The organism is Mesorhizobium sp. W067 (genome assembly GCF_054719525.1).
Genome location: NZ_JBTTII010000001.1, coordinates 1,860,697 through 1,970,127 on the forward strand (window position 1 = coordinate 1,860,697; position 109,431 = coordinate 1,970,127).

A 109,431-nucleotide genomic window follows, 5' to 3' on the forward strand; every position below is an offset into this window, starting at 1 on the left:
CGGGAAAATGATCGCGCGCCGCACCGGCGACCGCCAGCACATTGTCCAGCGACATCGAAACATCGGCGACGACGATCTGCAGGGCCGCCTGGCCGAGCGTCTTGCGCGGCGCCTTGCCACCCACCGTTCTGTCGCTGTTGAGGTCGGAATCGGACAGCGCCTCGGTCGCCTCGAACTCGTCGGCATGCGACGTCCGCAGCTCGCGCCACATCTTCCAGCACACCCACAACAAAAGGATGCCGCCGGCCAGCAGCAGGCCGACAATGGCAAGAAGCTTGACGGTGACGGCGGCAAACAGGATGCGCAGCACAGTCGCCGCCAACACGCCGATCAGGATGGCTTTCTTGCGCTGCTCGACCGGCAGGCCGGCGGCGGCAAGGCCGATGACGATGGCATTGTCGCCGGCAAGCACCAGATCGATGGCGATGACCTGGAGGAGGGCCGTCATGCTTGCAGCGCTGAAAATGTCCATCGACCGGAGCCCCTTGCTGTATCGGCGTGTTCGTCGTCGGATATGCCGACGCCCTAACGTGTATGGTTCCCGCGCGTCAAGAGACTGCCGGCGCAATTCCAGGAAAAGTGCGTAGCGGTTTTCCGTCCGGAATCATGCAAAAACAAAGAGTTAGAGTGGGTCAGCTGCTCTGTAAAAAGCTGAACCGCTCTAACGGCCGACGCTGAAAGCCACGGGAATAGGGAAGGTCGTTCTGCCAGAGAGAATTCTGGTCGCAGCGAATTCAGTCGTAGAGATTGTACTTCGCCCAGTCGGCTTCCGGAATCTCGTCGCCGATGCGGTAACGGAACTGCAGGACCTCCATATGGTCAGGCGCCGTCTCGCATTTGAACTTCAGCCGGTACCACTGCCCCTTGCTGCGGAAGGCAGCGCCCGGGCTGCGGATGGCATCGGCCTTCATTTCCGGCGTCGCGAAGGCGTAGGCGACGACGCGGTCTGCCTTGTACTTGTGGTCGTCATGGCTGATGCGGTCGAGCACTTCGGCGTCGCATCTCTGCTCCAGCCGGGTCTCCGGGTCGAGTTTCAGCAGGCCGGCGCGCAGGGCGGCGTCCATCGCGTGGGCGGGCCAGGCCAGCGTCACCGAGGCCAGCGCCGCAAGGAATAGTTTTTTCATGGGCGGGAGAACGACCATAACTCGCGTGAAAAATCAACCGGAGTGCCATTTTGGGGCAGCCGGATATGCGCGGAAATCGCCGTTGGCCGGGCAGGGTGTTTTGACGCAGCCGCTTTGATACGTCGCCGGCGCCATTCTTATTTGTCCGGGCTGCCATGCACCGATTGCCTGTTTCGCCGTCTTTGCGCTTCTCGCGATCGCGGCACCCACCGCCACGGCCGCAAGGCGATATAGACAGCGAGGAAGGCTCTTTGTGCAAGGCCGGCCTCGCTGTGCCAGACCTCCCTTATCCCCGCCGCCCGCAAGGCCCTTCGTTGGGTGCTGTTGCGGTCCCAGCGCCGGCTGATGCTGCCCGCCCGGTAGTATTTGTGGCAGAGCACTTGCGGCACGCGGACAAAGCCGCCGAGCAGCGACAGATGCAGAAGCCAGGTCCAGTCGGCGCTGAATTCGCCTTGGCTGTTGGGCTTGATCCCGCCGCTACGGTGGAACGCCCAGGCCCTGAATATCCCACGATTGGGAACCCACCATCCATGCGGCTGGCGCGCCATCGCCCGGCCACGCGCAAAACCGTCCTGCAAGCCCTCCAGCAGGTCGAACTTCCACGTGGCACTTTCGCCGCTGACTTCGATCACTTCGACGTCGCTGAACGACAGTACGGCCGCGGGATTGGCATCGAGCGCCCGCACCAGCGCCTCGATATAGGTTGGATCGATGACGTCGTCATGGAAGGCAAAGAACATCAATTCGCCGCTGGCATTGGCCATCAGATCGTTGGAGTTCTTCAGCCATCCCAGGTTTTTGTCCCGGCGGAGGATACGGACATCGTCGCGGCCGCCGGCGAAGGCTGAAACGATCTCGAATGTCGCGTCGGTCGAATTGTCCTCCCCGACCAGGATCTCGATATTGTCCCAGGTCTGCGCGGCGAGGCTGTCCAGCGTACGCGAAATGAATGCCGCCGAATTGTAGCATGGCACCAGCGCCGTGACCTTCGGCCGCCAGCCGGATCGAAGCTGGACTTGTTTCTGCGCTACCTGCTTCGCGCCGCCCTGTTCTGTCTCACCCATTCACTCGATCCCGCAGATTTGCCGCGCCAGCCTGTCGGCAAGCCACGGCGCCGTCGAATATTTACCTGTGTCGACCGAGATGTAGTTGCCCAGGCGGTTGACCCCGAATTGGTCGCGGCGATGGATTGTGGCTTTCGGGTCGCTGAGCGAACCACGCCCTTGCGCAAACACGAAGCCGCCGCGTACCTCAAGCTCCTCGGCATCGTCGAACATGCTGGAAACACTGGGCACCAACCGGGCGAGCGTGGCGCGAACGTCGCCGATGAACCGCTGTCGTGCGTCGGCATCGAGCGCTTGCGGCGTTTCGATCGACAATTCGCCACTCTCCGCAAGCAACCCGCTCGGGTACCAGGAGAGATAGAAGTTGCGCCCGTCATAGTTTTTTATGTCGCCGAACGGGCCAAGGGCGACGACCGCGCATGGCACATTGACAGGCTGCCTGGTGCGGCCGAACAGGCAAAGCCTGTAGCGGTGCGACCATCCGGGAACCGGCTCGATGCCGGCCGTGCGGTCGACAGCCAGCCGCCCCTCCCAAAGGCAATTGACGACGATGTCGAACGCCTCACTTTTCTTGCCTGCGACCGCCACGCGCCATTTCCCGTCAATTCCGTCCACCGGCTGTGCCGACAGGACTTTGGACGCCATCCGCAAGCTGCTATTGGGTTCACCCCGAAGCGCCGCGCAAAGCCGGTCGGCAACCCATCGCGTGTTGACGGATCGCTCCGGCACCTGGAAGCCGCCGACGATCTGGTCCGAGTTGGTGACATCGGCCAATTCAGTTCTGGAAAGCCGTTTCGACCGCGCCGCCGATACGTCGGCAAGGTAGCTCGTGGCGTCAGCGTGGCTGCGCACCAATACATCCACACGTTCAAAGATCGCCCCCAGCGCCTCGGCAGCGACGATCGAGTTGCGATGGATCAGATAAAGGTCTTCCGAAAGGGTCGTGTGCGCTTCCAGATTGCTTCCGATCAGCTCGGAAACAAGCCTGCCGAAACACAGTCCTCCCGAAAGCAGATGCCGGGCGGTCAGCAGCGAGGGATCGTTCCCGTAGAGATAGCCGAGATGAATCTTGCCCTCGTTCCAACGGCTGGCGCAGGCCATCGGCTCGCTCTCCTTGTCGAAGAGGGACACCGCGTAGCCTCTGCGGGCCATCATGAGAGCGAGGCTGGCGCCCATGATGCCGGCGCCGAGAATAGCCATTCTGCCGCGAGGCGCTGTCATGTCCTGGCGCGCATCGCGGCCTCTCCTTTCCCGATGAGTGTCATCAGGGGTTCGATACGTAGTTTTCAGGGTCGTATTCGGTATCGCAGAAAACCAGCAAAGACGGGTTCTCGCCTTCATAGGTCTGCAGCGCCCACACCGGGGCATCGACCAGCACCGCGCGGTTCGATGCGGTGAGCGTCAGCCGTTCGATCTGTTCCTGATAGCGAAATTCGATGCCGATCTCGCCCGACAGCTGCATCATCAATTGCCGGCCCGAGCCGTGTGCATGTCCGCCCCGCGACGTGCCGCGCGGCGCGGTGACGACGAACGCCCGCACGGCTTGGAAATTGTAACCGCTGAACTCGATAGCGGTCAGCATTCCCCTGGGATCGCAATGTAACGAAGTGGGGATCTCGGTGACCTTGCCGCCAAAGAACGTTCGATGCTGCATAACGTAAGCCCGCCAGAAGCCGGTCGAAATTTACCTCAGACTAGCGCTTACATCAAAAGACAGAGAATACAACCACTTAGGCGGTGTTTTGGGACACAGCAGCGGATCGATGTCGAGCTCGGCCTCAGGCCGATACGGTGCCGACTACCGAAGGTCGCCGCGCCGTCACGACTTCTGAGTCGCGGCCGAAACCAAGGCTTAAGACCTTGGTCCGAGCGGTCTAGGACCTTTGAGTTCGGAAGGCCGGCCGGTCCCAACGAGGGTGATCTACTTCAGCAATTTCAAAGAGTTATGCTGGTTGGCGTTTCGCCGGCCGGCCGCTTCGTTCTCGCAATGAAAGCACAGCTATATCCAAGTTTACCCTTTGTGTTAGCGATTCCTCATGTTGCCCGCTATAGCGGTTAGTGGCGGTGGCAATCTCGGAGGTAGTTATGACATCCCGAAAGACCCTTTTTGCTGCATTTGCGGTGTTCTCGCTTCTGGTGTCGCCGGCCCTGGCTGCTGCTGGTGGCAACGGCCATGGTAACGGCCATGGCAATGGTAACGGTAACGGCAATGGCAATGGCAATGGCAATGGCAATAGCGGAGGAAACGGTAATGCTGGCGGCAATGGCGGAGGCGGCGGTTCGCTCGGCAAGTCGGCATCCGCCAAGGGCCAGGTCGCCAAGGCCGCTACCGGTTCAGTGTCCAAGGAAAAGAATATCCATGCCAAGCTGGGCCGATTGAACTCACTGCAGCGCAACGCCAACGCCTTTATGCACTCCAAGAGCAAGAACTTCGCTGGCGTGCAGGCTTTTGTGACACAGTCGGCAATAGCCAAGAACGCTCAATCGGCGCTCGATGCCGCTAATCAGGCGGTTGCCGACGCCAAAGCGGCGCTCGACGCGCTGAATGCGAAAGCGGCTGACCCGAATACCCCGCCCGAAGATGTCCCGACGCAGGCCGACCTCGATGCAGCACAGGCAGCGCTCGATGACGCCACCCAGGATGCGGCCGCTGCTCAGACCGCCGCCACAGCTGCCGCTGCCAACGTCCCATCGATCGATGCAGCCCTTGCCCAAATGGCCAACAAGCCCGTTGACCCTGAGGTGACAGATTGGGCCAATAGCGTACTTGCCGACAAGATCGACCAAGTAGCCGCCAAGCTGGCGCCGGCCGCGCCTTAAGGCCCCATGCGGCGGCAGCGATCCAATCGACGATAAGCCGTCGGGTCCGCCCGGCGGCTGCACCTTTCTCGCCTATCTGCAGCGTTGGTCCCAATGCAGGTCCGAGATTCTGGTCATGGCTATTTTGCGAAATCTCCAGCCGGGCCGCCGTCCTCAAGGCTGAATTCATGCGTGCTTCGCGCATCTTCATCGACCACACGAAACCAATGCTCCTGAAGCGCTCTAGGCGACACCCTTTGGCCCGTGACCTTCTCTACCGCAGATAACGGATCATCGGCGCTCGTGGCCTGAGTTGAGACACACTCCTCTCCATGCCACTCTTCCACCTGGTACTCTGGCATGCCGGCCTACCTACCGCTCCCCAGAGCCTTCGCTTCCCGCTCCAGCGTCTCGCGTCGGTTGCCGTGCTTCGCGATCAATTCCTTGACCTGCTGCGGGGTGATGCCGGCCTTGGTGGCGAAATACTCGACTTCATAATCCTCATCGGCAGAGACGCGGTCCCGATCGCGGAAGTCCGTCTTCGTTTTGTCGTCAGCCATTTGCTTTGCTCCTGGTTGAATGATCAACCGCAACGTGCAGCCGCAGCCTTTTGTTGCAGCGGAGCCCGGATTTCCGAAACGGTCACATGGGAAAACGGCCCTCAGTCGCAGGAGGTGCTGGTGTTGCTGTAACTTTGAACGGAACGGTTCTTCTCCTTGACGGTTGTGACGTGAAGGAGATGCCTCATGTTTGAAAGTGTGATGTGGTTGATCGTCGTTGCTGGTGGGCCACTGTTGCTGGCCCTATTGATGGCATACGTTCTTATGACCCGACGCCACCGTGGTCCTGCAGAACGCATGGAAAGCGACCGCGCGACCAAACGGCTCTATCGCCAGGACGAACGTTGATCCTGAGGCTGGCGCAACGTTTGCGCTCACGCTGGCCCGCTGCCTCGCGGTGGCAGGCTTCTTCGTTTTAGGAAGTTAGGAATAACTTAGGAAAGATTTGGCCCTCTTTGAAAATACAGAGGCAATTCAGCACGGTAGCCAAATATCTGGCGGAGGGAGTGGGATTCGAACCCACGGTGGGCTTGCACCCACGCCGGTTTTCAAGACCGGTGCCTTAAACCGCTCGGCCATCCCTCCAACGTGACTTTTCAATCATCTAGGAACATCAACCGACCCAGTGAACGACAGTTGGTATCGAATGATACCTATCCTTCCGGACCAGCTTGCGGTTCATCTAGAGCGTTGCCCATCGCCAAGTCAACCATCGGCGCTGCCATGGATAATAGGGGTGGCGTTCGTTACCCGAACGGAGCTGCGAACCCGTTTTCGAAGGAGCCGGGATCTAATTGCGATCCTTGCTGCCGACCTGCACAAGTTGCAGAAGACCCAGCACGACAAGTGCGAGCAAGGTAGCCAAAGCCGCGATCTGCCAGAACCCGAGCCCAACCGCCAGGCCTATGGCGCCTGCCAGCCACATGCCCGCCCCAGTGGTAAGCCCTTGAACCTCGCCCTTGGAGAAGAAGATCAAGCCCGCGGCCAGAAATGCCACGCCGGCAGTCGTGGCTTCGATCAAGCGGATAGGATCAATGGCGATTTCCTGACCATCGAAGACGTGAAGATGAGTAATCTCGATCGTGAGGATGGCAATTAGAGCCGTCGCAACACAGACCAGGATGTGTGTCCTCAATCCGGCCGGTCGGTTACGCCATTCGCGTTCGATCCCAACGATGGAGCCAAGGACGGCCGCGAGCAAAAGCCTGGCTGAAATTACGGAAAAGGGCAGCCACGTCTGTTGCCCGAAACGTTCAATGAATTCATCCATGAGGCGCAGAACGTATCTCGGGTCGGTCGGTTCCAGGCAGCCGCGCTTCATGCCACAGGTTCACTTCCAGACTCCAAAGGACAGAGGTCTCGGATGCCTCCTCACAGGCGCCCGGCCAGCCCGGGACCTGGCCGCCACATTCCTGCCCGGTTCCGGACACAATCGATTAATACGCTGATAAACAATTCCTGCGCACAAGGGATGGGGATTGGCGCGTCGCAGGCATTGCTCATCTGGCTCCGCCGAAATTCTAGAAGCGGCGCCTGTGTCGAGACGGTAGGGGACATCGGAAAACATGCAGACCACGACGCATCGGCGTCTTCGTCGCGCTCCTGCTTTGGTGTTGTGCGCTCTTTCGGCTGCGTTGCTGGCCGCGTGCGCGTCGCCGCAGTCCGAGCCGAAAGCCATGGTCTACAAGAAGCCTCGCTCGAAGGAATATTTTGCCGAGACCGAGTACGGCGTGAAGGCCAGCCCGCGCGTTCAGTACATGCGGCGCGGCGGCGGCCGCGACCAGTTGGGCAAGCCCTATCAGGTGCGCGGCAAGTGGTATTACCCCAAGGAAGACAAGCGCTACGCCAAGGTCGGTCTCGCCTCCTGGTATGGCGATGCCTTCCACGGTCGCCTCACAGCCAATGGCGAAGTCTACGACATGACCCATCTGACGGCGGCGCATCCGACCATGCCGCTGCCAAGCTACGCCCGTGTCACCAACACCGAGACCGGAAGCTCGGTCATCGTGCGCGTCAACGACCGCGGCCCCTATCACGAGGGACGCATCATCGATGTCTCGGAACGCGCCGCGCAAATGCTCGACTATGCCAAGGTCGGCACGGCCAGGGTCAAGGTGGAATATATTGGCCGCGCACCGCTCGACGGCGACGACGACCAATATCTGGTCGCCTCCTACCGCCCGGGCAACCGCCCGGACCCGTCCGATGGCTTGCCGACCGGCGTCATGGTGGCGATGAACGGACCTTCGCCGAGCCTATCTGTTGGCGCACCCCCTGCCGTAGTGCCGTTTCCTGGTCAGTTGACGAATTCCGACACACAGCCAGTGATGTCGATGCAGGCACCGGCCTCAAGCGATGTGACGCTGCCTGAATTCGGGCCGATCGTGCCTCAGCGCCCGGAATCGCCCTTTGCCGTGGCTTCGCTCTCCTATGCGGATGAGCGCGTACAGCGCGCCGACGTCTTTGCAGCGCTTGACGACCAGGGCATGTCGCCAGCCGACATCCTGCAATCGTGGAAGAAATCCAACCCGCAGGCATCGCCTGCCGTTTCCGACTATGTCGCCGCCGGATCCTTCGACGATGCCGCCGAGGCAAAGCGGGTGGCTGCGGCTCTCGAACCGTTCGGCAGGACCGAAATCCAGAGCACCGAACTCGACGGCAATGACTGGTACGCGGTCAATCTCTATCCGGATGGCCATGGCAATGTCGACGACCTCTTGCGCGCGGCATGGTCGCATGGCGCGCCGGACGCGCTGGCTGTGCGCAACTGACCAACAAAGGCACGCCGGTTTTGTCATTGCGCGGTTGATCCGCCGGGAAGAAGCCTGATAGCGTTGCGGCAAGTTTCTGCCGGCTAACAGTCGAGCCTCTTCATGCGATTTCGCCTTTTCCACCCTTTTGCCGGGCTTTTTGGCCTTGGCTTCTTGCTTGCCGCGCTGGTTCCGGCCAACGCGCAGCTTTTCGAGACCAAGGCGACGCAGGCTTTCATGATCGATGCCGAAACCGGCACGGTGCTGTTTTCCAAGGATGCCGACCAACCGATCCCGCCGGCCTCGATGGCCAAGCTGATGACGGTGGAGAGGGTCTTCAACGCCATCAAGTCGAAGCGCATGAGCCTCGACGACACCTTCGTGGTTTCGGAAAATGCCTGGCGCAAGGGCGGTGCGCCTTCGGGAACGTCGACCATGTTTGCCAAGCTCAAATCGGCGATCCGGGTCGAGGATCTGATCCAGGGGGTCACCATACAGGCCGCCAATGACGGCTGCATGGTGCTGGCCGAAGGCATGGCCGGTTCGGAAGAGAATTTCGCGGCGCAGATGAACGATCGCGCGCGCCAGATCGGGCTGCCGAAATCGACATTTGTCAATTCCACCGGCCTGCCGGCCGACGGCCAGCAGACGACAGTGCGCGAACTGGCGCAGCTTGGCCTGCATATATGGCGCGAATATCCGGATCTCTATCTCTATTACGGCCGGGCCGATTTCACCTGGAACAAGATCTCGCAAAAGAATCGCAACCCGTTGCTGGCCATGGGCATCGGCGCCGATGGGCTGGCGGTCGGGTCGAGCGAGGCGGGCGGTTTCGGCATTGTCGGCTCGGTCAGCCATGACGGAACCAGGGTGTTCGCGGCGATGAGCGGATTGGCCAATGATCGCGAGCGCGCCGAGGAAGCGCGCAAGCTGCTCGAATGGGGCGTCCGCTCCTTCGAGAAGACCGAGATTTTCGCTGGCAACGAAGTGGTCGGCGAGGCCCAGGTGTTCGGCGGCGCCAAATCCAGCGTAGCGCTGAAGGCAAAGGCGCCGATCGACGTCCTGCTGCCGATCGCCAACCGCGACAAGCTGACCGCCAGGATCGTCTATCAGGGGCCGGTATCGGCGCCGGTGGAGGAGGGGCAACCCGTCGGCGCGCTGCGCGTCTGGATCGGCGACACGCTGAGCCAGGAAACGCCGCTTTTCGCCGCCGAATCGGTCGGCGTCGGCACGTTGCCGCAACGCGCGTTTGATGCCGCCAAGGAACTGGCCGTAGGCTGGCTGCGTTGAGTTCCTGCGGCGTGGACCTTTTCTCAGGCGCGGACTAAGACACCAGCGCAAAGCAGGACAAAGGCCTTTCGATTGGCAAGCGGATTTTTCATCACCTTCGAAGGCGGCGAGGGCGCCGGCAAGTCGACGCAGATCGAACGGCTGGCCCAGAAAATGCGCGCCAAGAAATACGATGTCCTCCTCACCCGCGAACCCGGGGGGTCACCCGGGGCCGAGGCGGTCAGGCATGTGCTCCTGTCCGGCGCCGCCGAGCCGTTCGGGCCGAAGATGGAGGCGCTGCTGTTTGCCGCCGCGCGCTCCGACCATGTCGAGCAGGTCATCCGGCCGGCGGTGGAGCGCGGCTCCATCGTGCTTTGCGACCGTTTCCTGGATTCGTCGCGCGTCTATCAGGGCGTCACCGGCGGCCTCGATCCGGCTTTCATGGAAGCTCTGGAGGAGGTCGCCATCAACGGCATGATGCCGGACATGACGCTGATCCTTGACATTGACCCCGCCGAGGGCTTGCGGCGCGCCGCCGCGCGGCGTGGCGCCGAGGACGGTCCGGACCGCTTCGAAAAGGAGACGCTGGACATCCACCAGCGCCGCCGTGACGCCTTCCTGGCGATCGCAGCCGCCGAGCCGGACCGCTGCATCGTGATCGACGCGTCGGCGCCTCCCGCTGCGGTGGAGGATGTCATCACCGCGGTGGTGTTCGCCGCACTTGAGGCGAGGGCGCCCGCGCGCAACCGACAGGCGGCGCCCGCATGATCTTCGAACGCATCGCTCCCGAGCAGCACGACACGCTGGACGGTGTACCGGAGCCGTCCGAGACGCTGCGCCTGGTCGGCCATGAGCAGGCGGCCGCGATGCTCGCTGCCGCCTATCGCTCGGGAAAACTGCCGCATGCGTTGATCTTTGCCGGGCCGGTCGGCATCGGCAAGGCGACGCTTGCCTTTCACCTGGCGCACCATCTGTTGAAGCATCCGGCCTTCGACCAGGCGCCGGACACGTTTGCCGTTCCCGATCCGGCCTCACCGCTGTTTCGCCAGATCGCCACCGGGGCGCATCCCGGCGTGCTGCATCTGACCCGGCCGCTGAACGACAAGACCAAGAGCTTCAAGACGGTCGTCACCGTCGACGAGATCCGCAAGGTCAACCGCTTCCTGTCGCTGACCTCGCATGACGGCAGCTACCGGGTGGTGATCGTCGATCCGGCCGACGACATGAACACCAACGCCGCCAACGCCTTGCTCAAGAACCTCGAGGAGCCGCCGAGCCGCACGCTGTTCATCCTCATCGTCCATGCGCCGGGCAGCCTTTTGCCGACCATCCGCTCGCGCTGCCAGATGGTGCGGCTAACGCCGCTCGATGCCGGCAGCCTGATGAGCGTTCTGGAAACCGTCGAGCCGCCGCCACCTTCCGATCCTGCCGCGCGCGCGGCACTGGCGGAACGGGCAGGGGGCAGCGCCCGCAATGCGATCCTTCTGACCCAATATGGCGGGCTGGAGATTGCCGGCACGCTCGACGCCCTGGTCACGTCGGGCAAGAGCGACATCGCCGGCGCCTATCGCCTTGCCGAGGCCGTCGCCGGCCGCGACCAGGCGATCCAGTTCGACATCTTCAACCGCCGCGCGCTCGATCTGCTCTCCACCGGCGCCAGTGAAGCCGCGCTGGCTGGGCATCTCGCGCGGGCGAAAACGCTGTCCGACACTTGGCACGAGGCGCTGAACGCCATATCTGAGACCGATACCTACAATCTTGACAAGAAGCAGCACGCCTTGACCATGATCGACCGCCTGAATTCCGCAATGCGAATGTGACCGGTTTCGGCATTGGGGCGGGATGGCAATCGCCGTCTCGATGCGATATCCACCGCTCACATTCATTCGGCCATTCATGACGGTTAATTCATGTCACGCGACACATTCTACATCACGACACCGATTTTCTATCCGAACGGCAAGCCGCATATCGGCCACGCCTATACGGTCATCGCGACCGACGCGCTGGCCCGCTTCCAGCGCCTGGACGGCAAGGACGTGTTCTTCCTCACCGGCACTGACGAACACGGCCTCAAGATGCAGCAGACGGCCGAGAAGGAAGGCATAACGCCACTCGCGCTTGCCGACCGCAACTCGGCGATCTTCCGTTCGATGACAGAGGTCCTGGGCGGCTCGAATGATGATTACATCCGCACGACGGAACCACGCCACTACGAGTCGTGCCAAGCGATCTGGAAGGCGATGGCGGCCAATGGCGACATCTATCTCGACCGCTATAGCGGCTGGTATTCGGTCCGCCAGGAAGCCTATTTCGAAGAGAGCGAAACCACGCTCGGCGACGACGGCGTGCGCCGCGAGCCGCTTGGCTCGCCGGTCGAATGGAATGAGGAGGAAAGCTACTTCTTCAGGCTTTCCGCCTATCAGGACAAATTGCTTGCGCTGTACGAAAACCAGCCCGATTTCGTCGGTCCGGCCGAGCGCCGAAATGAGGTGATGAGCTTCGTCAGGTCCGGCCTCAAGGACATCTCGGTCTCGCGCACGACCTTCAATTGGGGCGTGCCGGTGCCCGGCGACGACAAGCATGTGATGTATGTCTGGGTCGATGCCTTGACCAACTACATCACCGCTGCCGGCTATCCCGACACCAAGGCCGAGCAATGGCGCTACTGGCCGGCCACGCACATTATCGGCAAGGACATCGTCCGCTTCCATGCCGTCTACTGGCCGGCTTTCCTGATGTCGGCCGGCATCGAACTGCCGAAGCGCGTCTTCGCGCATGGCTTCCTGTTCAACCGCGGCGAGAAAATGTCGAAGTCGGTCGGCAATGTCGTAGACCCCTTCACCATGGTCGAGCATTTCGGCCTCGACCAGGTGCGCTATTTCTTCTTGCGTGAGGTGCCATTCGGCCAGGACGGCAGCTACAGCCATGACGCGATCGTCAACCGCACAAATGCCGATCTCGCCAACGGTCTCGGCAATCTGGCGCAGCGCTCGCTGTCGATGATCGCCAAGAACTGCGGCGGCGTGGTGCCGCATCGCGGCGAGCTGACCGAAGCCGACAGCGCGATCCTCGACCAGGCGGTGGAAGCGCTGGGTACCGCGCGCCAGGCGATGGCGGAACAGGGCATCCATCTCGCGTTGGCGGCGATCTTCGGCGTTGTGGCGGAAGCGGATCGCTACTTCGCCTCGCAGGCGCCCTGGGCGCTGAAGAAGACCGATCCGGCGCGTATGGAAACTGTGCTGTGGACGACCGCCGAACTGGTGCGGCGCGTGGCATTGCTGTGCCAGCCCTACATTCCGGGGTCGGCCGGCAAGCTGCTGGACCTGCTGGCGGTGCCGGCGGACAAGCGTGACTTCGCGCATGTCCATGCCGACTATGCGCTGGTGCCCGGCACGGCGCTGCCCGCGCCGGAGGGCGTGTTTCCGCGTTATGTCGAAAACCCTGAGGCGAGCGCCTGATGCTCGTCGACAGCCATTGCCATCTCGACTTTCCGGATTTCACCGAGGAGCGGGCGGCCATCGTCGCCCGCGCAAAGGCTGCCGGTATAGGTCACATGGTGACCATCTCGACACGCGTGAAGCGGTTTGCGCAAGTGCTTGAGATTGCCGAGAGTTTCGACGAAATCTATTGCTCGGTCGGCACCCATCCTCACAATGCCGGCGAAGAGCTGGATGTGACGGCTGAGGACCTTGTGCGCCTGTCCGCGCACCCGAAGGTGGTGGCGATCGGCGAGGCCGGGCTCGACTATTTTTACGACAAGGCGCCACGCGATGCGCAGGCGCAGGGTTTTCGCACTCATATAGCAGCTGCGCGCGAGACCGGGCTGCCGCTGGTGATCCATTCGCGCGATGCCGATGACGACATGGCTGCCATCCTCGAAGACGAAACAGGGAAGGGCGCCTTCCCCTTCATCCTGCATTGTTTTTCGTCGGGGCGACGGCTGGCAGAGGTCGGCGTGGCGCTTGGTGGCTATGTGTCCTTCTCGGGCATACTGACCTTCAAGAACTCCGCCGATTTACGCGCCATCGCAGCCGATGTGCCGCATGACCGGCTGCTGGTCGAGACCGACGCACCGTATCTGGCGCCGGTGCCGTTCCGCGGCAAACGCAACGAGCCGGCCTACGTCGCGCATACAGCCAAGGTGCTGGCGGAGACGGTCGGCGTTGGCGAAGCCGAGATCGCGACGCTGACGACGGCGAACTTCTTCCGGCTGTTCGGCAAGATGCCGCGGCCCGCCGGGCTCTGACGCATGAGCGACCGGCTGCGCCTCACCATCCTCGGCTGCGGCTCGTCACCTGGCACGCCGCGCATCACCGGCGATTGGGGCAATTGCGACCCGGCCAATCCGAAAAACCGGCGTACACGCTCAGCCGCGCTCGTCGAGCGGATAGCAGCCAACGGCGCCAGAACCACGGTCGTCATCGACACCGGGCCTGATTTCCGTGAGCAGATGCTGATGGCGGCCGTCCGGCGCATCGACGCCGTCGTCTATACGCATCCGCACGCCGACCACATCCACGGCATCGACGATCTGCGCGGCTACGTGCTGGAGCAGCGCCATTTGATCGATGTCCATGCCGACCAGCCGACCATGCTCAGGCTGCGCGAAGCGTTCGGCTATTGCTTCGAGACGCCGCTTGGCAGTTCCTATCCGCCGATCGTCAGGCCGCACATCATCGATCACGCAAGGGCGGTGACGATCGAAGGCGAGGGCGGTGCCCTCACCCTCGAGCCGCTGCCGCAGATCCATGGCGACATCATTTCGCTCGGCTTCCGCATCGGCGGGCTGGCCTACTGCCCCGATATAAGCGACTTCCCGGATACCACCGCCGAGCGGCTGCGCGGCCTGGAAATGCTGGTCATCGATGCCTTGCAGTACCATACCCATCCCAGTCATCTGTCGCTCGGTCAGGCGCTTGGCTGGATTGAAAAACTGGCGCCGAAACAGGCCGTGCTGACGCATATGCATGTGCCGCTCGACTATGCCACGGTGAAGGCCGAGGTGCCGGCCAACGTCACTCCGGCCTATGACGGCATGGTGATCGAAATTCCTTTATGAGAAAGCATGATACGAGCAGATCTTTATAAGGACGTTCGGTTCTTCGGCGCGAAGATCAGCAGCGTTCCAATCCGCTCATAGCCCATGCGGGGATAAAGCAGCGCTCCGGCACGCGTCGCCAACAGCATCGAGCACCGCGACCCATGCGCTTTGTCGTCATGCAGCATTTTGGCCATCAGCGCCTGGCCGATGCCTCGACGCCGCTGCGAAGGCTCGACAAACATTGCCGAGCACCATGTGGCGCCGACGGCGTCTATGCTGCGCACACGCCCGACGATGGCGTCGCCATGGAGCGCCACATACTGGCGAAACGGCGCATCGTCGCCGAGTTGATCGTCTGGAAGTGGCCGCCTGCGTATGACCTTTCCCAGTTGTGCAGCGCGTTCAGCCGTCCTCACGCGTTCGATAGAGACGATTGCTGGCGGGTCTGGAATTTGGCGCAGCGACTGGACGAAAAAGCCTTCCGTCCGCAGCAGCCGGTAGCCGAGCGCCTTGTAGGCAGTTCGCGTCGGTTCGTCCGGGCCGTCATTCGCGATCACGACCGAAACGGCAAAGCTTGGCCGCGCATGCTGCCGCACGATGGCATCGGCTTCCTCGGCGGCGACGTCATGGACGATCCATTCTTCGCCACGGTAGTCGCGTGCATTCTTGCGCTCGGCATCGCGCATCAGCCACAAGGGTCCGACGCGGCTGGCTTCGTATGGAAAGGTGCGGCTCTTGTCGGTACTGAAGCCGTGCACGAACACTTCGATCGCCGCTTCGATGTCACGCTTTCCTGTCGTCATCGACACAGCGTAGCGTTGGCCAACGGCTCATGCCAAGCCCTATGAAAGTCCGCGTCCTTTCCCAGCTGCAGCCTGATGCACAAGTTCCATAATCTATCTTATGCGACTTTCATATGTGGCTGCTGCTTCCATTAGCGGCGTGCCAATATACGCCCTGCTGACTGAGATGCAGGCCGGCGGCTCACTGGGCGGTCACCATCCCATGGTTGCGATACAACGCATGATTTGCCGACAACGTCCCAACGGGTACCCTCAGGGGCATCCAATCTGGCCTGCTGACGCGCGGTTCGTATAGCTTCCCCGAATGGAATCGTTCCCCGAGGTCATCACTCACAACTACGATCCCCGTCGAGGACCGTGCAGAAATATTTGCGAGCTGTCCGAAGAGCAGGCAGAACGGGTTCTTGACGAGATCAGAGCGTCTGGGCTGCGCGCTATCAAAGCAAACTACTTGGAGAGGCGACGATTAACGGAGGAATGGCTCATTCGAGAACGGCGCCGACTGCTTGGGCCCACGAAGCTAGAGCGTCCGGTCTATTTCTTTCTTGGCGACTTTGCCGACGGCAAAGACCCGTCACGGCCAAGCTCACTCGTTATGCGACTGCGAGAGTTCCCACCGGAGACGCTCACTTTCACCTATCCGGACAGCATGGCAAGTCTTCCGATCGCGACGCGTGACGATCTTCGCCCCCAACGAAAGCGATACCACGGGCAAGTGTTTACTCTTGGTGAGATCGAAGCCGTCGTGGCCGAATTTTGGGATGCCCGGTGAGCGCTGGAAGACCGATCCAACGATGAAGTATGACAAGTTCATCGAGGTGCAGGTATGGGATGATCGCCCCATTAACGAGCGGCTGCTTCAGGTCGATTCCCCCCTCTCCCCTTAGCGATTGGGATGGCGCCTTTCGCAAAGGCCTCGACTTCCTGCTCGACGGGCTGGCACCAGGATAACGAACAGGAGCGTCATCCCGAGAAGCTTTCCTGGAGGCCGCTGAAGGCTGCTGCGATTGCAACAAGATGGAAGACGCCAAGGGCCAGCCATCTGGAGCCGCCGGCGCCCGCAACAAATGCCCCATAGGCAGGAAACTGCAGCGCAGCCAATCCGATGGAAAGGCTGGTGATCGTTGTGTTGGTCAAAAGCGTTGCCAGCATGGGGACCGGATAGAGAAGTCGCGCCAGCACATAGTCGCCATGCCCGGCCCCGGCCGAATAGAGCGCCAGGAAAAAGGCGACCGGCGTGACGCCGAGGCCGACAAGGAACCCTGCCCGCGAGGAGAATTTTGGCGACGTCATCTGGCCATGGCCATGGCAGCGGACGGGTCGCGGTCGTCAGGCGCGAGCTTGGACGAAGTGACAAGCAGCTTCTCCTGATCGGCCCGCGACTTCGGCTCGATCGCGATTTGCAGCAGAGGCCAGGGCGCGGCAGACTTCTCCATCATGACGCCATGGTTGCAGATTGATCGGGTGGCCGCAACGGAGGGGTCTACGCCCGGCCGGCCGCCCGGCCCGTCCCTTTCGCTTCCTGGCTGTGGACGCGCGCCAGAAAATCGCGCACCAGCGGAAGCGCCTCATCGAAATGGGTTTCGAGCAGCCAGTGGCCGGCGCCGCCGATGAGATGAAGTTCTGCTTCCGGCAAATCGCGGTGGTAGGCATGCGCCGATTGTGCCGGCATGTAACCATCCTCGGGGCCCCAGACAATGAGCGTCTGCGGTTGGTGCTCGCGCAGATAGCTCTGATAGCGCGGGAACCAGCCGAGGTTCGCCTCCAGCTTCTCCATCAGGCCGACCGCGAGCCGCCGGCGGATCGGCGTGTCCATCAAAGGCCAGTGGAGTTTCCAAAGATCGGGAGGCACGCGCTCGGCTACAGCGTAATCCACCTCTCCGACAAACTCGTGCCGGAACCCCTCCTCGCTCACCGCCTCTTCCAACGGCCGGTGCTTTTCGGGCGTCTTTTCCTTCCAATAGGCTTTTATCCCAGCGTATTTCGGCCCGAGAACATCCTGGTATATATCGCCGTTCTGGATAATGAGTGCGGCGATGCGCTCGGGATGTGCGATGGCGTGGCGCAGTCCGATCTGAGAGCCATAATCGTGCAGCCAGAGCGCATAGCGCGACGTGCCGAGCGCATCGGCGAAAGCTGTCAGAAACCCGGCATAGGCATCGAAATCATAGCCAAAGTCCGACATTTCGGGCGTGCCGCTGTAGCCAAAGCCGGGAAAGTCCGGCGCGAATGTATGCCAGCGATCGGCAAGTGCCGGCATCAACCTTCGGAATTGATAGGACGAGCACGGATAGCCGTGCGGCAGCAGGAGGACGGGAGCATCAGGCGGGCCGTCTTCGCGATAGAAGATGCTGTTTCCGTCAACGTCGATCCGGCGATGTTGCAATTCTACCTCCTTGCTCAAAGCTTGCCCGCCACTTTGTTTACGGCGCTCCGGCAAGAAGGTTCCCTTGAAGTCAGGGCGTGACGGCTTCCGGCTCTCCATTGCCCGACAGGATCTGCAGCGTTCCGCGCGTGGCGTTGCGGAACGCATCGTCGAAACTGACGCCACGTACCTGCCAGCGATACTCCTTATCCTTGAAGCTGAGCCGCCAGTCGCCGACCCAGCCCAGCGCTTCCTGGCGCCATACCAAAGTGCCGGCAAGCAGGGCGTCCCCATCCAGCGTGTTGGCCACGTCGGCGAGCGCGACGTCGGACGGCCGAGGCAACTCCAGCGGCAAACCGGTCCGGTGCGCCGCGTCCGCCAGCGCAACGCGCATATCCGCCGCAAGCTCGCCGCCGCCATCGCGCACCAGCGTGAAGCCGTCGCCTTTCATCGGCCTTACATCCAGCAGTGCGACGATTTTTGGCCGCGGCACCGCCCACGGTTTGCGCCCGAGCGACGCCAGCAAGGCATCGATCTTGTCCGGGTCGAAATCGGCGGTGATGTAATGCGGCCGGTCGTGGGTGCCCTGCTCGTCATGCGGCGGGCGGTTGTTGAGCAGGTCGCGGTAGCCGACACCAGTGACATAGTCGGCCGCGTGCCGGCTCATGTCCGCAACACGCGGGTCGCCGATCAGCCGCGGGTCGCCGGAAACCTTGACCAGCACCTCTTCAAGGCACGGCGCCAGGCCCCACGCCCGGTTCTCCTCGCCAGTGCCGCTGGTCACCGATTGCGCGCGGTAGAGGCTGGCGGCGCGGTCGATGTCGGCGGCAGCGACCGGAAAGACAATCAGCACAGCCAGCGCCGCTGCCACAAAGCCCAATTTCAAGCATCCAGGCACCCGCCGACCCTCCCGAAACGGTCCGGAACATCCGTTGGAGCCATACTCCTGATCATCAGGGAATTTCAAGGTGCCGCCCATCAAGGCGTATCGCCGACGATGCGCCGGTGTACGCCGTCCAGGCTCTCGGTGAGCGCCTCGAAGACGTTTCGCGCCGTGAGTTCGCGAAGAACCTGTTCGTTGATGCCGCCGCGCGTCGCATAGTCCTGCGCCAGATGCATGAAGTCGGCATCCGGCGACATATCAGGAGCGCTTCCCAAGGCTTTGAAAAGCGAGGCGATGTAGTCGCGCCCCTTTCCTTCCTCGACGCCATTCTTCTTGAGCCAGCTGTTGATCGTATCGAGATATCTGAAGTAGCTTGCATAGGTCGCGGTGACCACGCTCAGCGCATTGAATTCGGCTGGGTTCTCGACCTCGATCACTTTCCCCAGACTGCCGAACAAGGCAGCGACAGTGGCATCCGGCGGGCAGATGATCGTTGCCCCCAGCCGGTGGGCAATCATCGGCATGGGCAGCGCTTTCGTCACCTGGTGCGCGGGTGCGGTCAAGCCGGCAATCTCCTCGCGCGGCAGCGTGGCGATCAAGCTGATGAGGTGATGCTCGCGCCGAAACCGCAAACCCGGCAGGACGTCATGCGCAATTTGCGGCCGGACAGCCAGCATGACTAGGTCGCATTGATCGAGAACCGCCTGATTGTCATCAGCGATACACACATCCGGATAACGGGCTGCCAGCTCTGCGGCGATCTCTTCATTGCGCGGCGACAGCAGCACGGAGACGGAGTTATCCGCGACGGATTTGAGCCCGCTGACAATGGCCGCTGTAAGGGCACCCGTGCCGATGAAGCCAAGTTTCATCGCGCCTGTCTCTGGTTCATCGGTCACAGCGGCGCATGCTCGAGCCGTACCTGATAGCTCAGCACGCGCTTTTCACCGGGCGCGATCAGCATCACGCCCGGCTTGTCCGCGAACTCGCCATCGAAATCCACGGGGCTGGCAAGCCCGTGCCAGGGTTCGATACACAGGAACGGAGCGCCGCCCGGCTTCGACCAGATGCCCAATTCCTTAAAACCCTGCCACGACATCTCGATCGCCGCACCGTTCGCGGCGGCATAGCGCACGCTGGTGCTGGCCGGCCGGTCGAGGATCACGGCGTCTGCCTCGAACAGCTGTTCGGAAAGCGCCAGCGTTTTGCCTTCGATGGGCGTCGGCTGTGGTGCAGCCACCACCAGGCCATCCTTCAGCCGGCGGATCGGCGCCGGCTCGTTCTGGGCAAAGGTCAGGTGGTAGTCTGTCTTGGCGAGCCCCGGCTGCAATGGCCAATTGAAAGCCGGATGTGCACCGATGGAGGCTGGCAGCGTCTCGTCGCCGGTGTTGGCAATCTCGAAGCTCACACCAAGTTCGCGACGCTCGAGCGTGTAGGTGATGGCAAGGCGAAAGGCGAACGGATAGCGCGTGCGTGTATCGGCATCGTCGGTCAACACCAGCGAGCAGGATCGGGGACTCGTCTCAGCAGCCCACACAAACGGCTTGTCGCGGGCAAATCCGTGCTGCGTCAGGGGATAGACCTGGCCCCCATGGCGGAGCTGGTCGCCCTTCAGCCGGCCGACGATCGGAAACAGCACTGGCGAATGCCGCCGCCATTCCGGCCCGGCCTGCCACAAAAACTCCAGACCCTCGGCATTGCGCAAGGAGACGAGCTCGGCCCCCTGCCCGACAATGGTCGCCGAAATGCCGTCGCCGTGAAGCGTCACTTGTTCCATGCGTTCTCGCGGAAAGCTGCGTGCGAGCGGCAGGTTAGCAAAAGCCCGCATGGACTCAAGGGCGCAGCGACATCGCGCTGATAGAGGAGCGATGTCTCGACGGCAAAAACGACAGTGGCCGGAGATTCTCCTCCGGCCACTGCGAGATCGAGATTGTTGCCCTGCTACGGTTCGACTATTCGCGTTCGCCGGTGAAGTTCAGCAGCAGCTGGAAGATGTTGACGAAGTTCAGGTAGAGCGACAGCGCGCCGAAGACGGCGAGCTTCTGCTGCGATTCCGCGTCGAAATTCTCAGCATACTGTTCCTTGATCGTCTGCGTGTCCCAGGCGGTCAGGCCAACGAACACCGCGATGCCGATCACCGAAATGGCGAACTGCAGCGCGGTCGAGCCGAGGAAGATGTTGACGACGCTGGCGATCACCACGCCGATCAGACCCATGATCAGGAACGACGAGAACTGGGTCAGGTCGCGCTTGGTCGTGTAGCCGTAGAGGCTGGTGGCGCCGAACATGGTGGCGGTGATGAAGAAGGTGCGCGCGATGCTGGTGCCGGTGAAGACCAGGAACACCGAAGCCAGCGACAGGCCCATCACCGCGCAGAAGGCCCAGAACATCAACTGGGCGCTCGCCGCCGACATCGTCTGCATCTTGAACGAAAACAACAGCACGAAGGCGAGCGGCGCCAGCATCACCACCCATTTCAGCGGGCTGGAAAAGATCGGCACGTAGAGGGCCGGCGTCGAGGACACCACCATGGCAACGATGCCGGTGACGACGAGGCCGATGCCCATGTAGTTATAGACGCGCAGCATGTGGCTGCGCAGGCCCTCGTCATAGACGGCGCCGGCGCGCGCGCCAGTGCCCATGCGGTATCCGAGGTCAGGGGTATTCATTGCGGGTTCTCCTTATGTGGTCTCAGTAAAGCGTCTTGATCAGTAAAGTGTCCTGATCAGTAAAGTGTCTTGGCAAGCGTCTCGGCGGTGCGGTCGAGGTCGTGGACATCGCTGCGCGCGACGACCGCGTACGCGACCTCGCCGATCTGGAAATAGGCAGAGGAGATGTCGCCGGAGGGCGCGATGGCAGGCTTGACCACGTCGAAGGTTCCGGGCCGGATCGCAAACAGCGAGACCAGCCCCATATCCTTCGTCTCCAGCGCCACCTCGACGCTCGGCCCGAAGCGCGACGGATAGATCTGGACGTCGCGGACCTTCCAGTCCTTGGGCAGCGATGGCATGACGATTGCGGTGGCGGCGCGGATTTCGTCGCCATTGTAGTTGGGCGCCTCCAGCTGCGAGGGCATCGCCTCGCGCATGAGCGTCGTCTTGTGCGCCCGGATCGCTTCTTCGACATAGGCGGGCGGCGGCGGCGAAGCCACGACCTTGGTCACCAGCAGCGGCCCGAAGAGGCCGTTCGCCAGCCAGCCGGCAGCGACAAAGATGGCGACCGCGGCCGCCCGCTGCAGCACGGCGAAGACGCGGCGACTGGCCAGCCCCCTGCCCAGCCGGCGCGCGACTTCAGTCGTCGCCGGCCGCGCCATGCCTGTGGAAGCAGCCAGCGCCAGGCGCAGTTCGTCGCGCGTCCTCAAGTCGGACATCACCCGCGCCGCAGCCTCCGGACGAGCCGACAGGAACGCCTCGACCTCGATGCGGCGCGCGACATCCAGCTGGTCGTCGACATAGGCGTCGAGATCGGTATCGGTCACCGGGTCCCGCAACAGGTCGGTCATGACGGGTCTCCCACGATCCTCAGATGGCTTTTGGCCGGCGAAGGTGCAGCGTTTTCCATCTCGCGCAGTGCTGCGCGCGCCCTGCCGATACGCGACATCAGCGTGCCCAGCGGCACCCCGCTGGCGTCGGCGGCCTGCTGGTAGGAAAGGCCCTCGATGGCGACCAGATGCAGCGCCGAACGCTGCTCCTCCGGCAGACTGAAAAAGGCCTCGCGCACCTGCGCCAGTCGCACGGAATGTTCCTGCGGCGCCGGCGTGCTGGCATCGGTGAGATAGCCGGCCTGCTCGACACGCGCTGATTCCGACCGGCGCGAGCGCATCTTGTCGATGAAAGCGTTGTGGACGATCGACAGCAACCATGCCCGCAGATTGCCGCCCGAGCGGAATGTGTCGCGCCGCTCGTAGGCGCGCACCAGCGCATCGTGCACCAGATCCTCGGCGTCAGTGCCGTCGCGCGTCAGCGAGCGTGCGTAGCGCCTGAGCGAACCCAGCTGTCCGACAATATCGAAGCGTGGCATCGACCGTTTCATGCCCCGTTTACGAAACAGGCGGGGATCTTAATCCATCGCCACCAAAACTTTTTTGCGTCGCCACAATAGGCATCATGCAATCAGAAGTCCGCTGCGCACTTACCCATCTCCCGTGCGGCAGATGTTTGCTTTATGGATGAAGTCTAGCCTTATCCGTCTGTCCCAGGAGCAAAAGATGGCCAATGGTAGTCGTGTAACGGGTTTTGCAGCGTTGCCGATCGTCGGCAGGGTGTTCATCATCTTTGGCATTGTCGGACTGATCGCTTCCGGCGTGCTGGCCATCGTCGAGATGTACGGCCCTCGTACCGCTTCGGCGACAGGCAGGATTGTCGCCGCCGAATACAATCCCCGCATCGAGTTCTCGACCGCCGACGGCACCGTCATCCGCTTCAACAATGCCGTCCACAGCTCGTTCTGGGGTGATGGCGACAGCGTCCCTGTCGCTTACGACCCAACCAATCCGCAAAATGCCTCCGTCGACAGCTTCGCCGGACGCTGGTTCCTTGCCGGGCTGGCCGGCATGCTCGGCGGTTTCTCCCTGCTGACCGGCATCGGTCTCGCCGTGATTGGACGGGTGCTTATCCGGCGGATTGGAATGAACCCGTCGCCATAGCCGCCGACCCCTGCCGTACAGACAAAGCTTGGCGTAACGGTCCAGTACGCTAGCGGACTGGCGCAGATGGAAGCACTGGCGAAACGCGGCCGCTTTGCGTATTACTCCGCCGCCATTGGAGCCGTATTGATGTTCGAGACCCTGCAACCTGCCCCGGCCGACAAGATCATCGCCTTGATCGGCCTCTATCGCGCCGATCCGCGCCCCGGCAAGATCGATCTCGGCGTCGGCGTCTACAAGGACCGCGACGGCAGGACGCCGGTCATGCGCGCCCTGCGCGAGGCCGAGAAGCGGTTGCTGCAGGACCAGGACACCAAGACCTATCTCGGCCTTGCCGGCGACACCGGCTTCAACACGGCGATGGTCAAGCTGGCCTTCGGCCCCGCTGCCGACATGACGCGCATCCGCGCCGCGCAAGCGCCTGGCGGTTCCGGCGCGCTGCGGCTGGTGGCGGAGCTGTTGAAGCGGACCCGCCCCGACGCAACCGTCTGGCTGTCGGACCCGACATGGCCGAACCACCCGCCGGTGATGCGCGGGGCCGGCCTCAAGGTGCGCGATTATCCCTATTTCGATGCCGTTTCCGGCGCGGTGCGCTTCCACGAGATGCTGGCAACGCTTGGCGCAGCCGAGCCCGGCGATATCGTGCTGCTGCATGGCTGCTGCCATAACCCGACCGGCGCCAATCTCGATATCGCGCAATGGGCCAGCGTCACCGATCTTGTCGTCGAGCGCGGGCTGTTGCCCTTTGTCGACATTGCCTATCAGGGCTTTGGCGAAGGCCTGGACGCCGATGCGGCCGGCTTGCGCCTTCTCGCGGGCAAGGTGCCTGAAATGGTCGTTGCCTCGAGCTGCTCGAAGAACTTTGCCGTCTACCGCGACCGCGTCGGCGCGGCGATGATCCTGGCGAAGGATAGCGCGCAAGCCGATGTCGCGATGAGCCAGATGCTGGCGGCGGCGCGCGCCATGTATTCGATGCCGCCGGACCACGGCGCCGCCGCCGTGCGCATGGTGCTGGAAGATGATGGCCTTCGCGCCGACTGGGAGGCGGAGCTGGAGGAGATGCGGCTGCGCATGCTGAGGCTGCGGGTCCAGTTCGCCGACGCGCTGCGCCGGCAGTCCAACTCCGACCGCTTCGACTTCATCGCCAGCCATCGCGGCATGTTTTCCAGGCTTGGCCTGACCGAGGCGCAAGTCGAGCGGCTGCGTGCCGAGTATGGCGTCTACATGGTCGGCGACAGCCGCATCAACGTCGCCGGCCTGCCCGAGGACGGCATGGATGACCTCGCCAAGGCGGTTGTGTCGGTACTCGGCTGAAGCTCGCTGTGGACAATCTCCCCTCTCCGGCTGACGCCGTTGGCCGCACGACAGGCAGCGGGATAGCATTCGCCGCATGAAACCTTCGCGCGACATTTCCCGGCTGATCGAGATCATGGCGGCGCTCAGGGCGCCGAAGACCGGTTGTCCCTGGGACATCGAGCAGGATTTCTCGACCATCGCGCCCTATACGATCGAGGAAGCCTATGAGGTGGCCGACGCCATTGCGCGCGGCGATCTCGACGATCTGCGCGACGAACTCGGCGATCTCCTGCTGCAGGTCGTCTACCACGCGCAGATGGCTGAGGAAGCCGGCGATTTTGCCTTCGGTGATGTGGTCGAGGCCATCACCACCAAGATGATCCGGCGCCATCCGCATGTCTTCGGCGACGAGAAGGCGCGCAGCGCCGGCATGGCAAAGGGCATGTGGGAAAAGATCAAGGCTGAGGAAAAAGCCGAAAAGCGAAGTGCGCGCCTCGCCCGCGGCCTCGACCCCGAAGACCATGGCAAGGGTTTCCTGGACAGCGTGCCCGTCGCCCTGCCCGCTTTGACTCGTGCGCTGAAGCTGCAGGAAAAGGCAGCGCGTGTCGGTTTCGACTGGAGCGAGGCAGCACCCATCCTCGACAAGATCGAGGAAGAGATCGGCGAGCTGCGCGAGGCGCTGGCTAAGGGCGAAACGGCTGAGATCAAGGACGAATTCGGCGACATGCTGTTTGCCGTCGTCAATCTGGGGCGTCACCTCAAGCTCGATTCGGAAGCGGCGCTTAGCGGCACCAACGAAAAGTTCCGCTCGCGCTTCCACTATGTCGAGCGCGCGATCGATGCATCGGGAAGCACGCTCGAAAAAGCCACGCTGGACGAGATGGAAGTGCTCTGGCAGGAGGCCAAGGGCGTGAAATAATCAGGCTTACTGCCTGTTTTTGCGGTGCAATCGGCTTTCGATCTCTTGCCGGGCGGTGTGCGTGGCCTTGAGTGCGATGGTCGCGCTGCCATCCTCATTGTCTACCCGCGAAACGACGTCGCCATTGCGGTATAGCCAGTCGACAAGGCCGAACTGCGGCGGTTCGATCGTCACCGTCAATTCCTCGAGTTCGCCCGACATCCTGGTCTCGATCAGCGCCTTCAGCGCATCGATGCCTTCGCCGGTGACCGCCGAGATGGCGATCGGCGGCGCCTTGTTGGCGTCAGTGCCGTCGGCGAGCAGGCGCTCCCGGTTGCCGTCGTCGAGAAGGTCGACCTTGTTCCACACTTCGACGACGCGCTTGGCATCGCCGGCATCGACGCCGAGATCGGCGAGAATGCGCTCGACGTCCTCGGCTTGCGCTGCGGTATCCGGATCCGAAATATCGCGCAGGTGGATGACCAGATCGGCCTCGACGACCTCTTCCAGCGTGGCGCGGAAGGCGGCGACCAGATGCGTCGGCAGGTCCGAAATGAAGCCGACTGTGTCCGACAGGATGATCGGCGTGCCGTGCGGCAAGCGCACGCGGCGCAGCGTCGGGTCGAGCGTTGCAAACAGCATGTCTTCGGCCAGCACGTGGGCCCCGGTCAGCCGGTTGAACAGCGTCGACTTTCCGGCATTGGTGTAGCCGACAATCGCCACCACCGGGAACGGCACCTTCTTGCGCTTGGCGCGGTGCAGGTCGCGGGTGCGGCGCACCGTTTCCAGCTCATGCTTGAGCTTGATGATTTTTTCCTGCAGCTGCCGCCGGTCCGACTCGATCTGGGTTTCGCCGGGGCCGCCGAGGAAGCCGGCTCCGCCGCGCTGGCGTTCAAGGTGGGTCCAGCTCCGCACCAGGCGGCCCTTCTGGTAGTTGAGATGGGCAAGTTCGACCTGCAGCGTGCCCTCCTTGGTCCGCGCGCGCTCGCCAAAAATCTCCAGGATCAATCCGGTGCGGTCGAGCACCTTGGCATTCATTTCTTTTTCGAGATTGCGCTGCTGCACCGGCGTCAGCGGATGGTCGACGATGACCACTTCCGCGTGACCCTCTTTGACGATCTCGGCGAATTCCGCGACCTTGCCGCTGCCGAGCAAGGTTGCCGGGCGTGGATCGTTGACGGTGACCACCGCCGTGTGGATCAGATCCAGGTTGATGGCGCGGGCAAGGCCGACCGCTTCGTCGTGGCGCGCATCCGCCGAACGCGTCAGCCGTGGACGGTTCGTTTCGTCATCGTTGCGCTGATGCCGGGTAAGCACCGGCACAATGACAACCGCCCGGGTCGGACCTGTGGCTTCCGTCCCGGAATTATGTGCTGGTTTCCCGCGGACGCCGCGGTCCGCGTCTTTTTCACGTGCCAATCAGGCGCCCTGGCTTTCCTCGCCATCGAACATCTGAACCGGCTGGCTCGGCATGATCGTGGAAATGGCATGCTTGTAGACGAGCTGGGAGTGGCCGTCACGGCGCAGCAGAACACAAAAATTGTCGAAGGAAGTGACCACGCCGGTCAGCTTGACGCCGTTGATGAGAAAGATGGTGAGTGGATTTTTGCTCTTGCGAACAGAATTCAGGAACAGGTCCTGAAGGTTTTGCGATCGTTCCGCCATTGTTCTTGTCTTTCGCCGATCCCCTTCGGTTTGCAGGCTAATGCGCCAAATTAGCGGGCACATGTCAAGCTTGCAAACACCCCCTTGCCGTCAGTAACGACAAGCAGAACGAGATATATTGATGTGCAGTCCGTCTGTGCGGTTATCAGGCTGGACTTTTTTCCGCAACGTCAAAAAAGGCTTGCCGCAATGAAAGTGTTATCGAACCGGGGTGCCCATTGGCGACCACGGCACCGTCGATTGCCACGACCGGCATGGCGATTGTCGTTGCCGAACTGATGAAAGCTTCTCGCGCAGCCTTGGCTTCAGTGACTGAAAAACCGCGCTCCTCGATCGTCAACCCGAGCTTTGCCGCCACTTCGAACATGGTCGTGCGGGTGATGCCGCGCAGGATGCCATGCTCCGCCGGCCGGGTGACCAGAACGCCGTCCCTTGTAACGATCCAGGCGTTGGACGAGCCGCCCTCCTTGACGTTGCCATCGGTGTCGACGAACCAGGCCTCCTGGGCGCCGGCCTCCTTGGCCTTCTGCTTGGCCAGTACGTTGGGCAGCAGGCCGGTGCTCTTGATGTCGACCCGGTCCCAACGGTTTTCCGGCACGGTGATGACCTTGATGCCCGCCTCGGCTCGCTTGGCGGCCGCCGCCGGGTCGGCCTTTCTGGCCGTAATCACCAGCGATGACGGTGTATCGGCGGGGAAAACGAAGTCGCGGCTGGCAACACCGCGCGTAACCTGGACATAGACCAGGCCGTTGACGACGTGGTTGCGCCGGACGATTTCGCGCAGAAGAAGCGGCAGCACACCCTTGGTGACCGGCCAGTCGATCGACAATTCGCTAAGGGAGCGGCTCAGCCGGGCAAGATGGCGCGGCATGTCGACGATAAAGCCCTGCGCCACCTCGCAGACCTCGTAGACGCCGTCGGCGAATTGATAGCCGCGATCCTCGATATGCACGGCAGCGTCGGCGTGGGCGACATAGCGCCCGTTCACATAGGCAATGCGCGGCATGGGTGATCCCTCAGAAAAGTCCCGGTTTTTCTATGCGATTCCGCCGCTGCCGTAACCGGCAATTGAATGGGCCACAGCCCGCTGGACCAACAACAACGGGGGTCAGACCCCCAGCGACTTCAGTTTCCGGTGCAGCGCCGAGCGCTCCATGCCAATGAATTCGGCCGTCTTCGAGATGTTGCCGCCGAAACGGTTGATCTGGGCGATCAGATAGTCCTTCTCGAACTGTTCGCGCGCCTCGCGCAGCGGCAGCGCCATGATGTGCTGGTCGGACTGGTTCGGCGTGCGCGGCATGACATCGCCGATCTCCGACGGCAACAGGTCGGCGGTGATCGGCGCATCGATATCGTCGCCACGCGCCAGGATCATCAGCCGTTCGACATTGTTGCGCAGCTGGCGGACATTGCCCGGCCAGTTGTGCGCCTGCAGCACGGCAAGCGCATCGTCGCCGATGCGGCGCGGCTTGATGCCGGCCTGGCGAGCGATCTGCTTCATGAAATTGTCGACGAGATAGGGAATGTCCTCTCGCCGCTCGGCCAGGCCCGGCACCATGACCGGAACCACCGCCAGGCGGTGATAGAGGTCTTCGCGAAAACGGCCGTCGGCGATCATCGCCTCCAGGTTCTGCGAGGTCGAGGAGATGATGCGGACGTCGACCTTGACCCGCTTGGTGCCGCCGACCCGCTCGAACTGCTGTTCGACCAGCACGCGCAAAATCTTGTTCTGCGTCTCGCGCGGCATGTCGGCCACTTCGTCGATGTAGAGAATGCCGCGGTGCGCCTCTTCAAGCGCGCCGACCTTGCGCTCGGTGCCGTTCGATTCGGTACCGAACAGCTCGATCTCCATGCGCTCGGGCGTGATGTTGGCCGCGCTCAGCGTCACGAACGGCGCGCCCTTGCGCGTCGACAGCGTGTGGATGGCGCGCGCGGCGAGCTCCTTGCCCGAGCCGGACGGACCGATGATCATGACGCGGCTGTTGGTCGGCGCCACGCGCTCGATGGTCTGGCGCAGCTGGCTCATCGCCGACGACATGCCGATCAGGTCGAAGGTTTCGCCGCTGCGCTGCTTGAGGTCGGACACCTCGCGCCGCAATTTCGAGGTTTCGAGCGCCCGCTCGGCGATCAGGATCAGCCTGTCGGCCTTGAACGGCTTCTCGATGAAATCATAGGCGCCGCGGCGGATGGCCGACACCGCTGTCTCGATATTGCCGTGGCCGGAGATCATCACCACCGGCAGGCTCGGATGCATCGTCTTGATCTCGTCGAGCAGCGCCAGCCCGTCCAGGCGCGAGCCCTGCAACCAGATGTCGAGGAAAATCAGCCGCGGCGCCCGGTCGGCGATTGCCGCGAGCGCGCTGTCGGCATCGAATGCCGTGCGGGTTTCATGCCCTTCGTCGCTCAATATGCCCGCGACGAGTTCACGGATGTCTTCCTCGTCATCGACGATGAGAATATCAGACGCCATTACCGACCTTTTCAGTTTCTCGTTCGTGTTCCGTTTCGCCTTGACCGCGTGGCGGCGCGGTTGCGGCAGCTGGCGGCAGGATGATCGAGATCATCGCGCCGCGTCCACCGTGGAAATCCGCGGGCGCATCGTGCAATTCGAGCCGCCCGCCATGGTCCTCCACGATCTTCTTGACGATGGCGAGACCGAGCCCGGTGCCCTTCTCGCGCGTCGTCATGTAGGGCTCGAGCAGCCTTTGGCGGTTCTCGCGCGGCAAGCCTTTGCCATTGTCGATGACGTCGATTCTGATCGCGCCATTCTGCCGGGCAGCTTGAATCCGGATTATGCCGTGCGAACCGTCCTTTTGTTCCAGCCCGTCAATCGCCTCGGCCGCGTTCTTGATGACGTTGCCGAAAGCCTGCGCCATCAATCGGCTATCGAACGTGCCCTTGAGCGGTTCGTTGCCGAACACGCGTTCGAAAGCAATGTCGGCGCGGCTGACTTCGACCAGGAACGACGCCTCGCGCAGCGATTCACGCAGATCGATGGCTTTCATCTCGGGCTTGGGCATGCGGGCGAAAGCCGAGAACTCGTCGACCATGCGGCCGATATCCTCGACCTGCCGGATGATCGTGTCGGTGCACTGGTCGAAAATCTCGCGGTCCTCGGTGATGACCTTGCCGAAGCGTCGCTTGATGCGCTCGGCCGAGAGCTGGATCGGCGTCAGCGGGTTCTTGATTTCATGTGCGATACGCCGCGCCACATCCGCCCAGGCCGACGAGCGCTGTGCCTGGACCAGATCGGTGATGTCGTCGACAGTCACGACGTAGGATTTCTCCTCCTCGCCGTCGTCGCCGGCCTCGATGGTGATCTGCACGTTGAAGGTACGCTCGGCGCCGGTGCGATAGAAGGTGACCTGCTCGCGATAGACCGGCTTGCCGGATTTGCGGCCGATCTCGAAGACACGCCCGACATGCGGTAGCACGGCGGACAGGTTCTGCCCCAGCGCCGCCGTGGCCGATATGGCCAGCATCGTTTCGGCCGATTTGTTGACGATGGAGACGATGCCGTAGGGATCGACGCCGATGACGCCGGCGGTGACGCCGGCCAGCACCGCTTCCGAGAAACGACGCCGTTCGTCGATCAAATCCTTGGCCGACAGGATCTCGTTGCGCTGCGATTTAAGCTCCAGCAGCATCTTGTTGAACGTATCGCCAAGCGAGGCGACATCGCCGTCGGAAGGCCGTACCGGAACGGCGACATCGAGATTGCCGGTCGCAACCTCGTCAGCCGCGCCGATGAGTTGACGGATGGGCCGCACCAGACGGTCGGCCACCGCTATGCCGGTCCAGATGGCCGACAGGATGATGATCAGCGTCAGTGACAGATAGGGCAGCGCGAACGCCACCTGCGACGTCCGCCTGTTGTCTTCCAGGCCGCGATATTCGGCGGTGTTGGACTGGACGATCGCCCTCGCCTTGATCACTTCGGGGTCGACCAGGCGATTGGTGTAGAGGTAGAGGCCTTCGATCTCCCGCAGCTTGATGATGGCGCCCATGATGTTGCGCGTCTTCGGCTCGATCAGCACCGGTTTGCCGTCGGCCGCGGCGCTGACCGCGCCCTCCGGCGGTGGCGGCATAGAGAAATCCGCATCGGTCTTCGCGCTCATGACAAAGGAGCCGTCTTCCCTGACCAGCGCCGCATGCACCAGGCTCCTGCCCACGGCTTCCTTGTTCATCAGGTCGAGAAAGCCGGTTCGATCGAGGCCGTAAAGCGTGCGCGAGGCGTCTAGATCATAGGCCATCGACAGCGTCGTGCCCTGAAGATTACGAGCGTTTTCCTGCACATAGGCGTCGGCGATCGACAGCGACGAGTTGACGATCGCCTTGGTGCGGATTTCGAACCAGCGGTCGAGGCCGATATCGAGCGTGATCGAGGCAATGATGGCCACCATGATGGCGGGGATGGCCGCGACCAGCGCAAACATCGTCACGATGCGCACATGCAGCCGTGACGCCGCCTTGCCGTGCCGGCGCGCCATGGTGATGCGATGCACCTCGCGGCCGACCAGAGCAATCAGCGCCAGCACAAATAAGGCATTGGCCGCAATCAGCGTCAGCGTTGTGTTTGCGTCTGGCGTGATCGGCGTGGCGCCGACAAGAATCGCAAACGAGATTGCCGCCGTAACCAGCGCGCCGGCAATTGCCACAACGCCAGGCAACGCAAGCAGCCGCCGTCCATCCCTCTGGCCGGGTCTGCTGAAAAGCGGTTCGTTTGATGTGAGAGCTTGCGAAGCCATGTCGCCGTCTAAGAGCCAGTGATTGCGTTGGATGTATGCAACGCATTGTGGCGATTATGCAACAAGTGTGGCCGTGACGGAAATCTTTCGGCCGCCGATCCCCTGAAAAGGGGATGACCTCGCGTCACTTCGGGCAGCAGGCGCTCATGATCTCGACGATTTGTACACGTTGACACCCAGCTCGCGAATCTTCTTGCGCAACGTGTTGCGGTTGAGGCCCAGCAGTTCGGCGGCCTTGATCTGGTTGCCGCGGGTTGCCGTCATCGAGGCAAGGACCAGCGGATATTCGACCTCCGACAAGATGCGTTGATAGAGACCTGCCGGCGGCAAATCACCGGCAAAAGAGGCGAAATAGCGCTGCAGGAAGTGCTCCACCGCCTGGCCGATGGACAGATCGTCCGGGATCAAATTGCCGCCGCCGGGAATGACCGGCCTTTCGCCTGTCTTCAGTTCGGCCTCGATGATCTCGGCTGATATTTCGTCCTGCGAATAGAGCGCCGCAAGCCGGCGCACCAGGTTTTCCAGCTCGCGCACGTTTCCCGGCCACGGATAGCGCTTCATCAATTCGATGCCGCCGGTCGAAATGCGCTTGGTCTGCAAGCCTTCGCTGGCGCCGATCTTGAAGAAATGCCGCACCAGATCGGGAATGTCTTCCGACCTCTCACGCAAACCCGGCAGCCGAAGCGGCACGACGTTCAGGCGATAGAACAGATCTTCGCGGAAAAGCCCCTGGTTGATCAGCGTGCGCAGATCCTTGTTGGTGGCGGCGACGATGCGCACATCGGTCTTGATCGGGGTGCGCCCGCCGACCGTTGTGTATTCGCCCTGCTGCAGCACGCGCAGCAGCCGCGTCTGCGCCTCCATCGGCATGTCGCCGATCTCGTCGAGGAACAGCGTGCCGCCCTCGGCCTGCTCGAAGCGGCCGGTCGAGCGGTTCTGTGCGCCGGTGAAGGCACCCTTCTCATGACCGAACAGTTCCGATTCGATGAGGTCGCGCGGGATTGCCGCCATGTTGATGGCGACGAACGGACCGCCTCGGCGGCGGCCATATTCGTGCAGCGCGCGCGCCACCAATTCCTTGCCGGTGCCGGACTCGCCCGAGATCATCACCGTCAGATCGGTCTGCATCATGCGCGCCAGCATGCGGTAGATGTCCTGCATGGCGGCCGAGCGGCCGACCAGCGGCATGGCGTCAGGCTGTTCTTCCGGTCGCGTATCGATCTTCGGTCGGCGCGGCTCTGACAGCGCACGATTGACGATGTTGAGCAGCTCGGTCAGGTCGAACGGCTTCGGCAGATATTCATAAGCACCTGTTTCGGAAGCACGAATCGCCGTCATGAAAGTGTTTTGCGCGCTCATCACGATGACCGGCAGCTCCGGCCGGGCCTTCTTGATGCGGGGCAGCATGTCGAAGGCGTTCTCGTCCGGCATGACAACGTCGGTGATCACCAGATCGCCCTCGCCCGCCGCCACCCAGCGCCACAGCGTCGAGGCGTTGGAGGTCACGCGCACCTCATGGCCGACGCGCGACAGCGCCTGATTGAGCACGGTGCGGATGGCCGCATCGTCGTCGGCGACGAGAATATTGCCGCGAACCGTCATTTGCGGTCTCCTTCGCCTTCATCATCGGCAGTGTCGATGGGTGTTTCTTTCCAGGCCGGCATCAGGATTCGGAAGGTGGTGCCGCGCGGCGTCGAATCGCATTCGATGATGCCGCCATGCTCGCCGACGATTTTCGCCACCAGCGCCAGGCCGAGCCCCGAGCCGTTCGGCTTGGTGGTGATGAACGGATCGAACAGGATCGGCAGAATGTCTTCCGAAACGCCGGACCCATTGTCGCGCACGCAGAATTCAAGCGGTAGCGACACGCGGTCCTGGGTTCCGGGAACGGAAACGCGGATGCCCGGCCTGAACGCGGTCGACAGCACGATCTCGCCCTGCGGGTCGCCGCCGATCGCCTCGGCAGCATTCTTGACCAGGTTGAGAAACACCTGGATCAGTTGGTCGCGGTTGGCGAAAACCGGAGGCAATGATGGATCATAGTCCTCCAATATCCTGATTCGCTTGGCAAAACCGTTCTTCGCGATTGCCTTCACATGGTCCAGAACGACATGGATGTTGACAGGATAGCGGTCAATCGGCCGCTCGTCGGAAAACACTTCCATGCGGTCGACCAGGGAGACGATACGATCGGTCTCGTCGGTGATGAGGCGGGTCAGCGCGCGATCCTCGTCGGACGCCGAGAGTTCGAGCAGCTGTGCGGCGCCACGTATGCCGGACAGCGGGTTCTTGATCTCATGTGCCAGCATGGCGGCAAGGCCGGTGACCGAACGCGCGGCACCCCTGTGTGTCATCTGGCGGTCGATCTTGTCGGCCATCGAGCGTTCCTGGAACATCACCACGATCGAGCCTGGGAATTCCGGCACCGGCGCGACATAGAGATCGACGACCTTCTCGATGCCGAGACGCGGCGACGACACGTCGACACGGTATTCGTTGACCGGCGCACGGCGCTCGCGCACCTGATCGACCAGCTGCAGCAACGGGCTGCCGAACGGGATCAGCTTGGACAGTGTGTTGCGGGCAAGCATGTTGGCACTTGAACGGAAGAAGTCTTCCGCATCGGCATTGGCGTAGGTGATGAACCCGTCCGGATCGACCATGATGACCGGACGGCGGATGGTGTTCAGCACGATACTGGCGGCATCCGCCATGTCGGAGCTCGGTGTGACGGTGGCGTTCATGCGGCGCTCCGCAAGGGCGTGGCTTCGCCGGAAAACACCTCATGCAGCAAGGCAATGACGCGGGCGGGTTCGAAAGAGGTGAGGATGGCTTTCCGCCGCTCATCGGAAACGCCAGCAGAGTGGCGGTCGAGATACCAGCCGAGATGCTTGCGCGCCTGGCGCAAGCCGCTTTCGACGCCGTAAAGCGTCAGCATGTCTTCGTAGTGGGAAACGATGTAGTCCGCCATGGCTTGCGGGCTTTCCGGCACGCCGGAGGGCGCGTCGCCCGCAGCCGTTGCCGCGATGTGGCCCGCCGTCCATGGCGCGCCATAATGCGCGCGGCCGATCATCACCGCGTCGGCGCCCGACTGTTCAATGATTTCGGCGGCCTCCGCGGGCGAGCCCACATCGCCATTGGCGACGACCGGGATCGAGACGACGTCCTTGATGCGGGCGATGGCGCCCCAATCGGCCTTGCCTTGATAAAACTGGCAGCGCGTGCGCCCATGCACGGTCACCATTTTAACACCGGCCTCTTCGGCGCGGCGCGCCAAGACGGGTGCATTGAGCGCATTGTCGTCCCAGCCGAGCCGCATCTTGACCGTGACCGGCACCTGGACCGCGCCGATCACCGCTTCGATCAGCGACAGCGCGTGGTCGAGATCGCGCATCAGCGCCGAGCCGGCATAGCCGCCGGTCACCTTCTTGGCCGGGCAGCCCATATTGATGTCGATGATGTCGGCGCCCTCGCCGGCAGCGATGCGCGCGCCCTCGGCCATGTGCTCGGCCTCGCGGCCGGCAAGCTGGACCATATGGACGGGCAGCCCGGAATGACGGATGCGCAGGTCGCAGCCGGCCCTGCCCTTGGCAAGCTCGCCGCTCGCCACCATTTCCGACACGACCAGGCCCGCGCCATGCGCGTAGGTGCGCTGCCGGAACGGCTCGTCCGTTATTCCCGACATGGGCGCGAGGAAGACGCGGTTGCGGATCGTCACGCCGCCAATGTCGAGCGGCGAAGCCAATTTTGTCACTTCAGGCATGCACAAAAACCAAGCATATCGGATTGCTGCACATTCTCTAGCCATAAGAAAGGCATTGTGCAACGCGCAATGACGTCACATTGCGGCGCATTTGGGAAAATGCTGGCCTTCGCCATAAGCCGCGACTAAGCCTCTCGGCATGACAGACGCAAGCGAAAAACCGGCCGAGGCGACGACCGACAAGGTCGGCGTGGTCATCGTTGCAGCCGGCCGCGGCGCGCGTGCCGGACAGGCCGACGGGCCGAAGCAATATCAGCGCATCGGCGGCCGTGCCGTTATCGCGCGCACGCTGGAGACTTTCCTGGCGCATCCCGAAATTGGTCCCGTCGTCGTCGCGATCCATGCCGATGACCACGCGCTTTTCGACAAGGCAGCCGGCGTGTATGCCGAGCGGGTTACCGCCGTGGTCGGTGGCGAGTCGCGCCAGGCCTCGGTCCGGCTCGGCCTGCTGGCGCTGAGGGAACGTACGCCCGGCCGTGTCCTTGTCCATGACGCGGTGCGGCCGTTTGTCGACACGGCCCTGATCGACCGTATCATCGCCGCCATTGGCGAGCGCCAGGGCGCGCTGCCCGCTTTGCCCGTCGCCGATACGCTGAAGCGCGAGTCGGCCACCGGCATGATCGAGGAGACGGTGCCAAGGGCCGGCCTTCATGCCGCGCAGACGCCGCAAGGCTTTCCGTTCTGGCCGTTGCTCGCCGCGCACGAAAAAGCCCATCATCTCGGCAAGACGGATTTCACCGACGATGCCGCGATCGCCGAATGGGCGCATATTCCGGTGAAAATCGTTCAGGGGTCGCCGGACAACGTCAAACTGACCTGGGCAAGGGATATTGCGATGGCGGATCAGCGGCTTACTGGCGAGCGTTTTCCAGACATTCGCACCGGCAATGGCTATGACGTGCACGCCTTCGAGGCAGGCGACCATGTCACTCTGTGCGGCGTCGCCATTCCGCACGGCAAGAAGCTTTCGGGACATTCGGATGCCGATGTCGGCCTGCACGCGCTGACCGATGCGCTGCTCGCCACTTGCGGCGCCGGCGACATCGGCACGCATTTCCCGCCTTCCGATCCGCAATGGAAGGGCGCGGCGTCGAAGATCTTCGTCGAGCATGCGGCCAGGTTGGTGCGCGAACGCGGCGGCCGCATCGCCAATGCCGACATCACGCTGATCTGCGAGGCTCCGCGCGTCGGCCCGCATCGCGAGGCCATGACCAACGCGTTGTCGGCGATGCTGGGCATTTCCAGCGATCGCATCTCCATCAAGGCGACTACCAACGAAAAACTCGGCTTTGTCGGCCGCGAGGAAGGCATCGCCGCCATCGCCACAGCCAGTGTCGTCTTCCCCGGGGAGGTTCCCGCATGAACAACAGCGATCTTGCCAACGCCCTGCTCCAGGTCTGCCAGCAGCGCGGCATCATGCTGGCGACGGCCGAGAGCTGCACCGGCGGCATGATCATCTCGGCACTGACCGACATTGCCGGCTCGTCCGCTGTCGTCGATCGCGGCCTCATCACCTATTCCGATGAAGCAAAGATGGAGATGCTCGGCGTCTCGCCCGCCACACTCGAGGCGCATGGCGCCGTCTCGCGCGAAACGGTTCTGGAGATGGCGGAGGGCGCTCTGGCGCGCTCGCGCGCCGGGCTGGCGCTTGCCGTCACCGGCATTGCCGGCCCAGGCGGCGGCTCGCCGGAAAAACCGGTCGGCCTCGTCTGGTTCGGAGTTGCCCTAAGAGGTGGGCCGGTGGCTGCCGAGCTCAATATGTTTGCCGACAATGGCCGCGACTTCATCCGCCGTGAGACCGTCAAGCATGCGCTGGAGATCGGCATGCGCGCGCTCGGCGACACTCATGGGATGGGCGTCGTTCCGTAGATGACGTCCGCACGTTTTTCGAAGGCTTCGGAAAACATGCGGAAGGCGCGATCGAACATGGTGCCCATCAACACGCCGAGGATACGGCTCTTGAACTCGTAGTCGATGAAGAAGCGGACGTTGCAGCCGCCGCCGTCGGCCGGCTCGAAGCGCCAGATATTGCTGAGATATTTGAACGGCCCATCGATGTATTTGACGTCGATTGTGTTCTCGTCCGACTTCAGCAGCACCTGCGTCGTAAAGGTCTCGCGGATCGCCTTGTAGCCGATGCTCATATCGGCGAGGAGAATGGTGCGGCGATCACGCTCCTTGCTAGAGCGCACCGTCAGCGCCTCGCACAGCGGCAGAAATTCAGGATAGGTCTCGATATCGGCGACCAGCGCAAACATCTGCTCCGGCGTGTGGGCAACGCGGCGTGTGGCTTCGAATTTCGGCATTGAAGCAGGATTTAACTGGCTTTTTTGAGCTGCGCCTCACGCGCCGCCCGCAGCCTGGCGAAATCGTCACCGGCATGATGCGAGGAGCGCGTCAGCGGGCTCGACGCCACCAGCAGGAAACCCTTGGTCTTGCCGATCGTCGCGAAGGAGTTGAACTCCTCCGGCGTGACGAAGCGGATCACCGGGTGGTGTTTCTTCGACGGCTGCAGATACTGGCCAATGGTCATGAAGTCGACATTGGCCGAGCGCAGGTCGTCCATCAGTTGCAGGATCTCGTTGCGCTCTTCGCCGAGGCCGACCATGATGCCGGACTTCGTGAAGATCGACGGGTCGAGCTCCTTGACCCGCTGCAACAGCCGGATCGAGTGGAAATAGCGAGCACCTGGCCGCACCGTCAGGTAGTTCGACGGCACGGTTTCGAGATTGTGGTTGAAGACATCGGGCTTGGCCGCCACGACGATCTCCAGCGCGCCCTCCTTGCGCAGGAAATCGGGCGTCAGGATTTCGATCGTGGTCAAGGGCGTCGCTGCTCGGATCGCCCGGATAACCTCGGCGAAATGCTGCGCGCCGCCATCGGCGAGATCGTCGCGGTCGACCGAGGTGATGACGACATGGGTCAGCCCCATCTGCTTGACGGCATGCGCGACACGCGCCGGCTCATCGGCATCGAGCGCGGTGGGAATGCCGGTGGCGACATTGCAGAAGGCGCAAGCGCGCGTGCAGATCTCGCCCATGATCATGAAGGTGGCGTGCTTCTTTTCCCAGCACTCGCCGATATTGGGGCAGCCGGCCTCTTCGCACACGGTTACCAGCTCGTGCGACTTCACGATCTCGCGCGTTTCGGCATAGCCCTTCGACATCGGCGCCTTGACGCGGATCCAGTCGGGTTTGCGCAGCACGTCCTGATCAGGCTTGTGCGCCTTCTCGGGGTGCCGCAGGCGCGGCGCGTTGGCGATCGTGTCGAGAACAGTGACCATCTCAAACCTGACTTGTTGGCGTCTGCCCGTCGGCATTCGCCCTTCTGGCGTCATCTAGGACTTTTCGGTGCAAAGAAAAAGGCTGCGGCGGCGCATGCCGCCACAGCCTTTTTCGCATAGCGGGGATCCGGAGCAATTCCAGGAAAAGTGTGACACGGTTTTCCGTCCGGAATTGCGTCAGAAGAACGAGATAAAACGGCGAGCCGTTTTATCGGCGAATGAGCCGCCCGGCAAAGATCAGCAGGCAGGCGCCGATGAAGCCGGTGATCAGGTAGGCGAGCCAGCCGACTCCGAAGGGTTCGATGTTGAGCGCCCTGAGAATTGCGTTCAGCACCACCGCGCCGACAATGCCCATAATGATGTTCATCAAGACGCCGGTATTGCTCTTCATGACCATCTCGGCCAGCCACCCGGCCAAACCGCCGATGATGATGGCCGCAATCCAGCCCACGCCATTCACGTCCATATGCCAACTCCTCCAGTGTCAGGTGAAAATGCATCCGGAAACGAACTGTCTTGCCGTAAGGTTCCTCCGGCGCATGTGTCTGAGTCTCGCGGCACCAATTTATCACGCGTTGAGCGCACGGCCATAGGCATCAAGCACGCTTTCCTTCATCATCTCCGACAGCGTCGGATGCGGGAAGATGGTGTGCATCAGTTCTTCCTCGGTGGTCTCCAGGTTCATCGCCACGACAAAGCCCTGGATCAGCTCCGTCACCTCGGCGCCGACCATATGCGCGCCGAGCAGCTGGCCGGTCTTCTTGTCGAAAATGGTCTTGATGAAGCCCTGGTCCTCGCCAAGCGCGATCGCCTTGCCGTTGGCGCCGAACTGGAAGCGGCCGACACGAATGTCCTTGCCTTCGGCCTTGGCCTTGGCCTCGGTGAGCCCGACCGATGCGACCTGGGGGTTGCAATAGGTGCAGCCCGGGATCTTCAGCTTGTCTGTCGCATGCACGCCGGGGAAATTGGCGATCTTTTCGATACATACCACGCCTTCATGCTCAGCCTTGTGAGCCAGCATAGGCGGCCCGGCGACATCGCCGATGGCGTAGATGCCGGGCACATTGGTCTTGCCGTAACCGTCAATGACGACACAGCCGCGATCCGTCTTCACGCCGAGCGTCTCGAGGCCGAGATTCTCGATATTGCCTTGCACGCCGACGGCCGAGATCATGCGGTCGGCGGTGATCTTCTCGACCTTGCCGTCCTTCATCTCGACATGTGCGGTAACCGAGTTGGCACCCTTCTCGACCTTGGTCACCTTGGCCTCGAGGATGATTTTCATGCCCTGCTTCTCGAACTGCTTCTGCGCGAATTTCGAGACCTCGGCATCCTCGACCGGCATCACCGCCGGCAAAAGCTCGACCACCGTCACCTCGGCGCCCATGGTGCGGTAGAAGGAGGCGAACTCGATTCCGATGGCGCCCGAACCCATGACCAGCAGCGATTTCGGCATCTCCTTCGGCACCATCGCCTCGAAATAGGTCCAGATCAGTTTGCCGTCCGGCTCGATGCCGGGCAGCGCGCGCGGCCGGGCGCCGGTGGCGAGAATGATGTGCTTGGCGGTATAGGTGCCCTCGCCCTTGACGCCCTTTGGCACCGGCGGCTGCGGCTCCATCGGCTTCTTCGCCGTCTTGGAGACGACGATCTCACCGGGCTTGGAGAGCTTGGCCTCGCCCCAGATAACGTCGACCTTGTTCTTCTTCATCAGGAAGGCGACGCCGCCATTGAGCCTCAACGACACTTTGCGCGAGCGGTCGACGACAGCGGCCGTGTCGGCGCTGACCTTGCCGCCTTCGAGCTTCAGGCCGTAGTCCTTCAGATGATCGGAATAGTGCATGATCTCGGCCGAGCGCAGCAGCGCCTTGGTCGGGATGCAGCCCCAGTTGAGGCAGATGCCGCCGAGGTGCTCGCGCTCGACGATGGCAGTCTTGAAGCCGAGCTGGGCGGAGCGCACCGCCGTGACATAGCCGCCGGGGCCCGAGCCGATGATTATGACGTCGTAGGATTCTGCCACGGGGTTTCTCCCTGATTTTTCTCTAGAGTTCCAGCATCACACGCACCAGCGGCACCAGCCCCTGGCCGATATTTCGCGTGTTTTCGGCATCGAGATGGACCCCGTCTATCGGTGTGGTCGAAGCCACCGTGCCGGCATCGAAAAAGCCGCAGCCGGCCTCGTCGGCGAGCGCGGAATATTGCGGCGCCAGCCGCTTCGAGGCCTCGTCGCCGCCGGCAAACATTTCCTTGAATTCGGCATTGTCGGTGCGGCTGACCGCGGGTGGCGCAACGATCAGGATTTGCGGCGCGGCCCAGTCGAACGGATAATCGTGGCCGCGTACGATGTCGATCAGCCGCTGCACGCCTTGCTTGGCCGCGACCGGATTGCCGTGGATCCAGGGCTTCATGTCGTTGGCGCCAAGCATGATGATGATCAGGTCGAGCGGCGCATGGCTGGTCAGGATTGTCGGCAGCACCCTGGCGCCGTTGCGGTCCGCACCGGCCAGGTGATCGTCGAAAGCGGTGGTGCGGCCGTTCAGACCTTCGGCAATGATTTCGATATCATCGTCGCCCAGCGCCGCCTTGAGCACGCTCGGCCAGCGATCTTCCAGCGCATGGCGCCCGAGGCTCGCCGCGTCATAGCCCCAGGTCAGGGAATCGCCGTAGCAGAGGATCGTCTTCATGCACCCGCCTTAAGCCCGCGCCGCACGCGCCATCCAACGAACAGCCACTGCACAATGACCGTGGCGATGCTCGGCAACACCAGGCCGGCGCCAAAATGAAGATCGCCCGACCACTGGGCCTTGCCCGGCGGCTGCGAGAAGGTCCAGGCGATCAGGCCGATTCCGGCCAGCACGAACAACGCAATCCCAACAAGCCCCGTCAGGTTTATCGCCCTTTGCGGGTTTGGCACCAACTGCGCGATGAAAAACGCCACCGTCGCAACGATGGTGACCAGCGCCGAAACCATGAAGACCAGGATGTATTCGGAATTCGCATTGGTGACGATTGCCAGCCACAGCGCCACCAGCCCGCCGGCCAGGCCGGAAAGGATCAGGGCGAAAAGGCTGGTGACGAATTTCCGCACAGCCTTTTTCCTTCCTAGACCAGCATGCCCATCGGATTTTCGATCATGCGCTTGAAGGCGACCAGAAGTTCGGCGCCGAGCGCACCGTCGACGGCGCGGTGATCGGTCGACAGCGTCACCGACATGATATTGGCGATTTTGATCTCGCCGTTCTTGACCACCGGCCGCTGCTCGCCGGCACCCACCGCCAGGATCGTCGCATGCGGCGGGTTGATGACGGCGGCAAAGTCCTTGATGCCGAACATGCCGAGATTGGAAACCGCCGTCGTGCCGCCTTGATATTCCTCAGGCTTCAGCTTGCGGCTGCGGGCACGGCTCGCCAGATCCTTCATCTCGTTGGAGATAGTGGACAGCGTCTTTTCGTCGGCGTGGCGGATGATCGGCGTGATCAGGCCGCCGGGGATTGACACGGCAACGCCGACATCGGCGTGCTTGTGCTTGACCATGGCGCTTTCGGTCCACGATGCATTGGCATCCGGCACCGCCATCAGCGCCATCGCCATCGCCTTGATCACCATGTCGTTGACCGACAGCTTGTAGACGGGCACTTCGCCCTTGTCGGTCTTCTTCATCGGAGCCGCCGCATTGATCTGTGTGCGCAGCGCCAGCAGCGCATCGAGCTCGCAGTCGAGCGTCAGGTAGAAATGCGGGATGGTTGTCTTGGCCTCGACCAGGCGGCGCGCAATGGTCTTGCGCATATTGTCGTGCGGGACGAGCTCATAGGACCCTTCGGCAAACAGCTTCAGCACCTGTTCGTCCGACATCGCCTTGGGTGCCGCAGCCGGAGCCGCAGGTGCCGGAGCGCCGGCAGGTGCGGCTTTCGCGGCCGGTGCAGCCTTGGCGCCACCGCCGGCAATCGCCGCCTCGACATCGGCCTTGACGACACGGCCATGCGGGCCGGTGCCACTCACAGCGGACACATCGACGCCGGCGTCCTTGGCTATGCGCCGCGCCAGCGGCGAGGCGAAAGTGCGCTCGCCTGACGATTGGCTGATCTCCCCCCTTGTGGGGGAGATGGCCGGCAGGCCAGAGGGGGGCGCGACAGACTGAGAGGTCGGCGGGACAGCGCCCCCCTCTGTCGACTTCGTCGACATCTCCCCCACGGGTGGGGAGATTGACGCCTTATCCTGCTTGGCATCGGCCTTCGCGGGCGCGGCATCGCCGCCGCCCTTTGCCGCTGCACCTGCATCCTCGCCTTCGCCGGCGAGAATGGCGATCAGCGCATTGACCTTCACGCCTTCGGTGCCGGCCGGAACGACCAGCTTGGCGACCGTGCCCTCATCGACGGCCTCGACTTCCATCGTCGCCTTGTCGGTCTCGATCTCGGCGATCACGTCGCCCGGCGAAACCTTGTCGCCTTCCTTGACCAGCCACTTGGAAAGATTGCCCTCTTCCATCGTGGGCGACAGCGCCGGCATGGTGATGTTGATTGGCATGATGTCCTCCCGACCGGCTCAGCGATACGTGACGGCTTTGACCGCCTCGATGACCTCGCCGACATTGGGCAAGGCCAGCTTTTCGAGGTTCGCCGCATAGGGCATCGGCACGTCCTTGCCGGCGATGGTGATGACCGGCGCGTCGAGGAAATCGAAGGCGCGCTGCGACACCTGATTGGCGATGTGGTCGCCGACCGAGCTTTGCGGGAAACCTTCTTCCACCACGATCAGGCGGTTGGTCTTCTTTACGGAGGCAATGACGGTGTCGAGGTCGAGCGGGCGGATGGTCCGGAGATCGATGATCTCGGCATCGATGCCCATGCCGCGCAGTTCGGCTTCCGCCTTGATGGCATAGGTCATGCCGATACCGAACGAGACGATGGTGACGTCCTTGCCCTGCTTGTGAATGCGCGCCTTGCCGATCGGCAGCACGAAATCGTCGAGCTTCGGCACGTCGAAGGACTGGCCGTAGAGGATTTCGTTCTCGAGGAAGATGACCGGGTTCGGATCGCGGATCGCCGCCTTGAGCAGGCCCTTGGCATCGGCAGCCGTGTACGGCATCACCACTTTCAGGCCGGGAATATGGCTGTACCAGGCGGCATAGCACTGCGAATGCTGGGCGCCGACGCGGGCGGCAGCCCCGTTCGGGCCACGGAACACGATCGGCGCGCCCATCTGGCCGCCCGACATATAGAGGGTCTTGGCGGCGGAGTTGATGATCTGGTCGATCGCTTGCATGGCGAAATTAAAGGTCATGAATTCGACGATCGGCTTCAGGCCGGCCATCGCCGCACCGACGCCGACGCCGGCAAAGCCATGCTCGGTGATCGGCGTGTCGACCACGCGGCGCGGCCCGAATTCCTGCAGCAGGCCTTGCGTGATCTTGTAGGCGCCCTGGTATTCCGCGACCTCCTCGCCCATGACGAAGACATCGCCGTCGCGGCGCATTTCCTCGGCCATGGCATCGCGCAAGGCCTCGCGCACCGTGGTCGAGACCATCTCGGTGCCGGCGGGAATATCGGGATCGGCCGCAGGTTTGGCCGCCGGAGCGGCGGGAACTGCCTTCGGAGCCTCGCCGGCATCCTGGGGAGCCGCCTTTGAGCCTTCCTCGGCTGCATCGGTCCGCTGACCGCCAGCGGAAACGGCATCCTGGGTTGAGGCAGGCTGGCCGCTCTTTTCGACATCGCCTGCACTTTCGCCGTCCTGCAGCAACACGGCGATCACCGCATTGACCTTGACGCCTTCGGTGCCGGCGGGAACCACGATCTTGCCGATCGTGCCTTCATCGACGGCCTCGACTTCCATCGTCGCCTTGTCGGTTTCGATCTCGGCGATGACATCACCGGCGACGACCTTGTCGCCCTCGTTCTTCAACCACTTGGAAAGATTGCCCTCTTCCATGGTCGGCGAGAGAGCGGGCATGAGAATTTCGATCGGCATGTCCTTGCCCTCCCGTTACAATACGATGTCGGTCCAGAGCTCGGACGGATCCGGCTCTGCGTCGTGCTGGGCAAATTCGGCGGCGTCGGCGACGATGTCGCGGACTTCCTTGTCGATGTTCTTGAGCTCGTCCTCGGTCGCCCACTTCTTGGCCGTCAGCCGCGCCTTGACCTGCTCGATCGGATCATGATCCGAGCGCATCTTCTGCACTTCTTCCTTGGAGCGGTATTTCGCGGGATCCGACATCGAGTGACCGCGATAGCGATAGGTCTGCATCTCGAGGATGATCGGACCGTTGCCGGCACGGCACCATTCGGTCGCCTGATCGCCGGCGGATTTGACCGCACGCACATCCATGCCGTCGACCTGAATGCCGGGAATCTTGAACGAGGCGCCGCGATGCGAAAAATTGGTTTCGGCCGACGAGCGCGACACCGAAGTGCCCATGGCGTAGCGGTTGTTCTCGATGATGTAGATCACCGGCAGCTTCCACAGCGAGGCCATGTTGAAGCTTTCATAGACCTGACCCTGATTGGCAGCGCCATCGCCGAAATAGGTCAGCGACACATTGTTGTTGTCGCGGTAGCGGTTGGCGAAGGCGAGACCGGTGCCGAGCGAGACCTGCGCGCCGACAATGCCGTGGCCGCCGTAAAAATGCTTCTCCTTGGAGAACATGTGCATGGAGCCGCCCTTGCCCCTCGACAGGCCGCCACGGCGTCCGGTCAGCTCTGCCATGACGCCCCGCGGTGACAGTTCCATCGCCAGCATGTGGCCATGGTCGCGATAGGCGGTGATCATCTGGTCGCCGTTGATCAGCGACATCTTCATGCCGGTGACGACCGCTTCCTGGCCGATATAGAGGTGGCAGAAGCCGCCGATAAAGCCCATGCCGTAGAGCTGGCCGGCCTTTTCCTCGAAGCGGCGGATAAGCAGCATGTGCCGGTAGGCGGCAAGCTCCTCGTCCTTGGTGAAGTCGGCCGGCTTGGGGGCGGAAAGCCCGGTTGGTTTGGCGGATGTCGATTTAACGGATTTGGCAGGCGCTTTTTTGGCGGCGGTGGCCATGCATCACTCCCTGTTGGCGTCTCTTTGCGGACACTAAAGCAGACCATGTCTGCTCCGGGGAGGATCAGCTCCTCCCCACCGATTGGAAGGAAGCTAACATGCGAGACCGCGTTTCGCCATGCAGAAAAACGCATGGCTGGCATGCATCTAAACGCCTAGAATCATTGGAAATAAAAGCGATTAACCGAAATTAGGTTATTTCGAATTGGCCGGCAGCATGATGGTGATTTCATCGGGCTGGGACAGATTGAGCGCCCGGCGTGCCTGCTCGTCGAGCATATCCTTTTCAAGCGTGCCCTCATGCATCAGCTGGACGCGCCGCTCCAGATCGATCCGGCGCGCCTTGATGGCATCGTACTTGGCCTGCAATTCGATGGTCTGCGCTTCGAGCTGATATTTGGAATTGATGCCGAACTCGCCATGATAGGCATGGAAGCCGAAATAGGCCAGGAACGCCACGCAAAGCGACGGGATGATCAGCCGGCCGGTGTTTCTCTGCTTGTGCTGGCGTGTCCACATGGTCGCAATCCTTTGACCGCCATTTGTCGCTCGATTGTGCTTAATGGACGGTTACGGACAGGTGCATTAGCCAGCGGCCGCAACGAAAAAGGGCGGGAAAATCCCGCCCTTCCATCGTTTTCGCCAGTTCGGCAGAATTTAGGCTTTGACCACCGACTTGCCAGCGTAGCGCGCCTGCTTGCCGAGCTCTTCCTCGATGCGGATCAGCTGGTTGTACTTGGCCATGCGATCCGAGCGCGACAGCGAACCGGTCTTGATCTGCCCGCAATTGGTGGCGACGGCGAGGTCGGCGATGGTCGAATCCTCGGTTTCGCCCGAACGGTGCGACATGACGGCTGTGTAGCCTGCCTTGTGCGCGGTCTCGACAGCGTCGAGCGTTTCGGTAAGCGAGCCGATCTGGTTGACCTTGACCAGGATCGAATTGGCGACACCCATGCGGATGCCGTCGCGCAGCCGCGCCGTGTTGGTGACGAAGAGGTCGTCGCCAACCAGCTGCGTCTTGTTGCCGATCAAATCGGTCAGGTACTTCCAGCCCTCCCAGTCGTCCTCGGCCAGGCCGTCCTCGATCGAGATGATCGGATAGTCGGCGGCGAGCTTGGCCAGGTACTTGGCCTGCGCCTTCGGATCGCGGGTCTTCTTCTCGCCCTCATAGACGTAATTGCCGTCCTTGAAGAATTCGGTCGCCGCACAGTCGAGACCGAGCGCGATCTCTTCGCCCGGCTTGAAGCCGGCCTTCTCGATTGATTCCATGATGAAATCGAGCGCCACCGGCGCACTCTTCAGATTGGGCGCGAAGCCGCCTTCGTCGCCGACATTGGTGTTGTGGCCGGCATCCTTGAGCTTCTTGCGCAGCGTGTGGAAGATTTCCGAGCCCCAGCGCACGCCTTCGCGCAAAGTCGGCGCGCCGACCGGCAGGATCATGAATTCCTGGAAATCGATCGGATTGTCGGCATGCGCGCCGCCATTGATGATGTTCATCATGGGCACCGGCAGCAAATGCGCCTTGGTGCCGCCGACATAGCGGTAAAGCGGCAGTCCGGCGGCTTCCGCCGCGGCCTTGGCGACCGCCAGCGAGACGCCGAGGATGGCGTTGGCGCCGAGCCGGCTCTTGTTGGGCGTGCCGTCGAGCTCGATCATGGTCTGATCGATGTGGATCTGGTTTTCGGCTTCCATGCCGCCGATCGCCTCGAACAGCTCGCCATTGACGGCCTCGACCGCCTTGAGCACGCCCTTGCCGAGATAGCGGGCGCCACCGTCGCGCAGTTCGACGGCCTCATGCGCGCCGGTCGACGCGCCCGACGGCACCGCGGCGCGGCCCATTGAGCCGTCTTCGAGAACGACGTCGACCTCGACGGTCGGATTTCCACGGCTGTCCAGGATTTCACGCCCGACAATGTCGATGATGGCGGTCATTGCGATGTCCCCGATTGATCGATTGAAAGCGTCGCGCCCCTCTTAGCCAAAGTGCCGCAAAAGGCAATCAGGAATGGCATGAAATAATAGTGACGATCGCCCCATGCGCTCAGGCCGTGGGGCATGGGCGACGCCATCTGAACGCAAACAGCCCGCCCTGACGTCATATGTCTGGCGCCGCATGGGGCGGGTGCCCCTCCCCTTTGATTGCGGCAATCCCTTATCACAAAATACCAGGCGGCACGCAAACTCCAGCAGATGCTTCAAAAGAGGCTACCGCCAACGTGACAAACTTCACAATGCAGAGAATTCGAAGATGTTAGCGTCACATCTACAACGCGAACTATTTGGCGACCACAGTGAAATCAACAAACTTGAACTCTTTGGGGAGGCGGCAATGGCAGCGATTTCAGGCACTGGCTGGGAACTTCTTATTAGCCGCAAAGTCGAGCATATGAGGGGCACCCGACGCAGGACAGTTGGTACCTATAAAGTCTTCCACAACGGCACGGCAGTAACGGGTCTATCGGGGTTCGTGTGTGAATCTCGCGGCCCTGGCGACAATTCCAAAGAAGACAATGGCAGGCGCATCGAGCCCGGCACCTATCCACTGGCGACACAGGCCGGAGGCAAATATGTGACCATAGGCTACACTGGCGCCAAGACGCCACCCAAACCTGGACTCGAACTGCTGAAGACCAACAAGCGCACCGAAATCCTGATCCATCCGGGCGTCAATTTCCTGTCCAGCGTCGGATGCATCAACCCGACGAAGAAGGTGAGCGGTCCTCTTTCCGACATGGATTTCACGGAGAGCCGGACACGCGTAATCGCCCTCATTGACGATCTGAAAACCTTTGCCGGCGGTGGCTTCCCGAAAAGCAACGGCAAGCGAATTCCCAATGCTTCGGTGGTCGTCGAAGGCGAACCGGTGCTGTCGACCGAGAGTGTCGAGATCGTGCTCGAAGCGGTTGCGGGCGATCCGAACAAGGGTTTGCCGGCAGCGGTCTTCCAGAAATTCGCGCCGAGACCGGCAAGCGGTTCCAAGCGAACAATCTATGACGGTTACATCGGCGCCTTTACCTCCGACAAGGGCCTCAAGACACTTGGCGATCATGGCGTGTGCAACAATTATGATCGGCTGATGCATTTCTTCGCTCAAGCGGCGATGGAAACCGGTGGCTTCACCCTCATTCGCGAATCCCTGACCTACACGACCGTGGCGGCAATCCGGAACGCATGGAGGTCGCGAGCCGCGGGCAAGACCGATCAGTGGATCGGGGACAACCTGCTGCGCAAGCCGCAAGCCCTGGGCGACTGGGCCTATGGCGGCCGCATGGGCAATGTGAAAGGAACGTTGGACGGCTTCAATTTCCGCGGCGGCGGCACGTTCCAGACCACCGGGCGCGACGCGTACACGGCCAAGGGCAAGCTCGCCAAGGTTGACCTCGCCAATCATCCTGAACTGATCGAGGATCCGCAGACTTCGCTGCTCGCAGCTTGCGCCGAATGGAAAGGGTCAGGCTGCAATGCCTTTGCCGATGCCGGCCTGATCAAAAAGATCTCGCGCGCGATCAACGTCGGCAACGCCAATTCCGCCACGCAGGCCAATGGCGAAGCGGATCGGATCGCCTGGCACGAAAAGGTTTTCAAGGCGGTGAAGAATGCCGGACTCCTCGGCTGAGCATGCCTCGGATCACGTTCGACAACACCACGTCATCATAATTCAGAGATAACAATCTCTGTGTCGACTAGGATGGTGATGCGCGGGGCGAAACAGGAGGAGTTTCGCCATGTCCGAGTTGAGCGGTATCGTGAGTTTGTTCCTGATCGCGGCGGCGTTCCTGACGTCCTGCGATACGCAGCAGCCGCCAAGGGCGGCGACGCAGCTGTCCACGTTTTATGCGGCAGAATAATTTAGAAACTGTCGGGTTGCACTGAAAAGGCCCCCGTTTCGGAATTCGGGGGCCTTTTCACGTCAGGCGTCAGCGCAGCTGATCAATGCCAATACGGCGTGACCTTGTAGTAATCATAGGAAGCATCACGCGCGGCCTCGCCATCGGCGCCGGCCAGTTCATTGATCGAATAGGCGGGTGCTGCCTTCAGCTGCTCCTTCGAGAACGGCACGACATAGCCGCCCTTGTCCTCGTCATAGTCGAGGCTCGCCCACGGAATGGCGTGATACTTCTCGCCAATGCCGAGAAATCCACCGAACCCGATCACCGCGAACATGATGCCGTTCGACGTCTTGTCGAGCATGATGTCCTCGATGCTGCCGATGCTCGTGCCTTCGGTGTTGTAGACCGACGTGCCGATGACGCGCGAAGCGGCGATGGCTTCGGTGTGGCCTGTCTGGGTGGTCATGGCTGCTGCTCCTCATGTCGTTGATCGATACTTTGACAATGAGGGGCGCGGGCGAAAGTTCCCGTTTTTTCGAGCGGCGGGCGGTTACTCCGCGAGGATGAACGTCACCTTCATGTTGACGCGATAGGCCGCGATCCTGCCGTCCTCGACGACGATCTTCTGGTCCTGGATCCAGGCGCCTTCGACGTTCTTCAGGGTCTTTGAGGCGCGCTCAATCCCCTTCTCGATGGCGTCCTGAAAGCTCTTTTTCGACGACGACGTGATTTCGGTGACGCGGGCGACGGACATGGCTTCCTCCTGCCAAGACGCTCATTTGCAGCAGCGAGCCTACAGCCGGCTTATGCCTTCCACAAGCAGGGCAGCGCGCGCGCCATAGCCGAAACCATCAGCCTCGGTTCAGGTCAGCAGCATTCTTGGCGATGCGGTCGAATGCCATCAGTCTTTCGAGCAGCGCCGGCATGTCCTTCAGCGGCAGCATGTTGGGCCCGTCGGAGGAGGTCGAATTGTCGGGATCCTGGTGGGTCTCTATGAACACGCCGGCGACGCCGACGGCAACGGCAGCCCGCGCCAGCGTCTCGACAAAGCGGCGCTCGCCACCGGAGGAACCGCCCTGCCCGCCTGGCTGCTGCACCGAATGGGTGGCGTCGAAAATCACCGGCGCGCCGATCTCGGCCATCACAGGCAAAGCCCGCATGTCCGACACCAGCGTGTTGTAGCCGAAAGACGCGCCGCGCTCGGTGGTCAGCACATTGAGGTTGCCCGAACCGGTGATCTTGGCCACCACGTTCTTCATGTCCCAGGGCGCCAGGAATTGCCCCTTCTTGACGTTGATCACCTTGCCGGTCTTGGCGGCGGCGACCAGCATGTCGGTCTGGCGCGACAGGAACGCCGGAATCTGCAGCACATCGACATGGTGTGCGACGATCGCGCACTGCTCCTCGGTGTGGACATCGGTCAGAATGGGAACCGAAAATTCCTTGCGCAACTCGTCGAACACCGGAAGCGCCGCGTCCATGCCGGCGCCGCGCGTTGCCGACAGCGAGGTGCGGTTGGCCTTGTCGTAGCTGGTCTTGTAGACGAGGCCGATGCCGAGCTTGCCGGTCAGTTCCTTCAGCGCGCCGGCCATGTCGAAAGCGTGCTGGCGCGATTCGAACTGGCACGGGCCGGCGATCAACGCCAGGGGCCCGCTGTTGTCGAAGACGACGTTGCCGATGGTTACCGACGAATTCGGCGCCAGCGAATTGGGCCCTTGCGGCTTGCTCATGGGGTCTCCCGGAAGATGAAAGCCGCGCCCTGTCCGGATGCCGGCTGCACGACGATTTCGTTGCCCGCTATATCGTGCCCGACGGCGTTGTCTGCAAGCAGCCTCGCGACAGCGCCGACACTGCGGACTGAAAAGACAATCGCGGCGAAGCGAACTCTTGTCGGCGCACCGGCCGGAATGTCGAAGCGCGCGGTGAAAGCCGCAGGATCCAGAACGGTCAGACGCGCATTCGGCAGGTCGAAGACCGCGCTGCTCTGCTGCTCCGAGCCAACCACTGTCGAGATCAGGCTGATCTGCGTGGAAGGCGCGTCGCTGACCGAGACGATTTCGGCAATGCCGGTCACGCCGTTGGCATGGGCCTGCAGTGCCGTACGGTCGATTTGAGGGGCGTTGATCCGCTCGCAAGCGAACAGAAAGGCGTCCGTCGTCTCGGCGCCCGCGGCGAAAGCCAGTTTGAACGAGGCCATGTCGCTCTTTCCGGCCGTATCGGTGAAGGCGCGGGAAAAGCTCAGCACGTCTCCCGCCGACATACCGGCCGAGACATAGCGCGCATGATCCGCATCGGCGTCGTCGGTGGCCAGCACTACGGCGGAAAAGCCCTCATCGCCCAGGCTGGCGCGATAGAGGCGGTCGCGCGCGACAAAGACATTGCCGCCGGCGATCGCACTCGCTGCCACCTGTTCATTCCCAACCGCCAGCGGTTCGAGATAGGTGCCGTCGGCAAGGAAGACGCAGCAATTTTCAGTGCCGAAGGGATGAATGCCGGTTGGCGCGACGACGAAGCCAAGCGATGTCAGCCGCGCCCGCGCCACGGCGAGGCTCGCCGTCGGCAGCACCAGATGGTCAAGCGGATGGGTCGTGCTGGTCATGCCGGCGCGGTGTGCATCATTCCCGAAATTGGTTCAAGGCCTCTTGCCGGCCCGATCAGGCCGTCGCCACGATATCGGCCGAATAGCGCAATTCGCGCAAGGGTTTGACCCGGCTGGTCGTCTCGGCATAGAGCGGGTGCGCCTTGTATGCGGCAAGCGCGGCCTCATCCTCGAACTCGGCATAGACGACCACGTCGATCGCATCCGACAGCGGATCGACCTTGGTGTTGAGCGTCACCTCGAAGAGGCTTGAATGCGGGATCTTGCCCAGTGTGAGCAAGCCCGTGCGCACGGCCTCGACATCGTCCTTGCGCCGCGCGCTGAAGAAAACGATATGCCGGATCACGCCTGCCTCCACGTTCGATTTGCGGCATGTTTTGTGTGAGCGGGACCGTCGCGTCAACCGCCACGATGTCGCGCCCGGCAATGCCGGCAGGCGACTTTGCAGAGGCGCAAAAAGCTAGGCTTTGCCGGTGACGTAGCGCACGACGCGCGACATCTCCCTGACCGTCGTGTCGAGATAGCGGCCCTGATTGTAGAGGCCATCCCAGATCAGGAAAAAGGCGATGGCGGTGATGACGATGACGTAACGCATGGCTGAAACTAACGTATGTGGCTGTTCCTAACCATAGCGATTTCACCGGCGGTCGCTCGCCCTCACCGATTCTGGCCCCAGGCACGCCACCTGGGCCAGTGCCGGGCACGGCTTGCCTCTTGAAGTTCCGGTCGATGCGGTGGAAGATTGTGGCGAAAGCAGGCAGCGGCATTCGCGCCTGGCGAATGAAAAGTGGAGGATGTGGGGGCCGGCAGATCTTGCGCCGCCCCGCGGAAGTCCAGGGGGGTGTGAGATGGCTGTCAGGGAATACAAAGGCATCGGCGACGCCATCAGGCTGGACGAACTCAATTTCGCCGAGATGGTCAAGGGCCTGCCGGCCAAGGCGCGCATGGTGCTGTCGGCGGCGATGAAATTGCCGCGCGGTTCGCTGAAGGTGAGGATGCCGGATGGCCGGGCGGTTCTTGTCGGCGGCAACGGACCCGGCCCGGATGCCGAACTGGTGTTGAAGAACTGGCGCCTGCCCGGCCGTGCCTTTTCCGGTGGCACCATCGGCGTTGCCGAATCCTACATGGACGGCGACTGGGAAAGCCCTGATGTAACCAGCTTCCTCGAACTGTTCGTCGTCAACTCGGCTGTTGGCGAGCGCATTGCCGGCGGCGCCAGCTGGCTCATCAACACGGTCCAGCGCATCCGCCACTGGTTCAACGAAAACACCCGCACCGGCTCGAAGCGCAACATCTCGGCGCATTACGATCTCGGCAACGCCTTCTACAAGCAATGGCTCGATCCCAGCATGACCTATTCGTCGGCGCTCTATGCGACCGGCGCCAACGACCTGGAAAGCGCTCAGGCCGCCAAATACCGCGCGCTGGCCAAGGATACCGGCATCGGCAAGAAGGACCATGTGCTCGAGATCGGCTGCGGCTGGGGCGGTTTTGCCGAATTTGCCGCGCGCGAGATCGGCTGCCGCGTCACCGGCCTGACCATCAGCCGCGAACAGCACGATTTTGCCAAGGCGCGCATCCAGAAGGCCGGGCTTGCCGACAAGGTCGACATCAAGCTGCAGGATTACCGAGATGAAACGGGCACTTACGACCGCATCGCCTCGATCGAGATGTTCGAGGCGGTCGGCGAAAAATATTGGCCGGTTTTTTTCGGCAAGATGAAGGCGTGCCTGAGGCCCGGCGGCACCGCCGGCCTGCAGATCATCACCATCAACGAGGCCGCTTACGACACCTATCGGGCGCGGCCGGATTTCATCCAGCGCTATGTCTTCCCGGGCGGCATGCTGCCGACGCCGTCGATCCTGAAGACGCTGGGCAGCGACCATGGCCTTTCCCATCTGCGCGAGCGCGTCTTTCCGGACGACTATGCCCGCACGCTTGCCGAATGGCGCAACCGCTTCTGGGCGTCGTGGGAAAAGATCGTCCCGCTCGGCTTCGACGACCGCTTCAAGAAGCTTTGGGAATTTTATCTCCACTATTGCGAAGCCGGCTTTAGAGCCAGCTACATCGACGTGCGCCAAGTGGTCTACAAAGCCTGATCCGAAGCGTGATTGAGCGGGCGTATGCCCGCTCGTTTTCCCTGTTAGCTGCACGTTGCCTCAAAGCAGGATGCGATACTTCGCAAACCCGGATTCGCCCTCGCCGGCCGGCTCGATCTTGAGCGATTTCACCCCAGATATGAAATCCTTCGCTTTGGGGCCGGTCTCGAACACGACGCTGGTGCCGGGCAGCGGCGTGAACGACCAATTGTCGTCGGCCGAGGGGTTGATCGTGCCTTCGCTGACGACGTAGCGCACGATCACGTCGCGGTTGGTGTCCGGCGCCTCGTAGATGATCTTCGAGGCATTGATGTCGGGGAAATTGCCGCCACCGCCGGCGCGGTAATTGTTGGTGGCGACGACGAATTTCGCTGCCGGATCAATCGGCTTGCCGTCGAAGCTGAGGCCGACGATGCGGTTCGAGCCGGCATTGGCGACGCCACCCTTGGCATCGTATTTCGGCAGCTGCGACAGGTCTATTCCGTAGCTGACGCCATCGATCACATCGAAATTGTAGGACGGGAATTCGGTGTCGATGAGCGCCTGGTCGGCTTTGCCCGGCTCGATCTTCCTGAAAATGCCGGCCGACATTTCCAGCCATTCCTTCACTTGCGCGCCGGTGATTTCGACGGCACGAACCGTGTTCGGATAGAGATAGAGGTCGGCGACGTTCTTGATGGCGATGTCGCCCACCGGCACGTCGGTATAGTAGTCGGCGCCGTTGCGCCCGCCGGCCTTGAAGGGCGCCGCCGCCGACAGCAGCGGCACGTCCTTCCACTGCGTGCTTTTTAATATGTCCTTGAGGTACCAGCTCTACGCCTGGTTGACGATCTGCACCGACGGATCGTCGGCGACCAGCGCGAAATAGGAATAGAGCGGCGCCGAGGTCTTGCCGACCGGTCGGCGGACATAGGCAAGTGTCGCCTCATGGTCCGCCTTCAGCGCATCGACGACGCGCTGGTCGTCCGCCACCGTCGGCTTGTTTGCCTTGTCGACGCGCTCGTAGATCGGCCTTGCCTCAGATGTGGCCGAGGCTACGCGCCATTTCGATCCGTCCCGTTCCAGAAGCAGATCGATCAGTCCCATATGCGAGCCCCAGAAACCGCCCATCACGGCGGGCTTGCCCTGCAGCGTGCCTTTCTCGGTGTCGACGCCATCGAGCGCCTGAAAATCCTTCTTGCCGGGGAAGACCAAATGCTGATGGCCGGTGAACACCGCATCGATGCCTTCGACGCCGGCGACGAAGAAGGAGGCGTTCTCCATGCCGTCGCCCTGCTTGATATCGATGCCGGAATGCGAGAGCGCGATGACGATGTCGGCGCCCTCCTCCTTGATCTGCGGCACCCATGCCCTGGCCGCCTCGACGATGTCGCGCGTCCTGACATTGCCTTCCAGGTTCTTCAGGTCCCAGACCATGATCTGCGGCGGCACGAAGCCGATGATGCCGATCTTGATCGGCTGCTCGACGCCCGACCCGTCCTTGATCTTCTTGTCGAGGATGACATAGGGCTTGAGGTAGAGCTTGTCGTCGTGCGGGTTGGCGGCAAGCTCGGTGCCGCGGATCAGATTGGCGCAGACGAACGGGAAATTGGCCCCGGCCAGCACCTTGTCGAGGAACGACAGGCCGTAATTGAACTCGTGATTGCCGAGCGTCGAGCATTCATAGCCCAGCAGGTTCATGCCCTTCATGATCGGATGCAGATCGCCTTCCTTGAGGCCCTTCTCATAGGCGATGTAATCGCCCATCGGATTGCCCTGCAAAAGATCGCCATTGTCGATCAGCATCGCATTGGTGGCTTCCTTGCGCACCGCCGCGATCAGTGAGGCCGTCCGCGACAGGCCCATCGTGTCGTTGGCTTTGTCTGCGTAGTAGTCGTAAGGCAGCACATTCACATGGATGTCGGTGGTCTCCATGATCCTCAGATGCGCCTGATTGGCCTGCGCGCGGGCGGAAAACGGATGCAGCATGATCAGCGCCCCGCTGGCGGCCGCACCGGCAAGCAAACTACGGCGGGAGACGGGGTAGTTGAGATGCGGCATTGGTTTTCCTTCCCAGCGACGTGACAAGATCCCAGCCCCGGGCGGAAGCTTCGCGCCGAAAACCGGCCATGTCCATCGGGAAGTCAGTCGATCAGCAAAAGGTGACGGCTGGATGAATATCCTTGGCCGCGGTTGAGAACTCAGCCCTTGTTATCATCGCCCTGGGTGATCAGCCGCGCGCTGCGCTGGCCGGTGAAATAGATCCATAGCCAGCTAAGCGACACCGAGAGCCGGTTGCGAAAACCGATCAGGAAGTAGATATGCGCCACGCCCCACAGCCACCAGGCAAGCCATCCCGTGAGCTTGATCCGGCCGAAATCGATCGCGGCTGCCCACTTTCCGATCGTCGCCAGGTCACCGGCATGTTTGTAGCGGAAAGGGCGCGGCGCGCTATCGCCGGCCAGCCGCGCCCTGATCGTCGCGGCAACATGCTTGCCCTCCTGCTTGGCCGAGGGCGCCACGCCTGGCACCGGCTTGCCGTCCGGCCGCAAGACATGCGCTGTGTCGCCGATGACGAAGATCTCCGGACTGTTCGGCACGGTCAGATCGGGCTCGACCATAACCCTGCCCGCCCGGTCCACCGGCGCGCCCAGCCACTCTCCCGCGGGCGAAGCCGCTACGCCGGCGGCCCACAGGATGGTTCGCGCCGGCAGATGCGTATCGCCAAAGACGACGCCTTCGGCATCGAGGCGCGTGACGGCGCGGCCAAGCTCGACCGTGACGCCCCGCCGCTCCAGCGCCTTGCGCGCATAGTCGGACAGCTTTGGCGCGAAATTGGCCAGGATCCTGTCTCCGGCCTCGACCAGCACCACACGCGCCTCACGCGTGTCGATGTTGCGGAATTCGCCGCGCAGCGTTTCGTGCGCGAGTTCGACAATGGTGCCGGCAAGCTCCACGCCGGTCGGGCCGCCGCCGACGATGACCAGTGTCAGCAGTGCCTGGCGCTTGGCCGGATCGGTCTCGCGCTCGGCCTGCTCGAAGGCGAGCAGGATGCGCCGGCGAATGGTGGTTGCGTCTTCAAGCGTCTTCAGCCCAGGCGCGAAAGGCTCCCATTCGTCGTGGCCGAAATAAGCATGACGCGCGCCGGTGGCGAGCACCAGCGTGTCGTAGGGAACAGAACTGCCGTCCTCAAGCAGCACGCGTTTGCCTGGACGGTCGACGCCGGTGACGTTGCCGAGCAGGGTCGTCACGTCCTCGCGCTTGCGCAGCAGATGACGGATCGGCCAGGCAACTTCCGAGGTCGCCAGCGAGGTGGTCGCCACCTGGTAGAGCAGCGGCTGGAAAAGGTGATGGTTGCGCTTGTCGATCATGGTGATGCGCACGGGTGCGCCGGCCAGCGCCCGGGTGAGTTCAAGACCGCCGAACCCTGCGCCGACGACAACGACATGATGGCTGGTTTCACTCATCGCATTCACCCCTGTTTGTCTCTCTTTATCTAGTGATTTTTGTGCACCGCAACAATGTCGCGGCGCGCTAGACTGCCGCGCGTAAGGCTGCCCAGGACTCGTCGCCGGATGTCGCGAATGCCTATGTCGGCAAGCCTGGACGGGTATAGCCTTGCAGGGGCTGGAACCACGGGAGTGAAGCATGGCCAACGGCGATGACAAAGATCGCAAAGGGCGGGCGCAATATTCTTCGCCGCCTTGCTTCATGCACGAACTCGATCCGGAATTTCGCGCGCCATTGACCGACTGGACCGATGTGCGCCGTTGGCGCAAGGCCGAGCGCGAGCGTCTGATCGCGGCACGGTTGGCGGTTTCCGCCGATGCGCGGGTGGCGATGTCGCGGGCTATCGCCGAAGGGCTCGACGCGGCCATCGGCGACATTGCCGGCCGCATGGTCAGCCTCTATTGGCCGTTTCGCGGCGAGCCGGACCTGCGGCCGTGGATGGCGTCGATCAACGAACGCGGCGGCCGCACGGCGCTGCCCATCGTGATCGAGAAAGGCCAGCCGCTGATCTTCCGCGCTTATGTACCCGGCGACCGGCTGGAAAAAGGCATCTGGAACATCCCGATCCCGGCCGAAGGCGAGCCGGTGCTGCCCGACATCGTCATCTCGCCGATCGTCGGCATCGACCCGCGAAACTACCGCCTTGGCTATGGCGGTGGCTTCTTCGACCGCACGCTGGCTGCCATGCCGTTCAAGCCATTGGTCATCGGCGTCGGCTACGAACTGCAGCGCATCGCCACCATTTACCCGCAGCCGCACGATATTCCGATGGATAGGCTGGTGACCGAGGCTGCTCAGGGCTAGGCCAGTTCCGGCTTCATCCCCATCGCCGTGCGATCGACGATCTCGCGCAGGGCAAAGGATGAATTGATCTTGGTCACATGCGGCATCGCCGACAGCCACTCCTTGTGGATGCGCTCATAGTCGACCAGATCCTTGGCGGCGATGCGCAGGATATAGTCGTATTCGCCCGACATCAGGTGGCACGACAGCACATTCGGGCAGCGCTTGATCGCCGCCTCGAAATCCGACAGCGTCTTTTCGAATTGGCCCGACAGCGATATGTGCACGATCGCCGTCATCTGGTGGCCGAGCGCGGCATTCGAAAGCCGGGCGTGATAGCCGCGGATGGTGCCGGATTTCTCCAGATTGTCGAGCCGGCGCGAACAGGCCGACTGCGACAGGCCGACCCTTTCGGCGAGCGCCGCATTGGGTATGCGCCCATCCTTCTGCAGAGCCTCGAGAATGGCGATATCGATCCTGTCGAGCGGCATTTCTCGTGATTCCTGCGAAATTTCCTTGATTTCGCGCAACGATTATCGAAACGCGTGACCCCGCGCAAGCGCATTCGCAAACACCTGCGCAACGATTCGTGGTTCACTCGGTTGATACAGGGAACGAGCCCGAAGGGCCGGATCAGGAGAAGACTATGCGCGTCGGCTGCCCCAAGGAAATCAAGAACCACGAATACCGCGTCGGCCTGACGCCGGGCTCCGTCCGCGAATATGTCGCGCATGGCCATGAAGTGCTGGTCGAAAGCGGCGCCGGCGCCGGCATCGGCGCCGATGACAATGCCTACCGCGCCGCCGGCGCCACCATCGCCAGGACCGCCGCCGACGTGTTCACCAAGTCCGACATGATCGTCAAGGTCAAGGAGCCGCAGCCCAACGAATGGGCGCAGCTGCGCGACGGCCAGATTCTCTACACCTATCTGCACCTGGCCCCGGATCCGGAGCAGACCAAGGGCCTGCTCGCGTCCGGCGTCACCGCAATCGCCTATGAGACCGTAACCGACGACCGCGGCGGCCTGCCGCTCTTGGCGCCGATGTCGGAAGTTGCCGGCCGCCTGTCGATCCAGGCCGGCGCGACCGCGCTGCAGAAGGCCAATGGTGGCCGCGGCGTGCTGCTCGGCGGCGTGCCCGGCGTACTGCCCGGCAAGGTCACGGTGCTCGGCGGCGGCGTCGTCGGCCTGCATGCCGCCCGCATGGCGGTCGGCCTCGGCGCCGACGTCACCATCATCGACCGCTCGATCCCGCGCCTGCGCCAGCTGGACGACCTCTTTACCGGCCGCGTCCACACCCGCTACTCCACAGTCGAGGCGCTTGAGGAAGAATGCTTCTCGGCCGACATCGTCGTCGGCGCCGTGCTCATCCCGGGTGCTGCTGCACCCAAGCTGGTGACTCGCGAAATGCTGTCGGGCATGAAGAAGGGCTCGGTGCTGGTCGACGTCGCCATCGACCAGGGCGGCTGTTTCGAGACCTCGCACGCCACTACCCATGCCGAGCCGACCTATGAGGTCGACGGCGTGATCCACTACTGCGTCGCCAACATGCCGGGAGCCGTGCCGGTGACCTCGGCGCACGCGCTCAACAACGCGACGCTGCATTATGGCCTGCAGCTGGCCGACAAGGGCCTGAAGGCGCTGGTCGACGACCACCATTTGCGCAACGGCCTCAATGTCCACAGGGGCAAGATCACCAATCGCGCCGTCGCCGAAGCACTCGGCTATGAGCTGGTCGAACCGAAAGTGGTTCTGGCTGCCTGACCAGACGCCTTAATCGACTCTAGCAGTTCTGCCTCCCTCACCCGCCGGTTGCGCCGGCGGGTTTTTTATTGGCCGCGTGCTCACAAATTGCGGGCTCTAAGGCAACATCACGGCGAAACGGCCCGGCTTGGCGGTGCTTTTGCCTATCGATGTGGCATTTTTGTCATTCCAATATTAGCGAGCAGCCTGTTAGAACACGGACGGGTTTGTTCTATGCTAAGGGGCTAAAATGTTCATTTCTGCTAAATCCGTTCTTCTCGGCGCCGTTTCGGCAATGGCTTTGATATCGGTAGCGCATGCCGCCGATGTTGTGCAGCCGGTGGAAGAACCTGCCGGCTTCAACTGGAGCGGCGCCTATGTCGGCATCGGCGGCGGCTTCGGCGCCACCGTGCACCGCATCAGCGTCGACCCGGTGATCGACTTCAACGGCATCGGCGGCAACGGCGTGTTTGGCGAAATCACCGCCGGCTACGACTACATGGTCTCTGAACGCTTCCTACTCGGCGGCTTCATCGACGCCAACATCGGGAATATCGGTCCGTCGATCAGCCTTCCGGGCGCTGATATCGACCTGACGAACGCTTATGGCTTCGACGTCGGCTTGCGCGCCGGCTATCTCTTGAACCCCGATACGCTCGGCTATGTGCTCGGCGGCTACACCTGGAATCATTTCAAGCTGGAAGGGTCCGGAGGTTTGGACGGGCTTGAGTTTACCGAGGATCGTGGCGGCTATGTTCTCGGCGTCGGCATGGAAACCGTGCTGCGCGGCAACTGGACGATTAAGACCGAGTACCGCTACGCCAACTATGGCGACGACTCGGTGGCTGACCTCGGCATTATCGGCGGCCCGGGAACCTCTCTGGATGTCGAGCCGTCCAGCCACACCTTCCACATCGCGGCCAACTACCGCTTCGGCGCCCAAAATGGCGGCGGTGCCTCGTTTGCTGCCCCGACCTACAACTGGACCGGCTTCTATGTCGGCGGCGCGCTTGGTGCCGGCACCGTGGTGCATGACCTGACGCTCGCCAGCGCCCTCGAATTGGATGGCATCGGCGGCGAAGGCGTGTTCGGCGAGGCGAGCATCGGTTACGACCATGATTTCGGCGGCTGGGTCGCCGGCGTTCTGGTCGACGCCCGCTATTCCGGCATACGCTCGAAGCTGGACATTCCGGGTGGGTCGATCAAAGGCGATGCCGACTATGGCTTCGATGCCCTGGCCCGCATCGGCGCCAAGGTCAACGAATCGACGCTGGCCTATGTCCTCGGCGGTTACAGCTGGCAGCATTTCGACCTGCATGCCTCCTCGCCCGTTGGCGACATCATCGACTGGGGCTCGAGCGGCTTCTCGGTCGGCGGCGGCCTGGAAACGGCCGTTTCCAGCAACATGACGCTTGGTCTCGAATACCGCTATTCGCAGTATGAGAAAGAGGATTTCGGGTCGGGCGGCTTCCTCACCGACGAGCCTTCCTTCCAGACCGTTCGCCTCGGCGCGAAGTATAAATTCAACTAAAAAGCCGCTCCGGCAACGGTCGAAGCCCGTCGGTCAATTCCGGCGGGCTTTTTCTTTGCGCAAAACCTGACATCGGCATTGAACAGGCCGGCGGACAACAAAAAAGCGGAGCCAAAGCCCCGCTTCCTCGTTGTCGAGATCGCCGCCGGTTCATCCGCGGTCGGCAAATCCATCGACACTCGTCTTTTAATGGACGAATGCGACGGGAGTGCGACAGTTCACCGGCAGTCGGCGCGCCACCAGGCCGGCGACAATCGCGGCGCTTGTGTGAAGTGCTTCACATCAGCCATTCGAAAAACATGTGCAGACAGGGATGCCAACTTGACGGCTCGTGCCGTCACACGGTTCCCAACTGCCCGCCAGACCACCGGCGGGCATCTTTTTGTCAGAAACGCTCGATGCGGCACTGATAACAATTGTTGCGCGCCGAGCGGACGTGGACATAGGCGATGTCGTCGCGCTCAAACAGCGTCTCTGCCCGCGCCGCAATGCCGCCAGCCGGAATGACGCCGCCGCTGCCATAGACGATGCGGTCATCCGCACCATAGCCGCGCACGATATAGTCGCTGCTGTCAAGCATCTCTGGAAGCGCTTCCGTCTCGGCTGCGCGTTCGCATTCCTGCGCATGCAGGAAGATCGGTCCTGTCTCGGCGTAAGGCTGCAACGCCGGAAACGGCCGATAGGCCATGATCAGATAGCCATCGCCTTCGGCGACGTTTCTTAGGCAATGCCGGCACGGCACCCCGTCGCCATCTGAAACCTTCCGCTCCGGCGTTTGCCCGTAGGCGTCCGGCCGGCCGCGCTGCAGCGCTCTCACATCTTCTGTCGGCAAGGCTTTGAACTGGACGGTCATGGCTAAATCTCCGGTGTGGTTGACCGGAAATTATGCCCCCGCCGAGGTACTTCCCACCCGATTCCTGTCAACTGTCAGCAGCCCGGCCAGTCTCAGGCCGGACTGCTCCGGCATTGGGCAGGTCCCGCGCCGGCTCAGCGGATGAAATCGTCGAAGCGGCGCAGCGTCACCCGGCGCCTGCGCCAGTTCTCGTCCTGGGTCCGCACGAGCAGGAACTCCTCGCCATGAACGGTCGGTTCGGCCTTCAGTCAGAGAAAGTCACGGCCGCATGACGCTGGCCGAGCGCTCGGCGAACGACAGCGGGTGCACGGTCTCCTTCTTTTGCGCCACCGGCGCAAAACCGAGCTTCTGGTAGAGCGGCAAGGCAGCCGGATGGTCGAGCGTGCAGGTCTGCACCGTTACCCGTTTCGGCCCATACGACCATGCTGCGGCAATCGCCGCACCGAGGAACCAACGGCCGATGCCTTGCCCGGTCGCATGTTCCATCATGCCGAAATAAGCGAGTTCGACTTCCTCTGGCAAATGCGGCTTGAGGTCGAAGAACCCGGCCGGCGCGCCGTCGAGATAAAGCACCCTGATGTCGCGGTCCTCGCGGTGGATGCCGGCGGCAAGCTCGTCATCGTCCAGCCTCAGCACATTGACCCAGTGCCATTTGCGTCCGACCCGATCCATCAGATAGCGGTAGAAATGCAGCGGAATGTCCTTGGTCCTGAGCAGCGCGATCTGCCTGTTGTAGGGCAACGGCGGCGAATAGGGCGGCGGCACATGCATTTCCAGAAACGTGACCGTAACCTCGATGTCGTCCAGCGCGCCATTTTCCATCGCCATCATTCCTTGCCCGTCACCACGGGCGTGTCTGCCAGCCCGCCCCATTCCGTCCATGAGCCGTCGTAGAGCCGGTTGTCGGTGTGGCCGAGCGTCTCCAGCGCCAGAGTGACGACAGCCGCCGTGATGCCGGAACCGCAAGAGGTGACGACCGGTTTCGACAGATCGATACCGGCATCCTCAACGGCCTTGCGCAACTGGTCCTTCGACAACAGCGCGCCGTCCTGTGACAGCGCCGAATAAGGCAAATTGTGCGCGCCGGGCATGTGGCCGGAGCGAACACCCGCGCGGGGCTCTGGCTCGGCGCCGGTGAAGCGGCCCGCGCCTCGGGCGTCCGCAATCTGGCTCTCGCCAGTCTCGACGATGCGGCGCATGTCGGCAAGGCTGGCGACGCGAGCGGCATCGAAATCGGCATGAAACACATTCGGCGCGATCTTGGTCGGCTCCGCCGTCACCGGCCGGCCCGCCGCCTTCCAGCGGTCGAAGCCGCCGTCGAGCACATAGACCTGGAACACGCCCATGACGCGGAACATCCACCAGGCGCGCGGCGCCGAGAAGAAACCAGGACCGTCATAGACGACAATGGTGTCGTCGGCCGAAATTCCCATGGCGCCTACATATTGCGCGAAATGCTGTGGCGAGGGCAGCGTGTGCGGCAGCTTGGCATCAGGATCGGAGGCCGCATCATGATCGAAGAATCGCGCGCCCGGAATATGCGCAGCCTCATACTCGGCGCGCGCATCGCGCTTCTGCGCCGGCAGATACCAGGATGCATCGACGATCGTCAGGCCGGGCTCGCCAAGACGGCTCTGCAACCAGTCCGCATCGACGGTGAAAGAGCTGTCATCGGCCATTGTTCTTCTCCTGCTCCGCCTTGGCGAAGCATTGCTTCCTGTTGACCATGATCTTCCCCGAAAACCGGCTTCCACTTTTCGGGATCATGGTTCGTTCAAGCCACCGGCATTGGTCCGAAGCGAATGCGAAAACGCCGGTTTTCGCGGCCCTTCTTCTCGATCTTGCCGATATGGATTTCACCGACTTCGCCGGTGCTTTTGACATGGGTGCCGCCGCAGGGCTGGCTGTCGATCGAAGCGTTGTCGCCGATGCAGACCAGGCGGATCTTGCCGGTGCCGGCGGGCGGCCGGACATTCTTGGATTTCACCAGGCCAGGATTGGCTGCCAGTTCCTCGTCGGTGATCAGCCTGATGAAGATCGGATGATCGGCTCGCACCAGTTCCATCAGCCCGGCGGTGACGTCTTCCCTGGTGAAGCCGGCATCGGGAGCGTCGAAGTCGACGCGGCTGTCATCTTCGGAAACCGCAGCACCGGTAATCGGAAACGGACAGACGACGGTGAGCAAATGGCAAGCTGCGTGCATGCGCATCAGGAGATGCCGCCGCTCCCAGTCGATGGCGAGTTTCACCCGCTCACCGACCTCGGGTGCCGGCTGCTCCGGCGCCGGCACATGGATGATCTCGTCCTTGGTCTCGCCGGTGATGGTGGCGGCAATGGCGATGCGGCTGCCGTCGGCGCGCTCTAATGTTCCGGTATCGCCAGGCTGGCCGCCCGATGTGGCATAGAAGATGGTCCGGTCGAGAATGATGCCGCCGCGCTCGTTGATGGCGACAACAGTGGCGTCAGCCGCTCTGAGATAGGCGTCGTCGCGAAACAGCGCTTCTGTTCTGTGCGCCATCAGGCGACCTTCTCATACGGCACCGGAATTGTGCTGCGCTCATCCATCCAGCCCGGCACCGGCAGGTTCTTCTCGCGCAGGAATTCCGGGTTGAACAGCTTCGACTGGTAGCGCGTGCCATAGTCGGCAAGGATGGTCACGATGGTGTGGCCGGGGCCAAGCTCGCGCGCCAGCCGTATCGCGCCGGCAATGTTGATGCCGGTCGAACCGCCGACGCACAGGCCTTCTTCCTGGATCAGGTCGAAGACGATCGGCAGCGCTTCCTCGTCCGGCACCTGGAACGAGAAGTCCGGCGTGAACCCATCGAGATTTGCCGTGATGCGCCCCTGCCCTATCCCTTCGGTGATCGAGCTGCCGTCGGACTTCAATTCGCCACTCGTGTAGAAGGAATAGAGCGCCGCACCTAGCGGATCGGCGAGCGCGATCTTGACGTTGCTGCTCCTGGCCTTCAGCCCGAATGCGACGCCGGCCAGCGTTCCGCCCGAACCCACCGCCGAGACGAAACCGTCGACCTTGCCGCCGGTCTGCGTCCAGATTTCTTCCGCCGTGGTGCGGATATGGCCGTCGCGATTGGCAACGTTGTCGAACTGGTTGGCCCAGATCGCGCCGTTCGGCTCCGACCTCGCCATCTGCTCGGCCAGCCGCCCCGACAGTTTCACGTAGTTGTTGGGGTTCTTGTAAGGCACCGCCGGCACTTCGATCAGCTCGGCGCCAAGCAGCTTGATCGTGTCCTTCTTTTCCTGGCTCTGGGTGTCGGGAATGACGATCACCGTGCGATAGCCCAGCGCCTTGGCAACCAGCGTCAGGCCAATGCCGGTATTGCCTGCCGTGCCTTCGACGATGACCCCGCCCGGCTTCAACAGCCCGCGCTGTTCGGCGTCGCGGATGATGAACAGGCCTGCGCGATCCTTGACCGACTGGCCGGGGTTCATGAACTCGGCCTTGCCCAGGATCTCGCAGCCGGTCTGCTCCGAGGCCTTGTTGAGGCGGATCAGGGGCGTGTTGCCGATCGCTTCGATCACAGAACGGGGCATCCGGGATTCCTTATGTAGCTGCGGCGAGACCCTAGAAACCCGAAGCGTGCGTTTCAAGGTAAGAATTCGCCTGGTCCAGTCGCATTTCGGGCACTGCAATCTCCCGCGGCCGGACAACGCGTGATGACGATCATTTCAACCAGTACGGAAAAGCGCTCTTTTCATTCGATTTTTTCACCGCTAGAGCACTAATGACAGATCGGCAGGGCGCAGAATGACACTTTACCGGGCCAACCCGAAGCACGGCGTCGCCTGGATAACCGGCGGCAGCAGCGGCATCGGCCGTGCGCTGGCAAAGGACCTCGCGGCAAAGGGCTTTGTCGTCGCGGTCACCGCACTCGACGGCGACCCACTCGACGCGCTCATCGTCGAGACGGCGCAGATGCCGGGACGTGTCGTCGCCTACCCTTGCGACGTCACCGACGAGCCGCGCATGGCACGCACGGTGGCGGCGATTGAAAAGGAGCTTGGGCCGATCGTGCTCGCCGTCTTCAACGCCGGCAACTACATCGCCACGCCCGGCGAAGACCTCAGGGTCCGCGACTTTCGCCAGACCTTCGAGGTCAACTATTTCGGTATCATCAATGGCCTCGTCCCGCTCATGGAGCGCATGCGCGTCCGTGCGCGCGGCCATATCGTGCTTGTCGGATCGGTCACAGCCTATTTCGGCTGGCCGACCACGGCGGCCTATGGCGGCTCGAAGGCGGCGATCAACATCTTGGCCGAGTCGCTGAAATACGATTTCGACAAGATGAATGTCCGGATCCAGGTGATGAATCCGGGCTTCATCGACACCCCGCTGACCGAAAAAAACATGCTGCCAATGCCGGGACTGATGCCGGTCAACCGCGCCTCGCGCCGCATGCTGCGCGGCATCGAGCATGGCGGCTTCGAGGTTACCTTCCCTCACCGGCTGAGCTGGGGGCTGAAGCTGCTGGCACTGCTGCCAAGGCCAGTCTGCCGGTGGTTCATCAGCACGGCGACCCGCTGGACAGGGCGGCCGCTGAATTTCGACCGCAAGCCGCCGAACGAATAGCTGTCCACAGCCCGGCTGTTGCCTGACTGCACCGGCCGCCATAGGCTTTAGAATTGTTGTGGTGTCTGAGATGGGGCGACGGATCGTGCTTGCGGTGCTGGGCGTCGTCATCATCCTTGTCCTGGCCCTCCTGCTTGGTCCGCGCGTTCCCGTCGACACAACAATCAGCTTCGACCCCAAGGTGATCGGCGACGATCCGCAAGCGTATATCGCGCGTGAAGAGGCTACCGTTCCCAACGTCCGCGACGCGCTCGAGAAAGAAATCATCTGGGCCGATCCGATGGTTCACGCCAGGACGGCATTGGCGATCGTCTATATCCATGGCTTTTCGGCATCGAAGGGCGAGGTTCGCCCGCTGGCCGACGAGGTCGCCGACCAACTCGACGCCAACCTTTTCTACACCCGCCTCACCGGTCATGGTCAGGACGGCGCTGCTATGGCGCAAGGCAGCGTCAATGCCTGGATCAACGACTATGAGGAGGCGCTCGCCATCGGCCGGGCCATCGGCGACAAGGTGATCGTCATCGGCACCTCGACCGGTGGATCGCTGGCGGCATGGGCGGCGACTGAGCCTGGCGCATCGGACGGCGTCGCTGCAATCGCATTCATCTCGCCGAATTTCGGCGTCAGGGCTGCAGGCGCCGAGCTGCTGACCATGCCCTGGGGCAGGCAGATCGCCGAGTTCGTCGGCGGCAAGGAGCGCAGCTTTACGACCCGCAACGCGCTGCACGAGAAACTCTGGACGCACACCTATCCAATGGCGGCCGTGCTACCGATGGCGGCGCTGACCAACCTTGCCTACGCAGCGCCTGTGGAGAAGGCAACCATACCGGCGCTGTTCATCTTCTCGGATTCCGACAAGGTGGTGCGCCAGGATCGCACCCGCGAAATCGCCGGCCGCTGGGGCGCACCGCATGAACTGGTGCCCGTCGACGACAATGGCGATCCCGACAACCACGTCATTGCCGGCGACGCGCTGTCGCCCTCGACCACGGCATTCCTGGCGCAGCGGATCGTCGTGTGGGTTCAGGCAACTACCGGGCAGCCCTAAACGAAAAAGGACGGCCGAAGCATTGCCCCGGCCGTCCTCATATTCAATCGTCAGCAATCAAGCCAGGCTCGACGAGCCTGACCGGTTCGTCTGATCAGGCAGCCCGCGCCGCGGGCCGCTTGCCGCCGAAGCGGCGCTTGTTGTTGCCCTTGAAGGCCTTGGCGCCTTCCGGCTTGCGCTCGCTTGCACCCGCAAAGGCCGGCTTGTCACCAAAACGCTTCTTGGCGAAGCCGTTGTTCTGGCCACCGGGCCGCCTGCCGTCGCGACGGCCATTGCGGTCGTTGCGATCATTGGCGGGCTCGAAGCGCTCGTTCTTTTCGGCCGGATTGCGCACCGGATCCGGGCTGCCGAGATGGTCGGCAACGATCGGCAGCTTGCTGCGGATGATGCGCTCGACCTGACGCAGCTTGCTGTTTTCGGAAGGATCGCAAAGCGTGATGGCGATGCCGTCCATGCCGTTACGGCCGGTACGGCCGATGCGGTGGACATAGCTTTCGGCCTCATCCGGCAGGTCGAAATTCACCACATGGCTGATGCCGGGAACGTCAATGCCGCGCGCCGCGATGTCGGTCGCCACAAGAATGCGCACCGAGCCCTCGCGGAAATCGTTGAGCGCCTTCTGGCGGGCGTTCTGCGACTTGTTGCCGTGGATGACGGCGGCCTTGAAGCCGTCGCGTTCGAGGTCCTTGGTCACCCGGTCGGCGCCATGTTTGGTGCGCGAAAAGATGATGACGGACTTCATCGCTTCGTCGGCGAGCATCGTCGACAGCACCTGGCGCTTCTGCTTGGTGCGGGCAAAGACAACGCCCTGCACGATTTCGGCAGCAGCGGTGCTCTGCGGCGCGACTTCGACGCGGATCGGGTTCTTCAACAGGCCCTTCGCCAGTTCGGCGATTTCATTGGGCATGGTGGCCGAGAACAGCACCGTCTGACGGTCGGGCGCGGTCGCCTTGGCGATCCGCTTGACGTCGTTGATGAAGCCCATGTCGAGCATGCGGTCGCCCTCGTCGAGCACCAGCCATTTGGTGTCGGAAAGGATGAGGTCGCCCTCGCGCACCAGGTCGGTCAGGCGGCCGGGCGTGGCGATCAGGATGTCGACGCCGGGCGCAACCTTCTTCACCTGGCTGAAGCGCGAGACGCCGCCAAGCACGAGAGCGGTTGAGACATGCGCGCCCTTGGCGAGGATCTTGATGGTGTCCTCGATCTGGACGGCGAGTTCGCGCGTCGGCGCCAGGATCAGCGCACGGGTGGTCTTGGCCCGGCGCTTGGTGCCGAGCGCGATGATCTTCGACAGGATCGGCAGCGCGAAGGCCGCGGTCTTGCCGGAGCCGGTCTGGGCGATGCCGAAGATATCACGGCCTTCCATCTGCGGCGGGATCGCCTGCGTCTGGATCGGCTTCGGCTCGGTGAAGCCGGCGCCATGCGTCGCCTTGAGCAGCGCGCCGGTGATCCCAAGAGCTGCGAAACCGGTAAGGTCCGCAGTGGTGCCGGTCGAGATTGCGTTACCGGCTGAGGTGTTTTCGTTGGTCAAAATAGTCTTCTTTCACGCGGTCTTGGCCGCAAACATCGATGGCGGCAGGGCGCAACCTGCCGTCGAAAAATTTGATATGAAACGACAAGGCGGGCGGACGGTAACGTCCACTCGGCTGCGCTGTCGTGCCCGCAGGCGTCATGCCACGGGGCTCTTTCGCCACTTCGTGATGTATCGGAAAGAGAGGCCGATATACCGGAAAGAGGGAAAACAGACGCAACCAGTCTCATTTGTCGAGAAGGCCGGAATCTCCGGCCCAAGCGCCTATGGGCTGCATATGGCTGAGTTCGCTCCGGAATGCAAGGGGCCACATGTTGCAGCGCAATAATCGAGGCCGAAAGCGGCGCTTGCACACGCCTGCAGGCATCATTACCACAAATGCAGCTGCCATTTCTGGAGACCGAGCGATGAAGGACGTGCTGAAGGAACTCGAGCGCCGCCGCGAGATCGCCCGCATGGGTGGCGGCCAGGCCCGCATCGACGCCCAGCACAAGAAGGGCAAGCTGACGGCGCGCGAACGTATCGAGGTCTTTCTCGACGAAGGCTCGTTCGAGGAGTTCGACATGTATGTCGAGCATCGCTCGACCGACTTCGGCATGGAGAAAACCAAGATCGCCGGCGATGGTGTCGTCACCGGCTGGGGCACCGTCAATGGCCGTCCGGTCTATCTCTTCGCCAAGGACTTTACCGTCTTCGGCGGCTCGCTGTCGGAGGCGCACGCCGAAAAGGTCATCAAGGTGCAGGAGATGGCGCTGCGTAATCGCGCGCCGATCATCGGCATCTACGACGCCGGCGGCGCCCGCATCCAGGAAGGCGTGGCGGCGCTAGGCGGCTATGCCGAGATCTTTCAGCGCAACGTGCTCGCATCCGGCGTCATTCCTCAGATTTCCGTGATCATGGGCCCGTGCGCCGGCGGCGACGTCTATTCGCCTGCGATGACCGACTTCATCTTCATGGTGCGCGACACCTCTTACATGTTCGTCACCGGGCCGGATGTGGTCAAAACGGTCACCAACGAGACGGTGACGGCCGAGAGCCTTGGCGGCGCGTCCGTCCACACGACGAAATCCTCGATCGCCGATGGCGCCTACGACAATGACGTCGAGGCGCTGTTGCAGATGCGCCGGCTGGTAGACCTTTTGCCCGCGTCAAATACGTCGGAGCTTCCTGAGATCGAGTGCTACCAGTCGGTCACCGACCATGATCTGTCGCTCGACCGGCTGATCCCAGACAACGCCAACAAGCCTTACGACATCAAGGAGCTGATCCTCAAAGTTGCCGATGAAGGCGATTTCTTCGAGATCCAGCAGAACTTTGCCAAGAACATCGTCACCGGTTTCGGCCGCGTCGAAGGCCGCACCGTCGGCTTCGTCGCCAACCAGCCGATGGTGCTGGCCGGCGTGCTCGATTCCGACGCAAGCCGCAAAGCGGCGCGCTTCGTGCGCTTCTGCGACTGTTTTTCCATTCCCATCGTCACCTTCGTCGACGTCCCCGGCTTCCTGCCCGGCACCGCGCAGGAATATGGCGGCCTGATCAAGCATGGCGCGAAACTCCTGTTTGCCTACGCCGAGGCGACCGTGCCGAAAATCACGGTCATCACCCGCAAAGCCTATGGCGGCGCCTATGACGTGATGGCCTCAAAACATCTGCGCGGCGATATGAACTATGCCTGGCCGACGGCGCAGATCGCGGTGATGGGGGCGAGAGGCGCGGTCGAGATCATCTACCGCAAGGATATTGGCGACGCCGAAAAGATCGCAGCTCACACAAAGGCTTACGAGGACCGTTTCCTGTCGCCCTTCGTCGCCGCCGAACGCGGCTATGTCGACGAGGTGATCATGCCGCATTCGACCCGCCGCCGCATTGCCCGGGCACTGCGCATGCTGCGCAACAAGGACATGCAGAACCCTTGGAAGAAGCACGACAACATCCCGTTGTAAACATCCAATGTCGCGACTGATCATCAGCGCCGGTCGGCGGTTTGGCAGGTTCACGGTCCTGTTTTTCGTTGTTCCCGCTCTCATCATCTTCTGCGTCTGGATGTCCCTGCTCGACAACCATCCAATCTGGTTTATCGCCAGCGGCTTCGTCGTCATGCCGATCGCCACCACGGCCTTGGCATTTCTGTTCGGCACATTGTTTGCGGGCTTCCGACGCAGCAAGATCAAAGGCGTCAGTGAAGCAGAAGCGCCCGGCCTGTGGGCGCTGTGGCGGAGCGTCGCCGGACCGCGCCGTGCTGCGCGCACGGTTGTCATACTAGAGGGCAACCTGAACGCCAGCGTGCGCGAAGAGCGCACGCTTCTCGGCCTTCTCGGCAATCGGCTGTTTCTAACCATTGGCATCCCTCTCCTCGCAGTGACCGATGAAAGAGCGCTTGCCGCGATCCTTGCCCATGAGGACGCGCATGTGCGCAACAAGGATACCAATGGCAGCCTCAATCTCGCTGAGTTCGAAAACGGTTTCGGATTTGTCTTCGAGTATGCCCCGCCCGGAACCACGATCACAGGCAGCCTGCTCCACGCCGCTATCGGCTGGCTGTCGCAATCGTTCGAGCGGGAAGAAATCCGGCTTTCGCGCGAAGCGGAGATCAAGGCAGATCGACACGCGGCATCCTCCGGCGACGCCGAGCACGCCGCACGCGCGCTGTTGCTTCTTGCCACGGCAGACGTGCATTTCACGGAGACGGTCTATGACCCTTTGCAGCATGAATTGCGAGGTGCTTTGCGTCCGCCGCGACCGCCGCTCGAGCGCATGCTGGAAGCTGCCGGCCAGCTGCGAGAACCCATTTGCCTCGATGTTTGCGCCCGCAAGGCGTGGGCAAGCCCGGATGACGCAAAGTCCACCCATCCATCATGGGCTCAACGGCTGGCGGCGCTTGGATATACGGAGCCGCCCGACCTGGACCCGATCGCCGTGACCGCGCTCTCGACGCTGCTGAACTCGAGCGTAGCACAGCGCCACATTTCGGAATTCGACACCAAATGGACTGCGCGGATGGAAGACTATCTCCAGCGCTGAACTGGTGGTCGCCCAACTCGCAGGCTCACTCCTCTTCCGCCGCCCCGAACCCCGCATTCCTGGGGGCGCTGGTCGCGCTCGCCCAGGGCGTCGCGTGATTGTCGATGCGCATCTGGAAGATGAAATAGGTCGGCGAGCAGTAGCCGATGCCTTTCACCTTGGCAGCACCCGGCGTGTCCGGCGGCAGCGACTGGCACATATAGTCCTCGCGGCAGAAATGATCAGCCGAGCAGGCTGGACGGTTGCCGCGGTTGACCGCGCCGCCGAGGCACTGGTCGAAATTGTTGGTGGCGACGCAGGTGTCGAATTTCTTGCCGCCGACCATGCCGCAAATTTCCGATGGCATCGGCTTGCCCGTCTTGAATGCGGCGAAGCTGCGGTCCTTGTCGTCGCAGGCGCGATAAGCGATGCCTGCCGGTACGCCGATTTTCGGTGGCCGGCAGGTGTAGGCGGTCCGCGAAAAGGTCGGCGCAAAAGCCGCGAACTGGCCGGTGATCTTGTAGCGGTCGTTGAACGGCTGAGACGGGTTGCTGGCGATCGACCCGGTCAGGCAGGGATGGCCCGAAAACATCTTTGGACTGTCCGTGGGCAACAGACATTGCGCCAACGCGGTATGCACGCCTGAAGCCGTCGCGAGCGGCGTGCAGACGGTGCCGCCACCGCATTGCCAGGTCGCGCCGAAGCGTTTTGCATCATCCGGCATCAGGCACGGCATCGCCATCTCGGCCGGGGCGTAGTCGACATCGCCGGCATCGGTCCATGTCGCTGGCGGCGCGAAGGACAGCGGCCGGTAGCGGTTCGGCTCCTTGCCTTCTTCCGTCGCGCGCAGCCAGGCCTCACGTCGCGGAATCTCGGCATGGAGATGCGGCGAGATGCCGACCTCGATCCGGTTGAGAGGCGACGTCGTTTTGTCGTCGAGGCCAATGAAGTGAAAGCCGGCCGTCGAGCCCGCCTGGTGGCAGCCCTGGCAGGCGCCATTGTCCAGCCGCTCGACCAGCGCCTCCGGTGTCCGCACCAGCTTTAGCGCCGCATAGTCCAAGCCGGCGAAATCCGCTGGCTGGAACAGCGGCGTGAACGGATGGTTGGCCCGTCTCGCGCTGCCGAAGGTCGACCACGAGATGATTTTCTTGGCCAGGAATTCGTCGGGGATTTCGTAGACGCCGAGATCGATGGCCGCGACATTGGCGCTGACGTAGTCGGCGAGCCCTTTCTTCAGTGCGGCATCATCCGAGAGCCGCGCAACGTCAGGCGTATTCTCCAGCGGCTTCTCGCTGATGGCAGCGCCATCGATACCGAAGATCCGCATCAGATAGGCCGCCTGCCCGCCGAATTGGGTCTCCTGTCCCGAGGGAAAACGCACCACCTGCGCATTGAGTTCAAGCTGCTTGAACGTCAGTTCCTCCGGTGCCAGCGAACCGCCGGCCAGCCAGCCGGCATCGACGTTTTCGTCGATCTGCGGTGTCCAGCGCCCGGCAACGCCGACGCAGCCGCCATCGGCATCCGGCGCCACGCTGTAGACGGCGTTGAAATTGAATGGCAGCCGCGATGCCAGAACCTTGCCGTTCTTGCGGAAACTGTAGGCCAGGCGATAGATGAAGCGCACCTCGCCACAGCTCTTGTCGCCTTGCAGCGCGGTGAAGTCACGCCGGTCCAGCCGGTTGACGACGCCGACCAGGCGGAAGCGCGCGGCCTCGGTCTTCAGCCAGCGCATATCCATGATGCGGCCGACATTGCCGTCGGTCACCTCGTAGAGCGTGCGCCCGCCGGCCTTTATCTCGGCCCGCAGCGTGGCAATATCGGCCGCCACCATGTCGACAACAGCACGATAGGCCGGCACCTCACTGTAGAGCGTCTTCAGATCGTCCGCGCCGTCGACGGCGAAAATGCCGGCGAAGCCAAACCCCTTGGCATCGAGGGCGGCGAGCACCGCCGGATCGTCGACGATGGTCACCGGCTGCTCAGCGCGCACGCCATGCGAGGCGAACAGCGCGATGATGGCTGCAATGGCGAGCGCGAAACGCTTCATCCGATCGGCACCTTCTGCCGTGCCTCGACAAGTTCACGCAGCACCGGCACCAGGGCCAGCGGGAGATCCTCGGCGATCAGACCGGGTCCAAAGCGGCTGCCGGCCTCGGCGTGTATCCAGACCGCTGCGCAGGCGGCCTCGAATGCCTGCATGCCCTGCGCCAGCAGCGCGGCGACAATGCCCGCCAGCACGTCGCCGGAACCGGCGGTGGCGAGCCATGGTGCACCATTGGCGTTGATCACCGCGCGGCCGTCCGGCGCCGCGATGACGGTGTCGGCGCCCTTGTAGACCATGATGGCGTTGGCTCGTTCAGCGGCTGCGCGCGCCTTGGCGAGTTTCGACTGCTTCTTGTCCTTCGCGATGTCGGGAAAAAGTCTGGCGAATTCGCCTTCATGCGGCGTCAGCACCAATACCGGCGCCCACGGGAGCAGCGCGGCGTCGAACAGGGCCTGAGGCTGATGCGCCAATGACGTGATGGCGTCAGCATCCAAGACAATGGCAGGGCGCTGAATTCCGAATGAACTCGTCGACGTGCGGTTTAGGTCAGCGACCGTCGCGATCAATTGCAACGCGAAATCCCCCACTTTGGGTTTCGGCCCGAGCCCTGGTCCGAACACAAGTACTTCGGGGTGCCTCGCCGACAAAAATTCCTGCACTTCCTCCATCGAACCGGCCTCGCGCAGCATGATCGATGTCAGATGCGCGGCGTTTACCTGCATGGCATTTTCAGGCGAGAGCACGGTCACCGCCCCTGCCCCGGCTCTGGCTGCAGCCATCGCCGACAGCCGCGCCGCACCTGTCGCGCTCGGCCCGCCGGAAAAGACGCTGACGTGGCCGCGCTTATACTTATGTGTATCGACCGCCGTTTTCGGAAAACTGTATAGCCAGAAATCAGGCGTGTTCTCGAACGTCTTGATCTTGAACTCATCGACGATCGCATCCGGAATGCCGATATCGGCGATGATGATCTCGCCGCAGAGGCTGCGCCCCGGCATCAGCAGATGGCCGGGCTTTTTCCGCACGAACGTCACCGTCACGTCGGCCTTGAAATAAGCGTTGCTCAAGCCGGTCTCGCCCGACACACCAGAAGGCAGATCGATTGACACCACAGGCACGCGCTCCGCCGCGGCCAATCCTGAGACGGCAGAGGCATGCAGGGATATCTTCTTCGACAATCCCGCACCATAGAGCGCGTCCACGACGACTTCACCCGGTTCCGGGTAGCAGTGTCCGATGTGCTCGACCGGCAGATTGCAGGCCTCGGAAGCTCGCGCCGCATCACTCCCGGGCTTCTGCTTGCCTTCGGCCCAGAGCGCCACATTCACACCAGCCTCGGCCAGCAACCGCGCTACAACATAGCCGTCGCCACCATTATTGCCGGGGCCGCACAGCACGTGCACGCGGCTTGCTGCGGGATAGCGTGCCAGGACCACAGCAGCGACCGCTTCGCCGGCGCGCTGCATCAGGCCATAGCCGTCGAGCGGACCGGCCGCGATCGCCAGCCGGTCGGCCTCGCCCATCTCGGCCGGCGACAGGACTTCATTGCTCATGGATTGCCGATCCGCATTTCGTTCAAGGCCGACCCCTTTGTCCCTATCGAGCATTGTCCAGTTTCGGATTCGAAGCAAACGGCCAGGTGCTGCGTTGGCGTGCGGCCAATCCTTTCGCAGACTGGTGCCACGGTTCCGCGCGGGCCTGCAAAATGCGCAATCTGCCTAATTATCGTGCAGACGCCCGAAGCGGCAATGTGTAGGCTTCGGGCAGCTTTGCCGCAGCCGAAGCAGAGGATGACGCGAATGTGCATCCCGGCGCGGCGCGGCATTGGAATTGCGCGAAACCGCTTCGCGTGGGCTGAAATTGGCACAGTTCGTGCTTGATGGAGGCGCAAGCGGGGCGCACAACCCGTTTTTTTGGCAGTGGAGGCCACTTTTTACATGAAAAAGATCGAAGCGATCATCAAGCCGTTCAAGCTAGACGAAGTGAAGGAAGCGCTTCAGGAGGCCGGTCTGCAAGGCATTACCGTGACCGAGGCTAAGGGCTTTGGCCGCCAGAAAGGCCATACCGAACTCTATCGCGGCGCCGAATATGTCGTCGACTTCCTGCCCAAGGTGAAGATCGAAGTCGTGCTGGGCGACGACGCCGTCGAAGGCGCCATCGAAGCCATCCGCAAGGCGGCGCAGACCGGCCGCATCGGCGACGGCAAGATCTTCGTCTCCAACATCGAGGAGGTCGTTCGCATCCGCACCGGCGAAACGGGGATGGACGCCGTCTGAGCTTTCTGATTTCAGATTAACGTCTCCTCGAAACGTCATCACACAGGGAAGAAACGACATGACGACAGCCAAAGACATCATGAAGCAGATCAAGGACAACGACGTGAAATTCGTCGACCTGCGCTTCACCGATCCGAAGGGCAAGCTGCAGCACGTGACGATGGATGTCATCGAGGTCGAGGAAGACATGTTCGCCGACGGCGTCATGTTCGACGGCTCCTCGATCGCCGGCTGGAAGGCGATCAACGAGTCCGACATGGTGCTGATGCCCGATGCGGACACCGTCCACATGGATCCGTTCTTCGCCCAGTCGACCATGGTCATCCTGTGCGACATTCTCGATCCAGTCTCCGGCGAATCCTACAACCGCGACCCGCGCGGCACCGCTAAGAAGGCCGAGGCCTACATGAAGGCCGAAGGCATCGGCGACACCATCTATGTCGGCCCCGAAGCCGAGTTCTTCGTCTTCGACGACGTCAAGTACAAGGCCGATCCCTACAACACCGGGTTCAAGCTGGACTCGACCGAACTGCCGTCCAACGACGACACCGACTACGAGACCGGCAATCTCGGCCACCGCCCGCGCGTCAAGGGCGGCTACTTCCCTGTGCCGCCGATCGACAGCGCGCAGGACATGCGCTCCGAAATGCTGACCGTGCTCGCCGAAATGGGCGTGCGCGTCGAAAAGCACCATCACGAGGTTGCCGCTGCCCAGCACGAGCTCGGCATCAAGTTCGACACGCTGGTCCGCAACGCCGACAAGATGCTGATCTACAAATATGTCGTGCACCAGGTCGCCAACGCCTATGGCAAGACGGCCACCTTCATGCCGAAGCCGATTTTCGGCGACAACGGCTCGGGCATGCACGTCCACCAGTCGATCTGGAAGAACGGCAAGCCGACCTTCGCCGGCAATGAATATGCCGGCCTGTCGGAGTCGTGCCTGTTCTACATCGGCGGCATCATCAAGCACGCCAAGGCGATCAACGCCTTCACCAACCCGCTGACCAACTCCTACAAGCGCCTTGTGCCTGGCTATGAAGCCCCGGTGCTGCTCGCCTACTCCGCGCGCAACCGTTCGGCCTCCTGCCGCATTCCGTTCGGCTCGTCCCCGAAAGCCAAGCGCGTCGAGGTCCGCTTCCCCGATCCAGGCGCGAACCCCTACCTCGCTTTCGCCGCCATGCTGATGGCCGGCCTCGACGGCATCAAGAACAAGATCCACCCGGGACAGCCGATGGACAAGGATCTTTACGATCTGCCGCCGAAGGAACTGAAGAAGATTCCGACCGTCTGCGGTTCGCTGCGCGAAGCGCTGCAAAGCTTGGACAAGGACCGCGGCTTCCTGAAAGCCGGCGGCGTCTTCGACGACGACCAGATCGACAGCTACATCGAGCTCAAGATGGCCGAAGTGATGCGCTTCGAAATGACACCGCATCCGGTCGAATACGACATGTACTATTCGGTCTGAGCGATAAGCCTCAGCGACAAGGAAAAACCCCGGCGTCAGTTCAGACGCCGGGGTTTTTGTTTGACCAATAGCAGACCGTAGACGTGGTAGCAGCAGGCTACGGCGCAGGCTTACGAAGCCTGCGCCGCTATAGATGCTTAGGCGGCCGCCGAGACCTGCGCGCTGGTCGAAACCTCCGCGATGGTCTTCAGGATCTGCGAAGCGATCTGGTAGGGGTCGCCTTGCGAATTCGGGCGGCGGTCTTCCAGGTAGCCCTTGTAGTCATTGTTGACGAAGGAATGCGGCACGCGGATCGAGGCGCCTCGGTCGGCGATGCCGTAGCTGAAGCGGTTCCACGGAGCGGTCTCATGCTTGCCGGTCAGGCGCTTGTCATTGTCCGGGCCGTAGACGGCGATGTGGTCCATCAGGTTCTTGTCGAATTGAGCCATCAGCGCTTCGAAATAGGCCTTGCCGCCGACTTCGCGCATATAGGCGGTCGAGAAGTTGGCGTGCATGCCCGAGCCGTTCCAGTCGGTGTCGCCGAGCGGCTTGCAGTGATACTCGATGTCGATCTCGTACTTTTCGGTCAGGCGCTGCAAGAGATAGCGGGCCATCCACATCTGGTCGGCGGCCTTCTTGGAGCCTTTGCCGAAAATCTGGAATTCCCACTGGCCCTTGGCCACTTCGGCGTTGATGCCTTCATGGTTGATGCCTGCTGCGAGGCAAAGGTCGAGATGCTCCTCGACGATCTGGCGCGCGATCGGGCCGACATTCGAATAGCCGACGCCGGTGTAGTACGGGCCCTGCGGCGCCGGATAGCCGCTCTCGGGGAAGCCGAGCGGACGGCCGTCCTTGTAGAAGAAATACTCCTGCTCGAAGCCGAACCAGGCGCCCTCGTCGTCGAGGATGGTGGCGCGCTTGTTGGACACATGCGGCGTCACGCCATCGGGCATCATCACTTCGCACATCACCAGCACGCCATTGCTGCGGGCCGGGTCCGGGAATACGGCCACCGGCTTCAGCACGCAGTCGGAGCTGTGGCCTTCGGCCTGCTGCGTCGAAGAACCGTCGAAGCCCCACAGCGTCAGCTGCTCGAGCGTCGGGAACTCGGCGAACTCCTTGACCTGGGTCTTGCCACGAAGATTGGGGACCGGCGTGTAACCATCGAGCCAGATATACTCGAGCTTGTATTTCGTCATTCTAGAGCCTCTCGTTGCTTGATCACCGAACCTGGATGACGCCGACGCGCCGAGCCATCCAGCAGCCCAGCTGCCAAGTCGATACAACGCAAATCGTGTGCCAGATCAGTTGGTCAGGGCGCGGCAAAAATGCCCTTTCATCCCGCCGGTGAAGGCAACCGCCTAAGCAATGCGCCCGGATCAATCAAAGGCAGAATTTGCTTAAATAACAGGCAAATGCCGATCTTTCTTTAGGCATCTTGCCTAAAAGGATTGCAGGACCTACCTTGATGGAAAGATGAATCGAAGAGCCTCTCCAGAAGAAAGGAGACCGACCATGGAAATCACCTCAGCCCGTCCGTCGGCCAAAATCCTGATGTTCCCGGCGGCATCGCGTGCATCTGCCTCAAATTTAGGCGTAAAGGCCAAGTTTGCGGCAGAGCTTGCTTCGCTGCGCGATCACCCGCTTGCCCATGGAGAGGCATGGTATCATGAGGCCGCCATTGCGGACGCCGAACAGCCTCGCAAGAGCTAGGCGTCTTTCGCGCTGATAGATCGAACAGGCCACAAATGAAAAACCCGGCGCGATCGCTCGCGCCGGGTTTTTTGTTTGATACAGAGCCGTCGGCTACTGCTTGGTATGCAGGTCGGTGCCGAGCGTATCCCTGACGAAGATCATGCCGATGATCAGCGTCACCGCCGCGATCACCACCGGATACCAAAGGCCGTAATAGATATCGCCCTTGTAGGCGCTGAACGCGAAAACGATCGCGGGCAGCAGGCCGCCGAACCAGCCATTGCCGATGTGATAGGGCAGCGACATGCCGCTGTAGCGGATGCGGGTCGGGAACATCTCGACCAGGATCGCGGCGATCGGCCCGTAGACCATGGTCACATAGAGGACCAGGATGAACAGGATGCCGATGACCTTGGCCCAGTTGACCTGTGCGGGGTCGGCAAACATCGCGAACGCGCCCGCTGCCGGAACGCTGTAGACGGTCACCTCGGTGGCGCCCGCGGCCTCATCCTTGGTCAGCACCTTGTCCTTGATCGCCTGTTCGGTCGGGACCGCGGTCTTTTCGCCGGCGCGGATGGCTGCCGCATCGAGCTTCAGTTCAGGATTGGCCGCAACAAAGGCGTCGAGCTTCTGGTCGGCAACCTTGGCGGCAGCGCGCTTCAACGGGTAACCGCCACCCTGAAGCGCGAGGTTGATACCCTTCTTGAAGGCAGCGTCGCTTGCAGCCTTCTTGTCGCCCGCGGCCTTGGCATCATAAGACGCCACGGTTTCGCTGCCGATCATGACACTCGCCGGGGTCCCCGCCGCCGCGGTAGAGACGATGTCATAAGGCACCGAGTTCTTGGCTAGGAAGTCGGTCGCGATATCGCACGAACTGACCGGTACGCGCGTGCCGGTCGGGTTGAACTGGAAGTTGCAGTCTCCCGGAGCCGCCGTCACCGTGGCGCGCGTGTTCTGCTGTGCGGTGGCGAGCGCCGGATTGGCGGCCCAGGTCAACGCCTTGAACAGCGGGAAGGTGGTGACGACCGCCAGCGCAAGACCGGCCATGATGATCGGCTTGCGGCCGATCTTGTCGGACAGCCAGCCGAAGAAGACGAAGAAGCCCGTGCCGAGTGCCAGCGCAATGGCGATCATGATGTTGACCGACTGCGCGTCGACCTTGAGCACATTGGCCAGGAAGAACAGTGCATAGAACTGCCCATTGTACCAGACCACGGCCTGACCGGCGGTGAGGCCGAACAGCGCCAGGATGGCGATCTTGGCGTTTTTCCACTGGCCGAAGGCTTCCGACAGCGGCGCCTTGGAACTCTTGCCCTCCTCCTTCATGCGCAGGAAGGTCGGCGATTCCGAAAGCGACAGCCGGATCCAGACCGAAATGCCCAGCAGGATGGCCGAGACCAGGAAAGGAATGCGCCATCCCCAGGCGTTGAAGGCGTCCTTGCTTACGGAATTCTGCACCAGCAGGATGACAATCAGCGACAGGAACAGGCCGAGCGTCGCCGTGGTCTGGATCCATGACGTGTAGAAGCCGCGACGGTCATCCGGCGCATGTTCCGCGACATAGGTCGCGGCGCCGCCGTACTCGCCGCCAAGCGCCAAGCCCTGCAGCATGCGCAGCGCGATCAACAGGATCGGCGCCAGAATGCCCAGTGTCTCTGAGCCCGGAAGCAGGCCGACAAGGAAAGTCGACAGACCCATGATCATGATCGTGACAAGGAATGTGTATTTGCGGCCGACGAGATCGCCGATGCGGCCGAACACCAGCGCGCCGAACGGGCGCACGATGAACCCGGCGGCGAAGACCAGCAGCGTGAAGATGTAGCGGGTGCTTTCGGGAAACGAGTTGAAGAAGGTCAAGCCGATCGCGCCGGCCAACGCTCCGTAGAGATAGAAATCATACCATTCGAAAACCGCGCCCAGCGAGGAGGCGAAGATGACCTTCTTCTCCTCTCGTGTCATGCCGCGGCTGGCTCCGCCGGCGGTCGATGCCAATGCCATTGAACTGTCCTCCCGTGAATCGTCTGCCTTCGAGGCTGGGCGTCATCGTCGGCGTTCCCTCTGAACGCGACTCGAACCAGCCATCGGCGTAAAAAATGACAGAAAGCGACCGCCGGAGGCAGACAGACCTTGGATTTATGACTTTGGTATTAGGTGCAGTGCGGCAAAGGCCGAGGATCAGGTCTTCAGCGCATCGAGCAGGCCGACGGCCGCCATCATGTCGCGTTTGCGGGCCGAGCGGCGTGCGACAGCCTCGGCATCCTGGCCCCAATGCTCGATCTGCCAGTCCTCGTCGACATGGCCGGCGGCCCAAGCCGCATCGCCATCGAGCGCACCGTAATCGACCGCCAGCGCCAGCAGCGCCGACCCGGTCAGCGAAGTCATGACATGGATTGCGGCCAGCCGCAGCGGCTCGGCACGCTGGGCAAGATGGGCGCCGAGGACGGCGATGCTTTCGCGCGGCTGCTCGACATGGATGATGCCCTCGGCGAGATTGAACCGAGCCCCTAATGTCGCCCTCGCCCAGTCGATCACCGGATCCCAAAGCTGGTTCTGCCGCTCGACCAGCCCCTGTGGCGCGTCGGCGCGGTAGCAGGTCAGATCGGACGAGGCGAAGCGCAAGACGTCCTCCAGCACCGCCTGCGGGTCGCTGGCGACCCCGTCGATGGCGGTGTTGGCCAGACGCAACACCGGCATCGTGACCGGGTCGATGGTCTCGCCCTGTGCAGCGAACTCATTGGCGACCAGGGCGGCGGCCTTTTCGGTCGGCAGCGCCAGCAGCGCCTTGCCCGGCGTGCGCACCGGCTTGCCGTCGAGATGGACGGCAAAACCGTCCTCCACAGCTGCGACCGACACGTCCTTGTAGAAGCGCTTCGGCAGGTGCGTCTTCATCTGGATCTGCGCGCGGCGGACCGGATCCGGATCGGACAGATGCTTTCCCGCTTCGAGGTCGTTGAGGATGTCACGCATGGTCGAACTTTCTATCCAGGTACCTGCTTGCGCGCCGGCCGGTTGACGATGATCAGGCCGACAGCGATCAGCCCAAGCGCCACAAAGATCCTGGTCGTCGGCGCCTCGCCCAGAATGATAGCGCCGCAGAGGACGCCGAACACCGGCGACAGGAAAGCGAAGCTCGACAGGGCCGATGCCGGATAGCGCCTGAGCAGCCAGAACCACAGCACATAGGTGAAGGCAACTATATAGAGCGACTGGAACAGCAGCGCCAATGCCGGCAAGGCACTGACCGCGCGGATCGGCGGGCCGGCGAAAGGCATCACCAGGACACCGACAATGGCCGCACCGGCCAACTGATAAAGCAGCAATTTCTCGGCACTGGTCTCGACCAGTTTCGAACGCTTGATGACGATGCTGGTCGCCGCCCACAGGATACCGGAGCCGAGGCTGAGCAGATCGCCCATCAAGGTCATCTCGGTGCCGCCGGCAATCCCGTCGGAAAACACCGCCACCAGGCCGCAGAAGGCGAGAACGAGCCCGCCAAGCTTGCGCGCGTTGATACGCTCACCGAGCAGGAAATGGCCGCCGATCAGGACCCAGAACGGCATGGTGTTGACCAGCAGTGTGTTGCGAGCAACGGTCGTGTATTCCAGCCCGATATAGAGGCACAGGAACTCGACGCCGAACAGCACGCCGACAATGATGCCGGCGACAAGCGACCCGTCGGCCTTAAACAACCTGATGCCGCGCAGCCAGCACCAGCCGAGCACACAGAGCCCGCCAATGATCGAACGTGCGATCGAGACGAAAACCGGATCGAAGCCGGCATAGGAGATCTTGGCGGCGACGTAGTTCAGCCCCCAGGAAAAGGTCAGCCCGACCATGATGGAAGCAGCCGCCAGATCGACCGCATCGCGGCGATCCAATGCCGAGGCAACGGCCAATGTCAGTCCTCCGCGCTGGCGTCGTCGAAGCCGATCAGGTTCCAGCTCTGGCGCATATGCGGCGGCATCGGCGCGGTGACGTCGATGATGCCCTTGTCCGGGTGCGGAATGACGATGCGGCGCGCATGCAGATGCAGGCGGTTCTGAATGCCGCCCGGAAAGTCCCAGTTGGTGTCGGCCTCGAAATATTTGGGGTCGCCGAGGATCGGGCAGCCGATATAGGCGGCATGAACGCGCAGCTGGTGGGTGCGGCCAGTGTACGGCTCCATTTCCAGCCAAGTCATCGTCTGAGCCGCCTGCTCGATGATGCGATAGTAGGACACGGCGTGGTCGGCGCCCTTTTCGCCATGGGCTGCCACGCGCACGCGGTCGCCGTCCTCGGTCGGCTCCTTGATCAGCCAGGTCGAGATCTTGTCCTCACGCTTGGGCGGGACGCCCTTGACCAGCGCCCAATAGGTCTTCTTGGTCTCGCGCGCCCGGAATGACTCGGAAAGCTTCATCGCCGCAAGCCTGGTGCGGGCAACCACCAACACGCCCGACGTGTCGCGGTCGAGCCGGTGCACCAGGCGCGGCTTCTCGCCCTTCTGGCTGCGCCAGGCCTCCAGCATGTCGTCGACATTGCGGGTGACGCCCGAGCCGCCTTGCACCGCCAGGCCCGCCGGCTTGTTGAAGACGAAGACTTTTGGATCTTCGTGGATCAGCATCTTGGCCAGCACATCGGCGTCGCCCTGGTTGCGGATCGAGTAACCCGTAAGCGCACTCTCGCCCTTCTTGTCGACCTCGAGCGGCGGCACACGCACCACCTGGCCGGGCTCGACACGGCTGTCGGCCTTGACCCGGCCGCCATCGACGCGGATCTGGCCCGAGCGCAGCAACTTCTGCAGATGGCCAAAGCCGAGACCGGGGAAATGGGTCTTGAACCAGCGATCGAGCCGCATGCCCGCCTCGCCGGCCTCCACCGTGATCTGTTCTACGCCTGCCATGATTTTCGCTTTATCCGTTTCTAACGCGTGACCCCGAAAATCTACTCCGGCTTTCGGAAAGGATCATGCGCAAGATCAAAGTTTCTGCAGCGCGTCCAGGAGGATGCGCCGTGCTCTAGGCCGGGCAATAACACTATGAAACGGTTCTTGCGAGCCAAAGTCCCAGAAACAGGGCGATAATGGCGCCAACGACGCTGGCAAGCGCATATCCCAACGCCGGCAGCGTCGCTCCGCGCTCCCACAGGGTCGCGAAATCGAGCGAAAAGGCGGAGAAGGTGGTGAAGCCGCCAAGGATGCCCGTGGCGACGAACAGCCGGAGCTCATTGGAACCGCCGCGCCGCATCAGCGCGGCGACGAACAGCCCCATAACAAAGGAGCCGAGGATGTTGATCGCCATTGTCCCCCAGGGGTAGTTGGGGCCGACGAGGCGCAAGGCGCCGATGTTGGTCAGGTGGCGGATGCCGGCGCCGATGCCGCCGCCGACCACAACAAGAAGCAGATTGAACATGCCCGTTTACTGCCCGGCCAAGGCAGTGCGGTCAATCCCTTCAGGCCAACGCCTCAGGTCGTCTCGACCTTCTTTGCCTTGCTCGAGCCGATCATCTTCCAGTTCTTGTAGAACATGGAATTGACGCGCTCGACGGTGACCGAAACGATGGCGAGAAGTCCGGCGATGAAGCCGGGGAACGGCGACGGGCGGATTATGTCCATGAACACGCAGTAGCGGCGTCCGTCATACTCGTTGACCGAGCGGTGCAGCAGCGTGTCGTCGAATATATAGAGCGGGTTGTCGTGCCAGTAATTCCTGGCGCCGTTGCATTCGACGAAAACCTCTGCCTTCACCGGCAAGAGATTGTAGAGGATGCGCAGGCTGAGCCGGAGCGGTCCGAAATGCCAGGAAGTCGATTCCTTGCCTCTGAAGACAGACACGGCAATGGTCTTGATGTATTTGAAATCCTTGTTGAATTCCGCGACATTGTCGATCCGGTGCTTGCCGTACCACTGATAGACATACATGCCGCGACGACCGGTGCCGAAATTGGCGTCGATATCGGCGATGATCTCGTCCTTGCGCGCCTTGAAGACGTCAAGAACCTCGTTGACCTCGCGCTGATAATCGGCGGGAAACTGCTCCAGCTTCCACACGCCCGGGTTCCTGTAGCAAACGAGGTCCACCAGCAGATTGAAGGGCGACAGCAGCCAGGTGAAGATGCCATTGCCGAGGAAATAGCCGCGCAACAGCGACAGATCCTTGTTGGCGTTGCGCAGCACATCGATCAGGCCGCAGACGATCCAGATCGTGGTCAGGATCGGAATGAAATAGAAGCCGAGCGCGAGCAGCGGGACAGCAATCACAGCCTGGCGAAGCGTTTTGCGAAGGGATTTTGTCATTCTGTTCGCGCGGCGCGCTGTCCCCGTTCCGAATTATCGCCCGTCCTGGCAGCCTCCCGGCCGAGTCATGCGACGTGATAGGGCTTTTTGTCATGCGGTACAATCACACTGCTGTGACTGGCGGAGACAGAATTTCAGTTCATCGCGGGCAGGCCGAGTTCGTCCCGTTTGTCCCGCGCACCTATTTTTCCCGCTCGCTGCGCAGCTTTGCCCAATAGTCCAGCCGTTTCTTGATATCGCGCTCGAAGCCGCGTTCGGGCGGATCGTAAAAGGTCTGCCGGCCCATCTTTTCGGGGAAATAGTCCTGGCCGGAAAAGGCATCGGGCTGGTCGTGATCGTAGCGATAGCCGGCGCCGTAATCCTCCTCTTTCATCAGCTTGGTCGGCGCGTTGAGGATGTGCTTGGGCGGCAGCAGCGAACCGAACTCCTTCGCCGCCCGCGTGGCTGCCTTGAAGGCGGTATAGACGGCGTTGGATTTGGGCGCGGTGGCGAGATAGACGGTGGCCTCGGCGAAGGCCAGTTCGCCTTCGGGCGAGCCGAGGTAGTCGTAGGCGTCCTTGGCGGCGTTGGCGATAACCAGCGCCTGCGGGTCGGCGAGCCCGATATCCTCCATCGCCATGCGCACCAGCCGGCGGCCGAGATAGAGCGGATCCTCGCCGGCGTCGAACATGCGGGCAAGATAATAAAGCGCCGCGTCCGGGTCGGACCCACGCACCGATTTGTGCAGCGCCGAGATCAGATTGTAGTGACCGTCCTGGCCCTTGTCATAGATCGGCGCGCGGCGCTGGACGATGCGCTGCAGCCCTTCGGGATCAAAAACCTCGCCGGGTTTGGCGGCGCGCCAGACTTCCTCGGCCAGCGTCAGCGAGGCCCGGCCGTCACCATCGCTCATGCGGATGAGCATCGCCCGCGCCTCTTCGTCGAGCGGCAGCGCCCTGCCCTCTGTCTCCTCCGCCCGCGTCATCAGTTTGGCGATGCTGTCCTCGCCCAGCGAGTGAAACACCAGCACCCGCGCGCGCGACAGAAGCGCGGCGTTCAGCTCGAACGATGGATTTTCGGTGGTGGCGCCGACCAGAACAACTGTTCCATCCTCCATGACCGGGAGGAAAGAGTCCTGCTGGGCACGGTTGAAGCGATGGATCTCGTCGACGAACAGCAGCGTCTGCCGGCCATTGGTTCGCCGCAGCTTCGCTGCCTCGAACACTTTCTTCAAATCGGCGACGCCGGAAAAAACCGCCGATATCTGCTCGAACGCAAGACTGGTCTCGCCGGCCAGCAGTCGCGCCACGGTTGTTTTGCCGGTTCCCGGCGGTCCCCAGAAAATCATCGAGCCGAGCGAACCGGAAGCGATCAGCCGCGTCAGTGCGCCGTCGGGGCCGGTCAGATGCTCCTGGCCGACAACCTCGCCAAGGTTTTTCGGGCGCAGCCGATCGGCCAAAGGTCGGCCGGGCGGCGCTCTTTCCGGTTCATCGACGCTGAACAGATCGGCCATCTAGGTCTTCTGGTTGGAGCACGATCCTCAGAAATGGGAAGATCGCCTCAGTAACGCAACACCTGGCGCAGTATCTGCCCGCCGCGCTCGACGGTAAAGCGCCACCAGCGCGTATCCTGCTGGGCAAGCTGCGCCAGTGTCGCCGCCGTATCGACGGTGGTGCCGTTCACCTCGCGCACGATGTCGCCCGGCTGGAAGCCGAAATCGGCAGCCGGCGAATCGCGGTTGATGTCGACCACGGTGACGCCCTTGAGGTCGGTGCGCAGGCCAAGCCGCTGGGCGAGCCTGGGCGACAGTTCCGCGACCTTGGCGCCGGAGAACGGGCTGCGGCCATGCAGGGTCACTTCCGACGCCTTGGCGCCTTCCGGCGCGCGCTCCAGTGCAATCTCCATCGTCGCCTGCTGGCCCTTGCTCAGGATGGCGAAGGTCGCCTTGGTGCCGATCGACAGGGTCGCCATGCGGTAATCCAGCGCCTCGATGCCTTCGACCGTCGTGCCATTGAGCTGCAGCACGACATCGCCGGGCTTCAGCCCTGCCTTGGCCGCCGGTCCGGCTTCCTCAACCGACGACACCAGCGCGCCGGTCGGCTTATCCATGCCAAGCGATTCGGCGATCTGCGGTGTGACCGCTTCGAACTCGGCGCCTATATAAGGCCGCTCGAAGAAATCGAGCCCGGCCTTGGCCGCGTCGGCGAAGGCGCGCACCATGTTGGCCGGGATGGCAAAACCGATGCCGATCGAGCCGCCGCTGCGGCTGTAGATGGCGGTGTTGATGCCGACCAGCTGGCCGCCCATGTTGATCAGCGCGCCGCCGGAATTGCCGGGATTGATGGCGGCGTCGGTCTGGATGAAATAGCCCGAATCCGAAACGCCGATATGGCTGCGGGCAAGCGCCGAAACGATGCCGCTGGTGGTGGTCTGGCCGACGCCGAACGGATTGCCGATGGCCAGCACCAGGTCGCCGACCTCGAGGGCGTCGGAATCGCCGATGGCGATCACCGGAAACGGCTTGTCTGAGGTGATCTTGAGCACGGCGAGGTCGAGCGTCTCGTCCTTGAGCATGACCTTCGAGGTGAATTCGCGCCCGTCCGCGGTCGCCACCTTGACCTCGTCGGCATCCTTGATCACGTGGAAATTGGTGACGACCACGCCGCTCGGGTCGACCAGCACGCCCGAGCCGAGCGAGGATTGCGCGCGCGGCTGCGCGCGGCCGAAGAATTCCTCGAAGAAAGGATCGCCGTCGAAGGGCGACGTGACCTTGGCCGTCTGCGAAGCATAGACATTGACCACCGCCGGCGCCGTCTGCTTGACCAGGGGCGCAAACGACAGCTGTACCTCTTCGCGGCCGAACGGCACGCGCTTGTCGGGACCGGAGGTGCCGTTCTCGCCTTCGACGCCATGCAGGAGGTCGGTCAGCACATCGGAGAGCCCCGGATCGGCTGGCTTGGCGGCGTCCTCGGCCAGCGCCTGCCTGACTGTCGGCGCGGCTGCGAACGCCATCATGGCGAAGAGCAGAACAAGAGACAGTCGGTTGGCGCGCATTCGCGAATCCTCCAAGGCAAGTTCGGGGGCATTGTCCCGACGATTGTGCAGAATGAAAGGCTAATGCACTGAAATGCGGCGATTGTCGTGCAAAAGCACTTGGCCGGCAGGCAAAAAAAGCCCGGCGAAGCATGCCCTTGCGACAATGCAAAAAAGGGGCCCGAAGGCCCCTTGAAAGTCATTTGCGAAAACCGAGCCTTATGCGGCAGTGGCTTCCTCGTTGGCGCCTTCGGCTTCGAGGCGGGCGCGGTCGCCGGCGCCCTTGGCGTCGGTGTCGCGGTCGACGAACTCGATGACCGCCATGGCGGCATTGTCGCCGTGGCGGAAGCCCGCCTTCATGATGCGCAGATAGCCGCCGTTGCGGTCGGCGTAGCGCGGCGCAATCGTGTCGAACAGACGCTTGACGACGCCTTCATTGCCGATCTGGGCAATCACCTGGCGGCGCGCATGCAAGTCGCCGCGCTTGCCGAGCGTCACCAGCTTCTCGACGATCGGACGCAGATCCTTCGCCTTCGGCAGGGTGGTGACGATCTGTTCGTGCTCGAGCAGCGACACGGCGAGGTTGGCGAACATCGACTTGCGATGGCTAATGCTTCGGGCGAAGCGGCGGCCTTTAAAACCGTGGCGCATGGCTCTTTTCCTTCTTCAGTTGTTCAAGAGGCCGTGGCCTCTGATGGTTTTCCGCATGACCGTCGGATCGAGCGGCTCACGCCGCCGATCCTTGGAAATTCATGCTCAATATTGGTCTTCGTAACGCTTGGCGAGGTCTTCGATGTTTTCCGGCGGCCAGTCCGGCACTTCCATGCCGAGGTGCAGGCCCATCGCCGCGAGCACTTCCTTGATCTCGTTCAGCGACTTGCGGCCGAAGTTCGGGGTGCGCAGCATCTCGGCTTCGGTCTTCTGGATGAGATCGCCGATGTAGACGATGTTGTCGTTCTTCAGGCAGTTGGCCGAACGCACCGAAAGCTCGAGTTCGTCGACCTTCTTGAGCAGCGCCGGGTTGAAGGCGAGCTCTGTGACGGCTTCGGTGGCGACTTCCTTCTGCGGCTCGTCGAAATTGACGAACAGGCCAAGCTGGTCCTGCAGGATGCGGGCAGCGAATGCCACCGCGTCCTCGCCCGAGATCGAACCGTCGGTCTCGATGGTCATGGTCAGCTTGTCATAGTCGAGAACCTGGCCCTCGCGGGTATTTTCGACCTTGTAGGAGACCTTCTTGACCGGCGAATACAGGCTGTCGACCGGGATCAGGCCGATCGGCGCGTCTTCGGCGCGGTTGCGGTCGGCCGGCACGTAACCCTTGCCGGTGTCGACGGTGAATTCCATGCGGATTTCAGCGCCCTCGTCCAGCGTGCAGATGACGTGGTCCGGGTTGAGGATCTCGACGTCGCCAACCGTCTGGATGTCGCCAGCCAGAACCGCACCCGGGCCCTGCTTGCGAACGACCATGCGCTTGGGACCATCGCCTTCCATGCGGATGGCGATTTCCTTGATGTTGAGGACGATGTCGGTCACGTCCTCACGCACGCCGGCAATCGACGAGAATTCATGCAGAACGCCGTCGATCTGCACGGCGGTGACAGCCGCACCGCGCAGCGAAGACAAAAGCACGCGGCGCAGCGCGTTGCCGAGCGTCAGGCCGAAGCCGCGCTCGAGCGGCTCGGCGACCAGCGTGGTCAGCGTCTTCTTCTTCGACGAGAACTCGATCTTGTTCGGCTTGATCAGTTCCTGCCAATTTTTCTGGATCATGATGCTTTCCTTCCGTTGACCCGCCACCATCCAATCGTGGCGGGCGACCTGGAGTGCCGTGGAGGAGCGCCTTGAGGCGCTCACGCGGCGTTCGGTAATGTCTTAGACGCGGCGCTTCTTGCGCGGGCGGCAGCCATTGTGCGGGATCGGCGTCACATCACGGATCGAGGTGATGGTGAAGCCGGCAGCCTGCAGGGCGCGAAGCGCCGATTCACGACCGGAGCCGGGTCCGCAGACCTCGACTTCGAGCATGCGCATGCCGTGTTCCTGGGCCTTCTTGGCGACGTCTTCGGCAGCCATCTGGGCGGCAAACGGGGTCGACTTGCGCGAACCCTTGAAGCCCTGGGCACCGGCCGACGACCAGGCAATGGAATTGCCCTGCGCGTCGGTGATGGTGATCATCGTGTTGTTGAAGGTCGAATTGACGTGGGCAACGCCCGACGAGATGTTCTTGCGTTCGCGACGGCGAACACGAGCGGCTTCCTTGGCCATGATAGTCCTTTCAGTTGATCTCTACACCGCCGTAATGCCAGCGGCTCCACCTTTGAAAGCGAGTAGTGAGCAGGGACCAGCGAATAGGGAACCCCTACTCGCTAATAGCCACTCGCTATCGCTCACTTACTTCTTCTTGCCGGCGATCGACTTGGCCGGGCCCTTGCGGGTGCGTGCATTGGTGTGCGTGCGCTGGCCGCGAACCGGCAGCGAACGGCGGTGACGCAGACCGCGGTAGCAGCCGAGGTCCATGAGGCGCTTGATGTTCATCGACACTTCGCGGCGCAGGTCGCCTTCGACCTGGTAGTCGCGGTCGATGGTCTCGCGGATCTGCAGCACTTCCGCGTCCGTCAGCTGGTTGACGCGGCGCTCGGCCGGGATGCCGACCTTGTCGACGATCTCCTGGGCGAACTTCTTGCCAATGCCGTGAATGTACTGAAGCGCAATGACGACGCGCTTGTTGGTCGGAATGTTGACGCCGGCTATACGAGCCATATTCTTCTCTTCTCCATGTGGGACCGGCCGGCCTTCAAAACAAGGCATGCGCGGCGCTGTTCAAATTACCCCGCGTCCGGTGGAGGCCGGCCCTTGCGGGAGTTCCCTAGTTTCAATGCGGCTGCCTTGCCCTTGCGGACAAGCAAGCCTCATGCCTGATAGGAAGACGGGCCGCCATAACCCAGCGAACCGTTCCAGTCAAGCGCAATCTTTACTTTGCCGTAACGGTCTCCCGCGTCACCGCCGCGAGCAGCGCTTCAATCTCCGCCGTCACGGTGTCGACAGGGGCCATGCCGTCGACACTCCTAAGCGAGCGTTTGGCATAATAATAGCCGATCAGAGGCGCGGTCTTCTTGTAATATTCCCGCAGGCGCTCTTCGAACACCACCGGATTGTCGTCCTTGCGCACCGGCTGTCCGGCGGCCTTGGCGTCGTCGGCGCGCTTGACGATGCGGCCGACCAGCGCTTTGTCGTCGACGACGAACTCGATCACGGCATCGAGGTCAATGCCGCGCTCGGCGAGCATCGATTCAACCGCATCAGCCTGCACCAGCGTGCGCGGATATCCGTCGAGGATGAAACCGTTGGTGCAATCGGGCTGATCGATGCGCTCGGCCACGATGGCGTTGACGATGGCGTCGGAAACCAGCTCGCCGGCATCCATCACCGCCTTGGCGCGCTTGCCGACTTCGGTGCCGGCCTGCACGGCCGCCCGCAGCATGTCACCCGTCGACAGCTGCGGTATGCCGTATTTTTCTACCAGTCTTTGTGCTTGCGTCCCCTTGCCCGCTCCTGGCGGCCCAAGCAATATCAATCTCATCTGGCCTTCTTCCCCCCGCGCAGCTTCGACTTCTTGATCAGGCCCTCATACTGGTGCGCGATCAGGTGACCCTGGATCTGCGCCACCGTATCGAGGGTTACACTGACCACGATCAGAAGCGATGTGCCACCGAGGTAGAATGGTACGCCAGTTGCCGAAATCAGGAACTCGGGCAGCAGGCACACCAGCACCAGATAGATGGCGCCGACGACGGTGATGCGCGTCAGGACATAGTCGATGTAATCGGCAGTGCGCTCACCCGGACGGTAGCCCGGAATGAAGCCGGAATGCTTCTTGAGCTGGTCGGCGGTGTCCTTCGGATTGAACACGATGGCCGTGTAGAAGAAGGCGAAGAACACGATCATTGCCGCATAGAACAGCATGTAGAGCGGCTGGCCGTGGCCGAGCGAAGCGAGCACGGTGCTTGCCCAGGCCGGCAGGTTTGTCGTCTGCGAGAAGCCGGCGACCGTTGCCGGCAGCAAAAGCAGCGACGACGCGAAGATCGGCGGAATGACGCCCGACGTGTTGAGCTTCAGCGGCAGATGCGAGGTGTCGCCCTGGAACATGCGGTTGCCGACCTGGCGCTTCGGATACTGGATCAGCAGGCGGCGCTGCGCGCGCTCGAAGAACACGATCAGCGCGATGACGATGATGGCCAGCACGATGATCGCGAGTATCAGCCCCGTCGATAGGGCGCCGGTGCGGCCGAGCTCCAGCGTGCCGGAGATGGCGCGCGGCAGGCCGGCGACGATGCCGGAGAAGATGATCAGCGAAATGCCGTTGCCGATGCCGCGGGCGGTGATCTGCTCGCCCAGCCACATCAGGAACATGGTGCCGCCAACCAGCGTGACGACGGTCGAGATGCGGAAGAACATGCCGGGATCGTTGACGATGCCGTTGCCGCCTTCCAGGCCCACCGAAATGCCGTAGGCCTGCACCAGCGCCAGGAGTACCGTGCCGTAGCGCGTGTACTGGTTGATGACCTTGCGGCCCTGCTCGCCTTCCTTTTTCAGCGCTTCCAGCGACGGAATGACCGAGGTCATCAGCTGCATGATGATGGAGGCTGAGATGTAAGGCATGATGCCGAGCGCGAAGATCGCCATGCGCTGCACGGCGCCGCCGGCGAACATGTTGAACATGCCGAGCACGCCCTTGGCCTGCGAAGAGAAGGCCTGCGCGAATGCATCCGGATTGATGCCGGGCAGCGGGATATAGGTGCCGAGGCGATAGACGAGCAGCGCGCCGACGGTGAACCAGATTCGCTTCTTCAGGTCCTCCGCCTTGGCGAAAGCCGCAAAATTCAGATTCGAGGCTAGTTGTTCAGCAGCCGAAGCCATGCCTGATTCTCCGCTAGAGCATGATGCCGAAAAGTGTGAAGCGGTTTTCGGACAACGTCATGCGCTACTTCTTTGATTTGTATGTCACGCTCGATGCCCGCAGTTCAGGCGGCGCGTGGCACCGAAGCTCACGAGATAAGCTCCGGGCTCTAAACATGCAAGCGGCCGCGTTGACGCGGCCGCCTAATTGATTGGATCAAAGCGCAATCGTGAACAAAAACGGATACCGTTCCTGCCGGCCGCGCTTCAAATTGCCGTTACTCCGCTGCCGCTTCCGGCAGCTTGACCGAACCGCCGGCCTTTTCGATCTTCTCGATCGCGGCCTTGGAGGCGCCGGCGACGTCGAAGGCAAGCTTTGCCTTGAGTTCGCCGTCCGAGAGGATGCGCACGCCGTCCTTGACGCGGCGGATGACGCCGGCGGCAACGAGTGCCTCGGCCGTCACGGTCGCCTTGGCGTCGAGCTTCTTGGCATCGAGCGCCGTCTGGATACGAGCCAGCGACACGACGACAAAGCTCTTGGCGAAGATGTTATTGAAGCCACGCTTCGGCAGGCGCCGATAGAGCGGCATCTGGCCGCCCTCGAAGCCGTTGATGGCAACGCCGGAGCGCGCCTTCTGGCCCTTGACGCCGCGACCGCCGGTCTTGCCCGAGCCGGAGCCGATGCCACGGCCGAGACGCTTCTTGGAGTGCGTCGCGCCGTCCTTGTCACGCAGATCGTTGAGTTTCATCTGGGTTCTCCTGCGCTTTTGCTCAGCCCTCGTCCACGACGCGGACGAGATGCTGGACGGCAGCGATCATGCCGCGCACCGAGGGAGTGTCCTCCAGCGTGCGCTGCTTGTGCATCTTGTTGAGGCCGAGGCCGACCAGCGTTGCGCGCTGTTCCTTCGGGCGGCGGATCGGCGAACCGATCTGCTCAACGGTGATGGTCTTGGTTGCTTTCTTGGCCATGGTCAAAATCCCTGGTCAGATCGACTATTCTTCAGCCGCAACGGCGGTGCCGCGGCGGGCCTGAAGGGTCGAATATTTGATGCCGCGCGCAGCAGCCACATCCTTGGGATGCATCTGGCTCTTCAGCGCGTCGAACGTGGCGCGAACCATGTTGTAGGGGTTCGACGAACCCATCGACTTGGCGACCACGTCATGCATGCCGAGCGTCTCGAAGACAGCGCGCATCGGGCCGCCGGCGATGATGCCGGTACCCTGCTTGGCAGCGCGCAGCAGCACGCGTCCGGCGCCCCAGCGTCCTTCGACGTCGTGGTGCAGCGTGCGGCCCGAGCGCAGCGGCACGAAAATCATGTCGCGCTTGGCCGACTCGGTTGCCTTGCGGATCGCTTCCGGCACTTCGCGCGCCTTGCCGTGACCGAAGCCGACGCGGCCCTTCTGGTCGCCGACGACGACGAGTGCTGCAAAACCGAAGCGACGGCCGCCCTTGACGACCTTGGCGACACGGTTGATGTGGACGAGCTTGTCCACCATGCCGTCATCGCGTTCTTCACGATCGCGGCCGCGGCCGCCATCCCTACGTTCCTGTGCCATATCCTGTTCCTTGTTTTTTTCCGGAAGCACGGTTGCTGATAAGATCCGGTGCGCCTCTTTGGGTCACCGGGGGCGAATTATTTTTCCTTGCATGATCTTGTCCGAAAAGTCTGCAACTTTTTGCTGCGCTGACCTTCGGTTCGGGATCAGGCAATTAGAAGCTCAGACCGCCTTCACGGGCAGCCTCGGCCAGCGCCTTGACGCGGCCGTGATAGATGTAGGCGCCGCGGTCGAAGACGACTTCCTTGACGCCGGCCTTCGAAGCACGCTCGGCGATCAGCTTGCCAACAGCGGCTGCTGCCTCGGTGTCAGCGCCGGTCTTGAGCGAACCCTTGAGGTCCTTCTCGAGTGTCGATGCAGCCGCGATGGTATGGCCCTTCGCGTCGTCGATGACCTGCACGTAGATGTTCTTCGACGTGCGGTGAACCGAGAGACGCGGACGTTCGCCGGCGACCTTCTTGATCTGGCGGCGGACGCGCTGCGCGCGGCGCTGGATGGATTCCTTGGTAGCCATGATAATCTTCCTTGCCTTCAAAAAACGGGGGCCGCCATGTGCGGTAGGCGAAAGCGCCTCCCGCGACCGCTCCCCGCGGCGTTGCACTTCTTTGGCTTGGCCTTTTCCGAAAAGTCTGCAACTTTTCGGGACCAGGCCTACTACTTCTTCTTGCCTTCCTTGCGGACGATCTTCTCGCCGGCATAGCGGACACCCTTGCCCTTGTAGGGCTCGGGACCGCGATACTCGCGAATCTCGGCGGCAACCTGGCCGACCTGCTGCTTGTCGATGCCGGTCACGGTGATTTCCGTCGGCTTCGGCACAGTGATCGTGATGCCGGCCGGCGTCTCGTAAACGACGTCGTGGCTGAAGCCAAGCGCCAGCTGCAGGTTCTTGCCCTGAAGTGCCGCGCGATAGCCGACGCCGGTGATCTCGAGCTTCTTCTCGAAACCGTCCTTGACGCCCTGCAGGATGTTGACGATCTGCGTGCGCGACATGCCCCACTTGGAGCGGGCGGTCTTGGTCTGGTCGCGCGGCTGGACAGCGATTTCGCTGCCTTCCATCTTGACCAGCACTTCGTCGTTCACCACGAACTTCAGCTCGCCCTTGGGGCCCTTCGCCGTCACGGTCTGGCCGTTGACGGTCGCGGTCACGCCCTGCGGCAGCGAAACGGGTTTCTTTCCAATACGAGACATTTGGTTGTCCTCGTCACTTCTCTTGTTTCAGGTCTGCCGAATTAGAAAATCTGGCAGAGGATTTCGCCGCCGACATTCTGTTCGCGTGCTTCGTGATCGGCCATCACGCCCTTCGGCGTCGAAAGGATGGCGATGCCGAGGCCGTTGGCGACGTGCGGGATCGACTTGGCCGAAACGTAAACGCGGCGGCCAGGCTTCGAGACGCGGGCGATTTCGCGCACGACCGGAGCACCGTCGAAATACTTCAGCTCGATTTCGATTTCGGACTTGCCGTTGTCGAAGTCGGTCTGGCTGTAGTCGCGGATATAGCCTTCAGCCTTCAGCACGTCGAGGACGCGGGTACGCAGGCGCGACGCCGGCGTCGAAACGCTCGACTTCTTACGGCCATACGCGTTGCGGATGCGGGTCAGCATATCGCCGAGAGGATCGCTCAATGACATGTTATGTCCTCCTTACCAGCTCGACTTGACCAGGCCCGGGATCTGGCCGTTATTGCCGAGATCACGAAGCGCGATGCGCGATACTTTGAGCTTGCGATAATAGGCGCGCGGACGGCCGGTAACTTCGCAGCGGTTGCGGATGCGGATCTTGGCCGAGTTGCGCGGCAGGGCAGCAAGCTTCAGCTGAGCGCGGAAACGCTCTTCCATCGGCTTGGACTGGTCCATGATGATCGCCTTGAGCGCTGCGCGCTTGGGACCGTACTGGTCGGCAAGCTTGCGGCGCCTGTTGTTCTTCTCGACTGAGCTGGTCTTTGCCATTTCAGATTTTTCCTTTTCTCGCTGCCGTTACTGGCGGAAGGGGAAGTTGAAGGCCTTGAGCAATGCCCTGGCTTCGTCGTCCGTCTTCGCAGTCGTACAAACGATGACGTCCATGCCCCAGATCTGATCAACCTTGTCGTAGTTGATCTCCGGGAACACGATGTGTTCCTTGATGCCCATGGCGTAGTTGCCACGGCCATCGAAGCTCTTCGGATTCAGTCCGCGAAAGTCGCGGACGCGCGGCAGTGCGATGTTCACGAGACGGTCGAGGAACTCGTACATGCGTTCCTTGCGCAGCGTGACCTTGGCGCCGATCGGCATCTTCTCGCGGACCTTGAAGCCGGCGATCGAATTACGGGCGCGGGTGACGACGGCCTTCTGGCCGGCGATCATCGCCAGGTCTTCGGCCGCGATCGAAGGCTTCTTCGAATCCGCGGTCGCTTCGCCGACGCCCATGTTCAGCACGATCTTGTCGATGCGCGGAACCTGCATCTCGTTCTCGTAGCCGAACTGCTCCTGCAGCGCCTTGCGGATGGTCTCGTTGTAGACCTGCTTGAGGCGCGGCGTGTTCTGGGCCTTGGACTGTTTGCTTTCAGCCTTGGGCTTCGTGGTTTGAGCCTTAGCCATTGATGACTTCTCCCGAGCGCTTGGCGACGCGCACCTTCTTGCCGTCCTTCTGGAAGATGAAGCCGACGCGGGTCGGCTTGCCATCCTTGGGGTCGGCGAGCGCGATGTTCGACAGCTGGATCGGCGCTTCCTTGGTGATGATCCCGCCCTCTTGGGACTGGGACTGCTTCTGGTGACGACGGATCATGTTGACGCCGCGCACCAGCGCGGTGTCTTCCTTCGGCTGAACCGAGAGGACTTCGCCCGAACGGCCCTTGTCCTTGCCGGCCAGCACGACGACCTTGTCGCCTTTTCTAATCTTTTGCATTGGTCCGGCTCCTTACAGCACTTCAGGCGCGAGCGAGATGATCTTCATGTGGTTCTTGGCGCGGAGTTCGCGCGGAACCGGTCCGAAGATACGCGTGCCGATCGGCTCTTTCTTGTTGTCGACGAGAACGGCCGCGTTCTTGTCGAAACGGATCACGCTGCCGTCCGGGCGGCGGATGTCCTTGGCCGTGCGAACCACGACCGCCTTCATCACATCGCCCTTCTTAACGCGGCCGCGCGGAATGGCTTCCTTGATCGACACCACGATGATGTCGCCTACGGAAGCGTATTTCCGCTTCGAGCCGCCCAGCACCTTGATGCACATGACACGACGGGCGCCGGAATTATCCGCGACGTCGAGGTTTGTTTGCATCTGAATCATGACTGGCCGCCTTCTTCTCTTCTAACGGGACGGGCTCAAAGCCCCTCCCCGGTCTGTCCAAAATTCGGTTTGTTACGCCTGGTCCGAAGACACGACGATCCAGCGCTTGTCCTTGGAAATCGGCTTCGATTCCTGGATGAACACCTGATCGCCGACCTTGTGGGCGTTGTTCTCGTCGTGCGCCTTGTACTTCTTGGTCATGCGCACGGTCTTCTTCATCACGGGATGCGTGAAGCGCCGTTCGACCTTGACGACTACCGTCTTCTCGTTCTTGTCGCTGACGACAGTGCCCTGCAGAATGCGCTTTGGCATGATTTTCGTCCTTAAGCCTTCTTGGCCGCGGACTTTTCCGCAGCGATGGTCTTGATACGCGCAATGTCCTTGCGAACCTGCCGCACGCGCGCGGTCTTCTCGAGCTGGCCGGTGGCCTTCTGGAAGCGCAGGTTGAACTGCTCCTTCTTCAGGCTGGCCAGATCGTCGGTCAGCTGGTCCTGGGTCTTCGTCCGGATGTCTTCGGCTTTCATGATCAGCCCGTCCTTATTCTGCGATGCGCTGTACGAAGCGCGTCCTGACCGAGAGCTTGGCCGCGCCGAGACGCAGCGCCTCACGGGCGGTTTCTTCGTTGACGCCGTCGATCTCGAACATGATGCGGCCCGGCTTGACGCGCGCCGCCCAGTAATCGACAGCGCCCTTGCCCTTGCCCATGCGCACTTCGGTCGGCTTCGACGTCACCGGCACATCAGGGAAAATACGGATCCACACGCGGCCGGCACGCTTCATCTCACGAGTGATCGCGCGGCGGGCCGCCTCGATCTCACGCGCGGTGACGCGGTTCGGCTCCAGCGCCTTCAGCCCGAAACCACCGAAATCCAGGTTGGTGCCGCCCTTTGCGGTACCATGGATACGGCCCTTGAACTGCTTGCGGAACTTTGTGCGCTTTGGCTGCAGCATCGTTCTAACTCCAAATTCCTAAATAATCAGGCGTTTTCGCGACGACGACCGCGTTCGCGATCACCACCACCGCCATGCGCAGCATCACCCTCGGTCGCGCGACGCTCCGAAGCCATCGGATCGTGCTCGAGGATTTCGCCCTTGAACACCCAGACCTTGACGCCGCAGATGCCGTAAGCCGTATGCGCTTCGGCCGTGCCATAGTCGACATCGGCGCGCAGCGTATGCAGCGGCACGCGGCCTTCGCGGTACCATTCCATGCGTGCAATCTCGGCGCCGCCGAGACGGCCGGCGCAGTTGATGCGGATGCCTTCGGCGCCCAGGCGCATGGCCGACTGAACGGCGCGCTTCATGGCGCGGCGGAACGCGATACGACGCTCGAGCTGCTGGGCGATCGACTGGGCGACCAGGGTCGCGTCGATTTCCGGCTTGCGCACTTCAACGATGTTCAAGTGCGTCTCGGACTTCGTCATCTCCATCAGCTTCTTGCGAAGCTTCTCGATGTCGGCGCCCTTCTTGCCGATGATCAGACCCGGACGCGCCGCATGGATGGTGACGCGGCACTTCTTGTGCGGACGCTCGATCACGACCTTGGAGATCGCAGCCTGCTTGAGTTCCTTCTCAAGATACTTGCGGATCTTGATGTCCTCATGCAGCAGCTTGCCGTACTCGCCGGTGTTCGCGAACCAGCGCGAATCCCAGGTGCGGTTGATGCCGAGGCGCAGACCGATCGGATTGACTTTCTGACCCATTATGCGGCCTCCCCTTTTTCTTCGACTTCACGAACGACGATCGTGAGGTGCGAGAACGGCTTCTCGATACGGCTGGCGCGACCGCGGCCACGAGCATGGAACCGCTTCATGACGATCGACTTGCCGACATAGGCTTCCGCCACGATCAGCGCATCGACGTCGAGGTCGTGGTTGTTTTCCGCGTTGGCGATCGCCGATTCCAGCGTCTTCTTGACCGTGCCGGAAATCCGCTTGGCCGAGAATTCGAGGTCGGAAAGCGCTGTCGCGACCTTCTTGCCGCGGATCAGCGCGGCAACCAGGTTCAGCTTCTGCGGGCTGATACGGATCGTGCGCAGAACGGCGCGCGCTTCGTTGTCAGCAAGCCTGCGCGGAGCTTTGGCCTTGCCCATGATTATTTCCTCTTCGCCTTCTTATCCGCGCCGTGACCGTAATAGGTCCGGGTCGGAGCGAATTCACCGAACTTGTGACCGACCATGTCCTCGTTCACCGAGACGGGAACATGCTTCTGGCCGTTATAGACACCGAAGGTGAAGCCGACGAACTGCGGCAGGATGGTGGAGCGACGGCTCCACATCTTGATCACCTCATTGCGACCACCTTCACGAACCTTGTCCACCTTCTTGAGAAGGTAGCCGTCGATGAAGGGGCCTTTCCAAATAGAACGAGTCACTTGGCGTTACCTCTTCTTAGCTCTTGCGCTGATGGCGCGAGCGCAGGATGAACTTGTCGGTCGCCTTGTTGGACCGCGTCTTCTTGCCCTTGGTCGGCTTGCCCCACGGGCTGACCGGATGACGGCCACCGGAGGTGCGGCCTTCACCACCGCCATGCGGATGGTCGACCGGGTTCATGGTCACGCCGCGATTGTGCGGGCGCTTGCCGCGCCAGACCGTGCGGCCGGCCTTGCCGTCGTTGATGTTGCCGTGGTCGGGGTTCGACACGGCGCCGACGGTGGCCATGCAGGAGCCGTGAACGACACGCTGCTCGCCCGAGTTGAGGCGCAGGATCGCCATGCCCTGATCGCGACCGACCAGCTGGCCGTAGCCACCTGCCGAGCGGGCAACCTGGGCGCCCTTGCCCGGCTTCAGCTCGATGTTGTGGACGATCGTGCCGACCGGCATCGAGGCCAGCGGCATCGCATTGCCCGGCTTCACGTCGACCGATTCACCGGCCACGATCTTGTCGCCGGCGGCAAGGCGCTGCGGAGCGATGATGTAGGACAGCTCGCCATCGTCATACTTGATCAGCGCGATGAAGGCGGTGCGGTTCGGATCGTATTCAATGCGCTCGACCGTGCCGACGACGTCGAACTTGCGGCGCTTGAAGTCGATGATGCGGTACGAACGCTTGTGACCGCCGCCGATGAAGCGGGCCGTGATGCGGCCGTGATTGTTGCGGCCGCCCGACTTCGTCAGGCCTTCGGTCAGGCCCTTGACGGGCTTGCCCTTGTAGAGGCCCGAGCGGTCGACGATGACCAACTGGCGGGTGCTCGGCGTTACCGGGTTGAATTTTTTAAGTGCCATTGTCCTGTCCTCGCGGCCTAGCTCAGAGACCCGTCGCGACGTCGATCGACTGGCCGTCGGCCAGCGTCACGATCGCCTTCTTGACGTCGCTCTGGCGGCCGATCGTGCCGCGGAAGCGCTTGATCTTGCCCTTGCGGACAAGCGTGTTCACGGCCGTAACCTTGACGCCAAACAGCGCTTCGACAGCGGCCTTGATTTCCGGCTTCGACGCCTTCTTGGCGACGTTGAAAACAACCTGGTTGTTCTCGGAAGCCATGGTCGACTTTTCGGTGATCGCCGGCGAGACGATCACGTCGTAATGACGGAGGTCGGTCATTTAAAGCGCTCCTCGAGAGCCTCGACGGCGGCCTTCGAAAGGACCAGCGTGCCGCGGCGCAGAATGTCGTAGACGTTGATGCCCTGGATGGGCAGCACGTCGATGTTCGGGATGTTGGTCGCCGCCAGCTTGAAGTTCTGGTCAAGCTCGGCACCGCCAATCACCAAGGCATTGGTCAGGCCCAGCGTCGCGAAATTCGCGATCAGCGCCTTCGTCTTGGCCTCGGTCAGCTTCAGCTCGTCGATGATGATGATCGACGCGCTCTTGGCCTTGGCCGAGAGAGCATGCCGCAAGCCCAGAGCGCGCACCTTCTTCGGCAGATCGTGCTCGTGGCTGCGAACGACCGGGCCGTGGGCCTTGCCGCCGCCGCGGAACTGCGGAGCGCGTGCCGAATGGTGACGGGCGCGGCCCGTACCCTTCTGCTTGTACATCTTGGCGCCGGTGCGCGCGATTTCGGCGCGGCCCTTGGCCTTGTGCGTGCCCTGCTGCCGTTTGGCCAGCTGCCAGCGCACGACGCGCTGCAGGATGTCCTCGCGCGGATCAAGGCCGAAAATCTCCTCGGAGAGTTTCACCTTGCCGGCGTCCTTGCCGCCAAGCGTTGTGATCTTGAGATCCATTATTCTGCTCCCTCTGCGGCCGGAGCCTCGTTCTTGGCGCCACTCTCGGCGGCAACGGCGCGGATCGCGGCAGGCTTCGGCGCGTTGGCCGGCAGTGCCACCTTGGCCGCATCGCGGACCAGGATCCAGGCGCCCTTCGATCCGGGAACCGCACCGCGGATCAGGATCAGGCCGCGGTCGGCGTCGGTCGAAACGATCTCGACATTCTGTGTGGTGACGCGGGTGTCGCCCATGTGGCCAGCCATATGCTTGCCCTTGAACACTTTGCCCGGGTCCTGACGCTGGCCGGTCGAACCGTGCGTACGGTGCGAAACCGAGTTACCGTGCGTCGCGCGGCCACCACCCATGTGATGGCGCTTGATGACGCCCTGGAAACCCTTGCCGATCGTCGTGCCCGTCACATCGACCTTCTGGCCGGCGACGAAGTGCTCGACGGTGATCTCGGCGCCGACATCGATCATGTTGTCGGCGGAGACGCGGAACTCGGCGACCTTCGCCTTCGGCTCGACGGAAGCGGTCGCGAAATGGCCGCGCATCGCCTTCGACGTGTTCTTCACCTTGGCAAGGCCAACGCCGAGCTGGACGGCGGTATAGCCGTTCTTCTCCTGCGTGCGCTGAGCCACGACCTGGCAGTTCTCCATCTGGAGAACGGTGACGGGAACATGTTCCCCGGCATCATTATAGATGCGGGTCATTCCCACCTTCTTTGCAATCACACCTGAACGCATCGGTTCAATTCCTTTAGAGTTCCGGGCCAGGGGCACCGCCCCTTACCGCGCTCTCATTCCCTTAGAGCTTGATCTCGACGTCGACACCGGCGGCCAGATCGAGCTTCATCAAAGCATCGACCGTCTGCGGGGTCGGATCGACGATGTCGAGCAGACGCTTGTGCGTGCGCATCTCGAACTGCTCGCGGCTCTTCTTGTCGACGTGAGGCGACCGGTTGACCGTGAACTTTTCGATCCGCGTCGGCAGCGGAATGGGGCCGCGGACGTTTGCTCCGGTGCGCTTGGCCGTCGACACGATTTCTTTCGTCGAGGCGTCAAGCACGCGGTGATCAAACGCCTTCAGGCGGATGCGGATATTCTGTCCGTTCATGCGTCACTTCCTTGTTCTGGCGCGGCGCGGGCAAATCCTGCGCCCGCGACAGATCGGTTTAAGTCCAAATTACTCTTTGATGGTGACGACGATGCCGGCACCGACGGTGCGGCCGCCTTCACGGATGGCGAAGCGCAGCTTCTCTTCCATGGCGATCGGCACGATCAGCTCGACATCGACCGTGATGTTGTCGCCGGGCATAACCATTTCCGTGCCTTCCGGCAGCGACACGATGCCGGTCACGTCGGTCGTGCGGAAGTAGAACTGCGGACGGTAGTTGGTGAAGAACGGCGTGTGACGGCCACCTTCGTCCTTGGTCAGGATGTAGGCTTCGGCCACGAACTTCTTGTGCGGCTTCACCGTACCGGGCTTGGCCAGAACCTGGCCGCGCTCGACGCCTTCACGATCAACGCCGCGCAGCAGCGCGCCGATGTTGTCGCCGGCCTGGCCCTGATCGAGCAGCTTGCGGAACATCTCGACGCCCGTGCAGGTCGTCTTGGTCGTCGGACGGATGCCGATGATTTCCAGTTCCTCGCCGACCTTGACGATGCCGCGCTCGACGCGGCCGGTCACGACCGTGCCACGGCCCGAGATCGAGAACACGTCTTCGATCGGCATCAGGAACGGCTTGTCCAGCGGACGAACCGGCGTCGGGATATAGGCATCGACCGCAGCCATCAACTCGCGGATCGCATCTTCGCCGATGGTCTTGTTGGAGTCTTCCAGAGCAGCCAGCGCCGAACCCTTGACGATCGGAATGTCGTCGCCGGGGAACTCGTTCTTCGACAGAAGCTCGCGAACCTCGAGCTCGACCAGTTCGAGCAGCTCGGCGTCGTCGACCTGGTCGACCTTGTTCAGGAACACCACGATCGACGGCACGCCGACCTGACGGGCAAGCAGGATGTGCTCGCGGGTCTGCGGCATCGGGCCGTCGGCGGCCGACACCACCAGGATCGCGCCGTCCATCTGCGCAGCACCCGTGATCATGTTCTTCACATAGTCGGCGTGGCCGGGGCAGTCGACATGGGCGTAGTGGCGCGCTGCCGTCTCGTATTCGACGTGCGCCGTCGAAATCGTGATGCCGCGGGCCTTCTCTTCGGGCGCCGCATCGATCTGGTCGTAGCGCTTGTACTCGCCAAAATACTTCGTGATCGCCGCCGTCAGCGACGTCTTGCCATGATCGACGTGGCCAATCGTGCCAATGTTCACATGAGGCTTGTTACGCTCGAATTTACCTTTTGCCATGTGATGTCTCCAATCTGCTCGCCCGTACGGGCCTTGAATTAAGTTACCGATGCAACCCGTTCAGGTTACGCGTATTTCTTCTGGACTTCCTGGGCGACCGCGGTCGGCACAGGCTCATAGTGATCGAACTGCATCGTGTAGGCCGCGCGGCCCTGGCTCATCGAGCGCAGGTTGTCGACGTACTTGAACATGTTGGCCAGCGGCACCATCGCGTTGATGACGACAGCCACGCCACGCGCTTCCTGGCCCTGGATCTGGCCGCGACGGCCGTTCAGGTCGCCGATGACGCTGCCGACATAGTCTTCCGGGGTCACGACTTCGACCTTCATGATCGGCTCGAGCAGCTGCACGCCAAGCTTGGGTGCGGCTTCACGGAAGCAGGCGCGGCCGGCGATTTCGAAGGCCAGAACGCTGGAGTCCACATCGTGGTAAGCGCCGTCGATAAGCGTCGCCTTGACGCCGATCATCGGGAAGCCCGCGAACGGACCCGACGACATGACGCTGTTGATGCCCTTTTCGACACCCGGGATGTATTCCTTGGGAACCGCACCGCCGACGATCTTGGTCTCGAACTCGAACTCCGAGCTTTCCGGGTTCGGTTCGAACACGATCTTGACGCGAGCGAACTGACCGGTACCGCCGGTCTGCTTCTTGTGGGTGTAGTCCTGCTCGTGCCTGCGGGTGATGGTCTCGCGGTAAGCCACCTGCGGCGCGCCGACATTGGCCTCGACCTTGAACTCGCGGCGCATGCGGTCGACGATGATGTCGAGGTGAAGTTCGCCCATGCCCGAAATGATGGTCTGGCCGCTTTCCTCGTCGGTCTTGACGCGGAATGACGGATCCTCGGCGGCCAGGCGGTGAAGGGCGAGGCCCATCTTTTCCTGGTCGTTCTTGGTCTTCGGCTCGATGGCGATCTGGATGACCGGATCGGGGAATTCCATGCGCTCGAGGATGACCGGGTGCAGCGGATCGCTGAGCGTGTCGCCGGTGGTCGTGTCCTTGAGGCCAGCCAGAGCGACGATGTCGCCGGCAAAGGCTTCTTCGACGTCGGCGCGCGAATTCGCATGCATCTGCAGCATGCGGCCGATGCGCTCTTTCTTGCCCTTGACGGTGTTATCGACCGAGATGCCCTTGGTCAGCTTGCCCGAATAGATGCGGGCAAAGGTCAGCGAACCGACGAACGGGTCGTTCATGATCTTGAAGGCCAGCATCGACAGCGGCTCGTTGTCGTCGGCATGACGCTCGATCTCGGCGTCGGTCTTGGCGTCGACGCCCTTGATGGCGGGAACATCGGCCGGCGACGGCAGATATTCGACGACGGCGTCGAGCAGCGGCTGCACGCCCTTGTTCTTGAAGGCCGAGCCACAGAACATCGGGTAGAACTTGACCGCGATGGTGCCCTTGCGGATCAGCGCGCGGATCTCGTCATTCGACGGCATCTTGCCTTCGAGGTAATTCTCGAGTGCCGTCTCGTCCATTTCGACAGCGGCTTCGATCATCTTCTCGCGGTATTCTTCGGCGCGAGCCTGCAGGTCGGCCGGGATCTCGACGACGTCCCAGGCAGCGCCCAGCGTCTCGTCGCGCCAGACCAGCGCGTTCATCTCGACGAGATCGACGACACCCTTGAACTCGGTCTCAGCGCCGATCGGCAGCTGCATGACGACGGCATGCGCACCAAGACGCGAGCCGATCATCTCGACCGAGCGGTAGAAGTCGGCGCCGATCTTATCCATCTTGTTGCAGAAGATCATGCGCGGAACTTTATACTTGTCGGCCTGGCGCCAGACGGTTTCCGTCTGCGGCTCGACACCGGCATTGGCATCGAGCAGCGCAATGGCGCCGTCGAGCACGCGCAGCGAACGCTCGACTTCGATGGTGAAGTCGACGTGTCCGGGAGTGTCGATGATGTTGAAGCGGTACATCTTGCCGCTGCGACCCTTCCAGAAGGTCGTGGTGGCGGCGGACGTGATGGTGATGCCGCGTTCCTGCTCCTGCTCCATCCAATCCATGGTGGCAGCGCCATCGTGGACTTCGCCGATCTTGTGCGACTTGCCCGTGTAATAGAGGACGCGCTCGGTGGTCGTCGTCTTGCCGGCGTCAATATGCGCCATGATACCGAAATTGCGGTAGTCTTCGATTTTATATTCGCGGGCCATCTTGGATGCCTTCTCAGTCTCGTTCGCGCTTTACCAGCGGTAGTGTGCGAAAGCGCGGTTGGCTTCTGCCATCTTGTGGGTGTCTTCACGCTTCTTCACGGCGGTGCCGCGGTTGTTGGCCGCGTCCATCAGCTCGCCGGAGAGGCGGTCGACCATGGTGGTCTCGTTGCGGTTGCGCGCAGCTGCAATCAGCCAGCGGATCGCCAGGGCCTGGCGGCGCTCGGGGCGCACATCGACCGGAACCTGGTAGGTAGCGCCGCCGACGCGGCGCGACCGGACTTCCACATGCGGCGCGACATTGTCGAGCGCCTGATGGAAGACGGTGACCGGCTCCTGCTTGGTCTTCGACTGAACCTGGTCGAGCGCACCGTAGACGATGGTCTCGGCAACCGACTTCTTGCCGTCATACATGACGGCGTTCATGAACTTGGTGACGATCAGATCGCCGAACTTCGGGTCCGGATTGATCTCACGCTTTTCTGCACTGTGACGACGCGACATGGCTTTTGTCTCTCAATCTCGTAGCCCGACGCATTCAAGCAGCGCCAGGGCCGGAAAATCTTACTTCGGACGCTTGGCGCCGTACTTCGAACGGCGCTGCTTGCGGTTCTTCACGCCCTGCGTGTCGAGCACGCCGCGGATGATGTGGTAGCGCACGCCCGGAAGATCCCTGACGCGGCCGCCGCGGATCATGACCACGGAGTGTTCCTGAAGGTTGTGGCCTTCGCCGGGGATGTAGCCGATCACTTCAAAGCCGTTGGTCAGGCGGATCTTGGCCACCTTGCGCAGTGCCGAGTTCGGCTTCTTCGGCGTCGTTGTATAGACGCGCGTGCAGACGCCCCGCTTCTGCGGGTTCTGCTGCATGGCCGGGACCTTGTTGCGCTTCACCGGCGCAATGCGCGGCTTGCGGATCAGCTGGTTGACGGTAGGCATTAAACCCTCTTGTCTCTCAATTCCGTGTCTCGCCCGGTCAGGGCCGCTCAAAGCGCCAATTCCATACGCAAATTCGGGCCATAAACCGCGCCTCGCGGTCCTGCCCGAACAAAATGCAGAGGAAGCGGGAACCGCTTCATGCGCGCCGGAAATGTCTTTTCGCTCGTAAAACGAACCCTGTTTGAGGCAAACTCCAAAGCGTGTCGCTTCGGAAGGGAGAGCCTCACATCGGTTCTGACTGGGCGGCTTCTACTCGCAAGACCGTGAACCGTCAACCCCGGCGCGCCAAATATTGCGCGCTGACCACGGCTTGGCA

At 62.3% G+C, this 109,431-nt stretch carries 121 protein-coding genes, 1 tRNA gene and 2 pseudogenes (1 of these 124 only partly in view); 28 read left to right on the forward strand and 96 right to left on the reverse strand.

The genetic code is table 11. The annotated features are described in order from the left end of the window. The 5 genes from ACYG97_RS09170 to ACYG97_RS09190 form a co-directional block, all read right to left on the reverse strand. Positions 1-472, reverse strand: the 5' portion of a protein-coding gene (locus ACYG97_RS09170) for a TerC family protein (protein WP_023682529.1). Its footprint begins 188 nt before the window's first position; 472 of the gene's 660 nt are visible here — the first part of the coding sequence; its start codon is at positions 470-472; its stop codon lies beyond the left edge, outside the window. A 262-nt stretch (positions 473-734) separates the two neighbouring features. Then, a complete protein-coding gene (locus ACYG97_RS09175) occupies positions 735-1,142 on the reverse strand; it encodes a DUF930 domain-containing protein (RefSeq protein ID WP_032889884.1) in 408 nt (135 codons plus the stop codon). 119 nt (positions 1,143-1,261) lie between these two features. Continuing rightward, entirely contained in the window at positions 1,262-2,188 is a 927-nt protein-coding gene (locus ACYG97_RS09180; RefSeq protein WP_023691313.1) for a glycosyltransferase family 2 protein, read from the reverse strand. After that, on the reverse strand, positions 2,189-3,409 hold the full coding sequence (locus ACYG97_RS09185) for an FAD-dependent oxidoreductase (RefSeq protein ID WP_198029705.1): 1,221 nt from the start codon (positions 3,407-3,409) through the stop codon (positions 2,189-2,191). Between the two features lie 43 nt (positions 3,410-3,452). Then, a complete protein-coding gene (locus ACYG97_RS09190; protein ID WP_023696117.1) occupies positions 3,453-3,842 on the reverse strand; it encodes a sugar 3,4-ketoisomerase in 390 nt (129 codons plus the stop codon). A gap of 431 nt (positions 3,843-4,273) precedes the next feature. Between ACYG97_RS09190 and ACYG97_RS09195 the strand changes: the two genes are divergently transcribed. After that, the gene (locus ACYG97_RS09195; protein ID WP_023734014.1) at positions 4,274-5,008 is read left to right on the forward strand and encodes a hypothetical protein; all 735 of its coding nucleotides are present in this window, start codon (positions 4,274-4,276) and stop codon (positions 5,006-5,008) included. Positions 5,009-5,355: 347 nt separating this feature from the next. On the opposite strand, the gene ACYG97_RS09200 is transcribed toward ACYG97_RS09195, so the two are convergent. Beyond that, positions 5,356-5,547: a DUF3606 domain-containing protein gene (locus ACYG97_RS09200; RefSeq protein ID WP_023668952.1), complete on the reverse strand. Its 192-nt coding sequence runs from the start codon at positions 5,545-5,547 to the stop codon at positions 5,356-5,358. Between the two features lie 186 nt (positions 5,548-5,733). On the opposite strand from ACYG97_RS09200, the gene ACYG97_RS09205 reads away from it, so the two are divergent. After that, positions 5,734-5,895 carry a hypothetical protein gene (locus ACYG97_RS09205; RefSeq protein WP_023691300.1) on the forward strand — a complete coding sequence of 54 codons (162 nt, stop codon included), beginning with the start codon at positions 5,734-5,736 and terminating at the stop codon, positions 5,893-5,895. A gap of 147 nt (positions 5,896-6,042) precedes the next feature. Here ACYG97_RS09205 and ACYG97_RS09210 read toward each other — a convergent pair. Both ACYG97_RS09210 and ACYG97_RS09215 read right to left on the reverse strand, forming a co-directional pair. Continuing rightward, positions 6,043-6,132 (reverse strand) — tRNA-Ser (locus ACYG97_RS09210). A 205-nt stretch (positions 6,133-6,337) separates the two neighbouring features. Continuing rightward, positions 6,338-6,817, reverse strand: coding sequence for an MgtC/SapB family protein (locus ACYG97_RS09215; protein WP_027050850.1), 480 nt, complete (start codon positions 6,815-6,817; stop codon positions 6,338-6,340). A gap of 295 nt (positions 6,818-7,112) precedes the next feature. Between ACYG97_RS09215 and ACYG97_RS09220 the strand changes: the two genes are divergently transcribed. The 7 genes from ACYG97_RS09220 to ACYG97_RS09250 all read left to right on the forward strand — a co-directional run bounded on the left by ACYG97_RS09220 (position 7,113) and on the right by ACYG97_RS09250 (position 14,628). Further along, a complete protein-coding gene (locus tag ACYG97_RS09220; protein WP_023701721.1) occupies positions 7,113-8,318 on the forward strand; it encodes a septal ring lytic transglycosylase RlpA family protein in 1,206 nt (401 codons plus the stop codon). 102 nt (positions 8,319-8,420) lie between these two features. After that, positions 8,421-9,587 carry a D-alanyl-D-alanine carboxypeptidase family protein gene (locus ACYG97_RS09225; RefSeq protein WP_023734015.1) on the forward strand — a complete coding sequence of 389 codons (1,167 nt, stop codon included), beginning with the start codon at positions 8,421-8,423 and terminating at the stop codon, positions 9,585-9,587. A 72-nt stretch (positions 9,588-9,659) separates the two neighbouring features. Then, on the forward strand, positions 9,660-10,334 hold the full coding sequence (tmk, locus tag ACYG97_RS09230) for a dTMP kinase (protein WP_023668949.1): 675 nt from the start codon (positions 9,660-9,662) through the stop codon (positions 10,332-10,334). Beyond that, positions 10,331-11,386 carry a DNA polymerase III subunit delta' gene (locus ACYG97_RS09235; protein WP_023734016.1) on the forward strand — a complete coding sequence of 352 codons (1,056 nt, stop codon included), beginning with the start codon at positions 10,331-10,333 and terminating at the stop codon, positions 11,384-11,386. The genes tmk and ACYG97_RS09235 overlap by 4 nt, the downstream gene beginning before the upstream one ends. Positions 11,387-11,476: 90 nt before the next feature. Next, entirely contained in the window at positions 11,477-13,027 is a 1,551-nt protein-coding gene (gene metG / locus ACYG97_RS09240; RefSeq protein WP_023734017.1) for a methionine--tRNA ligase, read from the forward strand. Continuing rightward, positions 13,027-13,815 (forward strand): TatD family hydrolase, encoded by a 789-nt coding sequence (locus ACYG97_RS09245; RefSeq protein WP_023734018.1) that lies wholly within the window; start codon positions 13,027-13,029, stop codon positions 13,813-13,815. The genes metG and ACYG97_RS09245 overlap by 1 nt, the downstream gene beginning before the upstream one ends. Before the next feature lie 3 nt (positions 13,816-13,818). Then, on the forward strand, positions 13,819-14,628 hold the full coding sequence (locus tag ACYG97_RS09250) for an MBL fold metallo-hydrolase (RefSeq protein WP_023682541.1): 810 nt from the start codon (positions 13,819-13,821) through the stop codon (positions 14,626-14,628). Positions 14,629-14,651: 23 nt separating this feature from the next. Here ACYG97_RS09250 and ACYG97_RS09255 read toward each other — a convergent pair whose 3' ends face one another. Then, a complete protein-coding gene (locus ACYG97_RS09255) occupies positions 14,652-15,413 on the reverse strand; it encodes a GNAT family N-acetyltransferase (protein WP_023734019.1) in 762 nt (253 codons plus the stop codon). 674 nt (positions 15,414-16,087) lie between these two features. Here ACYG97_RS09255 and ACYG97_RS09260 point away from each other — a divergent pair. After that, positions 16,088-16,300 (forward strand): hypothetical protein, encoded by a 213-nt coding sequence (locus ACYG97_RS09260; RefSeq protein ID WP_156937202.1) that lies wholly within the window; start codon positions 16,088-16,090, stop codon positions 16,298-16,300. A gap of 76 nt (positions 16,301-16,376) precedes the next feature. On the opposite strand, the gene ACYG97_RS09265 is transcribed toward ACYG97_RS09260, so the two are convergent. The 9 genes from ACYG97_RS09265 to ACYG97_RS09305 all read right to left on the reverse strand — a co-directional run bounded on the left by ACYG97_RS09265 (position 16,377) and on the right by ACYG97_RS09305 (position 22,693). Then, positions 16,377-16,706: a hypothetical protein gene (locus ACYG97_RS09265; RefSeq protein ID WP_023734022.1), complete on the reverse strand. Its 330-nt coding sequence runs from the start codon at positions 16,704-16,706 to the stop codon at positions 16,377-16,379. Continuing rightward, a complete protein-coding gene (locus ACYG97_RS09270) occupies positions 16,703-16,852 on the reverse strand; it encodes a hypothetical protein (protein WP_023696109.1) in 150 nt (49 codons plus the stop codon). The genes ACYG97_RS09265 and ACYG97_RS09270 overlap by 4 nt, the downstream gene beginning before the upstream one ends. A gap of 44 nt (positions 16,853-16,896) precedes the next feature. Then, positions 16,897-17,817 carry an alpha/beta fold hydrolase gene (locus ACYG97_RS09275; protein WP_245260832.1) on the reverse strand — a complete coding sequence of 307 codons (921 nt, stop codon included), beginning with the start codon at positions 17,815-17,817 and terminating at the stop codon, positions 16,897-16,899. Positions 17,818-17,869: 52 nt separating this feature from the next. Then, a complete protein-coding gene (locus ACYG97_RS09280; RefSeq protein ID WP_245260834.1) occupies positions 17,870-18,649 on the reverse strand; it encodes a DUF2066 domain-containing protein in 780 nt (259 codons plus the stop codon). Positions 18,650-18,756: 107 nt separating this feature from the next. Then, on the reverse strand, positions 18,757-19,560 hold the full coding sequence (locus tag ACYG97_RS09285) for a pyrroline-5-carboxylate reductase (RefSeq protein WP_245260828.1): 804 nt from the start codon (positions 19,558-19,560) through the stop codon (positions 18,757-18,759). After that, positions 19,557-20,438 (reverse strand): aldose 1-epimerase family protein, encoded by an 882-nt coding sequence (locus ACYG97_RS09290; RefSeq protein ID WP_023734025.1) that lies wholly within the window; start codon positions 20,436-20,438, stop codon positions 19,557-19,559. Before ACYG97_RS09290 ends, ACYG97_RS09285 begins: the two co-directional genes overlap by 4 nt. 175 nt (positions 20,439-20,613) lie before the next feature. Beyond that, positions 20,614-21,330, reverse strand: a complete 717-nt coding sequence (locus ACYG97_RS09295) for a Bax inhibitor-1/YccA family protein (RefSeq protein WP_023668937.1) — start codon at positions 21,328-21,330, stop codon at positions 20,614-20,616. Positions 21,331-21,386: 56 nt separating this feature from the next. After that, complete coding sequence (locus ACYG97_RS09300) at positions 21,387-22,163, reverse strand: anti-sigma factor family protein (protein ID WP_023691287.1); 777 nt, start codon at positions 22,161-22,163, stop codon at positions 21,387-21,389. Continuing rightward, positions 22,160-22,693, reverse strand: a complete 534-nt coding sequence (locus ACYG97_RS09305; RefSeq protein WP_023668935.1) for a sigma-70 family RNA polymerase sigma factor — start codon at positions 22,691-22,693, stop codon at positions 22,160-22,162. Before ACYG97_RS09305 ends, ACYG97_RS09300 begins: the two co-directional genes overlap by 4 nt. A gap of 175 nt (positions 22,694-22,868) precedes the next feature. On the opposite strand from ACYG97_RS09305, the gene ACYG97_RS09310 reads away from it, so the two are divergent. The 3 genes from ACYG97_RS09310 (at position 22,869) to mazG (ending at position 25,521) form a co-directional block, all read left to right on the forward strand. Beyond that, positions 22,869-23,306: a DUF3592 domain-containing protein gene (locus ACYG97_RS09310; protein ID WP_023706554.1), complete on the forward strand. Its 438-nt coding sequence runs from the start codon at positions 22,869-22,871 to the stop codon at positions 23,304-23,306. Between the two features lie 129 nt (positions 23,307-23,435). Continuing rightward, positions 23,436-24,620 carry an amino acid aminotransferase gene (locus ACYG97_RS09315; protein ID WP_023734026.1) on the forward strand — a complete coding sequence of 395 codons (1,185 nt, stop codon included), beginning with the start codon at positions 23,436-23,438 and terminating at the stop codon, positions 24,618-24,620. A gap of 76 nt (positions 24,621-24,696) precedes the next feature. Continuing rightward, complete coding sequence (gene mazG, locus ACYG97_RS09320; RefSeq protein ID WP_023734027.1) at positions 24,697-25,521, forward strand: nucleoside triphosphate pyrophosphohydrolase; 825 nt, start codon at positions 24,697-24,699, stop codon at positions 25,519-25,521. Positions 25,522-25,527: 6 nt separating this feature from the next. Here mazG and hflX read toward each other — a convergent pair whose 3' ends face one another. From hflX to dusB, 8 genes are all read right to left on the reverse strand, one after another. Continuing rightward, positions 25,528-26,919, reverse strand: a complete 1,392-nt coding sequence (hflX, locus tag ACYG97_RS09325; RefSeq protein WP_023734028.1) for a GTPase HflX — start codon at positions 26,917-26,919, stop codon at positions 25,528-25,530. After that, a complete protein-coding gene (hfq, locus tag ACYG97_RS09330; RefSeq protein WP_006202172.1) occupies positions 26,920-27,165 on the reverse strand; it encodes an RNA chaperone Hfq in 246 nt (81 codons plus the stop codon). 145 nt (positions 27,166-27,310) lie between these two features. Further along, on the reverse strand, positions 27,311-28,171 hold the full coding sequence (locus ACYG97_RS09335; protein WP_023734029.1) for a D-amino-acid transaminase: 861 nt from the start codon (positions 28,169-28,171) through the stop codon (positions 27,311-27,313). 102 nt (positions 28,172-28,273) lie between these two features. Then, positions 28,274-29,635, reverse strand: a complete 1,362-nt coding sequence (ntrX, locus tag ACYG97_RS09340) for a nitrogen assimilation response regulator NtrX (RefSeq protein ID WP_023668929.1) — start codon at positions 29,633-29,635, stop codon at positions 28,274-28,276. Beyond that, on the reverse strand, positions 29,625-31,913 hold the full coding sequence (locus ACYG97_RS09345) for a sensor histidine kinase NtrY-like (RefSeq protein ID WP_023668928.1): 2,289 nt from the start codon (positions 31,911-31,913) through the stop codon (positions 29,625-29,627). The genes ntrX and ACYG97_RS09345 overlap by 11 nt, the downstream gene beginning before the upstream one ends. Before the next feature lie 144 nt (positions 31,914-32,057). After that, complete coding sequence (gene ntrC / locus ACYG97_RS09350) at positions 32,058-33,515, reverse strand: nitrogen regulation protein NR(I) (RefSeq protein ID WP_023668927.1); 1,458 nt, start codon at positions 33,513-33,515, stop codon at positions 32,058-32,060. Further along, positions 33,512-34,657: a two-component system sensor histidine kinase NtrB gene (locus ACYG97_RS09355; protein ID WP_023706549.1), complete on the reverse strand. Its 1,146-nt coding sequence runs from the start codon at positions 34,655-34,657 to the stop codon at positions 33,512-33,514. The genes ntrC and ACYG97_RS09355 overlap by 4 nt, the downstream gene beginning before the upstream one ends. Then, positions 34,654-35,676: a tRNA dihydrouridine synthase DusB gene (dusB, locus tag ACYG97_RS09360; RefSeq protein WP_023734030.1), complete on the reverse strand. Its 1,023-nt coding sequence runs from the start codon at positions 35,674-35,676 to the stop codon at positions 34,654-34,656. Before dusB ends, ACYG97_RS09355 begins: the two co-directional genes overlap by 4 nt. Positions 35,677-35,815: 139 nt before the next feature. On the opposite strand from dusB, the gene ACYG97_RS09365 reads away from it, so the two are divergent. Together ACYG97_RS09365 and ACYG97_RS09370 are read left to right on the forward strand one after the other, a co-directional pair. Further along, positions 35,816-37,039: a bifunctional 2-C-methyl-D-erythritol 4-phosphate cytidylyltransferase/2-C-methyl-D-erythritol 2,4-cyclodiphosphate synthase gene (locus tag ACYG97_RS09365; protein WP_023682550.1), complete on the forward strand. Its 1,224-nt coding sequence runs from the start codon at positions 35,816-35,818 to the stop codon at positions 37,037-37,039. After that, a complete protein-coding gene (locus ACYG97_RS09370; RefSeq protein WP_023734031.1) occupies positions 37,036-37,545 on the forward strand; it encodes a CinA family protein in 510 nt (169 codons plus the stop codon). Before ACYG97_RS09365 ends, ACYG97_RS09370 begins: the two co-directional genes overlap by 4 nt. Here ACYG97_RS09370 and ACYG97_RS09375 read toward each other — a convergent pair. From ACYG97_RS09375 to eno, 11 genes are all read right to left on the reverse strand, one after another. Continuing rightward, entirely contained in the window at positions 37,521-37,982 is a 462-nt protein-coding gene (locus ACYG97_RS09375) for a type II toxin-antitoxin system RatA family toxin (protein ID WP_023734032.1), read from the reverse strand. The two genes, ACYG97_RS09370 and ACYG97_RS09375, sit on opposite strands and share 25 nt — an antisense overlap. A gap of 11 nt (positions 37,983-37,993) precedes the next feature. Continuing rightward, positions 37,994-38,959 (reverse strand): lipoyl synthase, encoded by a 966-nt coding sequence (lipA, locus tag ACYG97_RS09380; RefSeq protein WP_023734033.1) that lies wholly within the window; start codon positions 38,957-38,959, stop codon positions 37,994-37,996. A 208-nt stretch (positions 38,960-39,167) separates the two neighbouring features. Next, positions 39,168-39,425: a GlsB/YeaQ/YmgE family stress response membrane protein gene (locus tag ACYG97_RS09385; RefSeq protein ID WP_023668920.1), complete on the reverse strand. Its 258-nt coding sequence runs from the start codon at positions 39,423-39,425 to the stop codon at positions 39,168-39,170. A 102-nt stretch (positions 39,426-39,527) separates the two neighbouring features. Beyond that, positions 39,528-40,976 (reverse strand): dihydrolipoyl dehydrogenase, encoded by a 1,449-nt coding sequence (gene lpdA / locus ACYG97_RS09390; protein ID WP_023688452.1) that lies wholly within the window; start codon positions 40,974-40,976, stop codon positions 39,528-39,530. Positions 40,977-40,998: 22 nt separating this feature from the next. Continuing rightward, positions 40,999-41,640 (reverse strand): SGNH/GDSL hydrolase family protein, encoded by a 642-nt coding sequence (locus ACYG97_RS09395; RefSeq protein WP_023734034.1) that lies wholly within the window; start codon positions 41,638-41,640, stop codon positions 40,999-41,001. Continuing rightward, positions 41,637-42,044 carry a hypothetical protein gene (locus ACYG97_RS09400; protein ID WP_023734035.1) on the reverse strand — a complete coding sequence of 136 codons (408 nt, stop codon included), beginning with the start codon at positions 42,042-42,044 and terminating at the stop codon, positions 41,637-41,639. Before ACYG97_RS09400 ends, ACYG97_RS09395 begins: the two co-directional genes overlap by 4 nt. Before the next feature lie 14 nt (positions 42,045-42,058). After that, positions 42,059-43,480, reverse strand: a complete 1,422-nt coding sequence (locus ACYG97_RS09405) for a pyruvate dehydrogenase complex dihydrolipoamide acetyltransferase (RefSeq protein WP_023682557.1) — start codon at positions 43,478-43,480, stop codon at positions 42,059-42,061. Between the two features lie 18 nt (positions 43,481-43,498). Beyond that, positions 43,499-44,920, reverse strand: coding sequence for a pyruvate dehydrogenase complex E1 component subunit beta (locus ACYG97_RS09410; RefSeq protein WP_023734036.1), 1,422 nt, complete (start codon positions 44,918-44,920; stop codon positions 43,499-43,501). A gap of 15 nt (positions 44,921-44,935) precedes the next feature. Then, on the reverse strand, positions 44,936-45,982 hold the full coding sequence (pdhA, locus tag ACYG97_RS09415) for a pyruvate dehydrogenase (acetyl-transferring) E1 component subunit alpha (protein ID WP_023734037.1): 1,047 nt from the start codon (positions 45,980-45,982) through the stop codon (positions 44,936-44,938). Between the two features lie 195 nt (positions 45,983-46,177). Continuing rightward, a complete protein-coding gene (locus ACYG97_RS09420; RefSeq protein ID WP_023682560.1) occupies positions 46,178-46,501 on the reverse strand; it encodes an FtsB family cell division protein in 324 nt (107 codons plus the stop codon). A 138-nt stretch (positions 46,502-46,639) separates the two neighbouring features. Further along, positions 46,640-47,914, reverse strand: a complete 1,275-nt coding sequence (eno, locus tag ACYG97_RS09425; protein WP_023682561.1) for a phosphopyruvate hydratase — start codon at positions 47,912-47,914, stop codon at positions 46,640-46,642. Between the two features lie 103 nt (positions 47,915-48,017). On the opposite strand from eno, the gene ACYG97_RS09430 reads away from it, so the two are divergent. Next, positions 48,018-49,598, forward strand: coding sequence for a glycoside hydrolase family 19 protein (locus tag ACYG97_RS09430; protein WP_198029707.1), 1,581 nt, complete (start codon positions 48,018-48,020; stop codon positions 49,596-49,598). 109 nt (positions 49,599-49,707) lie between these two features. After that, a complete protein-coding gene (locus tag ACYG97_RS09435; RefSeq protein WP_023734039.1) occupies positions 49,708-49,830 on the forward strand; it encodes a hypothetical protein in 123 nt (40 codons plus the stop codon). A gap of 82 nt (positions 49,831-49,912) precedes the next feature. Here ACYG97_RS09435 and ACYG97_RS09440 read toward each other — a convergent pair whose 3' ends face one another. The 6 genes from ACYG97_RS09440 to ACYG97_RS09465 all read right to left on the reverse strand — a co-directional run bounded on the left by ACYG97_RS09440 (position 49,913) and on the right by ACYG97_RS09465 (position 53,006). After that, complete coding sequence (locus ACYG97_RS09440; RefSeq protein WP_023668909.1) at positions 49,913-50,278, reverse strand: PRC-barrel domain-containing protein; 366 nt, start codon at positions 50,276-50,278, stop codon at positions 49,913-49,915. 84 nt (positions 50,279-50,362) lie between these two features. Then, entirely contained in the window at positions 50,363-50,566 is a 204-nt protein-coding gene (locus tag ACYG97_RS09445; RefSeq protein ID WP_023668908.1) for a dodecin family protein, read from the reverse strand. Positions 50,567-50,663: 97 nt separating this feature from the next. Then, on the reverse strand, positions 50,664-51,542 hold the full coding sequence (kdsA, locus tag ACYG97_RS09450) for a 3-deoxy-8-phosphooctulonate synthase (RefSeq protein WP_031203542.1): 879 nt from the start codon (positions 51,540-51,542) through the stop codon (positions 50,664-50,666). Then, positions 51,539-52,411, reverse strand: a complete 873-nt coding sequence (locus tag ACYG97_RS09455) for a VOC family protein (protein WP_023734041.1) — start codon at positions 52,409-52,411, stop codon at positions 51,539-51,541. Before ACYG97_RS09455 ends, kdsA begins: the two co-directional genes overlap by 4 nt. Positions 52,412-52,466: 55 nt before the next feature. Next, positions 52,467-52,757: a Dabb family protein gene (locus tag ACYG97_RS09460; protein ID WP_023701748.1), complete on the reverse strand. Its 291-nt coding sequence runs from the start codon at positions 52,755-52,757 to the stop codon at positions 52,467-52,469. Between the two features lie 114 nt (positions 52,758-52,871). Beyond that, positions 52,872-53,006 (reverse strand): hypothetical protein, encoded by a 135-nt coding sequence (locus ACYG97_RS09465; RefSeq protein WP_023668905.1) that lies wholly within the window; start codon positions 53,004-53,006, stop codon positions 52,872-52,874. A 253-nt stretch (positions 53,007-53,259) separates the two neighbouring features. Between ACYG97_RS09465 and ACYG97_RS09470 the strand changes: the two genes are divergently transcribed. Continuing rightward, positions 53,260-54,510, forward strand: coding sequence for an SAM-dependent methyltransferase (locus ACYG97_RS09470; RefSeq protein ID WP_023726784.1), 1,251 nt, complete (start codon positions 53,260-53,262; stop codon positions 54,508-54,510). A 60-nt stretch (positions 54,511-54,570) separates the two neighbouring features. On the opposite strand, the pseudogene ACYG97_RS09475 reads toward ACYG97_RS09470, so the two are convergent. Next, positions 54,571-56,550, reverse strand: a pseudogene (locus tag ACYG97_RS09475) (bifunctional 2',3'-cyclic-nucleotide 2'-phosphodiesterase/3'-nucleotidase). 140 nt (positions 56,551-56,690) lie between these two features. Continuing rightward, positions 56,691-57,956, reverse strand: coding sequence for an NAD(P)/FAD-dependent oxidoreductase (locus tag ACYG97_RS09480; protein ID WP_023734042.1), 1,266 nt, complete (start codon positions 57,954-57,956; stop codon positions 56,691-56,693). 244 nt (positions 57,957-58,200) lie between these two features. Between ACYG97_RS09480 and ACYG97_RS09485 the strand changes: the two genes are divergently transcribed. Then, entirely contained in the window at positions 58,201-58,803 is a 603-nt protein-coding gene (locus ACYG97_RS09485; RefSeq protein ID WP_032887087.1) for a 5-formyltetrahydrofolate cyclo-ligase, read from the forward strand. Here ACYG97_RS09485 and ACYG97_RS09490 read toward each other — a convergent pair. Next, positions 58,800-59,273 (reverse strand): Lrp/AsnC family transcriptional regulator, encoded by a 474-nt coding sequence (locus ACYG97_RS09490; RefSeq protein ID WP_023668897.1) that lies wholly within the window; start codon positions 59,271-59,273, stop codon positions 58,800-58,802. The genes ACYG97_RS09485 and ACYG97_RS09490 overlap by 4 nt on opposite strands. A 155-nt stretch (positions 59,274-59,428) precedes the next feature. Here ACYG97_RS09490 and ald point away from each other — a divergent pair, with 155 nt between their 5' ends. Continuing rightward, positions 59,429-60,544 (forward strand): alanine dehydrogenase, encoded by a 1,116-nt coding sequence (gene ald / locus ACYG97_RS09495; RefSeq protein ID WP_027050830.1) that lies wholly within the window; start codon positions 59,429-59,431, stop codon positions 60,542-60,544. A gap of 229 nt (positions 60,545-60,773) precedes the next feature. Further along, positions 60,774-62,054: an outer membrane protein gene (locus ACYG97_RS09500; protein WP_031215728.1), complete on the forward strand. Its 1,281-nt coding sequence runs from the start codon at positions 60,774-60,776 to the stop codon at positions 62,052-62,054. Here the strand turns inward: ACYG97_RS09500 and ACYG97_RS09505 are convergent. The 7 genes and pseudogenes from ACYG97_RS09505 to ACYG97_RS09535 form a co-directional block, all read right to left on the reverse strand. Continuing rightward, on the reverse strand, positions 62,051-62,227 hold the full coding sequence (locus ACYG97_RS09505) for a hypothetical protein (RefSeq protein WP_023734043.1): 177 nt from the start codon (positions 62,225-62,227) through the stop codon (positions 62,051-62,053). The genes ACYG97_RS09500 and ACYG97_RS09505 overlap by 4 nt on opposite strands. Positions 62,228-62,439: 212 nt before the next feature. Then, entirely contained in the window at positions 62,440-62,907 is a 468-nt protein-coding gene (locus ACYG97_RS09510) for a DUF1203 domain-containing protein (protein ID WP_023734044.1), read from the reverse strand. Positions 62,908-63,041: 134 nt separating this feature from the next. Continuing rightward, positions 63,042-63,146: pseudogene (locus ACYG97_RS09515) on the reverse strand (OmpA family protein); the annotation flags it as partial. Positions 63,147-63,165: 19 nt separating this feature from the next. Beyond that, entirely contained in the window at positions 63,166-63,729 is a 564-nt protein-coding gene (locus tag ACYG97_RS09520; RefSeq protein WP_023734045.1) for a GNAT family N-acetyltransferase, read from the reverse strand. A gap of 5 nt (positions 63,730-63,734) precedes the next feature. After that, on the reverse strand, positions 63,735-64,586 hold the full coding sequence (gene sseA, locus ACYG97_RS09525) for a 3-mercaptopyruvate sulfurtransferase (RefSeq protein ID WP_023734046.1): 852 nt from the start codon (positions 64,584-64,586) through the stop codon (positions 63,735-63,737). Positions 64,587-64,681: 95 nt separating this feature from the next. Further along, positions 64,682-65,425, reverse strand: a complete 744-nt coding sequence (locus ACYG97_RS09530; protein WP_023734047.1) for an alanyl-tRNA editing protein — start codon at positions 65,423-65,425, stop codon at positions 64,682-64,684. Then, entirely contained in the window at positions 65,425-66,459 is a 1,035-nt protein-coding gene (locus ACYG97_RS09535) for a cysteine synthase A (RefSeq protein ID WP_023672785.1), read from the reverse strand. The genes ACYG97_RS09530 and ACYG97_RS09535 overlap by 1 nt, the downstream gene beginning before the upstream one ends. A 214-nt stretch (positions 66,460-66,673) precedes the next feature. Here ACYG97_RS09535 and ACYG97_RS09540 point away from each other — a divergent pair, with 214 nt between their 5' ends. Continuing rightward, the gene (locus ACYG97_RS09540) at positions 66,674-67,495 is read left to right on the forward strand and encodes an SDR family oxidoreductase (protein WP_023734048.1); all 822 of its coding nucleotides are present in this window, start codon (positions 66,674-66,676) and stop codon (positions 67,493-67,495) included. Positions 67,496-67,565: 70 nt separating this feature from the next. After that, positions 67,566-68,546 (forward strand): alpha/beta hydrolase, encoded by a 981-nt coding sequence (locus ACYG97_RS09545; protein ID WP_023835255.1) that lies wholly within the window; start codon positions 67,566-67,568, stop codon positions 68,544-68,546. A 94-nt stretch (positions 68,547-68,640) separates the two neighbouring features. Here ACYG97_RS09545 and ACYG97_RS09550 read toward each other — a convergent pair whose 3' ends face one another. Then, complete coding sequence (locus tag ACYG97_RS09550) at positions 68,641-70,077, reverse strand: DEAD/DEAH box helicase (RefSeq protein ID WP_023672782.1); 1,437 nt, start codon at positions 70,075-70,077, stop codon at positions 68,641-68,643. 407 nt (positions 70,078-70,484) lie between these two features. Here ACYG97_RS09550 and ACYG97_RS09555 point away from each other — a divergent pair, with 407 nt between their 5' ends. Together ACYG97_RS09555 and ACYG97_RS09560 are read left to right on the forward strand one after the other, a co-directional pair. Further along, positions 70,485-72,017, forward strand: coding sequence for an acyl-CoA carboxylase subunit beta (locus tag ACYG97_RS09555; protein WP_023734050.1), 1,533 nt, complete (start codon positions 70,485-70,487; stop codon positions 72,015-72,017). Between the two features lie 7 nt (positions 72,018-72,024). Continuing rightward, the gene (locus tag ACYG97_RS09560; protein ID WP_023691260.1) at positions 72,025-73,095 is read left to right on the forward strand and encodes a M48 family metallopeptidase; all 1,071 of its coding nucleotides are present in this window, start codon (positions 72,025-72,027) and stop codon (positions 73,093-73,095) included. Positions 73,096-73,120: 25 nt separating this feature from the next. Here the strand turns inward: ACYG97_RS09560 and ACYG97_RS09565 are convergent, their stop codons facing one another. After that, positions 73,121-75,121: a hypothetical protein gene (locus ACYG97_RS09565; RefSeq protein WP_023734051.1), complete on the reverse strand. Its 2,001-nt coding sequence runs from the start codon at positions 75,119-75,121 to the stop codon at positions 73,121-73,123. Further along, the gene (locus ACYG97_RS09570) at positions 75,118-76,671 is read right to left on the reverse strand and encodes a bifunctional ADP-dependent NAD(P)H-hydrate dehydratase/NAD(P)H-hydrate epimerase (RefSeq protein WP_023691258.1); all 1,554 of its coding nucleotides are present in this window, start codon (positions 76,669-76,671) and stop codon (positions 75,118-75,120) included. Before ACYG97_RS09570 ends, ACYG97_RS09565 begins: the two co-directional genes overlap by 4 nt. Positions 76,672-77,055: 384 nt before the next feature. Between ACYG97_RS09570 and ACYG97_RS09575 the strand changes: the two genes are divergently transcribed. Together ACYG97_RS09575 and glnA are read left to right on the forward strand one after the other, a co-directional pair. After that, positions 77,056-77,394 carry a P-II family nitrogen regulator gene (locus ACYG97_RS09575; RefSeq protein ID WP_006205430.1) on the forward strand — a complete coding sequence of 113 codons (339 nt, stop codon included), beginning with the start codon at positions 77,056-77,058 and terminating at the stop codon, positions 77,392-77,394. A 58-nt stretch (positions 77,395-77,452) separates the two neighbouring features. Further along, positions 77,453-78,862 carry a type I glutamate--ammonia ligase gene (gene glnA / locus ACYG97_RS09580; RefSeq protein ID WP_023672775.1) on the forward strand — a complete coding sequence of 470 codons (1,410 nt, stop codon included), beginning with the start codon at positions 77,453-77,455 and terminating at the stop codon, positions 78,860-78,862. A 137-nt stretch (positions 78,863-78,999) separates the two neighbouring features. Here the strand turns inward: glnA and ACYG97_RS09585 are convergent, their stop codons facing one another. Continuing rightward, positions 79,000-80,040, reverse strand: coding sequence for a glutamine synthetase beta-grasp domain-containing protein (locus ACYG97_RS09585; protein WP_023734052.1), 1,041 nt, complete (start codon positions 80,038-80,040; stop codon positions 79,000-79,002). Positions 80,041-80,356: 316 nt separating this feature from the next. On the opposite strand from ACYG97_RS09585, the gene ACYG97_RS09590 reads away from it, so the two are divergent. Next, on the forward strand, positions 80,357-80,554 hold the full coding sequence (locus ACYG97_RS09590; protein ID WP_023734053.1) for a DUF2735 domain-containing protein: 198 nt from the start codon (positions 80,357-80,359) through the stop codon (positions 80,552-80,554). Positions 80,555-80,647: 93 nt separating this feature from the next. Here ACYG97_RS09590 and ACYG97_RS09595 read toward each other — a convergent pair whose 3' ends face one another. The 39 genes from ACYG97_RS09595 to rpsL all read right to left on the reverse strand — a co-directional run bounded on the left by ACYG97_RS09595 (position 80,648) and on the right by rpsL (position 109,115). Then, positions 80,648-82,534, reverse strand: coding sequence for an MFS transporter (locus tag ACYG97_RS09595; RefSeq protein WP_023682590.1), 1,887 nt, complete (start codon positions 82,532-82,534; stop codon positions 80,648-80,650). A gap of 177 nt (positions 82,535-82,711) precedes the next feature. Beyond that, entirely contained in the window at positions 82,712-83,503 is a 792-nt protein-coding gene (locus tag ACYG97_RS09600; RefSeq protein WP_023734054.1) for an ATP12 family chaperone protein, read from the reverse strand. Positions 83,504-83,514: 11 nt separating this feature from the next. Continuing rightward, a complete protein-coding gene (locus ACYG97_RS09605) occupies positions 83,515-84,372 on the reverse strand; it encodes a DMT family transporter (protein WP_081726945.1) in 858 nt (285 codons plus the stop codon). Between the two features lie 62 nt (positions 84,373-84,434). Next, positions 84,435-85,415 carry an RluA family pseudouridine synthase gene (locus ACYG97_RS09610; protein ID WP_023726804.1) on the reverse strand — a complete coding sequence of 327 codons (981 nt, stop codon included), beginning with the start codon at positions 85,413-85,415 and terminating at the stop codon, positions 84,435-84,437. 133 nt (positions 85,416-85,548) lie between these two features. Then, positions 85,549-85,923 carry a fluoride efflux transporter CrcB gene (gene crcB, locus ACYG97_RS09615; protein ID WP_023726805.1) on the reverse strand — a complete coding sequence of 125 codons (375 nt, stop codon included), beginning with the start codon at positions 85,921-85,923 and terminating at the stop codon, positions 85,549-85,551. A 53-nt stretch (positions 85,924-85,976) separates the two neighbouring features. Then, positions 85,977-86,807, reverse strand: coding sequence for an aspartyl/asparaginyl beta-hydroxylase domain-containing protein (locus tag ACYG97_RS09620; RefSeq protein ID WP_023726806.1), 831 nt, complete (start codon positions 86,805-86,807; stop codon positions 85,977-85,979). A 181-nt stretch (positions 86,808-86,988) separates the two neighbouring features. Beyond that, positions 86,989-88,299: a replication-associated recombination protein A gene (locus ACYG97_RS09625; RefSeq protein WP_023734055.1), complete on the reverse strand. Its 1,311-nt coding sequence runs from the start codon at positions 88,297-88,299 to the stop codon at positions 86,989-86,991. 47 nt (positions 88,300-88,346) lie between these two features. Continuing rightward, positions 88,347-89,840, reverse strand: a complete 1,494-nt coding sequence (locus tag ACYG97_RS09630; RefSeq protein WP_023734056.1) for a DegQ family serine endoprotease — start codon at positions 89,838-89,840, stop codon at positions 88,347-88,349. 198 nt (positions 89,841-90,038) lie between these two features. Further along, on the reverse strand, positions 90,039-90,470 hold the full coding sequence (rplQ, locus tag ACYG97_RS09635) for a 50S ribosomal protein L17 (RefSeq protein WP_023691248.1): 432 nt from the start codon (positions 90,468-90,470) through the stop codon (positions 90,039-90,041). A gap of 105 nt (positions 90,471-90,575) precedes the next feature. Further along, complete coding sequence (locus ACYG97_RS09640) at positions 90,576-91,586, reverse strand: DNA-directed RNA polymerase subunit alpha (protein ID WP_023682599.1); 1,011 nt, start codon at positions 91,584-91,586, stop codon at positions 90,576-90,578. 102 nt (positions 91,587-91,688) lie between these two features. Next, a complete protein-coding gene (gene rpsK / locus ACYG97_RS09645; protein WP_006205444.1) occupies positions 91,689-92,078 on the reverse strand; it encodes a 30S ribosomal protein S11 in 390 nt (129 codons plus the stop codon). Positions 92,079-92,204: 126 nt separating this feature from the next. Next, a complete protein-coding gene (gene rpsM / locus ACYG97_RS09650; RefSeq protein WP_006205445.1) occupies positions 92,205-92,573 on the reverse strand; it encodes a 30S ribosomal protein S13 in 369 nt (122 codons plus the stop codon). A gap of 211 nt (positions 92,574-92,784) precedes the next feature. Beyond that, on the reverse strand, positions 92,785-93,393 hold the full coding sequence (locus ACYG97_RS09655; RefSeq protein ID WP_023734057.1) for an adenylate kinase: 609 nt from the start codon (positions 93,391-93,393) through the stop codon (positions 92,785-92,787). Next, entirely contained in the window at positions 93,390-94,730 is a 1,341-nt protein-coding gene (secY, locus tag ACYG97_RS09660) for a preprotein translocase subunit SecY (protein WP_023672761.1), read from the reverse strand. The genes ACYG97_RS09655 and secY overlap by 4 nt, the downstream gene beginning before the upstream one ends. 257 nt (positions 94,731-94,987) lie before the next feature. Beyond that, on the reverse strand, positions 94,988-95,458 hold the full coding sequence (gene rplO / locus ACYG97_RS09665; protein WP_023672760.1) for a 50S ribosomal protein L15: 471 nt from the start codon (positions 95,456-95,458) through the stop codon (positions 94,988-94,990). Positions 95,459-95,480: 22 nt separating this feature from the next. Next, positions 95,481-95,678: a 50S ribosomal protein L30 gene (rpmD, locus tag ACYG97_RS09670; RefSeq protein WP_006205449.1), complete on the reverse strand. Its 198-nt coding sequence runs from the start codon at positions 95,676-95,678 to the stop codon at positions 95,481-95,483. Between the two features lie 24 nt (positions 95,679-95,702). After that, positions 95,703-96,266, reverse strand: coding sequence for a 30S ribosomal protein S5 (gene rpsE / locus ACYG97_RS09675; protein WP_006333394.1), 564 nt, complete (start codon positions 96,264-96,266; stop codon positions 95,703-95,705). Between the two features lie 154 nt (positions 96,267-96,420). After that, entirely contained in the window at positions 96,421-96,780 is a 360-nt protein-coding gene (rplR, locus tag ACYG97_RS09680) for a 50S ribosomal protein L18 (protein ID WP_023682602.1), read from the reverse strand. A gap of 140 nt (positions 96,781-96,920) precedes the next feature. Further along, a complete protein-coding gene (gene rplF / locus ACYG97_RS09685) occupies positions 96,921-97,454 on the reverse strand; it encodes a 50S ribosomal protein L6 (protein ID WP_023682603.1) in 534 nt (177 codons plus the stop codon). 41 nt (positions 97,455-97,495) lie between these two features. Beyond that, positions 97,496-97,894, reverse strand: coding sequence for a 30S ribosomal protein S8 (rpsH, locus tag ACYG97_RS09690; protein ID WP_006205453.1), 399 nt, complete (start codon positions 97,892-97,894; stop codon positions 97,496-97,498). 12 nt (positions 97,895-97,906) lie between these two features. After that, positions 97,907-98,212, reverse strand: a complete 306-nt coding sequence (rpsN, locus tag ACYG97_RS09695; RefSeq protein ID WP_010909282.1) for a 30S ribosomal protein S14 — start codon at positions 98,210-98,212, stop codon at positions 97,907-97,909. A gap of 27 nt (positions 98,213-98,239) precedes the next feature. Further along, positions 98,240-98,839 (reverse strand): 50S ribosomal protein L5, encoded by a 600-nt coding sequence (gene rplE, locus ACYG97_RS09700; protein ID WP_023672755.1) that lies wholly within the window; start codon positions 98,837-98,839, stop codon positions 98,240-98,242. Further along, complete coding sequence (gene rplX / locus ACYG97_RS09705; RefSeq protein WP_013531428.1) at positions 98,832-99,146, reverse strand: 50S ribosomal protein L24; 315 nt, start codon at positions 99,144-99,146, stop codon at positions 98,832-98,834. Before rplX ends, rplE begins: the two co-directional genes overlap by 8 nt. A gap of 12 nt (positions 99,147-99,158) precedes the next feature. Further along, a complete protein-coding gene (gene rplN, locus ACYG97_RS09710; RefSeq protein WP_006205457.1) occupies positions 99,159-99,527 on the reverse strand; it encodes a 50S ribosomal protein L14 in 369 nt (122 codons plus the stop codon). A 72-nt stretch (positions 99,528-99,599) separates the two neighbouring features. Then, on the reverse strand, positions 99,600-99,839 hold the full coding sequence (gene rpsQ, locus ACYG97_RS09715) for a 30S ribosomal protein S17 (protein ID WP_010909280.1): 240 nt from the start codon (positions 99,837-99,839) through the stop codon (positions 99,600-99,602). An 11-nt stretch (positions 99,840-99,850) separates the two neighbouring features. Further along, positions 99,851-100,051, reverse strand: coding sequence for a 50S ribosomal protein L29 (gene rpmC / locus ACYG97_RS09720; RefSeq protein ID WP_006205459.1), 201 nt, complete (start codon positions 100,049-100,051; stop codon positions 99,851-99,853). 13 nt (positions 100,052-100,064) lie between these two features. Next, positions 100,065-100,478 carry a 50S ribosomal protein L16 gene (gene rplP / locus ACYG97_RS09725; protein ID WP_006205460.1) on the reverse strand — a complete coding sequence of 138 codons (414 nt, stop codon included), beginning with the start codon at positions 100,476-100,478 and terminating at the stop codon, positions 100,065-100,067. 26 nt (positions 100,479-100,504) lie between these two features. Next, entirely contained in the window at positions 100,505-101,230 is a 726-nt protein-coding gene (gene rpsC, locus ACYG97_RS09730; protein WP_023672753.1) for a 30S ribosomal protein S3, read from the reverse strand. Beyond that, a complete protein-coding gene (gene rplV / locus ACYG97_RS09735; protein ID WP_006205462.1) occupies positions 101,230-101,619 on the reverse strand; it encodes a 50S ribosomal protein L22 in 390 nt (129 codons plus the stop codon). Before rplV ends, rpsC begins: the two co-directional genes overlap by 1 nt. A 2-nt stretch (positions 101,620-101,621) precedes the next feature. After that, positions 101,622-101,900 carry a 30S ribosomal protein S19 gene (gene rpsS / locus ACYG97_RS09740; RefSeq protein WP_006205463.1) on the reverse strand — a complete coding sequence of 93 codons (279 nt, stop codon included), beginning with the start codon at positions 101,898-101,900 and terminating at the stop codon, positions 101,622-101,624. Positions 101,901-101,916: 16 nt separating this feature from the next. Continuing rightward, complete coding sequence (gene rplB, locus ACYG97_RS09745) at positions 101,917-102,750, reverse strand: 50S ribosomal protein L2 (RefSeq protein ID WP_023706515.1); 834 nt, start codon at positions 102,748-102,750, stop codon at positions 101,917-101,919. 22 nt (positions 102,751-102,772) lie between these two features. Then, positions 102,773-103,066 (reverse strand): 50S ribosomal protein L23, encoded by a 294-nt coding sequence (locus ACYG97_RS09750; RefSeq protein WP_023672751.1) that lies wholly within the window; start codon positions 103,064-103,066, stop codon positions 102,773-102,775. After that, the gene (gene rplD, locus ACYG97_RS09755) at positions 103,063-103,683 is read right to left on the reverse strand and encodes a 50S ribosomal protein L4 (protein ID WP_023672750.1); all 621 of its coding nucleotides are present in this window, start codon (positions 103,681-103,683) and stop codon (positions 103,063-103,065) included. The genes ACYG97_RS09750 and rplD overlap by 4 nt, the downstream gene beginning before the upstream one ends. Next, positions 103,683-104,411, reverse strand: a complete 729-nt coding sequence (rplC, locus tag ACYG97_RS09760) for a 50S ribosomal protein L3 (RefSeq protein ID WP_023682606.1) — start codon at positions 104,409-104,411, stop codon at positions 103,683-103,685. Before rplC ends, rplD begins: the two co-directional genes overlap by 1 nt. A 61-nt stretch (positions 104,412-104,472) precedes the next feature. Further along, positions 104,473-104,781 carry a 30S ribosomal protein S10 gene (gene rpsJ / locus ACYG97_RS09765; protein WP_010909272.1) on the reverse strand — a complete coding sequence of 103 codons (309 nt, stop codon included), beginning with the start codon at positions 104,779-104,781 and terminating at the stop codon, positions 104,473-104,475. Positions 104,782-104,850: 69 nt separating this feature from the next. Further along, positions 104,851-106,026: an elongation factor Tu gene (gene tuf, locus ACYG97_RS09770; protein WP_023723394.1), complete on the reverse strand. Its 1,176-nt coding sequence runs from the start codon at positions 106,024-106,026 to the stop codon at positions 104,851-104,853. 65 nt (positions 106,027-106,091) lie between these two features. Continuing rightward, positions 106,092-108,182: an elongation factor G gene (gene fusA, locus ACYG97_RS09775; protein ID WP_023667430.1), complete on the reverse strand. Its 2,091-nt coding sequence runs from the start codon at positions 108,180-108,182 to the stop codon at positions 106,092-106,094. 30 nt (positions 108,183-108,212) lie between these two features. Then, positions 108,213-108,683, reverse strand: a complete 471-nt coding sequence (gene rpsG, locus ACYG97_RS09780) for a 30S ribosomal protein S7 (protein WP_008875664.1) — start codon at positions 108,681-108,683, stop codon at positions 108,213-108,215. Positions 108,684-108,743: 60 nt separating this feature from the next. Next, positions 108,744-109,115 carry a 30S ribosomal protein S12 gene (gene rpsL, locus ACYG97_RS09785; RefSeq protein ID WP_038646652.1) on the reverse strand — a complete coding sequence of 124 codons (372 nt, stop codon included), beginning with the start codon at positions 109,113-109,115 and terminating at the stop codon, positions 108,744-108,746. Between the last annotated feature and the right edge of the window lie 316 nt (positions 109,116-109,431).

Bases quoted from the DNA above. Each gene is read 5' to 3' on its own strand.
- mazG (WP_023734027.1), top strand. From the start codon at position 24,697: ATGAAACCTTCGCGCGACATTTCCCGGCTGATCGAGATCATGGCGGCG.
- rpsG (WP_008875664.1), bottom strand. From the start codon at position 108,683: ATGTCGCGTCGTCACAGTGCAGAAAAGCGTGAGATCAATCCGGACCCG.
- ACYG97_RS09630 (WP_023734056.1), bottom strand. From the start codon at position 89,840: ATGCGCGCCAACCGACTGTCTCTTGTTCTGCTCTTCGCCATGATGGCG.
- rpsQ (WP_010909280.1), bottom strand. From the start codon at position 99,839: ATGCCAAAGCGCATTCTGCAGGGCACTGTCGTCAGCGACAAGAACGAG.
- ntrC (WP_023668927.1), bottom strand. From the start codon at position 33,515: ATGACGGTTCGCGGCAATATTCTCGTCGCCGACGACGATGCGGCCATC.
- ACYG97_RS09370 (WP_023734031.1), top strand. From the start codon at position 37,036: ATGAACAACAGCGATCTTGCCAACGCCCTGCTCCAGGTCTGCCAGCAG.
- rplN (WP_006205457.1), bottom strand. From the start codon at position 99,527: ATGATTCAGATGCAAACAAACCTCGACGTCGCGGATAATTCCGGCGCC.
- metG (WP_023734017.1), top strand. From the start codon at position 11,477: ATGTCACGCGACACATTCTACATCACGACACCGATTTTCTATCCGAAC.
- sseA (WP_023734046.1), bottom strand. From the start codon at position 64,586: ATGGCCGATGACAGCTCTTTCACCGTCGATGCGGACTGGTTGCAGAGC.
- rpsN (WP_010909282.1), bottom strand. From the start codon at position 98,212: ATGGCAAAGACCAGCTCAGTCGAGAAGAACAACAGGCGCCGCAAGCTT.
- ACYG97_RS09560 (WP_023691260.1), top strand. From the start codon at position 72,025: ATGTCGCGACTGATCATCAGCGCCGGTCGGCGGTTTGGCAGGTTCACG.
- ACYG97_RS09565 (WP_023734051.1), bottom strand. From the start codon at position 75,121: ATGAAGCGTTTCGCGCTCGCCATTGCAGCCATCATCGCGCTGTTCGCC.
- rpsM (WP_006205445.1), bottom strand. From the start codon at position 92,573: ATGGCTCGTATAGCCGGCGTCAACATTCCGACCAACAAGCGCGTCGTC.
- crcB (WP_023726805.1), bottom strand. From the start codon at position 85,923: ATGTTCAATCTGCTTCTTGTTGTGGTCGGCGGCGGCATCGGCGCCGGC.
- ACYG97_RS09470 (WP_023726784.1), top strand. From the start codon at position 53,260: ATGGCTGTCAGGGAATACAAAGGCATCGGCGACGCCATCAGGCTGGAC.
- ACYG97_RS09405 (WP_023682557.1), bottom strand. From the start codon at position 43,480: ATGCCAATCAACATCACCATGCCGGCGCTGTCGCCCACGATGGAAGAG.
- ACYG97_RS09570 (WP_023691258.1), bottom strand. From the start codon at position 76,671: ATGAGCAATGAAGTCCTGTCGCCGGCCGAGATGGGCGAGGCCGACCGG.
- rpsC (WP_023672753.1), bottom strand. From the start codon at position 101,230: ATGGGTCAGAAAGTCAATCCGATCGGTCTGCGCCTCGGCATCAACCGC.
- rpmD (WP_006205449.1), bottom strand. From the start codon at position 95,678: ATGGCCAAGAAAGCAACCAAGACCATCACCGTTGAGCAGATCGGTTCG.
- ACYG97_RS09500 (WP_031215728.1), top strand. From the start codon at position 60,774: ATGTTCATTTCTGCTAAATCCGTTCTTCTCGGCGCCGTTTCGGCAATG.
- ACYG97_RS09290 (WP_023734025.1), bottom strand. From the start codon at position 20,438: ATGGAACAAGTGACGCTTCACGGCGACGGCATTTCGGCGACCATTGTC.
- ACYG97_RS09510 (WP_023734044.1), bottom strand. From the start codon at position 62,907: ATGACCGTCCAGTTCAAAGCCTTGCCGACAGAAGATGTGAGAGCGCTG.
- eno (WP_023682561.1), bottom strand. From the start codon at position 47,914: ATGACCGCCATCATCGACATTGTCGGGCGTGAAATCCTGGACAGCCGT.
- fusA (WP_023667430.1), bottom strand. From the start codon at position 108,182: ATGGCCCGCGAATATAAAATCGAAGACTACCGCAATTTCGGTATCATG.
- ACYG97_RS09465 (WP_023668905.1), bottom strand. From the start codon at position 53,006: ATGCGTTACGTCATCGTCATCACCGCCATCGCCTTTTTCCTGATCTGG.
- ACYG97_RS09175 (WP_032889884.1), bottom strand. From the start codon at position 1,142: ATGGTCGTTCTCCCGCCCATGAAAAAACTATTCCTTGCGGCGCTGGCC.
- ACYG97_RS09375 (WP_023734032.1), bottom strand. From the start codon at position 37,982: ATGCCGAAATTCGAAGCCACACGCCGCGTTGCCCACACGCCGGAGCAG.
- ACYG97_RS09610 (WP_023726804.1), bottom strand. From the start codon at position 85,415: ATGGCAGGCGTAGAACAGATCACGGTGGAGGCCGGCGAGGCGGGCATG.
- ACYG97_RS09575 (WP_006205430.1), top strand. From the start codon at position 77,056: ATGAAAAAGATCGAAGCGATCATCAAGCCGTTCAAGCTAGACGAAGTG.
- ACYG97_RS09185 (WP_198029705.1), bottom strand. From the start codon at position 3,409: ATGACAGCGCCTCGCGGCAGAATGGCTATTCTCGGCGCCGGCATCATG.
- rplR (WP_023682602.1), bottom strand. From the start codon at position 96,780: ATGGCTACCAAGGAATCCATCCAGCGCCGCGCGCAGCGCGTCCGCCGC.
- lipA (WP_023734033.1), bottom strand. From the start codon at position 38,959: ATGGTCACTGTTCTCGACACGATCGCCAACGCGCCGCGCCTGCGGCAC.
- ACYG97_RS09225 (WP_023734015.1), top strand. From the start codon at position 8,421: ATGCGATTTCGCCTTTTCCACCCTTTTGCCGGGCTTTTTGGCCTTGGC.
- ACYG97_RS09520 (WP_023734045.1), bottom strand. From the start codon at position 63,729: ATGGAAAATGGCGCGCTGGACGACATCGAGGTTACGGTCACGTTTCTG.
- rpsJ (WP_010909272.1), bottom strand. From the start codon at position 104,781: ATGAACGGACAGAATATCCGCATCCGCCTGAAGGCGTTTGATCACCGC.
- ACYG97_RS09180 (WP_023691313.1), bottom strand. From the start codon at position 2,188: ATGGGTGAGACAGAACAGGGCGGCGCGAAGCAGGTAGCGCAGAAACAA.
- ACYG97_RS09215 (WP_027050850.1), bottom strand. From the start codon at position 6,817: ATGGATGAATTCATTGAACGTTTCGGGCAACAGACGTGGCTGCCCTTT.
- rplB (WP_023706515.1), bottom strand. From the start codon at position 102,750: ATGGCACTTAAAAAATTCAACCCGGTAACGCCGAGCACCCGCCAGTTG.
- ACYG97_RS09640 (WP_023682599.1), bottom strand. From the start codon at position 91,586: ATGATCCAGAAAAATTGGCAGGAACTGATCAAGCCGAACAAGATCGAG.
- ACYG97_RS09200 (WP_023668952.1), bottom strand. From the start codon at position 5,547: ATGGCTGACGACAAAACGAAGACGGACTTCCGCGATCGGGACCGCGTC.
- ntrX (WP_023668929.1), bottom strand. From the start codon at position 29,635: ATGGCGTCTGATATTCTCATCGTCGATGACGAGGAAGACATCCGTGAA.
- ACYG97_RS09545 (WP_023835255.1), top strand. From the start codon at position 67,566: ATGGGGCGACGGATCGTGCTTGCGGTGCTGGGCGTCGTCATCATCCTT.
- rpsK (WP_006205444.1), bottom strand. From the start codon at position 92,078: ATGGCCAAGGAAGCCGCTCGTGTTCGCCGTCGCGAACGCAAGAACATC.
- ACYG97_RS09555 (WP_023734050.1), top strand. From the start codon at position 70,485: ATGAAGGACGTGCTGAAGGAACTCGAGCGCCGCCGCGAGATCGCCCGC.
- ACYG97_RS09440 (WP_023668909.1), bottom strand. From the start codon at position 50,278: ATGACCACCCAGACAGGCCACACCGAAGCCATCGCCGCTTCGCGCGTC.
- ACYG97_RS09255 (WP_023734019.1), bottom strand. From the start codon at position 15,413: ATGACGACAGGAAAGCGTGACATCGAAGCGGCGATCGAAGTGTTCGTG.
- ACYG97_RS09505 (WP_023734043.1), bottom strand. From the start codon at position 62,227: ATGGATTTGCCGACCGCGGATGAACCGGCGGCGATCTCGACAACGAGG.
- rpsH (WP_006205453.1), bottom strand. From the start codon at position 97,894: ATGTCATTGAGCGATCCTCTCGGCGATATGCTGACCCGCATCCGCAAC.
- ACYG97_RS09385 (WP_023668920.1), bottom strand. From the start codon at position 39,425: ATGGACGTGAATGGCGTGGGCTGGATTGCGGCCATCATCATCGGCGGT.
- ACYG97_RS09345 (WP_023668928.1), bottom strand. From the start codon at position 31,913: ATGGCTTCGCAAGCTCTCACATCAAACGAACCGCTTTTCAGCAGACCC.
- rplD (WP_023672750.1), bottom strand. From the start codon at position 103,683: ATGGATCTCAAGATCACAACGCTTGGCGGCAAGGACGCCGGCAAGGTG.
- ACYG97_RS09190 (WP_023696117.1), bottom strand. From the start codon at position 3,842: ATGCAGCATCGAACGTTCTTTGGCGGCAAGGTCACCGAGATCCCCACT.
- ACYG97_RS09270 (WP_023696109.1), bottom strand. From the start codon at position 16,852: ATGATGGAGAAGTCTGCCGCGCCCTGGCCTCTGCTGCAAATCGCGATC.
- glnA (WP_023672775.1), top strand. From the start codon at position 77,453: ATGACGACAGCCAAAGACATCATGAAGCAGATCAAGGACAACGACGTG.
- ACYG97_RS09315 (WP_023734026.1), top strand. From the start codon at position 23,436: ATGTTCGAGACCCTGCAACCTGCCCCGGCCGACAAGATCATCGCCTTG.
- rpmC (WP_006205459.1), bottom strand. From the start codon at position 100,051: ATGAAAGCCGAAGACATCCGGACGAAGACCCAGGACCAGCTGACCGAC.
- rplO (WP_023672760.1), bottom strand. From the start codon at position 95,458: ATGAAACTCAACGATCTGCGTGACAAGGACGGCGCGACGCACTCCAAG.
- ACYG97_RS09355 (WP_023706549.1), bottom strand. From the start codon at position 34,657: ATGAACGCCACCGTCACACCGAGCTCCGACATGGCGGATGCCGCCAGT.
- kdsA (WP_031203542.1), bottom strand. From the start codon at position 51,542: ATGAGCAAGCCGCAAGGGCCCAATTCGCTGGCGCCGAATTCGTCGGTA.
- ACYG97_RS09485 (WP_032887087.1), top strand. From the start codon at position 58,201: ATGCACGAACTCGATCCGGAATTTCGCGCGCCATTGACCGACTGGACC.
- ACYG97_RS09295 (WP_023668937.1), bottom strand. From the start codon at position 21,330: ATGAATACCCCTGACCTCGGATACCGCATGGGCACTGGCGCGCGCGCC.
- ACYG97_RS09300 (WP_023691287.1), bottom strand. From the start codon at position 22,163: ATGACCGACCTGTTGCGGGACCCGGTGACCGATACCGATCTCGACGCC.
- ald (WP_027050830.1), top strand. From the start codon at position 59,429: ATGCGCGTCGGCTGCCCCAAGGAAATCAAGAACCACGAATACCGCGTC.
- pdhA (WP_023734037.1), bottom strand. From the start codon at position 45,982: ATGGCCACCGCCGCCAAAAAAGCGCCTGCCAAATCCGTTAAATCGACA.
- ACYG97_RS09245 (WP_023734018.1), top strand. From the start codon at position 13,027: ATGCTCGTCGACAGCCATTGCCATCTCGACTTTCCGGATTTCACCGAG.
- ACYG97_RS09480 (WP_023734042.1), bottom strand. From the start codon at position 57,956: ATGAGTGAAACCAGCCATCATGTCGTTGTCGTCGGCGCAGGGTTCGGC.
- ACYG97_RS09625 (WP_023734055.1), bottom strand. From the start codon at position 88,299: ATGGCCGATCTGTTCAGCGTCGATGAACCGGAAAGAGCGCCGCCCGGC.
- ACYG97_RS09220 (WP_023701721.1), top strand. From the start codon at position 7,113: ATGCAGACCACGACGCATCGGCGTCTTCGTCGCGCTCCTGCTTTGGTG.
- ACYG97_RS09540 (WP_023734048.1), top strand. From the start codon at position 66,674: ATGACACTTTACCGGGCCAACCCGAAGCACGGCGTCGCCTGGATAACC.
- ACYG97_RS09585 (WP_023734052.1), bottom strand. From the start codon at position 80,040: ATGACGAAATACAAGCTCGAGTATATCTGGCTCGATGGTTACACGCCG.
- rplE (WP_023672755.1), bottom strand. From the start codon at position 98,839: ATGGCTAAGGCTCAAACCACGAAGCCCAAGGCTGAAAGCAAACAGTCC.
- dusB (WP_023734030.1), bottom strand. From the start codon at position 35,676: ATGCCTGAAGTGACAAAATTGGCTTCGCCGCTCGACATTGGCGGCGTG.
- ACYG97_RS09445 (WP_023668908.1), bottom strand. From the start codon at position 50,566: ATGTCCGTCGCCCGCGTCACCGAAATCACGTCGTCGTCGAAAAAGAGC.
- ACYG97_RS09410 (WP_023734036.1), bottom strand. From the start codon at position 44,920: ATGCCGATCGAAATTCTCATGCCCGCTCTCTCGCCGACCATGGAAGAG.
- rplQ (WP_023691248.1), bottom strand. From the start codon at position 90,470: ATGCGCCACGGTTTTAAAGGCCGCCGCTTCGCCCGAAGCATTAGCCAT.
- ACYG97_RS09435 (WP_023734039.1), top strand. From the start codon at position 49,708: ATGTCCGAGTTGAGCGGTATCGTGAGTTTGTTCCTGATCGCGGCGGCG.
- rplP (WP_006205460.1), bottom strand. From the start codon at position 100,478: ATGCTGCAGCCAAAGCGCACAAAGTTCCGCAAGCAGTTCAAGGGCCGT.
- ACYG97_RS09430 (WP_198029707.1), top strand. From the start codon at position 48,018: ATGCGCTCAGGCCGTGGGGCATGGGCGACGCCATCTGAACGCAAACAG.
- ACYG97_RS09455 (WP_023734041.1), bottom strand. From the start codon at position 52,411: ATGACCAGCACGACCCATCCGCTTGACCATCTGGTGCTGCCGACGGCG.
- rplX (WP_013531428.1), bottom strand. From the start codon at position 99,146: ATGCAAAAGATTAGAAAAGGCGACAAGGTCGTCGTGCTGGCCGGCAAG.
- ACYG97_RS09490 (WP_023668897.1), bottom strand. From the start codon at position 59,273: ATGCCGCTCGACAGGATCGATATCGCCATTCTCGAGGCTCTGCAGAAG.
- ACYG97_RS09595 (WP_023682590.1), bottom strand. From the start codon at position 82,534: ATGGCATTGGCATCGACCGCCGGCGGAGCCAGCCGCGGCATGACACGA.
- ACYG97_RS09265 (WP_023734022.1), bottom strand. From the start codon at position 16,706: ATGACGTCGCCAAAATTCTCCTCGCGGGCAGGGTTCCTTGTCGGCCTC.
- ACYG97_RS09750 (WP_023672751.1), bottom strand. From the start codon at position 103,066: ATGACCGACCTCCGTCATTACGACGTGATCGTCTCGCCGGCGATCACC.
- ACYG97_RS09310 (WP_023706554.1), top strand. From the start codon at position 22,869: ATGGCCAATGGTAGTCGTGTAACGGGTTTTGCAGCGTTGCCGATCGTC.
- ACYG97_RS09420 (WP_023682560.1), bottom strand. From the start codon at position 46,501: ATGTGGACACGCCAGCACAAGCAGAGAAACACCGGCCGGCTGATCATC.
- ACYG97_RS09530 (WP_023734047.1), bottom strand. From the start codon at position 65,425: ATGGCGCACAGAACAGAAGCGCTGTTTCGCGACGACGCCTATCTCAGA.
- ACYG97_RS09535 (WP_023672785.1), bottom strand. From the start codon at position 66,459: ATGCCCCGTTCTGTGATCGAAGCGATCGGCAACACGCCCCTGATCCGC.
- ACYG97_RS09205 (WP_023691300.1), top strand. From the start codon at position 5,734: ATGTTTGAAAGTGTGATGTGGTTGATCGTCGTTGCTGGTGGGCCACTG.
- rpsL (WP_038646652.1), bottom strand. From the start codon at position 109,115: ATGCCTACCGTCAACCAGCTGATCCGCAAGCCGCGCATTGCGCCGGTG.
- tuf (WP_023723394.1), bottom strand. From the start codon at position 106,026: ATGGCAAAAGGTAAATTCGAGCGTAACAAGCCTCATGTGAACATTGGC.
- ACYG97_RS09620 (WP_023726806.1), bottom strand. From the start codon at position 86,807: ATGACAAAATCCCTTCGCAAAACGCTTCGCCAGGCTGTGATTGCTGTC.
- ACYG97_RS09250 (WP_023682541.1), top strand. From the start codon at position 13,819: ATGAGCGACCGGCTGCGCCTCACCATCCTCGGCTGCGGCTCGTCACCT.
- secY (WP_023672761.1), bottom strand. From the start codon at position 94,730: ATGGCTTCGGCTGCTGAACAACTAGCCTCGAATCTGAATTTTGCGGCT.
- rplF (WP_023682603.1), bottom strand. From the start codon at position 97,454: ATGTCTCGTATTGGAAAGAAACCCGTTTCGCTGCCGCAGGGCGTGACC.
- ACYG97_RS09365 (WP_023682550.1), top strand. From the start codon at position 35,816: ATGACAGACGCAAGCGAAAAACCGGCCGAGGCGACGACCGACAAGGTC.
- ACYG97_RS09590 (WP_023734053.1), top strand. From the start codon at position 80,357: ATGGAAATCACCTCAGCCCGTCCGTCGGCCAAAATCCTGATGTTCCCG.
- ACYG97_RS09600 (WP_023734054.1), bottom strand. From the start codon at position 83,503: ATGCGTGACATCCTCAACGACCTCGAAGCGGGAAAGCATCTGTCCGAT.
- ACYG97_RS09195 (WP_023734014.1), top strand. From the start codon at position 4,274: ATGACATCCCGAAAGACCCTTTTTGCTGCATTTGCGGTGTTCTCGCTT.
- ACYG97_RS09305 (WP_023668935.1), bottom strand. From the start codon at position 22,693: ATGAAACGGTCGATGCCACGCTTCGATATTGTCGGACAGCTGGGTTCG.
- ACYG97_RS09605 (WP_081726945.1), bottom strand. From the start codon at position 84,372: ATGGTCGGGCTGACCTTTTCCTGGGGGCTGAACTACGTCGCCGCCAAG.
- hfq (WP_006202172.1), bottom strand. From the start codon at position 27,165: ATGGCGGAACGATCGCAAAACCTTCAGGACCTGTTCCTGAATTCTGTT.
- rpsE (WP_006333394.1), bottom strand. From the start codon at position 96,266: ATGGCACAGGAACGTAGGGATGGCGGCCGCGGCCGCGATCGTGAAGAA.
- ACYG97_RS09235 (WP_023734016.1), top strand. From the start codon at position 10,331: ATGATCTTCGAACGCATCGCTCCCGAGCAGCACGACACGCTGGACGGT.
- ACYG97_RS09395 (WP_023734034.1), bottom strand. From the start codon at position 41,640: ATGAAGACGATCCTCTGCTACGGCGATTCCCTGACCTGGGGCTATGAC.
- rplV (WP_006205462.1), bottom strand. From the start codon at position 101,619: ATGGGCAAGGCCAAAGCTCCGCGCAGGCTTGCTGACAACGAAGCGCGC.
- ACYG97_RS09655 (WP_023734057.1), bottom strand. From the start codon at position 93,393: ATGAGATTGATATTGCTTGGGCCGCCAGGAGCGGGCAAGGGGACGCAA.
- ACYG97_RS09335 (WP_023734029.1), bottom strand. From the start codon at position 28,171: ATGCCGCGCATTGCCTATGTGAACGGGCGCTATGTCGCCCACGCCGAC.
- rplC (WP_023682606.1), bottom strand. From the start codon at position 104,411: ATGCGTTCAGGTGTGATTGCAAAGAAGGTGGGAATGACCCGCATCTAT.